We start from the raw sequence: 112385 nt of genomic DNA on the forward strand, positions 1-112385 counted from the left end.
TTTCCTCGAAGTCGTTGTATTCACGCTGCAGCTTCTGCAGCTCGTCCTCGATGACGCCCAGGCGGCGCTTGGACGCGTCGTCCGTTTCCTTCTTGACGGCCTCGCGCTCGATCTTGAGCTGGATGATGCGGCGGTCCAGCTTGTCCATCACTTCCGGCTTGGAGTCGATCTCCATGCGGATGCGCGCACCGGCCTCGTCGATCAGGTCGATGGCTTTGTCGGGCAGGAAGCGGTCGGTAATGTAGCGGTGCGACAGCTCGGCGGCCGCGACGATGGCCGGGTCGGTGATCTCGACGCCGTGGTGGATTTCGTAGCGTTCCTGCAGGCCGCGCAGGATGGCGATGGTGGATTCCACATCGGGCTCGTCGACCAGCACCTTCTGGAAGCGCCGCTCAAGCGCCGCGTCCTTCTCGATGTACTTGCGGTATTCGTCGAGCGTGGTGGCGCCAATGCAGTGCAACTCGCCGCGCGCAAGCGCCGGCTTGAGCATGTTGCCCGCGTCCATCGCGCCTTCGGCCTTGCCCGCGCCCACCATGGTGTGCAGCTCGTCGATGAACACGATGTTGCGGCCGTCGTCCTGGCCCAGCTCTTTCAGCACGGCCTTCAGGCGTTCCTCGAATTCGCCGCGGAACTTGGCGCCCGCCAGCAGCGCCGCCAGATCCAGCGACAGCACGCGCTTGCCGCGCAGGCTTTCCGGCACTTCGTCGTTGACGATGCGCTGCGCCAGGCCTTCGACGATGGCGGTCTTGCCGACGCCGGGTTCGCCGATCAGCACGGGGTTGTTCTTGGTGCGGCGCTGCAGGATCTGGATGGTGCGGCGGATTTCGTCGTCGCGGCCGATGACCGGATCCAGCTTGCCCTGCCGGGCGCGCTCGGTCAGGTCCAGCGTGTATTTGGAAAGGGCTTCGCGGTTGGCCTCGCCTTCCGCGCCCGAGACGTTCTCGCCGCCGCGCACGGCGTCGATCGCGGCTTCAAGGGCCTTTTTCTGCAGGCCCGCATCGCGCAGGATGCGGCCGGCCTCACCCTTGTCGTCGGCCAGTGCAAGCAGAAAGAGTTCGCTGGCGATGTAGGTGTCGCCGCGGCGGGCGGCTTCCTTGTCGGTGCGGGTCAGCACGCCCTGCAGGTCGCGGCCCACCTGGACGTTGTCTTCTCCCTGCACCTGCGGCAGCCCCTTCAGGGCGGACTCCAGCGCCGGGCCCAGGCGGTTGACCGCCACGCCGGCACGCGCCAGCAGACTGCCTGCACCGCTGTCAGCATCCGACAGCAGGGCGGACAGCACGTGGACGGGTTCGATGTAGGGATGGTCGTTGCGGGCGGCGAGACTTTGCGCGTCCGCCAGCGCTTGTTGGAACTTGGTCGTCAGTTTGTCGAATCGCATAATGGTCGTATTGGCTTGTGGGGAGCCTGACCGATCCGTGCCGGCTGGCTCGATAACCTGAATATGTGGCCGGATGGGACAATTTCAACACCCGGCGGCCCTCATGGTTTTCTTCGACGTGCACCAGCAAACAGAGCAATGAGCATATACGTTTTTGTGTACGGCACCCTACGGGCCGGCGAAATCAACGATCTTGCCCGCGCCGCCGAGGCGCGCGGCTTGCCGGCCGCCAGCCACGTCGGACCGGCCAGCGTGCCTGGCATGCTGGTCGATTTCGGCGACTGGCCCGGCCTGATCCCCGTGGACGACGGACGGCGCGTACGCGGCGATGTCTACCGGGTGGATCCGGCGCTGATTGCCCTGATGGACGAGATCGAGGAATACGAGCCCGGCAAGCCCGGCTGCTTCGTGCGCCGGACGGTTTCCGCCCGCCTGGAAGGCCCCGGCGCGACGGGTCTTCTGCCCTGCGCGTACTATCCGATCGACCCCGCGCTGCGGGCCGCGGCGGTCGATATTGCGGGGGACGACTGGATCGCTCACCGCCTTTCCAGAACAAAGCAGGACGCCCGGTAAGACACCCGTAGTAACAACGGACTACAATAGATGCCTGTCTCGTGCTTCACACCCGTTCCGGCGCCCGCCGCGCAATGGGCACTCTAAAGGTCATCGTATGCAAAAACGGGTCCCCATTGCCCCTGATGCCGCCCACTGTTCCACGTGCATGCTGGGTCACGTCTGCGTTCCCGTGGGCATGGCAGCCGCCGAAGTCGAAAAGCTGGACGAACTGGTTAAAGAGCGCGTCCGCGTGGAAAAAGGCAAGACGCTCTATTCGCTGGATCATCCGCTCGACGCCGTCTATGGCGTGCGCTTCGGCAGCCTGAAGACGCAGCTTGAAGACGCCACCGGCCAGATCCAGATCACCGGCTTTCATCTGCCCGGCGAAATCGTCGGCATGGACGGCATGCTGGACGGCAAGCACGTGTCGGCCGCCGTGGCGCTCGAAGACTCCGAGGTTTGCGTCATCCGCCTGAACGAAGTCGATCGCGTCGCGTCGCACCTGCCGTCACTGCAACAGCAGTTCCGCCGCCTCATGAGCCGCGAGATCACCCGCTCGCACCAAATGCTGGCCTCGCTGGGGTCCATGCGGTCGGAACAGCGCCTGGCCGCGTTCCTCTTGAACCTGTCGCAGCGCTATGCCTCGCTGGGCTATTCGTCCACCGAGTTCGTACTGCGCATGAGCCGCGAAGAAATCGGCAACTACCTGGGCCTGACGCTGGAAACGGTCAGCCGTCTGTTCTCGCGATTTGCCCGCGACGGCCTCATCAAGATCAACCAGCGCGAAGTCCGCATCCTGGACCTGCCCGCGCTCAAGCAACTGCTGGGACACGAAAGCTGCTGAGCGGTCGCCGCGCCATGCGACGCCCGCCTGCCACTTCCCTGTCCCGCACCGCGCTGGCGGCATCGCTTGCCGTCGTCGCCATGCTCGCGTGCGGCGCCGCGCGCGCGCAAACGCCGCTGCCCGACCCCTACGACTACGACGAAGCCACGCCCGCGCCCAAGCGCGCGGCGCCGCTGCGCTGGCAGGCCGTTGAACTGGGCCGGCCCGGTCACCGGTACAAGATGCCGGTCTACGCCAACCGGGATCTGGCCAAGGACGACCTGCGCGGCATCAAGCAGGTGCTCATCGTCATCCACGGCGTCAAGCGCGACGCCGACAACTACTACGAAACCGCCGCCGCGCTGGTGGCCGCCGATCCCGGGCGCGCGAGCGACACGCTGGTTCTTGCCCCGCGGTTTTCCGGGTCGATCGACTCGGGTTTCTCGGGTATGGCGGCCTGGCGCAAGGCCAGTTGGGAAGACGGCCAGGAAAGCGTCCAGGCCACCGGCCGGCCTGCGCCCGTCACTTCGTTTCAGGTCCTGGACGACCTGCTGCGCAGCCTGAACGACCGCAAGCGCCTGCCAGCTCTTACCGGTCTCGTACTGGCCGGTCATTCGGCCGGCGCGCAACTGGTGCATCGGTATGCGGTGCTGAACAACGTGGACGGGGTGCTGCGCCGCGACGGCCTGGCCATGCGCTACGTCGTCGCCAACCCGTCTTCCTATCTGTACCTGACCAACGAGCGGCCACGCGCCGACGGCAAGGGCTACGCGCCGTACGAGCGCGGCATCTGCCCCACCTACAACCAGTACAAGTACGGCACCGACAAGCTGCCCGCCTACGCCCGCGAATCCGATGATTCCCGCCTTTTCGTGCGTTACGCGTCGCGCGATGTGGTCTACCTGCTGGGCGGCGCGGACAACAACCCCGAGCACCGGCTGCTGGACAAGGCCTGCGGCGCCGAAGCCCAGGGCGCCACGCGGCTGGCGCGCGGCACGGGCTATGTCCAGTACGAACACGTGCTGGCTACCCGCGGCGCCAAGCCCGTCCCCCTGCGTCACACCGCCTTCGAGGTCGGCGGCGTCGGCCACGACGGCAAGCGCATGTTCGGGTCAATCTGCGGCGTGCGGGCGCTGCTGGCCAGCGACGCCCGGGCCAGCAGCACTGCCGCGGCCTGCGACATCATCAAGCCGCGCGGCAAATAAGCCCGCCTCATCCCTAGGGAAATTCCCAAGCCATCCGGCTTGACACGGGTTTGCGGCAGGCCTAAAACTTAACCTTATGGTTAAGTTAAATGATGACGCTCTCGATGCCATCTTCTCCGCGCTGGCGGATGGCACACGCCGCCGGGTACTGGCGGACCTGGAACAGGGCTCGGCCTCGGTCAGCACGCTGGCGCGGCCTCACGCCATGTCCCTGCCCGCCTTCATGAAGCATTTGCGGGTGCTGGAAGACGCCGGCCTGATCGCGCGCGCCAAGGACGGGCGGGTGGTGAGCTGCACGCTGTCTCCCGAACCCATGCGCGCCGCCGCCGGCTGGCTGGCGCGGTACGAACGGTTCTGGACCGGGCAGCTGGATTCGCTGGCGCGATATCTCTATCACGAAGAGGAAATCCATCCATGGAAAACCGAATCTCCCCCCTCGAACTGCGGCTCCAGCGACGCTTCGACGCCCCCGTCGAACGCGTCTGGCGAGCCTGGACCGACCCGCAAGCGCTGATGCGCTGGTTCGGCCCGGCGGGCACGCAACGCGTGCTGCTGGCCGAGACCGACGTGCGCGTGGGCGGCGCCTATCAGGTCGGCTTCATCACCGCAGACGGCGGGGAACACCACGCCAGCGGCCGCTACCAGGAAGTCGCGCTACATCGCCGGCTGGTGTTCACCTGGGCGTGGCGCGACACGCCGCAGGAAACCTCACTGATCACGTTGGACTTCACCTCGGCGGACGGGGGCACCGAGCTTGCCTTCCTGCAGACGCCGTTCGTCGACGAGGCCACCCGAGACAGCCACGAGGACGGCTGGTCCGGCGCCATGGACCGGCTGGCGGATCATCTGGCCGGCAAGGCCTGAACCTGCCGCAGTTGAATCTGTACCCCCGATCTGTACCCCCGATCTGTCAATGCCCCCGGGTCATAGGGCCCGGCTCGCAAAGGAGACGCACAATGCAAACCGATCATCCCGTCGTATCCCGCCATGAATGGACTGTCGCGCGCGAGGCGCTGCTGCGGCGCGAGAAGGAACTGACCCACGCTTCAGACGCCCTGGCCCGCGACCGCATGGCGCTTCCGTGGGTCCGGATGGACAAGGCCTACACCTTCGAAGGCGCGCACGGCATGCAAGGCCTGGATGCCCTGTTCCACGGCAGGCGCCAGCTCATCGTCTATCACTTCATGTTCAGTCCGGACTGGGAGGACGGATGCGTGGGCTGCTCGCTCCTGGCCGACCACCTGGACAGCGCGCTCATGCACCTGCGGCACCACGACGTGACGGTCGTGGCCGTCTCGCGCGCGCCGTATGCCCAACTGGCCGCCTTCCAGGCCCGCATGGGCTGGCAGTTTGATTGGTACTCGTCAGCGGGTAGCGACTTCAATTTCGACTTCGAAGCGTCCGTGCCGCAGGCGGACGGCGCGGTCGAGGAACGCCCGGGAGCCAGCGCGTTCTTCCGTGATCCCGACGGCGAGATCTTCCACACCTACTCGGCCTTCGAACGCGGCGTGGAGCGCCTGGCGGGAGCCTACAACTACCTCGACATCGCGCCGCTGGGCCGCAACGAGAACGGCCCGTATTTCGACGTGCGCGACTGGGTGCGCCACCATGACCGATACGGCGACGCCGCGCGCCACGCCTGCCACGGCTAAGCCGCCGTCCTCGGCGGGCATGGCGGGCCTGTGGCTGGCCTGCCTCGCGGCCATGGGCGCCGGACTGCTGGTGGACACGTGGCGCACACCCGCGGCGCTGCTGGCCAGCGAATGCGGCGCGCCGGGAACGCTGGCGCAATTGGCGTGGCGGCACGTGGTGCTGATGCCGGCCAGCTCTGCCGCGATGGCGCTGGCGGCGCTGCTGCCCTGGACCGGGCCGCAAGGCGGCAACACGCCCCTGGCAAGCCGCGTGCTCTGCCTGGTCCTCATGGCCATCGGCATGGTGCTGGGCGCGCGCCTTGGCGTCCAGACGGCGCAGGCGCTGGGCGCCGCGCCCTTTTTCGGAATGGTGATGGGGATGGCCGCGGGGATGGCCGTGGCCCTGTTGCCTCTTGGCGCGGTCAGCGCCTGGCGCCGGTAAGCGGGCGAACGGCGGCCGGCGCCGTCTCGATCAACGCGGCGCCGGGCGCCTCGATTTCCAGCGCCGACGTCGCCTGCGCCACGCAGGGCAGGATCCAACCCTCTTCCTTTTCGTCGCGCGACAGGCCGGGCCATTCGATGCCGTACACGACCGATCCCTCGATCATCAGGCACATGCAGGCGCGGCAGGTGCCATTGCGGCACGAACTGGGCAGCTTGATGCCCGCCGCCTGCGCTGCCAGCAGCACGGACGTGCCAGCCGGCGCGTCAAAGCGCAGGCCCGAGGGCTGGACAAGAACCGGGTGCGAGCACATCGGCGTCAGGCTCGCCCTCAGGCGACGTTGTCCTGCCAGTCCAGCTTCCAGGCGCCGGACAGCACGTTCTGCATCCACAGCACGCAGGTCAGCGTCTTGGCGTCGGTAACCTCGCCCTGGCTGCAAGCCGCAAGCACATCCTCCGGGCGCTTGCTGATGACGTCCAGGAATTCGTCCTGATCAAGCTGACGCTCGCCGGCCCGCAGGCCGCGCGCAAAGAAGATGTGAATGATTTCGGTGGAGTAGGCGATGGCCAGGTGCAAGGCGCCCGCGTGGGCCCACTGGCGGGCGGTATAGCCCGTTTCCTCCAGCAATTCGCGCTTGGCGCACACCAGCGGGTCCTCGCCCGGATCCAGCTTGCCCGCCGGAAACTCCGTCATCACGCGGCCGATGGGATACCGGAACTGGCGCTCGAGCAGGACGGTGCCGTCGTCGAGCAGCGGAATCACCACCACTGCGCCCGGGTGCACCACGTATTCGCGGATGCCCGTGTGGCCGTTGGGCAGGCTGACGGTGTCGCGGCGAATCTTCAGGAAGCTGCCGTCGTACGGCGCCTCGCTTTTAAGCAGCGTTTCGACGAGATGGGTATCGGCGGGTCGGGTCATGAGGACGTCTGGATCAGGGACTGGAAGGGGCGGCGGGCCGTTGCCGGCACGCCTGGCAGCTTACCATCGCCCCGCCGGCGGCCGGTCAGCCGAACTTGCGCGCGGCGTCCAGTGCAAGACCCGCGCCGATGCTGCCGAACAGGTCGCCTTCCACGCTGCGCGCCTCGGGCACCAGCCGGGACACGCTTTCGCGCAGGCGCGGCACGCGGCTGGAGCCGCCCGTGAAAAACACGGTGTCCACATCCGCCGTCGACACGCCGGCGTCTCGCAGCAATTGGCCCACGGTGGTTTCGACCTTGTCGATCAAGCGCTCCACGCTCGCGTCGAATGACGGGCGCGTCACCTCGACGTCCAGGTCCGGCGCGACGCGCGACAGGTCGATACGCGCGGCGGGCGCCTCGGACAGCGCGATCTTGGCTTCTTCCACCTGCACCGCCACCCAGTGGCCCGCACGCTCCTTCACCAGGTTCAGCAGCAGGTCGATCTTCTGACGATCACCGGCCTCGGCGCGGATGTAGGCAAAATGCTCGGCCGCCTTGCGCGTATAAGCCTGGTTGATGGTGTGCCAGCAGGCCAGGTTGCCGTATTGCGTCGACGGCACATCCTTGCCGCTGCGCAATTGGCTGCCCAGTCCCAGCAGCGGCATCACGTGCGCCAGGCTTAATTGCTTGTCGAAATCCACCCCGCCGATGTGCACGCCGCCATAAGCCAGGATGTCGTCGCGGCGGTCCGGCTTGGCCGCGCGGTCCGGACCCAGCCGGATCAGCGAAAAGTCCGACGTACCCCCGCCGATGTCGATCACCAGCACCAGCTCCTCGCGGCTGATCTGCGACTCGTAGTGAAAAGCGGCGGCCATCGGCTCGAACTGGAACTCGATGTCGGTAAACCCCACGTTGCGCGCGATCTCTTCCAGCGTGTCCTGCGCCGTCTGGTCAGACGCAGGATGGTCGTCCACGAAAAACACCGGACGACCCAGCACGGCGCGGGTAAAGCCGCGTCCGGCGGCCGTCTCGGCGCGCGCCTTCAATTCCGCGATGAAGCGCGTCAGCAGCACGCGAAACGGGATGGAGCGGCCCTGCACTTCCGTCGAGCCGTCGATGAGCGAGCTGCCCAACAGGCTTTTCATCGAGCGCATCAGGCGCCCGTCGTAACCGGCCAGGTAGTCGGAGATGGCCGCGCGGCCATAGCTGACCTCGGCGTCTTCGTCGTGGAAGAAGATGGCCGACGGCAAGGTGGTCTTGCCGTCCTCGAGCGCCAGGAGCGCATGTTGGTCGGGACGGCTCCACCCGACAGTGGAATTGGAGGTGCCGAAGTCGACGCCGCAGGCGGTGGAAATCATGGGAATTCGGGCGCTTAGAGCAAAACGGCGCACAAGTGTACCCGCTCTCGCTCCGGCCCCAAATTCCGTCGCCTATTGCTGCTGGCGGCGCTGCTCCAGCTCGCGCAGGCATTGCTCCACGCCGGCCTGCATCTGCACGTTGGACACGGCCGCACGGTCCGACACCCGGCGGCAGCGCTGGTACTCGGCCTGGCTTTGCGGCGTGTCGCGGATCTCGGGGGGTGGGGGGGCCTCGGGCGTCACCGTCATCCTCAGCGTCGACGGCGGCGACAGGCTGCCCTTGGCCGAGGGAAACTGCATTTCCTGTGCGGCGCCAGGCATGGCGTTCTGGGCCTGGGCGGCGCCCACTGCGCACAAGGCGGCAAGGAAGAATGCGGAAACGTGGTGTTTGTTCATGGCGACCTCTCTTGATAAGTCGACGCCGAGCCAGGGGCCAAGGCGTGCCGATTTATCGTATCCCCGGCGGCGCGCGGGCTTGGTGCCAAAGCGCTACACGGGGCGGGCCAGTTGTTTCCTGGGGTATCCGGCCTGACCGCTAGGACGCGCGCCGGGTTTTGCGCAACGGCTCCAGCAGCGACGACAACCCGTTGTGGTCCAGTTCGTGCATCAACGCCAGCAAGCGCCCCAGCTCGCCAGGCGGAAAGCCCTTGCGCGCGAACCACGCCAGATACGGCCCCGGCAGGTCGGCGATCAGCCTGCCCTTGTACTTGCCAAACGGCATGTCGCGCGTCACCAGCAGGGACAGCAATTCGGGATCCATCACATTCATCAGCGCGCGCCACCCGCAAACAGCTCGGCGGACGGCACGGCGGAGATCTTCACGCCAAAGCTGGAAATGGCCGGCAGCGTGGCATTGTGATGCGCCCGAATTTGCCCGCCGTCCGCATGCGGCTTGTCGTGCGTGGTGTGCGCATCGGCCGCCAGCGTGACCGCCAGGCCCAGCCCCGCCGCACGCCGCACGGTCGTGTCCACGCAGAACTCGGTGGCGTATCCGCATACCACGAGATGCGTGACGCCACGGTCAGCCAGCACCTGCGCCAAATCGGTGCGGAGAAACGAATCCGGCGTTGTCTTGCGAACCCGGCTGTCGTTCGCGGCCGGCGCAAGGCGCGTATCCAGATCCCATCCGGGCTCGCCGTGCGCCAGGCCGGACCCGGGGCTTTCGTGCTGGACATAAATGACCGGCGCACCGGCGGCACGGGCGCGCTCGGCCAGCGCGTTGATGCGGGCCAGCACCTGCGCGGCCTCGAACGGCGGCGGCGAGGTTTCGAACAACGCGCGTTGTACGTCGATCACGATCAGGGCGGATGTCATGGAATGGCGTCAGGGGGTTGGCTGAATCACAATGCGCGGCTCGCACCGTACCGGAAAATTCACCGAATTGGCAATGAAGCAGAAATGGTGCGCGCGTTCGTGCAGCTGTTCCGCCAGCGCGGCATTGTCGCCGGCGCCAATGGTGACGTGGGGCCGCAGTGTCACCGAAGCAAATGCGCCACCCCGTTCGCGGTCTTCAACCATGACGCCGTCGGCCTCATCCCGATAGGCCTGCACGGTCACGCCTTCGACCGCGCACAGGTGCAGATACCAGAGCTTGTGGCAGGCCGACAGCGAGGCCACCAGCATGTCTTCGGGATTCCAGCGGGCAGCATCGCCACGAAACGCGGGGTCCGACGATCCCGGCACGTCGGGCTTGCCCGCGGCCTGAATGACGTGATCGCGGGAATAGGCCGCGTAACCGGCCGTGCCGGCGCCGGTATTGCCGGTCCATTCGACGGTGACGCGGTAATGGTGTTCGCCTTTCATGCCTTGGGTCCTGTAGCCGGGTTGTCCTGTTGCCTCGTTGCCATGTCGTCGCGCCGGCCGACCAATGCCGCCTCACGCGCAAGGAAGGCCGAGCTTAGCGCACGCCCAGCCCCGCCGGTTGGACGTTTATGACACGCATTGGTCTTACATCCCGTTTCAGCATGGGCCAGTTACTGTCCGTATCGTGAAGACGCGTCTGGCCATCTGTCCGTCTGCCCGTCAATTAGCCATTCCGTCACACAGGAGCTCGCCATGATGATGAAAACCACCCTGACCTGCACCCTGAGTCTTGCGCTGCTCGCCGGCTGCGCCCCGTCAAAGCCCATCACCGCCCGCTCCGTGCCGGTGGACCACCACACCTCCCGCGACTCCCTCGACTGGCCCGGCAGCTACGAAGGCACCCTGCCCTGCGCCGACTGCCCCGGCATCCGCGCTCGCCTGACGCTGATGAAGGATGGCCGCTACGAAAAGCTGACGCAGTACCTGGACCGCCAGCCGCAGCCCGAGATCGTGTCGGGCACCTTCAGCTGGGAGTCCGACGGCAGCACGATCCGGCTGGATGCCGCGGGCGATAGCCAGCGTTACTTTGTCGGCGAGAACCAGGTAACGATGCTCTACCGCGACGGCACGCGTCCCACCGGCCCGCTCGCGGCGCATTACGTGCTGCGCCGCGTGCAATAAGCCATCGCGCCGCCGCCGGCTTTAGGGCTATCCTCTGGCATCAACCGCGCCCGGCGGCGCGCCTCATCCAGCAAGGAAGCCATGAATACCGATCACGAAATGCTGTCTGCCTTCGCCCCGAAGGGCGTGCTGCGCGCGTCCATCAACCTGGGCAATCCCATCCTCGCCAACACCGATCCCGCCACCGGCCAGCCCGGCGGCGTGTCGGTGGACCTGGCCACCGAACTCGCGCGCCGGCTCGACGTGAAGCTGGAACTCGTGGTCTTCAAATCCGCCGGTGAATCCGTCAACGCCGTCGCCGCCGAACAGGCCGACGTGGGCTTTTTCGCGATCGACCCGCTGCGTGGCGAGCAGATCGCCTTCACCGCGCCGTATGTCGTCATCGAAGGCGCCTATCTGGTGCGCCAGGACTCGCCCATCGCCCGCATGGACGAGGTCGACCGCCCCGGCCAGCGCGTCGTGGTCGGCAAGGGCAGCGCCTATGACTTGTACCTGACCCGAGAACTCAAGCAGGCCGAGATTTTCCGCGCCCCCACCTCGCCCGCCGTCGTCGACACCTTCGTGCAGGAAAACATGGAGGTCGCCGCGGGCGTCAAGCAACAGCTCGAAGCCGACGCGCAGCGTCTGGGCGGATTGCGCCTATTGGACGGACACTTCATGCTGATCCGCCAGGCGATGGGCGTGCCCAAAAGCCGAGGCGACAAGGCCAGCGCGTACCTGTCCGCCTACGTCGAGGCCATGAAGAAATCCGGCTTCGTCGCCGAGGCGCTGACGCGCCACAAGATCCAGGGCGCCGCCGTGGCGCCGCTGGAAGCGGCGGCGCAGGCATAGGCGCCGAAACACCGCGCGGCCGGGCGTCATCAAACAGCGGCCCGGCCGGCAGCGATCGGGCTAGTGGCTGATCATCCAGGGCCTTGCGCCCGCGAATGACTTTGCGCCGTCTCCCGACGTGCGCGTTCGGCCCCGCGAGCGCGCACTGCCGCAGCACCCGCAGTTCATCCCATGCCCCGCGCGCGTGCTGCGCGGCTCATTGGCGCTGCGCTCGTTCGCCGCGTGCGCCCGGTTCATGGCCGACGACAGTGCCGACACCGCCGGCGCACCGCCCACGATGCGGCCCGACTGCGCCCCGCACTGCGGGCAATCGGCCGGATCCCGCCACTGCGCCAACGGCCGCAATGCGGCAAATTCCCCGCAGTCCGCGCACGCATAGTCATACATCGGCATCGTCGTCTCCTAAAGATCGCGCGACAGCGGCATATCGACGTCGCCCTTGATGTGCTTGACGGGCCCGCTTGCGGACGGCTGGATATCGAAGTCGAAGATCTCGGTGGGCAACCAGAGCGTGGCGCACGAATTGGGAATGTCCACCACGCCGCTGATGTGCCCCTGCACTGGCGCGCACCCCAGCAGCGAATAAGCCTGCGCGCCCGAATAGCCGAACTTCTTCAGGTATTCGATGGCGTTCAGGCAGGCCTGCCGATAGGCCACATTCACGTCCAGATAATGCTGCTTGCCCGCTTCGTCGACAGAAATACCCTCGAAAATCAGAAAGTCCTTATAGGCCGGCGTGATCGGACTGGGTTTGAAGATCGGGTTGCGGATCGCGTACTTGTCCATGCCGCCCTTGATCAGCGACACGCGCATGTGCACCCAACCGGCCATCTCGATTGCGCCGCAAAACGTGATCTCGCCGTCGCCCTGCGAAAAATGCAGATCGCCAACCGACAACCCGCCGCCCTGCACATACACCGGAAAAAACACCCGCGCCCCGCGCGAGAGATCCTTGATGTCGCAATTGCCGCCATGCTCGCGCGGCGGAACCGTGCGCGCCCCCTCGCCCGCCGCACGATCGCGGTCGGCGCCCTGCAACGCCCCCATGTGCGCGGTCTTGGGCGCGGGCGGATTGGCCAGCGGCGGCACGCGATCCGGATTCGTATCGATCAGCGCCTGCTCGCGCCGGTTCCATTCGTCCAGCAGCTTCCTGTCCGGCAGGCAGCCGATCAGCCCCGGATGGATCAACCCCGCGAAATTGACGCCGGGAATGTGCCGCGACGACGTAAACATGCCGTGAAAATCCCAAATGGATTTCTGCGCGTGCGGAAAATGATCGGTCAGAAAGCCGCCGCCATTGTTGCGGCTGAAAAATCCGTTGAACCCCCACAGGCTGTCCGGCTTGGCGCCGATATCCAGCAGGTCCACCACCAACAGATCACCCGGCTCCGCACCTTCCACCCCTACCGGTCCGGACAGAAAATGCACGGTCGACAAATCCACGTCCCGCACGTCGTCGGCGCTGTCGTCATTCTTGATCGCGCCGCCCGTCCAGTCATAGGTTTCCAAAATGAAATCGTCGCCGGGCTTCACCCACACCGCCATCGGAATATCCGGATGCCAGCGGTTGTGGATCTGCTTGTTTTCGTAGGGGGATTGCTCCAGATCGACACTGATAAGCGTATTGGTCATTCTCTTTCATCTCCGTCGTAAAGCGTTGATAAAACAGAAGGGGTGACCGCTGGCTGTCTAAAAAGAAGCGCGAAACAAGGCTTCGAAAGCCATTGATCTGTCAGGGACGGTAGGACAGTTTTAGACAGCGGTAAACTGGCTTTTTGCACAGTGACTGATGCCTGTGCCGCAACTGCATTGCGCAGCGCGCCGAGTATTACGCCGTAGGCAGGGTCCCATACGCGCAACGCGTCGTATGGGACTCGCCGATCTCGCTTCAGCCCTGCAGAAGAATCCCCAGCCGGCTATTCCAAGTGTCGCCATAACCCTTGCCAGCAACAGGAATGCGGATCAATGGCCGCTTCAGGTCGTTGGTGGAAAAGTCGAAATGCACGTTCAGGAACGACAGGTTTCCGCTGCCCGACTTTTCAGTCCATTTGAGTTGCCACTTGCGGATGTATGAAAAGTCCAGGACTTCGCCCGGGTCCTTCGCGCCATCCACCATGCACAGTTTCTGGCTTTGCGGGTCGAACGCGATGACGACCTTCTTGTCCTTGTCGCTCAGAATCAATTCGCTGTCGACACTGTCTTCCGGAAACGCCGTGCCCAACCGCTGATTGTGTTCGCGAAACTTCGCCAACAATGCCTTGTGGCGCTTCTGCTGGCGATGCACAGCCCAGGCGATCACCGCGACGATCGTCAGGACAATGGAAATGATATTGAACATGGTGCTGGCCCCCTGATGGCCGATAAACGCTGTAATGGCGTTAACGGCCGCAAGGGCGGGAAACTTTAACCAGCAGTTATGATGCAAGCCATTCATCGCGCTCCACGAAGGTTCTCCCGCATGGCCGTCTTGCACCGCCCGTCCCTCGCCGCTCTTCTCATCATCGCCGCGTGCGCCAGCGCGCCCGCAATTGCCGACGACGGCTGTGTCGCGCGCGTCGATGCCGAGCTGGTACGCATCAAACAGGCGCAGGACGCCCAACGCACGCGCGAGGCCGCCAATAACCTGGAACTGAATCGAGAGCTATGCCAGGGCCGCCTGGACCTGCTGGACGCGCGCTTTGCCTTGAGCGACGACTTCGAGGCGTGCCGCCGCAATGGCGTGCAGTTTTCGGATCAGGTCACGCGCACACTGACGGGCGCGTCCGACGATCTCACCGGCATGAAGGCCTCGTGGATCCGGACCTGCGGCCTGCAAATGAAGGACTGAGAGGGCCGCCTTCAAGTCAGGTATTTCAATTGCAGCCGCTAGAGCGGCCGCAATCTAGGTCAACAACGGCGTCGTTCTTATGCCGCCTGCTTCTGACCATCGCGCGGAAAGAAAATCGCGCGGCTGGGATCAAAGCCATAGAGGGACTCGTACTCCGGCGCGTCTGCCGCCAGCGCGAGCACCGACTCCAGAATGAAATCCGCCTTCGCGTCCGACAGCAGCGCGCTGAAGTTCAACCGCACAAAGCCCGGCTTCTCGATCTCGCGGCCGTCCAGAATGGCCTGCCGCATCTGCAACGACTGCGTCTCGTCAATATCCAGCAGACGGTGCACATAGGGCCCCGCGCAAGCGCATCCGCCGCGTGCCTGTATGCCGAAGCGATCGCTCAGCATGCGCGTCACCAGCTGCTGATGCACGAATCCGCCCTTGCCATCGCGCACCCGAAACGAAAAGATCGGCAGGCGGTTCGCCGTCAGCGAACCCAGCAGTTCCAGACGCTCCGCACCCTTCCAGGCCGCAAGCGCGCGCTGCACGAAGTGCGCATGGCGCTCCTGCATGAATGCCGCCCCCAACGCTTCCTTCACCAGCACCACCAGCGCGGCGCGGATATCCCCCACCACATTCGGGGTACCCGCTTCTTCGCGCGATTCCAGACTGCCGCTGTAATCATGGCCCACAGGCGATACGAATTTGACCGTGCCGCCGCCCGGCCAGGTCGGGGTCGTGTCGAGCACCGCATCGCGGCGCACGATCAGCACGCCCGATGCACCGGGACCGCCGATGAACTTGTGCGGTGAAAATACGATGGCGTCGATCTGCGCATCGCTCGCGGGCGACATCAGGATAGGCAGGTACGGCGCGCCACCCGCATAGTCCCACAGCATCTTCGCGCCGGCCGCCTTCACAAGCCGCGTAATGCCGGCGACATCCGCCACGATGCCCGTCACGTTCGACGCCGCCGACAGCGCGCAGACGACCAGCGCGTTTTCCGGCGCCTGCAGCGCCTGCGCCAACTGCGCCAGGTCCGGCCCGCCTTCCGGGCTTTCTGCCAGTTCGACGATCTCAGCGCCGCATTCGCGCCACGGCAGGATGTTCGAATGATGCTCGTACGGCCCGATGATGACCCGGACCTTGCGACCGGCAGCCACTGCCGCCTTCACGCCGAACAGATTCACGAGCCGGTTGATACCCGCCGTCGCGCCCGACCCCGAGAAAATCACCGCATGCTCATCGCCGGCGCCACAACAACGCCCGATGGCAGCGCGCGCCTCGCGCCGCAGCCGCGTAATAAAGCCGCCGCAAAACGACGCCTCGGTGTGCGAATTGGCGTAATACGGCAGCACCTGTTCAAGCACAAAGCGCTCCACCTGCATCAGCGCCCTGCCCGACGCGACGTAATCCGCATAGACCAGAGGCTTGGAACCGAAAGGCCCGTCAATGCAGGCATCCTTGCCGATAAGCCCGTCGGCAAGCGCCGCCGCGATATCGGAAGTCTTCAGGCTGTCTTGAAACTGCTGCAACGGCGAAGCCGAGACGCGGACGGGCGCCTCGGCGAAAGGCATATTCATGGCGAGAGGGATCCGAAAAGTACGCAAATATCATACGATGGATGCCTTGATGAAACATCACCGTTTTTTTGCCATAAGCTCATGAAAACGGGTCATATGATCGAATCTATGGAAAAAATCGACAAGCTTGATCTGAGTATCATCTCTTGCCTGCAAAAAGACGGCGCGCTGTCGCAGCGCGAGCTTGCCGATAGGGTCGGCCTGTCGCAGAACGCATGCTGGCGCAGGCTTCAACGATTGAATGCCTGCGGCATCATCCGCGGCACGCGTGCTGAGGTCAGTCTGGTCGCGCTGGGCCTGGACCTCACCGTCTTCGTCATGATCCGCACTAGTCACCACGCCAAGGCCTGGGCCGATGGGTTCCGGCAGCACGTTGAGCGTCTGCCGGAGGTCACGGAGTTCTATCGCATCGGCGGCGATTGGGACTACCTGATCAAGGTTGTCTGCCGCGGCATGGTTGGATACGACCGGTTCTATCAGAAGCTGATCACGGATTTTGAGCTGTCCACCGTGACGGGGTTCTTCAGCATGGAAGCGATCATTGAGAACCGGCCGCCGGATCTGCGGATGCTGGAAGATTGAGGACGCTGCGCGGTAGAAGCGATGGCGCTGTCGTCGGCTGCGCGCCGAAAAGGCGGCGCGGTGTAATGGTTGCCGGTCACTTATCGATAATCGCGTCGTGTTTCGGGCGCCGGCAGCCCGCTGGAGGCAATCACGTGGTCCAGTCATCGGCCGCCATTTGAAATACACTGCGCACGATGCGCCCCGGAACTTTCCCGCGGCGCGTTGTTCGAATTCACCTCATTCCCACATCGCGGAGACCCGTCCGGCCATGACCCTCTAAGCCCTCCCCCAGATCACCGTTTGCGCTGCGCGCAACGCGTCTTATCGATTCCGGAGAGCTTTACATGGCCCAGTCTTCCCGCGCGCCCGCACCGGCGCATCCCCAGCCGCAATCCACGGCGCCTTTCCTCAGCTTGCGTCACGTCAGCCATGCGCTGCCGGATGGACGCATCCTGCTCCACGACGTCAGCCACGACTTTGACGGCAGCACCCGCCATGGCCTTATCGGCCGCAACGGTGCGGGCAAGTCCGTGCTGCTGCGCCTGGCGTACGGTGACCTGACCACGCAAACCGGCCGCATCGTCCGCCACGGCAGCATCGCCTACGTGCCTCAAGAACAACCGCAAAGCGCCGGCGCCACGTTGGCCGACATCGCCGGCATTGCGCCGATTTTGCGGGCCTTGTCCCACGTCGAAGCCGGCAGCACTCGCCAGTCAGACTTCGATCTGGCCGACGGCCATTGGCGCATTCGCGACGATTGGACTCGCATGCTCGCCGACGCCGGATTACCCACGTGGCAGCCCGACCATCCTGCCTCAATCGCCAGTGGCGGCGAACTCACGCGCGTTGCACTCGCCGGCGCGCTGATGCAGAACCCCGACGCCCTGCTGCTGGACGAACCCAGCAATCACCTGGACGCAGGCGCCCGCCGCTGGCTCATGGATCAGATTGCGGCCTGGCGCGGCGGTCTGGTGGTCGTCAGCCATGACAGATCCCTGCTCGATGCGATGTCGAGCATCGTCGAATTGGATCGGGGCACCCTCACAGCCCATGCTGGCAACTACACCGCCTACCGCGTCAATCGGGACCGCCTGAACGCCGCGCACGAAGCATCCTTGGCACACGCCCGCAACGATCGCACCGCCACCCTGCGCGCGCTGCGCCAACAGCACGACGCTCAACAACAACGCAGCGCCCGCGAAGGCCGCAAGGCTCGGGATGCAAACCAGGCGCCGATCCTGCTGGGTATGAAGAAGGCGAATGCCCAAGCCCATGCGGGCCGTGAGAACGTGCGGCGGCAGGACACCGTTGCCGCGTTGGACGACGCAGTAAGGCAGGCCGCCGCACAGGTCGATCAATCGGCCGGCATCGCGCTGGCCCTGCCCGAAACTGCGGTGCCGCAGGGTCGCCGCGTTCTGCATCTGGAAAATGCCAAACCGCCGTTTCCAGAAGACGGGTGTGCGCTGACGATGACGCTGTCGGGCCCGTTCCGCTTGGCCATTCGCGGGCCGAACGGCTGTGGCAAGAGTACGTTGCTGTCGATGCTGGCCGGAGAGTTGGTTCCGCGCGAAGGCGTATGCGACGTCCGGGTGCCGACCGCCATGCTGGATCAGCGGGCGTCCGTCATTCCGGAAGACAAATCCCTGCTGGAGACGCTGCATGCGCTGGGCGCCACGTTATCGGAAGGCGAACTCCGCAGTCGGCTGGCATTGCTGGGTCTTGGGTCTGAGCAGGTCAATGCGCCCGCCGGGACATTGAGCGGTGGGGAGCGCCTTAAGGCGGCGCTGGCGTGTGCGTTGTGGCGGAAAACGCCTGCGCAGTTGTTACTGCTGGATGAGCCGACGAATCATCTGGACATTGAGTCGGCGGAGGCGATGGAGGAGGCGCTGCGAGCCTATCCCGGAGCGGTGGTGGTGGTGTCGCATGATGAGGCGTTTTTGGAGGGGATTGCGCCTACGCATGAGATGGTTTGGGAGATCCACGGCTGGCGGGTGACTGCGGAATGACGCATTGGCCGATGACGGATCCGTTAGCGCCGACGGCACTCAAGGCCACTATGAAGGAAACCCGTTTTAGTTCAGAGGAATCAGTATTCCAAACATCCAGCTCTATAAGATCACACTTGGTGAAGATGGCGCGTGTAAACACATGCACAGCCTGGCCGGGAACCGCAACAGCGTCCTGCATCGCAGGCGTCATCCTCACGTCGCCAGCGGCGTCTATTGCGGCTTGATCCAAGGCATTGTTACCTGAGCCAATCCTTATTGCCTTGCGCGCCCAGCTATTTATTTGATAGTAGGAAACTCGTTCTCGTGTCACATCAATCTGCTTTATACCCGTGGACAAACCACCGCAATGCGATCGTCTGCGCCCACAGGCAATAATCTCGCATCACGTCCCGTACGCATCCCTTGGCGCCGCAAAGCGCAACGTCCCAATCTTTTCGCACTGATACGGATATTTTTCAGTACACCGCTGTAACACGGTTCGCGCCAACTTGTTCGCGATGTTTGCTGCGATGTTCTGCGCTGTCCAGGAAGAACCTCGATTGGAAAATTCGGTCAGCGATATCGGGTATGTGTCTTCGGCAAGGCCCCGATACTCCCCGGTCTCTGCGTCGTACAGTCGAATGTTGACGCCAACGCTGGGCTGGTACTGTTGATATCCGGCAAATCCGTTGGGTTCCCCAACGGCCACAACATACTTTGCACCGATGGTCGCGCGTCTTCTTTCAATGTGCTCGGCCTGGCCGATTTCGGGTCTGACTTGCGGGTCCTAATTATCGCTGCAATTCCCGCCGCATCCGTTGCGATTGGGAGTTCGTTGTTCAACGCTATGCATACCGCCTCGCCTGCATAAGCAGCCGGATAGGCTGTTCTCGCACCCAAAATACCAACAGCATCTATTTTCTTTTTGAAATCGCAATCAGCCGTATAGATGAGAACCGGGCTGATTTTCTCTTCCGGGGCCGGATCCGAGGTTAAAGCTGCAGGCGGCGAACCCATGATGAATGTGCAACCGGAAAGAGCGAATAGAGAAATCACTGCAAAAGACTTCGATGCATCAACCATTGCAACCCCAGCACCTCAACAACACATTCCAATTAAACCATCCCACCATTAGCCATGCGTGTTCCTCACCATATTTCGATAAAAATGGGATGAAAAACACCTAAATATGGCTTTCATTTTGGAAAGATTGATTCAGGGCTTTGGACCAAAACGCGGCCTGCCTTTTCGGGCAGACTTTCGGGTTTCTAATTCCAACAGTTCAAACAATCTCTTCAAGCTGCCGGGCATCCCCCACACCTTAACCGAAATGCCATGAACGGAAAGCCGCAATAACGGCGAACCGATCTGGTAAGGGCGCACTTTTACATATTTAAACTCGAACTCATTTAGTGTAAAAAAACACCACACAAGTCGGTCATTATATACAGTCAATCTTGTAAGGATCTCTGTGGAATAGAGCACCCCTTTCCTGCACACAGTCGTAACGCGGACACTCAGGCGTTCAGAACGCCCTTTTTCCACCTTCCTCCTGCGACCAGGCACAAACCACAAAATCGAAAGCGCCAGAACCAATAGCCCAAAACCTATCAAAATTGCATATTCTTGACCGACCTCGAAACGATATGCCTTCACTTTTCTCCTCCGCCAGATCTATAGGTCGGATCAACCGTAACATTTATCGGTAGCACTTTTCCCACACCAACTCCCACCCCCACTCCATTCACATATCTAGAAGGCACGTACCATGACTTTTCGTCCCATGCCATGGGGTTACTTGGCGTCACCTGCATGGAAAATGCCCCTGCACCAAAATTGAATACAATCGGGCCGGAGTACTGAGGGTCCCCATAAATTCCCGCGCTAAGACCAATATCAAAAACACCACCCACCATATAGTCTGGCTTCAAGTCAAAAGATCCTTTGTTCCAGGATGCGGCGTATCCTGCACCCACTCCAGGAGAAGCCGGCAAGTGAAACGCTCCCTGAAATATGAAATTTGGATTATTTCTATAGTCCGAGCGTGGAATTCCGGCCGAGAAATCTCCCGTATTCCATCCTGGAGAGAATGACCCAAGTGAATCATACTTTTGGGGAAACACAACCAACTGACCCGGGGGCGGAGCTGACCAACTATATGGAGATGAATCATTTCCGGTGTTAGCCAAGATCAACTGTCGCAAAGTATCATTTGGATTTGACATGGCGCCCGAGCTCTGTACAAGCCAATATCTGCCGCCCCCGTCTCCCTGGAGTGACATTCCAGTACTGTCAAACAAATTTGCTGATGACGTCGTGTGATCCAGAGGTACTACTATTCCACTACTTGCAGACTCTCCGTATGACGAATTGTTAGCTGCACGCAATGCGGATTCAATTTGATCCGCGGAGATATCCGACCCATCAGCATTTGTTATTCCTTTCATTCTCGCATCTGCTGCAACCCGTTGTGCCAAGCTTTTCTCTTCAGGATGAAGTTGCCGATTAAACATATCCGCGACGGCCGCTCCGCCCGCCCCGCTGCGCCCACCGACGGCGGCGCCGGCAGCGCTTGCGATGACATTCAATAGCACGTGTGTGACCTGATCCTTCATCGCCCCCGACAAACCAGCGACGGCGAGTTCAACTTGTTCGCGCATCAAGCTGGTGGCTATATCGCCTGCAACCGTCCCTGCCATTGCTCCTGCAACATTCCCGCCCCCCAACGCTGCGCCAATTCCTGCAACCGCGGCATGGAGCGCATCGCGCCAGGTTTTCCCTCCCCCCAAAGATCCGGGTCATCCTTTTTCAGATCCTTCAGCACATCCCCCGCAATCTGCATCCCCAACTGACCAAACGCCTGCTGGAATTCAAGTTGCTCGCGCACCTTGTCCTTGTCGAAGATCTGCCCGATGCTGCCATTCGCGCCCGCGGTGTCTCGGCTCAGGCCCGCCGTGCTATCGCGACCCATCTCTTTATCTGAACGAACGTCAATCGTGCCCGGTGCAACGGCGGCGTAGGTGGTGCCCGAATCGCTGCCGCTCGTTTGGCCAAAGCTCAATCCCGACGGACCAATTCCATTGGCACCGCCTTTGTTTGCGATGTCGAAAGCGCCGGACATTCCCAGGTTCACGCCAGCCGTCGTGGACTTGTATGTCGCTTTGTTCTCAAGATTGGTAAAGCCGAACGTCTCGGTAGACAGTATGTTTTTTGACGCCTCCGCATCGCTGGCGATTACCGCCCCGTCCAGTTGCGTGTGCTTGCCGACGTAGATATCAAAGCCGCCGCTGCCCGCGTACAGGCCTGACTGCTCGATAACGCTGTCGTAGTTGGACTTGGTCTTGCCGATACTGGCGCCAATGTATGCGCTACCCGTCATGGAGCCGAAGCTGAAGCTGCCCCCCGCATTGACCTGGCTTTGCTTGGCGTTGTAGCGGTCCGTGTCCTGCTGGCTTGCTATCGTCAGGTTGCGGCCGATGTCCGCGCGGATGCTGTCTGCGCGGGCTTGGGCGCCCATCAGGACGGTGTCCCGACCTGAGATCAGGGTCAAATTGTCGCGAGCGCTGATCTGCGACTCTTGGTACGTGGTGCCGTTACCGTTGGCGTTACCCTTTCCGGCGTAGCCGCTGGCAAAGATGTTGATACCACCGCCGCTGCCGCTGTCCGACACGCCGATACCGACGCCGACCTTCCAGCCGCTGTTCTTGTTGGTTGAGGTTTCTGTCGAAGTTTGCGATTGGCTAAGAAGGTGCAGGTCGTTGGTCGCCGCCAGCAGAACGTTCTTGCCGGTGACATCGCTTCCTACGATCGACAGATTGCCGGAGCCGGCGACACCCTTCTCGCCTAACGCAACGATCGAAACGTTGCCGCCGGCCATGATGGACGACCCAAATGCGGTTTCCTGGCTGCGTTTTGTCTCGCTGACGGATTTGCTGGAGCCCACGCTGATTTGGATCTGCGCACTTGCGGCTTCCTTCTGCGCGGTGGTGGCCTCCGCGCCCTTCGCAGCGTCCATCATCCTGTCGGCTTGTACTGCCTGGTACGCTGCCTGCCCAACCTTGACCGCAGCAAGACGCCCGCTCTTGGCCTCTCCAGCCTGTTGGAGCGTGCCATGGATCTGTTGGGCTGCACCCAGCATGCCGCCGGCCACGCCGATGGTGATTCCCGATTGCTTGAACTCGTGATATTCGTGCTGGCGAGCTTCGCCCACGCCTGCAACGATGGCCACGTTCCGGCCGGCGATTGAGATATCGCCATCCTGCGCCAGCACGCTGCTGGCGAACACTCCGACGTCGCGTCCCGCATCGATGGTCACGTTGCCGCCGACGCTTCCTACCGTACTCGCGGAGAAACCGCCGCTCTCTCCCTTCATCCAATCGGTCCTGGCTTGCTTGCTGTAGCCGATATTGAAGCCACCGCCACCGCCAAGGCCGGATTTCGTGACCTTTTCGTATTGATAGTCCTTGTATGACTCCGCGGCCGCGGCGATCGTGATATCCCGATTTGCCGCGAGCAACACGTCGTTATCTCCGACGACGTTGGAGCCTTGGACGGTCAGGTCCCGGCCGGCCATCAGCGCAACCGTGTCGCCCATGAAGTTAGAGGCCTGAGCGAGCTCAAATTCACTGGCCGTTTTGGTATGCGTCGTCTTTGACGACATGAACCCTTTGGTCTTGTAGTGGGTCTCGTCGTACGCCGAGCCGGTCTGCACGCCCGCCATCAGGTTGATATCTCGTCCAGCACCCACGGCCAGCTGATCGCCCGCCGTCACGTCCGCGGCACGCGCATTGACGTCCTGCCCGGCAATCAGCGTAAGGTTGCCATCCGCCGCAATGGACGAACCGACTTCCGAGCTGGTGCATGACCTCACTTTAATTCCAAACCGACCGCACCTTGCACCTTCTGAACAACCTAATCACCGAAAATCAATTCTACACCCCCCCCCTTTATTTTCACCTTACCCCAATCTCCTGATAGCAAAAACCAGCCCCCCCCAAAATTAAAGCTATCTATATTCCCATAATCAATCTCACCAGACGCGTCTGAGAAACCAAAAAAACGCCTCTCGATCCACTCAAGAGATTCAAAATTTGAAAATCGTAATGAAGCCCTTCGATAGCAATAATACTCTCCAGCCCGGGGCTTCTCATACTTCGAGTGCTTTTCAGTAAGAACAACCTCCAACTCGAAGGCGAGTGAATTTGCCCCCTCGTTAATAGCCAACACGTAGCTATCTTCGAGATAAATATGGGAGAGCGACGAAATTTTATAATAGTTCATAATTCATCTTATAGATCATAATCAATTGAAGTGTGATTCCCCGGGCTTTTTCTAGTTACCTGATTTCCGTAAGCATCTGTTCTTTGGCCAGCTGCGTCTCTGAGCTCAACATGCGGATCAGCACTACCTGGCGCGCGCGAACTGCCTTGCTTAATTGTCATACGAGAGATTCCGTTTTCGTCAATGTATTTGAGAGGTCCTCCCTCGGTTTGGGAGGGTCGCCAGCCTTGAGATTCCGCATACTGTTTCAGTTCGCTAGCTTTAGGGGTTCGACCAGCCTCAAAAAGATTACCAAATCCTTTGGGACTTCTAATTGCGCCAGCAACCATACTACCCAACAGGATAGCCCTCTCGGCCACCTCCGGACTCACGCTATAGCGCTTTTGTAGATCAGCGGCAATTTCAGTATGAATAACTATGCTAGCTGCTTCGGCGTTCTGCATGAAATATACGCCGAGGTCATCCTTGAGAGCGCTTGGAATATCCATGCCGAGCAACTTGTCTAACTGCTTTCGGTACTCGGCAGACTGCTCAACAAACTCGCCAAAACGTTCCCTGCAGGCGGTCGGATCGGCTGCACATACAGCGATCATGACTTCCCGAGTCTCTATGCTGAGATCGCGAAATTTTTGCTGCACCTGATCACAATTGCCGATTGCTTCGCAGGCAGAAGCTTCTGCTTCAAACAGCTTCAGTTCGGACAGAGTGAGCGCGTTATTCGTCAACTCAGTCACCGCAGCAATAGTGCTCGCGGAGGAGTCCACCGACGTTGCTGCGGACATACCAGCCACAATACTGGCAATCAAGTTTCCTCGTGCTTCTCGTTCCTCCGACGACAGTTCATCTCCCGTAGCCGTGCTTATCAGTTTGGCAAGCACTGAACTCGCCGCAGCTCCCATGGCACCAGCGGCACAATTTCCACTGCTTGCCGAGGCTCCCGCGCACGCCACAACTCCATGCAGAAGGGCGCGCACCGCATCCGAATCTGCCCCAGAGCCCATGGAATCGGCGAGCTTTTTCACCTGCGATACGCCCAAACTCTGGAGATAATTCACAGCCGCTGCTTGCACAAAGCCACCACTGCTACCTGTCACATTACCGCTTGCCGCCGCCGAGATCGCGCCCAAAATGCGGCGATAGGTGCCAGACGGCCCCCACTCTCCATTAAGCTTGTCCGCCGCCGCAGCAGCTTGATCGCGTTCAGCCTGTGACAGCGTCTGGTCCTTTGCCCTCGCCCTCAGCGCGTCAATCTCCTTCGCCCGATTCGTCAAAAACTGCCCCGCCTGACGCTGGGCTTCAGAAGCAATCTCAAACCCCGCCTCGATCTTCTCCTTGTCAAAGATCGGCTTGAGCGCATTCAACGTGTCCGACGTATCCCGGTTCAACCCCGCAATCGTCTCTGCAGCCGTCTTACCGGTCAGCGCCAATTGCCCCGCTTCATCACGAATGACGATCGTGCCGCCGCTAATGCCGCTTTGCGTCGTGGAACTGCTGTTGCCGCTTGCCGCGACCACGATCGGGGTGCCCATTCCAAAGCCGCTACTACCCGTCGAAACGGACGTACCCGCATCTTTGGACGCGCCTCCTGCGACCTGGCCGCCCTTGGTGGTGCCCAAGCCGGAGTCGCCTGACTTCCCGCCAAACCCGAACCCGCCCCCGATGGACACCTGATTGCCGCTGTAGCGCGCCGTGTTCTTGAGATCTTCAGTGACCAGTGTTCCCGTGGTCAGCTTGTTAAGGCCGTCGGCGACCGCCTTGTCGCTGCTGGCAATGACGCTGCCGATGAGCGTGGTGTTGTTCTTGACGTCGACCAGGAAACCGCCGTCGCCCGCCCATAACCCCGTTTGCTCAGTCACGGTCTTGAAGTTGCTGTTTATCTTGCCGGCGTCAGCGTTCGCCCAAGCATTGCTTGAGCCGTAGCAGTACGGCGGAATGCACAGGCTTATGCCAAAACCCGCACTCTTGTTCTTCGAGTCATACTTGCTGCTGTCTTGCAAGCTCTCCAGCAAGAGATTCCCGCCGACCGACGCGATGATCTGATCTGCCTTGGCGGCCGCACCCTTGAGCGTGGTGTCGCCGCCGGACTGGATCGCAAAGACATTACCGGCGGTCAGGTTGGTGTTGGTCCAGCTTTCGTCCTTGCCGTTGGCGTTGCCTCGGCCCACTGAGGCGCCAAGTTCAAGCGTGAAGCCGTTCTGCTGCCCGCCAGTGGACCCGCCAATACCCATTTCGGTTTAGAACGCCTTGATCGCTGCATTCTCCAGCGCCAAGTCTGCAAACATGCGTTTGAGCTCGGCATTCTCAGCCTCCAGCTCACCTAGCCGCTACAACTCGGACACCTGAACCCCCGAGTACTTGCTCTTCCACAGGTAGTACATAGCGTTGCTGATGCCGTGTTTGCGGCACAGTTCGGCGACCGGCATGCCGGCTTCGCCCTCCTTCAACACGCCAACAATCTGGCTCTCTGTGAATCTGCTTTTCTTCAAGGGATTCTCCGACTCAGGGAGGCTCCGAAATTCTACCGGCCGATGCCTACCTGAAGGGGGAGCTTACGAGCGCTCTTGTTCTTGGAGTCGTATTTGCTGCTGTCCTGCAAGCTCTCGAGCAACAGATTGCCGCCGACCGACGCAATGATTGGGTCGGACTTGCCGGAGGCGCCTTTAAGCGTGGTGTCGTCACCGGACTGAATCGCCAGGACGTTGTCCGCGGTGACGTTGGTGTTGGTCCAGCTTTCGTCCAATCACGCCAAAATCAGATCCATGATTGAATTTTTATCCAACTGCTTTTGGGTAACAACAGTCAAGGCCTTCGTAACATAATTACCTTTTGCCCCAACAGTCTCCGACGCAATTTTCATTGTCTACGCGCGCAGCGCCAAATCTGGCACGGCCTGCGCGTCCACCCGCCCAGGCGATCCACTGTCATCCCACAACCAGCCAGACGCTGGTTGTGGCGAGTTAGGGCGTTCATGCCAGGCCTATTTATCTACGTTTTCAACAAGTGCAAACCACATGCAAAAATAAAGTCCGGTAATGGCAACTCAGTACAGCTTTCAACACCTGACGACAGCGCATCCTGCAACCTAACTACCCCTCTCTCGAAATCAAGAACAACGTCAAAACAATTAAATTCAAACTCCCTGAGCAAAACGTCATCCGAGCGTGCCCTTTCGTCAAGCGCCCCATTCAAAACAGAGCGCACACTAGCGTTCAATTCCTGAGCGATGAATTGCTCCATTAGAGACCTACCGTTAGCCATGATTATCTCCCTAATTAGAATGGAAACGCCGTCTGAATCACCCCACCACGAACATTAACCTTAATTGTGGAGGTTGGGACACCTGTGGAATTAGTCCCTATGACCTTTCCTGCGTTGTACTCGATAACATAACCTCCGGGACCATTGGGAGAGACTTTCCCATATCTCAGCGCGCTGTCTACATAGCTAGAAACATCCTTGAGAGATGTCCCCTGAGAAAACTTACTAACATACTAGAATTTCGCTTTACTTACCGTACGCATCTCTGGGCTCAGCAAAGCACATCTCCCCAAACTTTTCGCACTGATACGGGTACTTTTCAGTACACCGCTTCAGCATGGTTCGCGCCAACTTGTTCGCAATGCTTGCTGCAATGTTCTGCGCTGCCTTAGAAGGACCTCGATTGGAAAATTCGCGCAGCGATATCTGGTATGTGTCTTCGGCAAGGTGGTGATTTTTTGAAGCCTCAACAGCGGCTAACCAATCGCCCCACTGAGCTGGATCATTAGTGTTTCCGTCGGCCCATATAGTGGGCGAGATACCGCTCAAAAGAGTGGCGATATCTTCGCTTTGGCGACCACCCCTCTTGTAGTAGCGATCCACGAATATCAGCATTGCGCGAAAGGCTTCCGCCGTTGTCAACAAACTATTCATTCCAACCGCCTCCAATGCGGACGCTGCTCACCCGTCGCCGCTCGCCGCATCCCTCTGCCTTAAAGCGAGAAAATCATCTTTGATTTATTGGCGACAGCCTTAATCAAAAAAGCTCGAAGATCGATCAACTCTGACAATGCAACGTCTTTAGACACACAAGACTGTATAGCTACGCGGCCCTCCGTCCAGCCACTCACAAATTCCACATTCTTTGCAGGGAGAGCACGAAGGACTGAGATATGCTTTTCGAGAGCACAGATCACCACCTCCAGTGTAGAAACATCAACTTCGTCTTCTTCATACTGATCAAAAATAGTGCCTTGGATGGCATTAATATTTTTCCAGAATCCTGACGAGAACAGCCATTCGGAAACCAATCCGGAGAGCGTCAATTTCGCGTCACAACCTTCCACCCAGAAGAACGATCGTTGCATCCTCATGTGCGTCACCACCTATTTCACTTAATCAGAATTTTTAAAATGAGTCAAACCATTCCTCACACCTGATGGAATACCGGTCTGCGTAGTTTTATCTACTCCAACCAACGGAACATTGTGCGGAATGGCATTGCCATTCTGATCCAAATACTGCCCAGCCGAATTCTGCACACGATAATAATTACCTGCATTATCTAAGACCACTGAAGCGCCTGTCATTGCATTTGTGAAAACAGTTTTTCCGGAGGTTGTATATTCTACTTTTGGATTTTCGCCCGCCACGTTACGCACTGTTTCTTTCAGCGATCCACTGGACCAGTTTCCACTATGCTCGGCCGCGCGCGCTGCCCCGGACGGATTATAAATCGGCACATCGGATAGTTTTCCTGGCGGCAAGCCCTGGCTATAAATTAAAACCGGCCCCTCCTCATCCGGCAGAGGGGAGCTGATAGTAGTTCCGCCTATGGGCCCATTATTCTCCTGTCCCGGCACCGCGATTGGCTCAACGGGCCGACCAGGCACCACGGGAATTTCGGGACCATACCTCCCCTCATCGCCTACGGAGGGAGGCAGGGCATTCACATACACCACGTCCCCCGATTTACCAGGCAGCGCCGCATCCTTCCCAGCAATGTCGCTCACCAGTTCTGCGGCCCAAGGACCCAAAGCTCCGGCGGCAATTCCCGTTATCGCTGCGGAGGCCACATATGTGACGCCATCCTTCGTTTGCATCCAAAGAGTTGCCGTCCTCTCCGAGACCACAGTGACGACTCGCTGGCAACTGGTCATAGTTGCGCACTTAGCTGCGGCAGCAGCTGCTACCGGGTATGCAAATTGCCCCCAGTTCTGTGATGTCTCCAGCGTGGCGGCCATCCCGGCCGTTGCTGCATCAACGCCTGCTGCTGTCGCTATACCCGCGACTAAGCTGGTGACCAAATTGCGCCGAGCTTCAACTTGCTCGGGCGTGAGCCCCTCCGCCGCCCCCATGAGACTGTTCAGGATGCTGCCCGCTCCGGCGCCCAATGCGCCAGATGCGCAGGCTTCCCCCTTTCCTGCCGCACCCGCACATCCCAAGATACTGTGAAGTGCCACACGCGCAGCTTCCGCGTCTTTTCCCGTGCCCAACAAATCGGCGATCTGTTTCGCCTGTAATGCCGCCATACCCTGGAGATAATTGACTGCAGCCGACTGCACGAATGCGCTGGTCGAGCCCGTCACATTTGCACTGCTCGCTCCCGACAATGCCAACAAGATCAGCCCATACTTGCCACCAACGCTCCAGTCTTGTGCATCCTGCAACTGGTCCATAAGCGCGGCGATGTGGGCAGCGTCGTTTGCCTTGCCGCTCTTCATTGCTTCGGAGATGGCCTTCTCGGCTGCCTGCTTTTCAGCCGCCCGATTCGACAAAAACTGCCCAACCTGCCGGCTAGCTTCCCCAACGATCTCAAACCCCGCCCGAATCTCCTTCTCGTCAAATATCGGATCCAGACTGTTCAGCGTGTCCTTGGTGTCTCGGTTCAACCCCGCGATCACTTCGGCCACCGTCTGCCCCGTCAGCGCTTTCTGCCCCGTTTCGTCTCGGATGACAATCGTGCCGCCGCTGATGCCACTGAGCGTAGTGGAACTAGCTTCTCCTCTGGCTCCCGCCACCACCGGCACACCCATGCTCACGCCGTTCGAACTGGGCAGGTTTGAATTCGGCGTGGCCTTGGTTCCGCCAGCGACCTCGCCCTTGCCATCGGTGCCGATGTTGCTCTTGTCTTTGCCACCTTCCTTGCCGCCGCCAAAGCTCACGCCGCCGCCCAGCTGAATGGACTGGCCTTCGTAGCTGGCGCGGTTTTCAACATCGCGGCTGGTGAGGGTGCCGGTGATCAGGACGTTCTTGCCATCAGCGACCGCTTTGTCGCTGCTGGCAATGACGCCACCAATCAGGCCGGTATTCTTGGCGACATCGAGCTGGAAGCCGCCGTCGCCCGCCCACAGACCTGACTGCTCCGTGACGCTGGCGTATTCGCTGTTGATCTTGGTGTTGCCATAGTTGCCGCTGACCGAGCTGGCGCCGTAGCAGATGGGAGGGATGCACAGGCTTACCTGCACGCCCACGCTGCGGTCGCGCGCCGTGTAGTTGCTGATGTCCTGCAGGCTTTCGATAACGAGGTCGCCGCCCACCGTGGCCAGAATCCGGTCGCCGGTCGCTTGCGCGCCGCGCAGAACCGTGTCGCCGCCGGAGTTCATGGTCAGTACGTTGCCGGCTTGCACGTGCGTGTTGTTCCACGTCACATCCTCGCCATTGCTCTTGTTCTTGCTGCCACCCGCGCCCAGGTTGATGCTGACGCCGTTTTGGGTTCCCCCGATCGAAAAGCCCACACCAATGCTGGCGCTTGTGCTTTTGCCGTCGGTCCTTTGGCTGGCGGTGTTCTGTTGAGCGGTAAGCAGGATGTCGCCTTGCGCATCCAGCACCATATTGCGGCCCGCGGCAAGGTCAGACCCGGACACGATGATGTCAGACTGATCGCCCTTGCCGGCGGCGATGATCGTCATGTCGCGGCCAGCGGAAATGGCCGCGCCGCTTGCGGTACTGCTTTGGCCGCTGCTGGTCTGGCTGGCGCTGCTGGCACCGAAGTCGACGTTGATGTTGATCCCGCCGACCTTGGCGGGATCTTTCGCCACCGCGTCATAGGCATTCTTGGCGGCCAAACCGGCCGCCACGGCTGCGATGGCCTGCAGGCGGCCATTGTTGGTCTCCTGGGCCGCCTCGCGCATGCGGTTGGTGCTTTGCACGGCGCTGACAACAGGGTTGCTAGCGCTGATCGTTACGCCGATCTGGCTGGTCTCCTGGAACTGGCGATAGACGCTGGTGTCGTAACTGCCTTCGATGGCGACTGACTGGCCGGCCATGAGGAGGTCGCGGCCTGCACGGATATCGCTTCCACGCACCAGTACGTCGTCCATGGCGACAATCGAGACATCACCCAGATGGCTGGTGACGGTGCTGCCGGCTGCGCTCGGCGTGCTGCTGCGCTCATTCAGGCTGCCGCTACTGCTGCGTACCCCCACGGAAAAGCCGCTGCCCTCACGCCCCAGATCACCCACCGTCTTATTGCTGTAGCTGCTGCTGTGGTCGCGCGTCGCGCTGCCCGTGTCGATGACGATCGATCCGCGATTAGCCAAAAGACCCACGTTGTTAATGGCGTCAATGGCGGATCCGGCGATGCGTATGTCGCCGTCACGGCTGTTCAGGTGGACTGTGTTGCCCGTGATGAGCGACGACGTTTGCCACGTGCCTGAAGACAGCTCATCGGATTGCGCCGATTGACTGCCGTAGGGGAAGATCTTGACGCCGCTGGCGTTGGGACCACCGTCAACAGCCCGACCGATGTCTCCCAGGCTCATGCTTCCAAACGAGAAGCTGGTGCTCTTACTGGACTCTTCGCTGGTCTGGGTCTGGCGGTTGTCTGAGCCAACAACGGCGATGTCGCGTTGGGCATCGAGTACGACACCGCCCTGGGCGCGCAGGCTAGACCCGGAGATCACGACGTCGCCATCCTGCGCTCGTCCGGAGGCGTCGCGTACGCCGCTGCCGGTCGCGCGCACCACGATGTCGCCGGCTGCGCTCAAGGACGAGCCGCTGCTGACCTGGCTATGCGAGTCGAACGATCCACTGCTCTTGCTGCTGCTGTACGAGAATGACACGCCGGGCGTCGTGGCCCCGCTGTGAGCAAGCTCGTGACCTTTGGATTTGACGGAGCCGGCGTTGGATAGATTTTTGACGGTGTCCACCACCGTCCCAACGACAGCCACGCCAAAGCCGCTTTCCTTGACAGAGTATTCGCTGTGGGTCTTCTCGACGTCGCGCCCCGCGACGATGGCGACATTTCCTCCCTGGATATCGATGTTGCCGGTGTTGCCAAGGGTGTCGCCTGCGGCCTTGCCCGCTACCACATCGCTGCCTGCGATCAGGACATCCCGCCCTCCAGTGATGATGACGTTGCCGCCCGTCGCGCCCAATAGACTCCGCGCGTCGCTTTGCGTCATCCCGTCCACGGTCTGCAGGGATTTGGCGTCGCTGCTCTTGTACGAAATACCAAGTCCACCGGTTGAGAAGCCGCTTTTCTTTACCCGCTCGTAATGGCTCTCCCCATAGGTGTTTGTCCCAGCCGTTACCGACAGATCGCGGCCGGCGTCGACGACTAGGTCATTACTGGTGAGGACTTGCGAGGCATTAAGCGAAAAGTCTCTGCCTGCCTGAAACACTGCCGAGTCGCCGCTGAAGGTCGATCCCTGCGCTTGTGTCCACGCCTGTGAATCTGCTGTGTGTGTGCTCTTGCTGGAGAGAAAGCCCCGGGTCTTGTAATACATCTCATCACGAGCGTAGGCCGAGGCCTCTCCCGCACCGATGTTGATATCGCGGCCTGCGGCGACGCCCAACTGTTCACCCGCCGCGACGTCTGCGGCGCGAGCATTGACGTCCTGCCCTGCGATCAACGTGAGATTGCCGTCTGCCGCGATAGACGAACCGACTTCCGAGCTGGTGCTCAGGTCGTGACGGTTCTTCTTGTTGCGGACCAGGGATTCTCCGTGGCTTTCCTGCAGCGTGGCCAGGTTGATGTCGCGGCCTGCTTGCAGGCGCGCGTCTTCCGTGGCCGTGACTTGTGCTGCCGTCAGGTCGATGTCGCGGCCGGCCTGCATGTTGAGGTTGCCGGCGTCGACGCGGGACACGCCCGAGACGTACGAACCCCAGGTGGCGCCGTTGTTCTCCGAGGCGGAGGTGGACGTAAGCGCGATGTCGCGGCCTGCCGACAGGGCGACGTTGTCGCCCTTGATGAGCGAGACCAGGTTGGTCAAATCTTCGCGCGCAGCGAGGTCGACGATGGCGCCTTGGATCCGGCCGCCAGCCTGGTTGACGATGTTGGCGGCGGTCATGACGGTGGCGTCACGTGCGCCGATGGTGCCGCTGTTGGTGATGTCGCCGTCGGCGGCGAGTTTGACATCGCTGCCAGCCATGAGGGTGCCGTCGCCCTTCAGGTCGCCTTCGCGCACCAGGAGGTAAACCTGCGGGACCAGCACGGTTTCGGTCGTGCCATCGGGGAGCGTGATGGTCTGCTCGACCAGCCAGACGAGATCGGTGGTGAGCTGGCGTTGCTGGGCTTCGGTGAGCGCGGCGCCGAGCTTGATGCCGTTGTTCAGGGCGAACTGCGCGCCGTTAGCGAGCAGTTGCTTGTACTGGCTGTCGTTGTCGCCGAAGCCTTCGAGGAAGCGTTGGCCGGTGGTAGCCAGGATCTGGTCGGCGACGAGTTTTTGTTCGTAAAAGCCGTCGCCCAGGCGGCGGGGTTGGCCGGACGGTGTCGGGAATTTGGCGCCGGGGGGGATCAGGGCGTTCAGGCCGCCGGGCGCGCTACCCAGGCCGGTTTTGATGGCGCCGGATGCGCCCGCGTTGCCGACGGGTGCGCCGGGCTGTTGCAGAAGACCGAACAGGTAATCGCTGGAGACGGACTCGCGATTGCCGATGAAGCGCGGGTCGGTGGCGACGACGTAGGGTGCGTCGGGCGTGCCATTGACGGCGAAGAGTTGGCTGTCGGGGATCGTGGCCGGGTTGGAGACGGTGCGCACGACGTTGCCGCCGGGCAAGCCGAGGCTGGCGATCAGGACCGGGCCGGTTGCGGTGGCGCCGTTGGCGCCGGGCGCCGCGCCGCTGAGGGAAACCGACAGGTTGCCGCCGGAGGTGCCGACGGGCAACTCGATGGATTCGGCGGCGAGGGTGCGGTTGTAGGCTTCGGAGTATTCCTTGCGGTCGCTATCGCGGGCCTGAGTAACGGTGGCGGTGCCGATGCGTGTGATAACGCGCTGGCCGCCGGCGCCGATATTGTTGATCGCGGGGCCGCTAACTGACAACGTGCCACCCGCCGCGATCTGGCTCTTATCGTTCGTGACGGTGCCAACTAGCGTCATCGCGCCGCCGGACAGGATCTTGCCGGGATCCGATGCGATCGTGCGAGTCTCCGTGATCGTTTCTTCGACCTGATAGTAGGTGAAGGTGCCAACCAGGCGATTGTCGAAGTCGGCGTTGAATTCGCGGATGCGCTGGTCCAGTTCGAGATGCGGAGCTCGAAACGCCGCATAGGCATCTTCATACGCCTGACGCCGCGCCGCTTCAGCGGCACATGCTTGAGTGCTGTAGCACTCGCGCTCGGGGGGCCGCCAAACCGGCATCGGCTCGGACGGCGGAATGACGTCGAAGATCGCCCAGATTCGGGCGTCGTTACTGTAGACAAACGACTCCGGAATGATCCAGCAGTCTCCGCCGTTATCGCCACCCGAGCACACTTCCCGCTCGACGATATGCGTGATCGGAATGGGCGCAGTTTCACCTGCACGGCCTTTCCTGTTCTCAACGTAGTCAAACGGCGGCCCATATCGCGATGCGGGATACCTGTCCGACGGGCGTAGAAATCGCCGCTCGGGATCGTCATCTAGCCAGGCGGGCTCCTTCCCGCACATGGGCGTGACCTCGTCGCAGAACCAGTTGGTCGCCATGTCGTACATGTCGGTCGTGCCCGCCGGCGTCACGTACAGTTTGGGAACCTTCTGAACCGGCACAATCTCGCTGGCGTAGTTCGTATTGATGTTCTGCAGCGAAGCCGCGGAAATAACCGCGTTCCCCGCCGCCTCGATCGTCGCCCCCGCATTGACGAGCGACGCAGCCTGTCCGACAGCCTTGCCCGTCGCATCAAGCGCATTCCCGATGCGCAGATCCGCGCCGGCATAGATCAACCCATGCTCACGGTTCACCAGCGAACCCACGCCAACATCCAGATCACCACGCGACGCAATCACCGCGCCGCCTCCCGGCCCCGATCCGTTGACCAACTCTCCGGCGCGGATGGCGATGGTGTTGCCATAAATGCGGCCGAAGTTGTCGACGCGGCGCGCGTTGATGTGGGTCGAGCCGCCGTCGATGAGGCCCGAGTTGATCAGGCCATTCGTGACGTTGATGGTGTTGTTGCGCCCGGCCAGCAGTTCGCCGCTGGCCCGGTTGTTGAGCGAGTTGGCCGTGATGGACAGGTCGCGGCCGGCGCTGACGGTGGCGCTGTTGTCCATGTTGCCGCCCACCGACATCGTCAGGTCGCGACCCGCGGCGATGTCGCCGGTCTGGTTGAGCGAACCGGTGTAGGTGAACGAGAGATCCTGCGCGGATTGCAGCAGGCCCAGTCCTTGCAGCGCCTGGATCGTGACGGCAAGGCGTTCGCCCGCCATTACCTTGCCCTGGGCGTTCTTCAGCACCGCTGCCTTGACCGTCGCGTAGCGCCCGGCTGCGATTTCGCCGCCGGTGTTGTCCAGTTCGCCGGTGTCGAGCGTCAGGTCCTGGCTGGCGCTGAGGGAGCCGCCCTGGTTGTTGATGCCGCCGGCCACGATGGTGGCGGTTTTGGCGAGCACGCCTTTGGGCGGCGATCCGGCTGCGGTCAGCGTGGCGCTGTTGTCCAGGCTGGCGGCGTTCAGGGTCAGGGTGTCGTCGGCCTGGATCAGACCGCCTTGATTGTTGACAGCGCCGGTGGCAACCAGCGTTACGTCCGAACCTGCCAGCGTGCCCCGGGCATTGCCGATGCGCACGGCGTCGATGCGGGTGTCACCGGCAGCGGCGATCAGTCCGTTGGTGTTGTCGAGTTCACCGCCCAGTTTCAGCGTGGCGTCGCCCGCGGACGTCAGCTTGCCGCCTTGGTTGCGCAGGTTGACGGCGTCGATGTCGAGGCCACCGCCGTGCAGCACCGCGTTGCGCGTGGTGATGTCTCCCGGCGACGTGAGCGCGAGCTTGCCGATGGATGACATGTTGCCGCTGGACAGGTCCATGCCGCCTGCCGCCAGCGTCATGTCCGAGCCGGCCGCGCTGATCCCGGGGTGGGTGATGAAGGCGGCAGTGAGTTTGACGCTGCCAGGCAGGCTGAGCGTGCCGTCTTCGCCGACGCCAGCGATGACGCGGCCGCTGTTGGTGAGCGCGCCGGACGCCGTGGCGTTGACGTCGCCGCCCGCGAGCACGGAGCCGGCATTGTTCAGACCGGTGTCTGACACCAGATTGGCGGCGTCGGCCGCCGACACGACGCCTGCGTTGTGCAGCAGACCGCCGGATTGGAGGTCGATGTTGGCGGCGGACTGGATGCGGCCGTCGGCCGTTGTGGTCAGCACACCCTCGGCGTCCACGATGACGTTGCCGGTCTGGGTGGCGGCGATGCCGCCGAGCGTGGCATCGGTGCCCGCGCGCAGCGTCATGCCCTGACCGGCGGCAGCGGAACCCATCGCCTTCAAGGCGCCGCCCGCAGTGGCGGTCAACGCTGCGCCTGCCTGTTGGTTCGACGCGGCCCCCATCACGAGGTCGCCACGCAGCGTGTTGAGCGTTAGGTCGCCTTGCAGTGCGGCGACGGTGCCGTTGATGTTCATGCCATCGTCGGCGGTGAGCGTCTGCGCGACGCCGGCGAGCATGCTGCCGGCCGCAAGCAGCGTGCCTTGCGCGGTGGACGTGAGCGTGCCGGCGGCTTGCGCCAAGCCTGCTGCGCCGACGGCGACGTTACGGCCGGTGAGCGTGAGGTTCGCGTCGCTGGCCGCCGTGCCCTCCACGTGCGCATCGCGCGCCGCGGCCAGCATCATGTCGCCGACCGACGCCAGTGCGCCGGCAGCGGCGAGGTCGCGTTGGGCTTGCGCTGTGAAGGTGCCTGCGGCCTGCACCTGCCCGCCCTGCTTGACGGTCACATCGCGGCCGGAGAGCAGCAGGTTGCCCACGCCGGCCTCGCCCAATGCTGCGGTGGTGCCGCCCAAGCGGGCGTCGCCGATCGCCGCAAGCGTCAGGCCGCCGCCCGCGACGATGGCGCCGTCGGACACCAGGTCGCCGCCGGATTGGGCAGTCAAGTCCTGTGCGGCCTGCATGCGGCCGCTTGTGCCGACGCGCAGCTGTCCGCCCGCGTCGGCCGTCAGGCTACCCGCCAGCGCCGCGACGGTGCCGTCAACGCCCAGGTCGCGCTGAGCCGCGAGACTAGCGGGTGTTCCCGCCGTGACGATACCGGTCACAAAGAGATCGCGGCCCGCCTCGGCCCGCAGCAAGCCGCTTGCGCCCACCGCGGATTGCGCGGTACCGGCCGTACCCGCGACGCGCAGGTCCTGGCCCGCGCCCAGATGCAGATTCGCGCTGCCCTGCGCCAGTCCGTCCTGACCCACCGTCAGGTCGCCGCCCGCTTCGGCGCGAAGCGTGCCGTTGGCGACCGTCTTGCCGTTCAGTTGGGCCTCGGTTCCAGCGGAAAGCTGGATGTCGGTTTCTCCAGACACGGTGCCGTTTGCGATCAGCTTGCCGCCGGCCTGGCCATCGAGTTGTTGCGCGGACTGCAGGACGCTGTCCTTGCCGAGCGTCATGTCGCCGCCACTGACGGCTTTCAACGTACCGGCGTCGGCCAGCACGGTGCCGTCCACGCGCAGGTTGCCTTGCGTATTGATCTGCGCCGACTGCCCTGCGATGAAGGCGCCGGCGAGCGATGCGTCGCTGGCAACGGCCGTCGCCGAGCCGTCCGCTTGAAGCCGCGATGCGGCAGACGCCGTCAAGGTCTCTCCCGCGTGCATCTGCAGATTGCCGGTGGCGAGGGTTGCGCCGTCAAGCTGGATATTGCGCGCCGCCTGCAGCGACAGGTCCTTCAGGGACGTGACCTCGCCCGTGCTTTGCAGGTCACCGCCCGCGGTCAGGCCAACGTTACCGGCAGCTGCCACCCGAGCCTTTGAACCAATGGATACGTCGCCGCTTGCGGAGAGTTTCATGCCGCCGGACGCGGCCGAGACCGTGCCGTCCACCGCCAGTTTCTCGCCCGCCGTGAGCGTGGTGTCGCCGTTGGCACGTAGCGTGCCGGCCAGCGCGAGGTCGCGGCCCGCCTTCGCGGCAACCGAGCGTTCGCCGTCCCACTGTGCGGGCGCGTCCATGCGCAGGTCGCGCGTGGCGTCGATGGCCATGCGGCCGGTGGACGATCCCTTGCCCGTCACGCGTGCGTCGCGCCCTGCCATCAGCGACACATCGCCGCGTGCGCCGACGAGGCCGCCCAAGTTCAGATCCGCTCCGGCGCGGATTTGGGCAGCTCCGCCCGATTGCAGTTGCGCGGTCGCGCCGGCGGTCAGATCGCCGGCTGCCTGCGCGTGCAACGCGCCCGCGGCGGTAACCTGGCCAGGCAGCACGACGTCACGCCCTGCCTTCAATGCAATGGCGCCCTTCGCGGTGACCAGACCGCTGGATGCCGAGCCGGGCTGCGCCGCGCCGCCTTGCGCACCCGCGCCGCCCCCAGCGCTTGCATTCGAACCGTCGGCATTGGAACCGCCCGCACTTGAACCATTCGAGCCGGAGCCGCCCGAATTGCTTGCGCCTCCCGTACCGGATCCACCATCCGGCGGCGTGCCACCCGGCGTCTTATCGCCGCCAATGCGCATCGTGCGGCCGGACTCAATCCGCACATCCTGCCCGCCCATCAACAGCGAGCCGCCCAGCGTCAAATCCTGCCCCGCCGCGACACGCAGCACGCCCTGCGTCTGCAATGCGCCCTGCGCGGCCACCTTCACATCGCCTGCCGCACTCACATCACCGGAACCGCCCGCGCCCACCACACCGGCGATTGCAGCGTTGCGACCCGCCACCAGCGCCACGTTACCCGCGGCCTGCGCCGCGCCGTCAATCGCCACGTCACGTCCGGACGCCAGCCGCAGATCGCGCGCGGCCTGCACGGCGGCGCCGGGTGCGATGCGAACATCGCCCGATGCGCTGACCTCCAGGTCGCCGGTCAGCGCGACCAGATTGCCGCCCACGTTAACGCCGACGCCGGCCTCGGTGCCGATCAGCCGGATGCTGTTGGCGTACATGCCGCCCAGCGCCGCAGTGTCCAGCGCCACGACGGGGGCCGGGCCTTCGCCCGCGCGGGCCGTCGCATTGCCCGTCGCGTAGTCCACGCGCGCGGCGCCCGCCGTGACGTTGAGCCGGTCGGCCCAAACGCCGGCGTTGATTTCCAGCGTCCGGGCGATCAGGTCGACCTGGCTGGTGGCGGTTCCATTCAGCCCCTCGCCTTCAATGCGCAGCTTGCCGCCTGCGACGTCCAGCGCGATGTTGCCGTCAGGGCCGACCTGCGGGCGGCCGGTGGTCAGCGTGGCGCGGTCCGCGTTCAGAAAGCCGCAGCCGTTGCAGGTGATGCCTGCCGGGTTGGCGACGATGACGTTGGCCCGGTTTCCGGCGACTTCGAGCGTACCCATCAGTTGCGACGGATTGGGCGCAGTGACCTGGTTGAGAATGGTGGTGGCGCGCTGGTTGCCCAGCATGACGTTGCCGGCCACCTGGCCGGCCAACTGCGTCTGGCTGGCGCCGCCGCTGTTGTTCAGCACCACGCCAGACGGCCCCACGTTGAATTGCGTGTAGCGGTTGTTGGAGACTCCGCCTGCAGACGGCGGCGCGATGTTCACGACGGGCACGCCGTTGCTGACGCCCACGATCGGCTTCTGGCCGGGCACGCTCTTGTCCACGGAAATCGGCAGCGTCTGCGCCAGCACGGGCGTCCAGACTTGCGTGAAGACGATGGACCAGACAATCAACGAACGAAGCTTGGACATCATGCGCACCTGACGGGGAACAGCGGATTTAGAACTCGAACATCACGGCCATCGCGAAGACGGTCGATGCGGTTTTGAGCGATTCGGGCTTTTTGAGCGGCCAGCCGGCGGAAAGGTCGTAGCTGGCGTTGACATACGGGATCGACAGGCGGCCTCGCATTCCTGCGACGGCGCCGACCAGCGTGCGGCCGGACAGATACGCGGCGGACGGGCCGCCCACGCGGCCGACATCGATGCCGGTGTAGAGCTGCTGGCCGGGAAGACCGGTCAGGGCGTCCAGGTTGAATGACAGGTCGTTGCGCAGCGTCCAGCCATCTTCGGCGGCGAGCGTCATCTGGCCGTCGAAGCCGCGCACGGCGTAGCGGTTTCCGATCGTGAAGTAGTCGGCGGGCACGACGGCTGTCTTGGCGTGCTGGATCTGCCAGTTGGCCTGATAGGCAAACGATTGTTCGGCGATCTGGAACGGCAGGTACAGCCCCGCATTGGCGGTGACGATGGTGCTGCGCCCGTTCCAGTCGGGATCGCCGTAGACGTAGCCAGGCTGATCGGAGAACTGCGGCAGCGTGCCGCGAACGCCGCCGCCGATGTCGAGGACCGCGCGGCCGACGTAGTGGCGGTGCCCGTAGCCGATTTCGTAGCCGGTGACGTCGCGGCGCTGAACGTCGATGGCCACGTCGTTCAGGGTGCTGTCGGTGCGCTTGCGCAGCATGGTGAACGACAGGTTGCCCTTGTAGGCGGTGCCGCGGTACGGCACGACCGATACGCCCGCCTGGATCTGCTTGGTGGTGCCGCCGTAGACGATGGGCTCGTCGAAGCCGGCGACTGTCTGGCGGTAAGTGGATTTGCTGGCGCCCGCGAAGACGGTCCAGTAACCAAACGGCAGGCTGTAATTGATGGACGCGGCGCGCGTGTTGGAGTCGGCGTCGCGCCAATGCGCGTTGCTGTTCCACGAGACCGACAACTGGTCGTACAGGAAGACCGGGGAATCCAGCGTCAGGCCGGCGTTGATCTGGTATTTGCCGACCGTGTCCATGCCGCCGTTGTCGCCGCCCAGATAGCCGTGCCAGCGCTTGCCGGTGCCGGGCTTGATGAGGATGTCGGAGTCGCCCAGTTCGGGGCCCGGCGCGATATCGATGGCGGCGTCGGCCTGGCTGCCCAGACGGCGGATGTTCTCGAGCGCCTGGTCCAGGTCGCGCTGATTCAGTTCGCCGCCCGGTCCGGTGGGCAGCGCCGTGCGCCACCACCCGATGCCATCCTGGCTTTGAACGGCGGAAATGCGGCCCGGCAGGTAACGCAGCGTCAATGTCCCGGCCGCAAGCGACTGCTCGGGCACGACGACGCGCGCGGTGACCAGACCGTCGTCGATCAGCAAGCCGATCAGATGTTCCTGCAGCGCGCGCAGCCCGCGGCCGCCCACGCATTCCCCGAGCACCACGGCGGTGGCGCGCGAAAGGAGTTCCGGCGGCTCGGCGCCCTCCCAGATCACTTCCCGCAGCACGAAGCAGGGCGTTTCGGCCGGCAGCGCGAACCCTCGCTTGGAATCCGCGGATGGCGCTGACAGCACATCGGGACGCTCCGCCGCCCGGGCGCGCTGGGCGTCGATCTCCTGCTCCTGCCGGCGCTGGATTTCGGTTGCGCGCTGCGCGGCTTCGGACGCCGGTTGCGCCCACGCCGAACTGATGCCCGCCCCGGCGCCAAGCGCCGCCCAAATCAACCATGCTCCGTGAAAGTGATGCGATCCGCTCATACGCCTGGACGCTTACGGCCAGCCGCCGTGCGTCGTCTCCCTTTGATCGATTGGGGGGTGATTTTGCCGTTCAATACTATTTATTACAATATATATCTATTGCTTCTTTACTAAATTCGTGCGCTTTGCGGCATGTTGTTGTTCTTTTGAATCGCATTGCCGTCTTTTATTGATATTTCTTAAGGACGGAATTTGGGTTCGTAATAAATGGACTTCGATCAGGCGCCCCCGCAATTGCATCAGCCGCATTTGTAAAACGCAGGCCGGGCGGCACAAATCAGATAACTCTGAAAACATGGCCCGGGTTATCCCGGATGCCGGCATATCTACAAATCGTCAATAATTCGCCAACGTTTTGTCGCCGATCCGTCCCCTTGCCTGACTCACCCATGCCTGTATCCGTCCGGGACGCCATCGTTTCGTCTTCCCACCTCGCCTCGTCCGCCCCTGAGCTGTCCGAGGTCGAGTTCGGCCTGATCATCGCGTCGCATGCGTTCAATCGCTGGATGGTGCGTTGCATGGCCTGCGCGGGACTGCCCGAACTGACGTCGCTGGACATCCTGGTGCTCAACCATGTGTTCCATCGGGGCCGGGGCAAGAAACTGGCGGACATCTGCTTCACCCTGAATGTCGAAGACACCCACCTGGTGAACTATTCGCTCAAGAAGCTAGAGCGCCTGGGCGTCGTTCAAAGCGCCAAGACCGGCAAGGAAGTGATCTACACCACCACCGACGCCGGCGCGGCCGCGATCCAGCGCTACGCCGAAGTGCGCGAGCAGTGCCTCGTCAAGCCGTTCATCGACTCCCCCGCCGCGGACGACGCCAGCCATCAGTTGGCCAACACCCTGCGCGCCCTCTCGGGCCTGTACGACCAGGCCGCCCGCGCCGCCACCTCGCTGTGAGAATCCACGTTGTCTAGCACCACCGCTTCTTCTTCCGCCCCGCTGCTGTCCGTGCGCGGCGTCTCGGTCGACTTCAATACCGACACCGGCGGATTTCGCGCCGTCGACAACCTGGATTTCGACGTGCGGCCCGGCCGCACGCTGGCGATCGTGGGCGAATCCGGATCTGGCAAGTCCGTCACGTCGATGGCGATCATGCGCCTGACCGACTACAGCGGCGGACGCATTTCGACCGGGCAGATCCTGTTCCGTGATGGCGACGATCGCGAAGTGGATCTGACGCAGGCCAGCGACGAACAGATGCGCGCGATCCGCGGTAACGACATCGCAATGATCTTTCAGGAGCCGATGACGTCGCTGAACCCGGTGTTCACGATCGGCGACCAGATCGTCGAAGCCATCATGCTGCACCAGCAGCTGTCGCGCTCGGCGGCGCGCCAGTCGGCGCGCAAGCTGCTGGAAAAGGTGCGCCTGCCGGACGCCGAACAACTGCTGGACCGCTATCCGCACCAGTTGTCGGGCGGCATGCGCCAGCGCGTGATGATCGCGATGGCGCTGTCGTGCCAGCCGCGGCTGTTGATTGCCGACGAGCCGACGACGGCGCTGGACGTCACCATCCAGGCGCAGATCCTGAACACCATCCGCGAGCTGCAGCGTGACCTGGGCACAGCCGTGATCTTCATCACCCACGACATGGGCGTGGTGGCCGAGATGGCCGACGACGTGGTCGTCATGCTGCGCGGAAAAAAGGTTGAGCAAGGCACCGTGGAAGAGATCTTCAACGCGCCCAAGCATCCCTATACGCGTGCGCTGCTGGCCGCCGTGCCGCGGCTGGGCAGCCTGACCGGCCGCGACCTGCCGCTGCGCACACCGCAGACGGTGCTGGAAGGCGACACGCTGCGCGAAGTGGGCGAGACCCGCGAGCAGGACACGGCCACCTACGATGAGGCCGTGTTGCGCGTGGACAAACTGACCACGCGCTTTGACGTGGGCCACAACCTGTTTGGACGCGTCACGCATCGCGTACATGCGGTGGAGCAGGTCAGCTTTGACGTCTACCCCGGCGAGACGCTGGCGCTGGTGGGCGAATCGGGCAGCGGCAAGTCCACCATCGGCAAGACCCTGCAGCAGTTGGTGGCGCCGACTTCCGGTGCGGTGCGCTACAACGGGCAGGACATTTTCTCGATGGACAGCGCGGGCCGGCAGCGCCTGCGCCAGGAAATCCAGTACATCTTCCAGGATCCGTATGCGTCGCTGGATCCGCGCAAGACCGTGGCATTCAGCATCGCCGAACCGATCCGCACGCACGGCCTGCTGACGGGTGAAGACGCCATCGCGCGCCGCGTGGGCGAGCTGCTGGAGCAGGTGGGCTTGAAGCCCGAGCACGCCACGCGCTATCCGCACGAATTCTCGGGCGGCCAGCGCCAGCGGGTGTGCATCGCGCGCGCGCTGGCCAGCAATCCAAAATTGATCATCGCGGACGAATCCGTGTCGGCGCTGGATGTGTCGATCCAGGCGCAGATCCTGAACCTGCTGATGGACCTGCAGAAGGACCGCGGGCTGTCGTATCTGTTCATCACGCACGACATGGCGGTGGTGGAAAAGGTCAGCCACCGCGTCGCGGTGCTGTACCTGGGCCAAATCGTCGAACTGGGCACGCGCCGCCAGATCTTCGAATCCCCGCAGCATGCCTACACCCGCAAGCTGCTCGCGGCGGTGCCGGTGGCCGAGCCCGGCCGCCACATCGACACGTCCCTGATCGAGGGCGAGATCCCCAGCCCGGTGCGCCGGGTCGGCGACGAGCCCGCCATCGTTCCCCTCATCGAATTCGCGCCCGGCCACCAGGTCGCCCGCGCTGCCTGAACCTCTTTCATCCGTCGGTCCGACCCGATTTCCCGTCCCTGGAGGCGACCATGCAATTCCTACGCACCACCTTTACCGCCACCGCGCTGACCTTGGCCCTCGCCGCCGCGCTGCCCGTTTCGACGGCGCACGCCGCCGGCACGCTGAACGTGGCCATCAACCAGGATCCGGGAAGCTGGGATCCGATCGACACGTTCGTGACCTTCTGGGGCTCGGTCGGCAGCAACCTGTACGACGGCCTGACCATGCGCGGCGCGGACCTGAAGCTGCAGCCGGGCCTTGCCACCAGCTGGGAATATCTGGACGAGAACAAGCGCCTGCGCTTCAAGCTGCGTGAGGGCGTCAAGTTCCATAACGGCGAGCCCTTCAACGCCGAAGCCGTCAAGTTCACCTTCGAGCGCCTGCTGGGCGCGGAAGGCGCGAAGGGCCCGCAGAAGTCGAACTACGACTCGATCGGCGAGGTCAAGGTCGTGGACGAGTACACGGTGGACTTCATCCTGAAGCAGCCGGACCCGGTGCTGTTGACCAAGCTGGCGGGCTACGGCGCGATGATCGTGCCGCCCAAGTACATCACTGAGAAGGGTGAAGACAACTTCAACACGCACCCGGTCGGCACGGGCCCGTTCAAGTTCGACAGCTACCAACCCAAGGTCAACGTGACGCTCGCGCGCAACGACGACTACTGGGGCGGCAAGCCGAAGCTGGACAAGGTCGTGTATCGCTTTATCGGCGAACCCGGCACGCAGGTGGCCGAGCTGCAGGCCGGCCGCATCGACATCGCCACGCTGATCCCGCTGGGCCTGATCGAGACGGTGAAGAAGTCCGGCAATGCCGACGTGATCTCCACGGGCGGCCCGGTGGCCTTCGCGCTGCGCTACAACACCAAGAACGGCATCACGCAGCACCGCGATGTGCGCCGCGCGCTGATCATGGCGGTTGATCGCGATGCCATCGTCAAGCAACTGCTGTTGGGCCAGGCCAAGACCATCGCCAGCTTCCAGGGCCCGCAGTCGTTCGGCTTCAACCCCGAGCAAAAGCCCCTGCCCTTCAACCCCGCCGAAGCCAAGAAGCTGCTGGCTGCCGCCGGCGTGAAGCCGGGCGCCACCGTGCAGATCGACGTGCGCGGCAGCGATTCGAACTTCCGCGAAGTGGCGCAGGCCGTTTCCGGTTACCTGCAGGGCGTGGGCGTGCGCGCCACCATCAAGCCGTATGAAACCGGTGTGCTGCTCAACGACATCATCCCCGGCGGCAAGACCGGCGAAATGTGGCAGAACCAGTGGGGCGGCTGGACGTACGACTACGACAACACCGCGTACCTGATGTACCACTCGGGCCAGAAGTGGAATCCGTACGACAACGATCCCAAGCTGAACGCCATGCTGGAAGCGCAGCGCACGGTCTATGACGTGAAGAAGCGCGAAGGGATGCTGCAGGAGATCGCCGCGTACGTGGCCGATCAGGCGCTGGAATTGCCGCTGTACAGCCTGAACACGATCGTGGGCGTGAACAAACGCGTGAAGAACCTGGAGGTCCCGGGCGACATCCGCTTCCGTTTCGTTGACACCGCCATAGAGTAAGTCCCCCCCGAGCGCTTCGCGCTTCCCCCAGGGGCATGCCTGCGGACCGGCAGAGCCCGGATCCGCGGCATCCCGCTGGGATCGTTTTCTTATGAAGCAGTGGCGATGCTTGTTGCTGTCTTAACATTACTGACCCGCCACGGTGCAAGCCGGGGCGGCGCCTTATGACCGGATTTCTCATCAAACGCGTGTTGCAGGCCGTCTTCGTGATCGTGGCCGTGACGCTGCTTGTCTCTTATGCCGTGCGCTTGACCGGCGACCCCGCGCTGATGCTCAGCCAGGGCTCGGGCAGCGTGACTGAACAGGACCTGGCCAACATCCGGCAGGCGCTCGGGTTGAACCGGCCGTTCCACGAGCAGTACCTGTCGTACATGCAGGGCTTGTTGCATGGCGATTTTGGGCGCAGCTTCATGGGCGGCACGCCGGTCGCCAAGCTGATCGGCGATGCGCTGCCCGCGACGCTGATGCTGGCGTTCACGTCGCTGATTGTTTCCATCCTGATTTCGCTGCCGCTGGGCATCCAGGCGGCGATCAAGCGCGGCAAGGCGACCGACCAGGCCATCCGCATTTTGTCGCTGGTGGGCCTGTCTTTCCCCAACTTCTGGCTGGCGCTGATGCTGGTGCTGCTGCTGTCGATCACCTTCCCGCTGCTGCCGCCGTCCGGCTGGAGCGGGCCGGCCAGCCTGGTGCTGCCGTCGCTGACCATGGCGATCATTCTCAGCGCCACCAACATCCGGCTGGTGCGCACGACGATGCTGGAGACGCTGTCCGCGCAATACATCATGGTGGCGCGCAGCAAGGGCCTGAAAGAGCGCATCGTGCTGTACAAGCATGCGCTGCGCAATTGCGCCATTCCGCTGATCACGTACCTGGGCCTGCAATTTGGCGGCCTGATCGGCGGCATCGTGGTGATCGAGATGGTCTTCAACTGGCCGGGCCTGGGCACGTTGGCCTTCGACGCCATTTCCGGCCGCGACTATCCGGTTCTGCAAGGCACGGTCACCGTGCTGGCCACCGTCATCGTCCTGGTCAACCTGATCGTCGACATCGCCTACGGCATCGTCGATCCCCGTATCCGCACGCGTTGAGCATCATGCAGACAACCACTTCCCCCGCCACCCCGAAGGCCATGAAGCCGCGCAGCCGCTATCGCTCGCTGGAATTCGTGCTGGGCGCGCTTTTGACCGGCGTCATGGTCCTGCTCGTGCTGACTTCCGGCTGGCTGTTTCCGGACGGCGGCGAATCCATGGACCTGGCCGCCCGCCTGATGGCGCCGTTCTCGTCGGCCGCCCATCCCTTCGGTACTGATCCGCTAGGCCGCGACGTGCTGGCGCGCGTGATCGTCGGCGGCAAGATCTCGCTGCTGGTGGGCTTTGCCTCGGTGCTGGGCGGCGCGCTGCTGGGCATCGTCATGGGTCTTATCGCCGGGTACTACCGCGGCTTCTGGGACATGATCGTGATGCGTTTTGCCGACGTGCAACTGGCGCTGCCCTTCATCCTGGTGGCGATCACGTTCATCGCCATCCTGGGCGGCGGGCTGTTCAATGTCATTTTCTTCATGATCGTGTCGCAATGGGTGCAGTACGCTCGCCTGGTGCGGGCTCAGGTGCTGGCCCTGCGCGAGCGCGAGTTCGTGCTGGCCGCGCGCGCTTTCGGCGTGCGCGACCTGGCGATGATCCGCCATCACATCGTCCCCAACCTGCTGGGTCCGCTGGTGATCCTGATGACGCTGAACGTGGCCAACAACATCCTGCTGGAAAGCAGCCTGACCTTTCTGGGCCTGGGCGTGGACCCCATGATCCCGAGCTGGGGCGGTATGCTTGCCGACGGCCGCACGTACATGCAGACGGCCTGGTGGGTCAGCGTCTTTCCTGGCCTGGCCATCATGCTGACGGTGCTGGGCCTGAACCTGCTGGGCGACTGGCTGCGCGACCGCCTGGATCCGACCGGCAAGGTCTGAAGAATCGATCCGAGCCCACGGGCCGGAAGGAATGTTGAGTATGTCGTTGCTGGACAAGAGTTTCGATCGCACGCTGGACGCCTGGACGCACGCCTACATGGCGCCGGCCTGGCGCGGCGCGGTCGTGGAAGGCTGGGTGTTCGAGAGCGTGGAGGCCCGGCGCGCCGCGCAGGCCCGGCTGGAGCAGGCCGGCGTGACGGCGCGCTTTCGCAGCGCCTACAAGCCGCTCGTGCACTTTTTCCTTGAAGAAGTCGAGGCCGACGGGCTGGTCTCGGCCGAGATCCGCTATCCGCTGCACGAACACGCGCAGGCCAAGCGCTTCACGCTGGAGGCCTATCCGCTCGTGGCGTTGCTGAAAGACGTGCACGTGACGATGCTGCCCGGGGTCGCCGACCTGCACTACGACGTGCGGCTGGCATATGCCGATGGCCGCACCATCGACACTCGCGTGTTTGCGCCGAACCAGCTTGGACACGCGCCGGACGGCACGCCGGAGCTATCGCCCACCGGCTGGCTGCGCGTCGTGGACGCCAGCGGCGCGGTGCAGACCGATGCCGCGCAAGCCACCGAGTACCAGCTTCTGTTTCGCGCCATCATGGACACCGTGCGCAGCCACACCTGGGGCGCGCACGAGCCGTATTTCGACCGGCTGGAAATTCGCGTGGACCTGCCCGGCATCGACTTCGCGCTGCCCGTGGACGAGGAAATCGTCAGCACGTTCGAGGCGTTGCACGAGGACATCTATTTCTCGCTGCTGGAGCACTTCCAGCAGCACTCCGGCCGCCCGTCCGGCGACCGGGGCCTGCAACCCGGCCAGATCATTCCCGACATCCGCCGCCACGATGGCGCGCCGCGCGTGCAGATCTCGGTGGAACCCTTCGCGCCGGTCGCACCCGTGACGCCGGCGACGCCCGCCGGTCCGCTGGCGCAGGCCCGCGAACCGTTGCCGGCCGCGCAGATTGCCGGCTGCATGGCGGCCTTGGGCGGCGACACCTTTCAGGCCGTTTCGCGCCAGGGCCGTCCGGTGTTGGGCACCTATGTGCGCGGCCCCGGACCGGCCGTTTTCATTTCTGGTGCGCAGCATGCCAACGAGACCTCTGGTGTCGTGGGCGCCCTGCGCGCGGCCGAGGCGCTGGCCGCCCGAGGCGATGCGCATTTCGCATTGATCGCATCCGAGAATCCGGACGGCTATGCGCTCTTTAACCGGCTGCGCGAGCAGCATCCGCGCCACATGCTGCACGCGTCGCGCTACAGCGCGCTGGGCGACGACATCGCGTACCGCGAACACGCGCCGTTCTTCGAACGTGAAGGCCGGCACCAGGCGCATGCGATCAGCGGCGCGCAACTGCATATCAACCTGCACGGCTATCCGGCCCACGAATGGACGCGCCCGCTGTCGGGCTACCTGCCGCGCCACTTCGAGCTGTGGACCATACCCAAGGGCTTCTTCCTGGTCCTGCGCCATCATCCGGGTTGGGCGGACCGCGCACGGCGTCTGATCGAAGGCGTCACCGCGCGGCTCGCCAGCAACGTGCCGGGACTGGTGGAATTCAACGCGCGGCAGCTGGAACGCTTTCATGCGCACGCGCTCGAAAAAGGTTTTGACGTGCTCAACGGCATCCCCGTGCAGATCACGGAGACCGACCGCGAGGAACTGCCCATGGCGCTGATTTCGGAGTTTCCGGATGAAACGGTCTACGGAGACCGATTTGTTTTCGCGCATACTGTGCAGATGGAAACTGTCCTGGCGGCCACGGATCTGTATCGCGCTGGGCTTTAGCGGCTTACCGGTGTCTGACACCCAAGCAATAAGAAAATGAAAATCCGAGAACGCAACCACGGCGACGATCTGGCCCTGGTGGACATCTGGCTCCGTTCGGTGCGCGCCACACACACTTTTCTGACTGAAAAGGAAATCCAGGCCATGTACCCGCAGGTGCTGAACACGTACCTGCCATCCGTCAGGGTCTGGGTCTGTGAGGACGATGCCGGCGAAGTGGCCGGCTTCATGGGCCTGACCGGCAACAAGGTCGAGATGCTGTTCGTGGATGCCAACAAACGCGGCAAGGGGGCTGGCCGCCGCCTGCTGAATTTTGCGCGTTCGTTGCACGGCACGCTGCTGGTGGATGTGAACGAGCAGAATCCGCAGGCGCACGGCTTTTACAAGCACTATGGGTTTGAAGACGTGGGCCGCTCGGCCTACGACGACTCGGGGCGCCCCTTTCCCATTATCCACATGAAGCTCGCCGGCTGAACGACGGCGCTTACCGGCCGTCCGGCTCCTGCCGCGCGCGCCACGCCTTCAGGGCGTCGCGGTAGCGGTCCATCGCTTCGTCATACATGTCATAGACGCAGGGGATGCAGCCGCTGTTGCAGCATTCGTCCGGCGCGGGACGCTCGGGCGGAACAGGCGGCGGGTCGTCGTTGGACGCTGCGGCGGGACTCGGTTTCTTCGTGCTCATCGCGACATGTTAGCGCCGCGCGCCCCGCTCCAGCGCGGTGCACGTCCTCACACGCCTTCCCGTTTGCGCCAGTCCAGGCGGCGGATTTCGTAGTAGACCTTGGGCTCGGGCGTGTCGCCGGTCATGCCGACGTAGCGCAGCCCCGTCTTTTCCATGACGCGTTGCGAGGCCAGGTTTGAGCGCAGCGCCACGGCGCCCAGCACGTCCACGGGCAGCAGACGAAACCCCAAGCCGATCAGCGCGCGCGAAATCTCCGGCGCAAAGCCCTTGCCCCAGCAATCGGGATGCAATGCATAGGCCAATTCGACGCCCGCACGCCCTGGCGATGTCGACACTTTCAGGCCCGCGCGGCCGGCGGGCCGGCCCGTCTCGCGGTCTTCCAGCACATACATGCCGTACCCATGCTCGGTCCAGTGGACGATGTTCTGCGCCACATAGCGACGGCTGGCCGCCGCGTCGCGCGTGCCGCCCATGGACTGCATCAGATCTGCATTGGCGTGCATCTCGATCATGAAGGGCAGATGCGACTGGGACATCCGGCGCGCGCACAGGCGCGGGGTCTGGAAATCGTCGGGAAACTCGGCGGACGGCATGGCTGTGAGTGTGGTGGCGGACCTGCCGATCATACCGGCCGGCGCCGCCTTGCACACTCCAGCCTAACCCTCACCCGCGCCGCATTTCGGGGGGTGAGGTTGCCGCGATCGGCGCCTGACTTATTGCCCAGGATAGCCGCGCATGGCGACCGGCTGATCGGCCAGCAGCGCGTCCAGGATGCGCTTGCCCACACGACCGTCCTGCGGCAACTTCAGGCGCGCCTGCTCGGTCCGCACCGCATCGCGCGTCTTGCCGCCGGGGATGCCATCGGCCTCGCCGATGTCATGGCCGCGGCCATAGAGCTGCTTCTGCAGTTCCTTGATCTGCGCGCGCGACAGACCGGGATCGTCGGTCGGCCACGCCGTCACCAGCGCCGGGCCGCCTTGCAGGCGGTTCAGCAGCAGCGACACGGCCAGGCCGTAGCGGCGCGACTGGTTGTAGTGCAGGATGGCGTCGAAGTTCACCGTGGCCAGGAACACCGGTCCGCGCGCGCCGGTCGGCGCAAAAAGATACGCCTGCTGGTCGTTGCCCGACGGCAGCTTCAACACCGAGCCATCTCCTTGCTTTACACCAGCCTGCGCCCACTGGGCGATCGTGCGGCGGTCCTTGGATCCCACGTACTCGGCGTCGGGCTCGGGCGGAATCGCCGCGGCCAGCTCGGCCGGCACCCGCACTTCCACCACGGCGGGCAACCCATGCGTCCACTGTGCGCGCCGCTTGCGCAGGTGGTTCGCCGTGGAGGCCAGCGCGTCGGGCAGCGAGTTGTAAAGATCGATGCGGCCGTCGCCATCGCCGTCGGCGGCCAGTTCGTAGAACGAGGTCGGGATGAATTGCGTCATGCCGAACGCGCCGCTCCAGGACCCGACGAACTTGTCGGCTGGCACGGTGCCGTCGCGCAGGAGGCGCACGGACGCGTAGGCGTTCTTTTCCCAGAGTTGCTTGTTCTCGGTGCAGGCGCGCGTCAGCCAGGCATTGAGCACGTCGGTCTTGCCGACCTGACGGCCGTAGTTGGTTTCGATGCCGAAGATGGCGACCAGCGTCGCGGGATCAACCTGGTACTGCTGGCTGATGGCGCCAAGCTGCTTGCCGTATTGGGTCAGCACGGCCTTGCCGTCCTGCACGCGCTCGTCGTCGACCGTCTTGGCGATGTAATCCCACCAGCTTTCGCGGCCCTCGGGCTGGCCCTTGGCCGACGCCACAGTCGTGGGCAGCAGCGTGGCGTTGGCCGTGTACTTGTCCCAGTCGGCGACGGTCAGGCCGTTGGCCGTGGCGCCCTTGCGCAGCTTGTCGATGCAGGCCTTGGTGTCGAGTTCGGTTGGGACGATGACCGTCGGTGCGGCTGCGGTGGCTGCGGGCGCGGCGGGCGCAGCCGTGGCGGCAGGCGCGGCAGTGGCGGCGGGCGCCGGGGCAGGCGCGGCGGCCGGTGCCGCGGCGCCGGCCGCGGCCGGCGCCGCCGGGGCGGGCGTGTCGTCGAAACTGCGCTTGGGTTTGAGCGCGGGCTGCTGCTGTTCCGGCGCGGGCGTCTGGACGCGCGATCCGGTGGCCGATCCGGGCGACTGCGCCTGCGCGGCGCTGGCGGCAGCGGCGGTCAATGCCGCGGCCAGCAGCACGCGGGAAAGGCTGTCGATTCGAGGACGGGGGGAACTCTGGCGCATGGCTTTCCTGAAAAATCGAAGTCAGCCGGGATCGTACCGCGACCAGCCGCCGAAATCGAACGCGCCCCGCATTGATCGGCCAGTTCGCCTGCTAGGCCGCCGTGCCGTGCTGGAATCCCGCCGGTGGCGCGCGCAGCACGCGCCGGCACAGCCACATCGCAATCAGGCTGAAAATCGCAAAGCCGCCCATCTGGCCCAGCATCACGCCCTGGGGCCCGCCGAGGTGCGCACCCAGCCACACGAAGGGCACGGTGCCCACCGTCGCGCGCAGCCAGCCGATGGCGGTGGAATACGTGGCGTATCCCAGGTTGTTGAACACCGAGATCGCCACGAAGAACAGGCTGTTCAACGCCCACGCGAAGCTGCCGACGCGGCAGAAGAAAACGATCAGGTCGCGCCCGGGGCCGGTGACCCGGAAGACATCCGGCATCCACGGCGCCAGCACCGCCAGCACGATGGCCGCCGCGAACCCGTACAGCAGCGCCCAGCGCGTTGTGAGCGCCACGGTGGCCTTCACGCGGTCCCACTGGCCGGCGCCCAGGTTCTGGCCGAGAATCGGCCCGATGGCGCCGGGCAGCACGAAGAACAACGAATAGGCGAGCTGCAACAGCCGGTCAACCACCGTGGCGCCCGCCAGCACGCTGGGACCGAAGCTGGAATATGTGGACACGGTAAAGATGACCGATGCCGGCGTGGCCAGGGTGGTCAGCGCGGCGGGCAAGGCGATGTTGCCGATGGCGCGCAGGTGCTCGCGCAGTTCCCGCACCCGCGGCCAGGCCACCAGCCGGTGTTTGCGGAACACCAGCCAGCCGCCAAGCACGACCGTGGCCACGCGCCCTACTCCGCCGGCCCAGGCAATGCCCACCATGCCGCCGTCCAGCACGAAGATGACAATCGGGTCCAGCACGGCGACGGTGCCGGTCCCCGCCAGCAGTACCCACATGGACTGCCGCCCCTGGCCGGCTGCGCGCAGCAGGTTCGACAGCATCATTCCGACGCCCATGACCACCGCGAACGGCGTGGTGATGAGCACATACGACAGCAGATGCTCGCGGACATCTTCGGCCAAACCGATGGCCGCGGTAAACGGGCCGATCGCGGCCAGAAACACCGCGCCCGCCGCCACCGCGGCGGCGGCCATCAGGATCAGCGACGCCCCCGCAAGCGTCCGCGCCCGGGCAGCGTCCTGCGCTCCGAGCGCACGCGAGACCAACGCCGCTCCCCCCACCGTGACGCCGATGCAGATGGACGTGATGGTGAACTGCGTCATGGACCCGAAGCCCACGGCACCCAGCACGGCTTCGTCCTCGAGCGTGCCCAGGTACAGCAGCGACAGGAACTCGACGGCGAAGACGGCCAGCATGCTGGCCCAGCCGGTCAGGATCATCTCGAGCACGTGCCCGCCGAGCGGGCCGGTCACGAAGCGGGCGTGTTGCGCGGGTGCGTTCAAGGGGGCTGTTATTGCGTGGGCGGTTACCGCGCGAGGGTCATTGCGCGGCAGGCGGCGCTTCGCGCAATTGCGCCAGCCGTTGTGCCGCCAGTTCATCGCCTTGGGCTGCGGCGGCCTCGTACCAGCGCAGCGCCTCCTTCATGTCGAAGTTCTCCATGATGAGGCCCTGCATGTATTGGGCGCCCGGGTCGCCGCGCTGCGCCGCGGCCAGCATCGCGCGATCGGCCATGCCATCCTGGCGCGGCGACTCACCGTAGATGTAAGCCTCGCCGCCCTCGATGGTGCCGCCCATCTCGCGCAGCGACGGTGGGGTCTGCATGAAGAGCTGGCGCCAGAAGAGCGCCACGAGCACCACGAACAGCGCGAAAAAGAAGGTCCACGTGAAAAGCCGTTTAGCGGTCATATTTCTCTCGATGAAGGCAGGCGCGCGCCTGCGCAATTCAGGGAAGCTGGGTGGCGGGCGCAAACCAGTATTGGAACAAATCGCCGCTGTTGGTGTACCAGGGCAGCAGCATGCCGATGCTGTCGGATTCGCGTTGCACTGTCAGCAGCAGCCCGCCTGCGTCCTTGCGCAGGACGGCAACGTGGCGCCGCACGCCCATGGATTCATGCTGGCGCCAGTCATGCCGCACGCTGATCCATAGCCGGCCTTGCGTGCATCCGGCGGCCCGCCAGATGTCGTTGCCCGGGCGCAGGGATTCGCCGCCCTTGGCCGCCGAGCCGGCGCCGCCGTCGTGCAGGGCAAGCAGCGCGGCCTCGCGCGCACCTTGCCCATCACGCGTCTCGATCTGCCATCCGCGCGCATCCGCGACGAACGACACGGTCGAACCGGACGACGGCTTCCACGCCGGCAGCGTCGCATCGCGCATGCCCGGCAGATCCAAGGGGTACACGAGAAAGCCGCGCAGGTCTTCAAGCAGAAACGCATCGGCATCGCCCGCGCGGCGTTCGCCCTGGGCGCGATAGGTGCCGGCGAGGTCGGGACATTGCGCGGGATCCGAGGGCAGCAGGACCTGCGTGTTGTCCTTGAAGGACGGCCACGTCACGGCCACCTCGTCCACGCGCGACACGCTGCAGCCGGCAAGCGCCGATGCCAGCAGCGTGATCGCTGCCAAAGTGACAGCGCGCCCGCCGCCCCGCTCATTCAAAGTCAATGCTGCTCTCCCGGTGCAAGCCGAAGCCCTTGCAGGCGTCGAACTATATCCCGAATCCCGCCGCGCGTTGCCAAGCGACCGGCACGGGAGAATAATCGGCAAATCGCTCCCGCTCCCCTGCGCCATGACACCGTTCCGAGGCAAACTCCGCATCCGGCACCTGGAAATCGTGCTGACCGTCTCCGAATTGGGCAACCTGTCCAAGGCGGCGGCGCAATTGCACAGCACGCAGTCGGGCCTGTCCCGCGCCATCGCCGAAATCGAGGAGCTGGTGGGCGCGCGGCTGTTCGAGCGCACCGCGAAAGGCACGACCTGCACGCCGCTGGGCGACGCCATGTGCCGCCACGCGCGCCAATTGCTGACCGGCTTTCGCAAGGCCGAGGTCGACCTGGCCGCCGTCTCCCGCGGTGAAGAAGGCAGCCTGACCGTGGGCTGCTTTTCCATGTTCGCGGGCTGGCCGGTGGCGCAGGCCGCGCGCGACTACCGCGAGGCGCATCCGCGCATCACGCTCACCATCGAGATCGGCACACACGAACGGCTGATCGAGGACCTGGACGCCGGCGCCCTGGACGTGCTGATCAGCCGTTTCACGTCCACCGTGAATCCGGAGATCTACCGTTCGACCACCCTGCTGGAGGATCCGGTGGTGCTCGCCTGCGCCCCCCACCATCCGCTGACGCATCTGCCAGGGGCCACGCTGGCGGATTACGTCACTTATCCGTGGATCACCGCGCTGCCCGGCAGCCGCATCCGCGGCGAGCTGGAATTGTCCTTGCGCCAGGCCGGTCTGGCGATTCCGGATATGATCGGCGTCCTGTCGCTGGAATTCGGCCGCGAACTGCTGCTGGACGGACACTACCTGTGGATGCTGCCCGGCAGCGTCGCGGCCGTCCGGCAGGCGCGCGGCGAACTCGCCGTGCTGCCGGCCCGGCCCGCCCTGCGCAAGTCGCCGCTTGCCGCCATCTGGCGCCGCGACCGCCCCAGCACACGTCAGGCGCGCGCCTTCGCGGCCCAGCTCGAACGCACCATCCAGGCCGATGGCATTGCGCTGGCTGCATGAACCGCGCGCCGCATCCCGAACACGCACCTCATTCATACCGGAGCACCCATGTACGACTGGCTCAACGCATTGCCCAAGGCGGAATTGCACCTGCATCTGGAGGGCACGCTCGAGCCCGAGCTGCTCTTCAAACTGGCGCAGCGCAACGGCGTGGCGCTGCCCTGGCCCGATATCGACGCCCTGCGCGGCGCCTACAACTACAACAACCTCCAGGAATTCCTGGATCTGTATTACATGGGCGCGGATGTCCTGCGCACCGAGCAGGATTTCTACGACCTGACGTGGGCCTACCTGCTCAAATGCCACGAGCAGAACGTGGTGCACACCGAGCCCTTCTTCGACCCGCAAACCCACACCGACCGTGGCGTGCCGTTCGAGACCGTATTGAAAGGCATCAGCCAAGCGCTGGCCGACGGCCGCAAGCAGCTCGGCGTGACCAGCGGCCTGATTTTGAGCTTTCTGCGCCATCTGCCTGAAGAACAGGCAATGCGCACGCTGGAGCAGGCGCTGCCCTACCGGGACGCGTTCATCGCCGTGGGCCTGGACAGCAGCGAACAGGGCTTTCCGCCCCGTCTATTCCAACGGGTGTTCGACCGCGCGCGGGCCGAGGGCCTGCCCGCCGTGGCGCATGCGGGCGAAGAAGGCCCGCCCGAGTACATCTGGGAGGCGCTGGATCTGCTCAAGGTGCTGCGTATCGACCACGGTGTGCGTGCCGCCGAAGACCCCAAACTGATCGCGCGCCTGATCGACGAGCAGATTCCCCTGACAGTCTGTCCGCTGTCCAATACCCGGCTGCGCGTGTTCGATCACATGCGCGAGCACAATATCCTGTCGCTGCTGGACGCCGGCGTGAAGGTCACCGTCAATTCCGACGATCCCGCCTACTTCGGCGGCTATGTCACCGAAAACTTTCACGCCCTCTACGAGCACCTGGGCATGACGCGTGAACAGGCGCAGGCGCTGGCGGACAACAGCCTCGACGCACGCATTGCCAAGTAGCGGGGGCCGGATAGCTGGATCCGGATCGCCACGGTCCGGATAGCCCCATCCAGCCATGCGCGTTGCGCATGGCTATGTTCAAAACCGGAATGCCCGGCGCGGCACTTTCCTCCCTACCATTAGTCCGGCGGCAGCACAGATTGCCGCCGCTGGTCGATGAACAACGATACAAGGGGCAGGATATGAGTGAACGCGTGAACGCGGCGCTGCGCACTGGCACGCTGGTGGGCGTGCGCGACGGCGGCGTATGCCGCTATGGCGCCATTCCGTATGCGCAGGCGCCCGTGGGCGAACTGCGCTTTGCGCCGCCGCAGCCGGCGGACATTCGCGGCGAATTCGACGCCACGGGCACCGGTCCCGTCCCGCCGCAATTGCCCTCGCGCCTGCGTGGCGCCATGGGCGACTTCAACGCCGAACAATCCGAAGACTGCCTGCACCTGACGGTATGGACGCCGGCGGCAGACGGCAAGCGCCGTCCCGTGGTCGTCTGGCTGCATGGCGGCGCCTGGCAAAGCGGCGGCGGTGCGCTGGACTGGTACGACGGCGCCCGCCTTGCCGAACGCGGCGATGTGGTCGTCGTGGCGGTCAACTACCGGCTGGCGGCGCTGGGCTGGCTGTACGTGTCGGGCCAAACGGCCAACGTCGGTCTGCTGGACCAGGAGCTGGCGATCGACTGGGTGCTCGCCAACATCCAGGAGCTGGGTGGCGACCCCGCGCGCGTCACCGTCATGGGGCAGTCGGCGGGCGCCTCGTCGATCTGCGCGATGCTGGCGCGCCAGCCGCGCTTCTCCCGCGCCATTCTGCAAAGCGCCGCGCTGGGCCGCGGTTTTCGCAGCGCGCAGCAGGCCGACGCGCTGGGACAGGTTTATCTGCGCGCGGCCGGGGCCGAATCGCTTTCGGCGGCGCGCGAGCTGCCGGTGTCCGAGCTGCTGGCGGCTCAGCAAGCACCCGAGGTCGTGCAGGCGCTGCGGGCCGAAGGCAGCAGTCGCAGCCTCTTCACGCCCGTGCTGGACGGCCAGGTGCTGCCGCACGAGATCGCACCCGCGCTCTTGACCGCCGCCGGCCGCGCGGATGTGCTGGTCTGCTACACGCGCGACGAGATGGCTGCTTTTCCGGACCATGGCACGGACGCCGCCAGCCAGGAGATGGGCGACGCCGTGTTCGGCGCGCCGTCCCGGCTGTGGGCCCGGCAGGCCGTGGCACAGGGCCGCAATGCCTGGCTGGCGCGCTTTGACGTCGCGCCGGCGGACCGCTTCGGGGCCTGCCACTGCATCGAACTGCCGTTCGTGTTCGACACCCTGCAGGCCTTTGCCGATGCCCCGATGCTGGCCGGCCTGCCTGCCGCGCAGGGCGAGCAGCTGACGCGCCAGACCCAGGCCGCATGGCTGGCGTTCATCCGGGGCGACGCGCCGGATTGGCCGCAGGCCCCGCACATGCAGATCCTGGCCTGAGCCCGCTCCGCCATACGGAGGCGCTGGCCTTGCCGCCGCGCCCCGCACACCAACGACACAAGGGGAATTTCATGTTCAAGCAAACCGTCCTTGCGCTGGCGCTTGCGCTGCCGATCGCCGCCACCGCAGCCTATCCCGACAAGCCGGTCAAGATCATCGTGTCCAATCCGCCCGGCGGTCCGGTCGACGTCATGCTGCGCGTGCTCGCCAGCAAGCTGGGCGCGGCCTGGGGTCAGCCCGTGGTCGTGGAAAACAGGCCGGGCGCTTCGGGCATCATCAGCACGGGCGCGCTGGTCAAGTCGCCGCCCGACGGCTACACGCTCGGCATGGTCGTGGCGTCGTCCGTGACCATCGTGCCGTTTGCGGTGGACAGCCTGCCGTTCGACACGCAGAAGGACCTGCAGCCCATCTCGCTGGTGGCGCGCACGCCGTTCATCTTTATCGTGCCCAAGGACAGCCCGCTCAAGACCTGGGAAGACTTCGTGCGCGAAAGCAAGACGCGAAACCTGAGCGTGGGCTCGTTCTCGATCGGCACCGCGTTTCATCTGGTCTGGGAACAGACGGCGCGGCGCGCGGGCATCAAGGCGCTGTACGTGCCGTCATCCTCATCGGGCAAGACGCAGAACGACCTGATCGGCGGACAGCTCGACGTGGGCCTGGACGCGCCGTCCAGCTCCAAGGGCCTGATCGACAGCGGACGGCTGCGGGCGCTGGCCATCACCAGTCCGCAACGCTTTGGCGGCCTGCCCGACACGCCCACGCTGAAGGAGTCGGGGCTGGACTACGCGCCGCAGCCGTGGATTGGCCTGATGGGACCAGCGGGCATCCCGAAGGATCGCGTCGCGCAGATCCAGAAGGCGGTGACCGACATCCTGAAGGACCCGGCCATGAAGGCGCAGATGGAAACGCTGGGCATGATTCCGATCGGCAGCTCGCCCGAGGAACTGGCGGCAACCATCGAGGCCGACCGCGCCGAGATGGGACCGCTGATCAAGGAGCTGGGCATCAAGCTGCAATAGCGCCGACCAATATCGCGTCGGTTGCCAGGGCGGCATAAGCAAACGGCTACAAATTCTTTGTCAGCCGCCGCCCCGCTTCTTACAGTGTGCGCCTTTGCCGCGATGCGGCCGCACGACAGAAGCGTTTGCCATGCCGATTTCCCGACGCAAATTCCTGCTTGCCAGCACCCTGGCGCTGCCGCTTGCGCGGCCACGCCTGGCGCGCGCGTCCGACTGGCCCGCGCGTCCCATTCGCCTTGTCGTCACGTTTCCGCCCGGCGGCGCCAGCGACATCGCCGCGCGCGTCATTGCGCCCGTGCTGGCCGAACGGCTGGGCCAGTCCATCGTCATCGAGAACAAGCCCGGCGCGGGCTCGACCATCGGTGCAAGCCTCGTGGCGCAGTCGCCGGCCGACGGCTACACGCTGCTGATGTCGAACTCGGCGCCCCTGTCAATTTCGCCGGCGCTGATGCCGCAAGCCGGGTACGACGCGCTGGCAAGCTTTCGCCACATCGCCTACCTGGGCGCGGTGCCCACGGTGTTCGTCGTGCACCCTTCCGTGCCAGTGTCCAGCCTTGCCGAACTGACGTCCTGGATCAAGGCGCAGGACCAGCCGGTGCAATACGGCAGCGGCGGGCTGGCGTCGGTGGGACAGATCGTGGGCGAACTGTATTCGCGGCAGACGGGCGCGCCGCTGCAGCACATTCCGTACAAGGGCTCGGGCGCCATGCGCAACGATCTGCTGGGCGGACAGATCCGGATGGCGGTGGACGCCCTGCCGCAAAACCTGCCCTTCCTGCGTTCGGGGCAGCTGCGCCTGTTGGCCGTCACCACGCAGCAGCGCGTGCCACAGGCCCCGGGCATCGCTTCGGTTGGCGAACTGGGGTATCCGGGTCTAATCGCGGAAAACTTCATCGGGCTTTCGGCGCCCGCGGGCCTGCCTGACGCGGTGGCGGCGCGGCTGCATGCGGAAGTCGGATCCGTGCTGGGCAATCCGGACATCCGAGCCAAGCTCGAAGGCCAAGGTTTCGTGCTGACGCAGAAGACGCCGGCGGAATTCACCGATTTCGTGCGCCGCCAGGCCGATAGCTGGGGGCCAGTGGTGCGCGCGACGGGAGCCAGCCTGTGAGCGCGCGCCGTCTGCTTGTGCTGTTCGGCTTTCCCGGCCGGGGCGGCTTCAACGAGGCCGCGCTGCAGGGGGCCGAGCGCGCGGGACGTGCGGGCCATGCGCTGCACGCGGAGTGGGTCGCGGCCACCGACCCGGCCACGCGCGCCGAGCGGCTTGCGCAGTTGTGCAATGGCAATCCGGACCTGGTGATCGTGCACGGCGGCCAGGGCGATGCGCCGGTGGCCGAGGTTGCGCCGCATTTTCCGCGTACGCAGTTCGCGATCACACAGGGCAGCCATACGGCCGCCAACGCCGCGAGCTATGAAATTCTGCAGGAGCATTCCGCGTTTCTTGCGGGGATTTTGGCCGGCTTGCGTGCGGAGGGAGATGGGACGGAAGGCTGCCCCTCGGATGGCCGACCCGCGGGTGGCCGCCCCGCCCATCTCTCCGGCGAGCGCGTCCGGCCCGGTCTGAAGGGCCGCGCCGCATTTGCCGACGGCGTGCGCCGCGTGACGGGCCGGGATCCGCTGACCGGGTTCTGCGGCAATCAGCACAACCCGGACCTGGGCGAGGCCTGGACGCGCGCGCTGGCCGCGCAGCGAGCCAGCGTGCTGTTCGCGATGATGGATGGCGGCCGCGATGGCGTCACGCGTGCCTGCCGCGAAGCCGGCATCTGGCAGATCGGCAATGTGCTGGATTGGGTGGCTCGCGATCCAGAAGTCTACCTGGCATCGGCGCTGGCGGACTCCGGACTTTGCGTGGAACGCGCAGCGTCGGATCATGCGGCAGGCGCGCTGGCCGTCGGGCGCATCACGCGCTTCGGCCTGGAGGCAGACGCCTCGTTGCGGCTGGTGCTGGGCGCGGAAGTCACCGCTTACGAACGGCGCGAACTGGACGCGTGGTCTGAGCGCCTGGCATCCGGCGAGATCGAGATTGCCAGCCACTACGACGGCGAGGAATTTGCACTGTCGTAGATGCCGTCGCCATGCATCACCGCGCGCTCGTGTCTTGCGGGCATCCCGCATTGACGCGTCGCCATGCCGTGGCTACAGTGGCCGGCAGTCTTGCGGCGCCCGCTTCGCCGCATTCCCGAACCGCCCACGGTCCCGCCGTTGGCTCAACACACCGGATACCCATGAACAGCTTCCGCGTCGGCATCGCCGGCTTCGGCGCCATCGGCCAGGCCGTGGCGCAAACCCTGGATGCGGGCCTGCCCGGCCTGACGCTCGCCGCCGTCGCGGTGCGCGATCCCAACGCCCCGCCCGCCTTCGGCTGGAAGAACGGCGCGCCCACGTTCACCACCATTGGCGGCCTGGCCGAGCACTGCGACGTGGTCGTGGAATGCGCGCCCGCTGCCGTGTTCCGCGACATCGCCGAACCCGTGCTTCGCGCCGGCAAGAAGATGGTCGTGCTCAGTTCCGGCGCGCTGCTGCGCCACGAAGACCTGATCGGCATCGCGGGCCAGCACGGCGGCCAGATCATCGTGCCGTCGGGCGCCATCCTGGGCCTGGACGCCATCACCGCCGCCGCCGAAGGCGTCATCCATTCCGTCACGATGATCACCCGCAAGCCGGTGCGCGGCCTGCTCGGTGCGCCGTACCTCACCGAGAACAACATCGACATCGAAGGCATCACCGAACCGCGCCTGATCTTCCGCGGCTCGCCGCGCGAGGCCGCTGTCGGTTTTCCGGCCAACCTCAACGTGGCCGTCAGCGTGTCGCTGGCAGGCATCGGTCCGGACCGCACCACGCTGGAAATCTGGGCGGATCCTTCGCTCGAACGCAACGTGCACCGCGTCGAGGTCGTGTCCGATTCCGCCTCGTTCTCGGTTGAAATCCAGAACATCCCGTCCGCCAATCCCAAGACCGGACGCATCACCGCGCAAAGCGTGATCGCCGCGTTGCGCAAGCTGACCGGACCGCTGCGCGTGGGCACCTGATTTTCGGTAAAGCGCATAAAAGGCCGCTGCATGCGGCCTTTTTTTGCATCTTTGTTTGGTCCGGTGTCAGACACCCTTGTGGCGCCTTATCTGCGGGGCGGTCACTTCTGACGGGTGTCAGACACCTTGCAGATTCCCCTGCACTCTTTATGCCGCCGCTCTGCGCAGCGCATCGCCGTGGCGGGTCGCCGGCATCGGGCCGACCTTCCAGCGGCCCGTTCCATCCAGATCCAGCCGCTGCGTATGGAAAGCATCCAGCGTGCTGCGATGCCCCACGCTGACCAGCATGCTGTCCGGCAGCGCGTCGCGCAGCAGGCTGTACAGCATGTGCTCCAGTCCCTCGTCCGTGGCCGACGTTGCTTCGTCCAGAAACACCAGCGCCGGCCGGTTGTACAGCACGCGCGCAAACGCGATGCGCTGCTGTTCACCCAGCGACAAGACGCGCGACCAGTCGTGCACCTCGTCGAGGCGGCTGGCCAGATGCCCCAGATTGACCTGCCTGAGCGCGTCGGCCAGACGCGCGTCGTCGGCCGGCTGCGCCAGTCCCGGATACGCCACCGCGCCGCGCAGGTCACCCAGCGGCAGATAAGGCCGCTGCGACAGGAACAATGCGGCGTCGCCCTGCGGCCGCCGCACCGCGCCGCTGGCATACGGCCACAGGCCCGCCAGCGCGCGCAGCAAGGTGGTCTTGCCGCTGCCCGACGGGCCCTTGATCAGCAGGGCCTGACCGGGATGCAGGCGCAGGTTCAGGTTTTCCAGGAGACGCGCGCCGTCCGGGCGCGACACGTCCAGGCCTTCGATCTGCAGGCCGTCCGGCAGGGCTTGCGTCTGCACCTGCGGCAGCGCACGCGCGGCCTCGTTGGCATCCAGGAATCCGTTTAGCCGGTCGAGCGTGGCGCGGTACTGCGCGAACGTGTCGTACGAACTGCGAAAGAACGACAGCGATTCCTGGACCTGCCCGAACGCCTGCGAGGTCTGCATGACATCGCCCAGCTTGATCGCGCCGCTGAAGAAACGCGGCGCCTGCAGGATGAACGGAAACACCACCGCGATCTGGCTGACCGACAGGTTGAAGCCGTCGAACTTCAAACCCCGGTACACGCGCTGCCAAAGATTGGCGATGTAGGACGTGAAGCGGGTCCACAAGGTCGCGCGCTCGACTTCCTCGCCCTGATAGAACGCGACGTTCTCGGCGTTCTCGCGCAGGCGGACCAGCGCATACCGGAAGTTGGCAGTCAGTCGCTCGGACAGGAAATTCAGCTTGATCAGCGGGCGGCCGATCTTGAAGGCCAGCCACGTGGCCACGATGACGTAGAGGTACACCACGAACACCATGGCGCGCGGGATTTCAACGCCGCCCAGCGTCAACGGACCAGACAGCCCCCACAGGATCGACGTAAAGGCCACCAGCGATACGATCGCGCTCAACGCGCCGATGGCCAGCGTGCGCGAGCCCGTCACGAACTGCGCGATGTCCTGCTCGATCCGCTGGTCGGGGTTGTCGACGGGCTCGGCCAGGAAGTGCCCGCGATAGTAGGCGCCCGCGCCCAGCCAGTCGCGCGTCAGCCGCTCGTTCAGCCAGACGCGCCAGTGGATATCGAAAGCCTGGCCCACGAAGCTGTCGGCCAGACTGCGCACCACATGCACGGTGGCCAGCACGGCGAAGATGCCCAGGAAGTGCCAGAAGACAGTCTGATCCAGCGCCTGCAGGGCGCTGTAGAAGCCGTTGTACCAGAACGAAAACAGCACGGTCATGCGGACCGCGAACATTGCCAGGAACAGCAGCAGCGCCAGCGTCAGCATCGGACGCCAACTGCGGCGGGGCGTGAGATACGGCCAGGCCAGACGCCAGAATTTGCGGCCCCATACGGTGGTGCGGGTCAGTACAAGTGTGACCAGCGCCAGCGCGACGGCGGAGATGCCGAATGCGCGCGCGAGCCACAAGGCGCTTTCCGCAAGTTGCTGCTGCCAATTCAGATCCATGAGCCCGGAACCTCGCGATGACGTTCCTGGTTAGACGACGGGATCGGCGGCAGTTCCGGCAAAAATGATGTCTTAAGCCTCGCTTAAGTCTTTTTGAAGGACGTTGAAGGCACGTTGAAAGGCGATCGCCACTTTATTCAGACCCAAGATCCAGATTGGCGAACAGATCCGCCAGTGTAGGCACACTGCGCGCCGGCCAGATCGCGCTCAAGTCGAAACTGGGCAGCCGTTCTCCATCGCGCACTTCGCAAAAGCGCACACCCCGAAATCCCATGGACCGGATCCAGCTGGGCAGCAGGGCCACGCCGCAGCCGCCTGCCACGCACGACAGCACCGTCAGGGTAAGGCTTGCCTCCTGGTTCACGTGCGCATCGTGTCCGCCCTTGCGCATGGCGTCCAGGATGTCCGCATAAAATGCCGGCAACTGTGCCTGCGGGTACATCACCAGGCCTGCCTGCGCGATCTGCGCCATCGACACCTTGCCGTCGGCCTCGACTTCGAATTCGTCGGGCACGGCCGCCACCAGCCGGTCGCGCAGCAACTGGCGTTCGCGCATGCGGCCGCCCACGGCAACGGGCGTGTGCATCAGGCCGATGTCGATCTCTCCGGTCTGCAACGCCTCGGCCTGTTGGGCGTTGCTCATTTCGCGCAGGATGATGCGCACGCCGGGCGCCTGTTTGCGCATCTGGCGCAGCGCGCGGGGCAAGGTGTCAAACAGCGCCGAGGACACCAGCCCGACCGTCAACTGCCCAGCGCTGCCGCGCCCGATCTCCCTGGCGCGCCGGGCCGCCGCGTCGATCCGCGCGACGCTGGCGCGCACGTCTTCCAGGATGGCCTGCGCGGCGGGCGTGGGCGTCGTGCCCTGCCGCGACCGCTCGAACAGCCGCACGCCCAGGTCTTTCTCCATGCGTGTCAACGCCTGGCTCAGCGCGGGCTGCGCGATGCCCAGCCAGTCCGAGGCACGGCTCACGCTGCCGTGATCCACCACCGCCAGGAAGTACCGCAGATGCCGGGTTTCCATATCGTTCCAATATATTTAAAGCGCCTTTCCACAATGGAAAACTATACCCCGACTTCCTAGAATCCCGACTTACAGAACATTACATAGCGCGTCGCCGTTCCGAGAGAGCGGCGCGCCGCATGAGGAGACTAATTTGCCCTCGCCGATCCCAGGCGCCGCCGTCGACACCCACGCCCACGTGTTCCACCAAGGCCTCGCCTTGGCCAACACGCGCCGCCACACGCCGGACTACGACGCCACGCTGGCCGAATACCTGGGCCTGCTGGACGCACACGGCATGAGCCATGGCGTCCTGGTACAGCCAAGTTTCCTGGGCACGGACAACAGCCATCTGGTCGAGGCGCTGCGCGCCGCCCCTGCCCGCCTGCGCGGCGTGGCCGTGGTGGCGCAGGATGCCGCCGAATCCGAATTGCAAGTCCTGGCCGACGCCGGCGTGGTCGGCATCCGTCTGAACCTTTTCGGCCTGGACACGCCCGATCTGCGGACGCCGGCGTGGCAGGCCCTGCTGGCCCGCGTCAATGCGCTGGGTTGGCATGTGGAAGTGCACCTGCAGGCCGCGCGCCTGGATGGCGTGTTGCCGGCATTGCTGGCGGCCGGCTGCCGCATCGTGGTCGACCATTTCGGCCGCCCGGATCCCGCGCTCGGCGTCCTGGACGCAGGCTTCCAATACTTGCTGCGCCAGGCGGACAGCGGCCGGATCTGGGTGAAGCTGGCCGCGGCGTACCGCAACTGGGCCGCCCCGGCCTGCGCCGCCTCCGGCCGGCTGGCCACGCAGCAACTGCTGGACGCCTACACCCCCGAACGCCTGATGTGGGGCAGCGACTGGCCCCATACCGAACATCGCCACCTGGCGTCCTATTCCGCCGCGACGCAGTGGCTGGACGCCTGGATCGACGACCCCGCGCAACGGCGCACCGTGCTTGCCGACACGCCGTTGCGGCTATTCCAATTCCAAGGAGACGCTCCATGACCCCTCTGTTCAAACGCCTGGCGCACCGTAGCGCGCTGTTCGCCGCCGCCGGCCTGTTGGCTGGCGCCGCGCAAGCCGCCTACCCCGAACGCGCCGTCACGCTGGTCGTGACGTACCCGCCCGGCGGCACCGTGGACGTGGTGGCCCGCCTGATCGGCCCGAAGCTCGCGGCTGAACTCGGCCAGCCCGTCGTCATCGAAAACCGCGGCGGCGCCGGCGGCATGATCGGCGGCGCGGTCGTCGCCAAGGCCAAGCCCGACGGCTACACGCTGATGCTGGACGCTTCCAACCACGCGCAAAACCCCGCGCTGCACAGCAAGATGCAGTTCGACACGCTGTCGGCCTTCGCGCCCGTGTCGCTGCTGCTGCGCGTGCCCAACGTGCTGGTCGTCACGCCGTCGTATGAAGTGAAGTCGGTCGGCGACCTGATCAAGCTCGGCCAGCCCGATGCCAAGGAACCGGTGTACTTCGCGTCGGCCGGTCCTGGTTCCGCCCAGCACTTGGCGGGCGAGCTGTTCAACCTGCTGGCCAAGACGCAGCTGCAGCACGTCGCGTACAAGGGTGGCGGCCCGGCCATGATCGACGTGATGTCGGGCCAGGTCCCGGTCATGTTCGCGAGCATGGGCTCGGCCTGGCAGCACGTGAAGAACGGCAAGCTGCGCGCCGTGGCCGTCGGCGGCCTGGAACGCTCGAAGACCGCGCCCGAACTGCCCACCATCGCCGAATCGGGCGTGCCGGGCTACGAAACCTACGAATGGAACGCCGTGTTCGCCCCGGCCGGCACGCCGCCCGCGATTGTCGAGCAGGTCTCGCAGGCGCTGGCCAAGGTGCTGAAGGATCCCACGATCGCCGAACAGCTTGCCGGCATCGGCGCCGAGCCCATCGGCTCTACGCCCGCCGAACTGGACACGTTCCGCCGCGCCGAGATCGAGAAGTGGCAGCGCGTCGTGAAGGAAGCAGGATTGAAGCTGGATTGAGTACTGCCGGGCCCAAAGGCCCGGACACCGCGTAGCCGGTTTGCGGCGCTCTTCGGGGCGCCGCTTTTTTTTTGACTTGCGCATGGCGACGCGCCGGCCGGCACGCCCGGCCACCGGCCGGCGCTATCATGACGCCTTGACCAGTTTTACCGCAGGAACCCGCAGGATGGACAAGATCCGGCTCGACAAATGGCTTTGGGCCGCGCGCTTCTACAAGACGCGTAGCCTGGCTTCGGAAGAAATCGGCAAGGGCCGCGTGTTCGTCAACGGACAGCCCGCCAAACCCGCGCGCGAAGTCGGCGCGGGCGACGTCATCACGGTCCGCAAGGAAGACCCCGCCGTGCAGGTTCGCGTCGTCGCCGTCAGCGGCGTGCGAGGGCCCGCGCCGGTCGCGCGCCAGCTTTACGAAGAGACGCCCGAAAGCGTGGCCGCCCGCGAACGCGCCGCCGAAATGCGCCGGCTCGCGCCGGAACCGGCGCTGGGCATCGAAGCGGGGCGCCCCACCAAGCGTGACCGGCGTCTCATCGACCAGATGCGGGGCAAGTCCTGATGAAGCGCACCGCAACGGGCGGCCTGGTCTATTCCACCGAAACCGGCCGCATGTGCCCGCAATGCCGCCAGCCGGTCGCGCAATGCCAGTGCAAGACGGCGGCCGGAAAAGTCCCTGCAGGAGACGGCGTGGCGCGAGTCTCGCGCGAAACCAAGGGCCGCGGCGGCAAGAGCGTGACGCTGATGCGCGGGCTGGCGCTGGCGCCCGACGCCTTGAACGCGTTGGGCAAGCAGCTGCGGACCGCATGCGGTTCGGGCGGCACCGTCAAGGACGGCGTGATCGAGGTGCAGGGCGACCATTGCGACCGCATTCTCGACGCGTTGATGAAACAGGGCCGCCGCGCCAAGCGCGCGGGCGGCTGAACCGTATCAGGTATCAGGACAGAACGATGGAAATTTCCGTGACCGACGTCGCGAGCTGGCATGCCCATGTGTACTTCGACGCGGCACGCCGCGACGTCGCGTTCGCCCTGCGCGAACGGATCGTCGCGACGTTTGACGGCAAGATGGAAATGGGGCGCTTTCATGAGCGCCCCGTGGGTCCACATCCGCAATGGAGCTACCAGATTGCGTTCGGCCCGGAACATCTGGCCGAGATCGCCACGTGGCTCACGCTGAACCACGGCGCGCTGGATGTTTTCATGCACCCGAACACCGGCCATTCGCTGCGCGACCACCGCGACTGCGCCGTGTGGATCGGGCGCAGCCACGTGTTGAACCTGGCTGCGCTGGGAGGCTGACGGCCTACAGCGCGCGGCCCACGATCAGCGAATCCATCGCCATCTGCGGGTCGTCGCTCTTGCCCTCGTACGGCAGGCGGCTCAGCACATAGCGCATGGCGTTCAGGCGGGCGCGCTTCTTGCAGTCGGACTTGACCACGATCCACGGCGCATCGGCGGTGTCGGTGTGGGCAAACATGGCTTCCTTGGCGCGCGTGTAGTCGTCCCACTTGTCCAGCGATGCCAAGTCCACCGGGCTCAGCTTCCATTGCTTGAGCGGATGCACCTTGCGTTGCTGGAAGCGGCTGCGCTGTTCTTCCTGGCTGACCGAGAACCAGAGCTTGATCAGCGTAATACCGCTGCTGACCAGATGGCGCTCGAAATCGGGCGTCTGGCGCAGGAACGCCAGGTATTCGTCCTGCGAGCAAAAGCCCATTACGCGTTCGACGCCGGCGCGGTTGTACCAGGAGCGATCGAACATGACGATCTCGCCCGCAGTCGGCAAGTGCTGCACGTAGCGCTGGAAGTACCACTGGCCCTTTTCGGTGTCGGACGGCTTTTCCAGCGCGACCACGCGAGCGCCGCGCGGATTCAGGTGTTCCATCATGCGCTTGATCGTGCCGCCCTTGCCCGCGGCGTCGCGCCCCTCGAACAGGATCACGACACGCTGGCCGGTTGCCTTTACCCACGCTTGCAGCTTCAACAATTCGACCTGCAGCTTGTACTTCTGCTTTTCGTAATTGCGCCGCAGCATGCGATGGCGATATGGATAAACGCCCTCGCGCCAATCTCCGGCCAGTTCATCGTCGGGATTGCGTCGCGCCCCGCGCGTTTGCCGGTTGGCGTCGAGCAACGCGCGGTGCACCGCTTGCGCATCGTCGGGCGACAGCGCATCGATGACGGTGCGCAAGGCCTCGTGGGCCTCGCCCGGGTTGCCGACCGTGTAACGGCTGGCGATATCGGCCAGCACTGCCGCAGTCTCCTGCCGCGCCGCGTCCTGCCGCGCCGCCACGCGCTTGCGCAATTGAAGGGCCGGTTCAACGGCGGGGGCGATGCCCGCGCCTGCAGCCCCGGCCGGCGTCGCTTCACCCCTGACGGCACGCTTGGCGGGCGCGCGGCGGTCGCTGGCCGTGCGCTTGGCGGCGCCCTGGGCGCTGGCGGGCCGCTTGGCGGGTGCCGCCTGGGTGTCTTGATCGGGGGCTTGGGATGTCTTGTCGGTCATTGGTCCTATCCTTGCTGCGCAAACATCAACCCTAACTGTTGCCAGGGCGCGCGGAATTGATGGCGATCAATGGTTGTAACATTTTTTCACGAACCCGGCCCCATTACACTGCACCTCCCTCATCCCCTCATTCGCGACACCATGTGGTCACGCATCAAGCGATGGTTTGCCGGGCCGCCGGCAGCCGAAGATCCCTTGCAGGAAATCGTGCGCTTCGATGACGCCGGCCTCACGCGGTCGGGCGAACTGGCGCACGCGATGGGCCTGCAGCAGTTCTGGCCCTGGCAGGACGTTCATGAGTTCGGGTTCGCGTTCACCCAGGCGATCTATCCGGACCCTTGGTTTGGCGACTACATGGAAAGCCTGTGGTTCGTTCGCGTGGCCAACGAAGACGGCGGGCTGATGCGGATGGAGTTTGACGAGCGCGTGCTGGACATCGGCAACTTGCCGCCCGCCCTGCTACGCAACATGCCGGGACTGGACATGGACGTGCTGCGCGCAGGCCTGGCAACCGCCCAGCGCGGCCTGCGCCACTACGAGGGCGAAGGCGAGTGGGTGGCGTGGCGGCGCGACGATGTCCCACCCCCCGCCACACCGCCCGCCGCGCCGCCGCCTACACCCGATCCAGACCCTGCTTGAGATCCGCCAGAATGTCCTCGGGCGTTTCCAGCCCGACCGACAGCCGCAGCAAGCCCTCGGACAGCCCATAGCGCTCGCGGTCCTCGGCCGAGTAGCTGGCATGCGTCATCGACGCCGGATGCTGGATCAGCGTCTCGGGATCGCCCAGGCTGACGGCGATGCGCGCCAGCTTCAGGCTATTCAAGAGCGTTTTTCCGGCCACCAGACCGCCTTTCAGCTCGAACGCCACCAGGCCGCCGCCCGCCGCCTGCTGGCGCTGCGCAATGTCGGCGCCCGCCGTGCCGGCCAGGCCCGGATAGAACACATCGGCCACCGCCGGATGCTCGCGCAGCAGCTTGGCCACCCTCAGCGCGGATTCGCTATGGCGCTGCACGCGCAGCTCCAGCGTCTTGATCCCGCGCAGCACCAGAAACGCCGTGAAGGGCGACAGCGTCGCGCCCGTGAAGTAGCGCAAGCCTTGCAGCCGGATGGCGTCGATGTGCTGCTTGCGGCCCAGCACGGCGCCCGCCAGCAGGTCGCCGTGCCCGCCCAGGTATTTGGTGGCCGAATGCAGCACGATGTCCGCGCCATGTTCAAGCGGACGCTGCAGCACCGGCGTGGCAAAGGTGTTGTCCACGATGGTCAGCAGCCCCTTGCCGCGCGCGATGGCCGAGATGGCCGCAATGTCCACGAGGCGCAGGTTCGGATTGGCGGGGGTCTCGAAGTACACCGCCCGGGTCTTGGGGCCGATGGCGGCGGCCACGGACTGCGGCTGCGTGAAATCCGCGAACACGGCGCGCACGCCGAATCGGGACAGCCCCTGCGTGAATAGCGTGAAGGCCGTGCCGTAGACGATCTGGTCAACCACGATCTCGTCCCCGCTTTGCAGCAGCGAGAACAGGGTGGCCGAAATGGCCGCCATGCCCGAGGCCGTCACCACGCCGGCCTCGGCGCCTTCCAGCGACGCCAGCCGCTCTTCCAGCAGCGCCTGCGTCGGATTACGCGTCCGGCCGTAGACATAGCCTTGGGCCTCGCCGAGCCGGATCCGGTCAAAGGCCTCGATACTGTCTTGCGTGTAGGTGGACGTCAGATACAGCGGCGGCGACAGCGCCCCCTGTTCGTCCAGCGGGTCGTAGCCCAGGTGAATGGCGCGGGTCGCAAAGCCCTGCTGCGCGAGGTCGGTCATGGTTGTCACTCCTGTCATGGGTGGGTGCAGGGGCGCATCGCGCCTGCCTGGAAATCGGAAATCGCCGCAGATCCGCGGCATTGACGGGGCCGAAGCGAGTCTTTACAGTCAAACGCCGTATCTCCGTTTTCGTGCGCGACATGAACGACCCGCAAGCGCCCGCCGCGGCCGCCGGCCCGGCGGTTATCCCCGCGAAGCCGCCCCAACCCGGTTGGCTGCTCAAGGCCGCCACCTGTCTGGTCTATTCCGCGATGTTGGCGTGGGCCGTCTACAGCAGCCGGCCCGCCACCATGCTGGACGTCGCCAAGCTGGCCTTCGGCGGCGCCATTCTTCTGGGCCTCATCCTGTTTGCCGTTCTGGGCGTCTTTTCGATCTGGACCCGGTTTCGCACGCCGCGCAACCGCTTGCGCATCATGCTGGGCGCGGGGGTGTGCCTGCTGGCCGCCGTGGCCGGGCCGCTTGCCGAGCGCACCCACGACAACCGCCAGCGCGACATCGCCAACACCGAAATCCGCAAGGCCATCGACGCGCTGCGCCTGCAGGCCGGCGGCGGCAGCGGCGCGCCCGAAGACGTGCCCGCCATCGACCCCTCGCCCAAGGCCACCGGTCCGTACGGCGAAATGGAACGGGCCATGAAGACCATCGCGGGCGAACGGCTGGCGCAGCATCGCGCGTACCTGCAGGAACTCAAGGAAATCGGCCTGCCCAAGCTGTTCGACGCCCGGCGTCTGGCGCGCGACTCGGGCCTGATCGAAAGCCGTCTGATCCTGGAACAGGCCGAACAGCTCGTGCCCGGCTACCGCGAACAAAGCATGGACGTGTTGAACGGAATGCCTGCGCTGGTGCGCTCGCTGACCATCGCCGAACCGGAAAAGGACAAGATCCTGAAGGCGTTGCAGGACTCCCGCGCGGCCAGCGAAGAAAAACTGGCGCGCGTCTGGGACCTGGAAACGCAGATCCTGCATGAATTCGGGCTGATGATCACGCTGCTCGATGACAACCGGCAGTTCTGGTACGCGGACCGGGACGAACTGATGTTCGGCCGCGATGCCGACCTGGCGCGCTTTCATCAGCACCAGGACGCCGTCAACCGGCTGGCCGGCGAGCAGGAGCGGCTGGCGACGCAATCCCTGGCGGCCATGCCGCAGGCGCCATTGCGCTGAACCAGAGGACGCTTCGCGCGCGACTCGCATCGTTCACCGCTTGTGGTCGGCGCGGCGCGACAGCCACTCGCCGATGAACTGCACGATCGACACCAGCGCGATCAGGATGACGATCACCTCAAACATCACCCGCGTCTCGTAACGCTCGTAGCCGTAGCGGATCGCCAAGTCGCCCAGGCCGCCCGCCCCCACCGCGCCGGCCATCGCCGACGCGTTGATCATGGCGATGACGCTGACCGTCATGCCGCCGATGATGCCGGGCAGGGCCTCGGGTAGCAGCACGTGACGCACGATGTGCCAGCGCCGGCAGCCCATGGCGCGCGCCGCCTCGACCAGACCGTGGTCCACGTCGTTCAGGCTGACCTGCGCAATGCGTGCAAAGAATGGAATCAGGTTGGCCGACAGCGGTACGATGGCCGCCCAGGTGCCTAGCGTCGTGCCCACCAGAAAGCGCGTGAACGGCAGCATCGCGACCAGCAGGATGATGAACGGGATGGCGCGAAACGTGTTCACCGTGATCGACAGCGCCTTGTTGAAACGCGGACGCGGGTAGAGATTGCCCGGCGCGGTGATGGTCAGCACCACGGCCAGCGCCAGGCCGGTCGCGATGGCAATGGCGGCGGAAATGCTCACCATCGTCAGGGTCTGCAGGAACGCCTGCAGGTACTTGTCAAGCATCGGTAGCGACATAGCCCAGCACCTTGATCTGATCGGCCACCAGCGCGGCGCGCGCGGCCTCTTCCTGTAAAGCGTGCGCGGGCACAGACACCAGCAGACTGCCCTGCGCATGGCCGCGCAGCCGGTCCAGCCCGCCGTGCAGCAGCGTGGCGCCCGGGCCCATCGCGGCCAACGCCTGCAGCGACACGCCGTCTGGCCGGCCTTGTCCGGTGAAGCGCAGGCGCAGCACGGCGACGCCGGGGCGACCTTGCAGGTCCGGCACCAGCCGGGCCGCCAGGTCCGCGGGCAGGTCGTGTTGAAGCGGCCGCAGCAGCGCGCGCGTGGCATCCGCCTGTGGGTTGCCGAACACGCGCCACACCTCGCCCAGTTCGACGTTGCGGCCGCCGTCCAGCACCAGCACCTTGTGGCAGACCTCGCGGATCACGGCCATGTCGTGCGTGATCAGTACGACGGTCAGGCCCAGGTTGCGGTTGATGTCCAGCAGCAGACCCAGGATCGATTGCGTGGTCTCGGGGTCCAGCGCCGATGTCGCCTCGTCGCACAGCAGGATCTCGGGCTCGTGGACCAGTGCGCGCGCGATGCCGACGCGCTGCTTCTGGCCGCCGGACAGCTTAGCCGGATACACGTCGGCCTTGTCCCGCAGGCCCACCATGTCCAGCAGCGCGTCCACCCGCGCCCGCGCGGCCGCGGGCTTTACGCCGGCCACGCGCAGCGGCAGCGCGACGTTCTCGGCCACCGTCTTGGCGGACAGCAAGTTGAAGTGCTGGAAGATCATGCCGATCCGGCGGCGCAGGCCGACGAGCGCATTCTCGTCCAGGCTGCCCACGTCCACGCCGTCCACCCGCACGCGGCCGGCGCTGGGGCGTTCCAGCATGTTGATCGAGCGCAGCAGCGTCGACTTGCCCGCGCCGCTGCGGCCGATGATGCCGAATACCTCGCCGCGCGCAATCGAAAACGACACATCCGACAACGCCGCGACGGGGCCCGCGGGCCCTTGATATTGCTTTTGCAGCCCCTCGAACACGATGTGCGCGTCGCGCGCCGGCGATTGCGCTGCGCCGGCCGCTTCCGCGGCCAGGGAAAGTTCGCGTTGCATCTTGGCTCAGAAGACCGGGATCACCGAGCCGTCGAACTTGGTCAGGATGAACTGGCGCACTTCTTCCGAGTGGTACGCCTTGACCAGCGCGGGTACCCACGGCGCGTCCTTGTCCTTCTCGCGCACGACGATGATGTTCACGTAGGGGTTGTTCTCTTTCTTCTCGACCGCGATGCCGTCGCGCGTGGCGATCAGTCCGGCCTGGTATGCAAAGCTGTTAACGATGGCGGCGGTGTCCACGTCGGGCAGCGAGCGCGCCAGCACGACCGATGCGCTTTCCACGAAGTTGAGCTTCTTGGGATTGGACGTCACGTCGGCCAGCGTGGCGGTGCCGGTGGCCGGGTCGAAACCGTCCTTCAGCGTGATCAGCCCTTGGTCGCGCAGGATGACCAGCGCGCGCGTCTGGTTGCTTGGGTCATTGGGAATGCCCACCTTCGCGCCATCCGGCAATTCCTTGAGCGACTTGTATTTCTTGGAATAGAACGCGATGGGCGAGATCAGCGTGTTGGCGACCGGCACCAGCTTGTAGCCGCGCTGCTTGATCTGGTCGTTCAGGAAGGGAATGTGCTGGAAGGCATTGGCCTCCAGGTCGCCGTTGTTCAGGGCCTCGTTCGGGCTGGCGGTGCCGGTGATGACGACGGGCTCGACGGCCAGGCCGTTTTTCTTGGCTACCTGCGTCACCACTTCCCAGATCTGCTCGTCCACCCCGCCGCGCACGCCCACCTTGAGCGGCTTCGGGTCTGCCGAGAACGCCGGGCCGTGGAACATCGCCGCCGAGGCCAGCACCGCGCCCAAGAGGCGCTTGAACAGCGGCGTCCATGCCATGCGCGATTGCCGCGCGCCGTGGGAAACGCCTGCATCCGAAGAAGCCCCGGCGGCAAGAATACGCATAGTCATGATGGAATCGCCTCTAAGTCAACGCAGTTATGAGAGAGACGATTCTAGGGACGGGACTTATGCGCGCGAACGAATAGTTGGTTGAGTCGTTATTACGGGGTTTTTTGGATATGGCGCGTTGGCATATGGGGCGCCGGGCAGGTGCCGGACGAGCAGTCCGGCCAGTCGTTCAGAACGGCTTGACCACTACCAGCGTCACGATGGCCGCCGCCGCCAGCACGACGTACGGGGCCTGCAGGTCGATCAAGGGCGGGCGCTTGCCGCTACCGCCCGCCATGCGCCGCAGCGATGCGCTTTGCATGCCGAGCAACCCCGACAGGCTTAGCGCAAAGGCCACCTTGATCCAGATCCAGTTCATCGCGAACCACCCGAACGTCATGGCCAGATGCAGGCCGATGAGCCAGGTGATGACCATGGCGGGCGTGGTGACAAAGAGCGTCCAGCGGCGCAGCGCGTGGAGCATCTTGCGCTCCTTTGGCGCGTCTTCGCCGTCCTGCGGCTGCGAGGTCAGAAGGAACAGGGCAACGAAGAGCGAGCCGCAAAGCCACGCGACCGCGGCCGCGACGTGGGCCATCTTGAGGAGTTGGTATGTCATGGGCGGCATTATCGCCGCCCGCGGCAGACCGGCGCGGCGCCTCGGCGCGGGCAGTTTGCGCTACGGCAAACTGCGCAACCGTCGATGCGCCGGGGGTAAAGCGTCAGTTGCCGGACTGCGGCGCAGCGGGCGCGGCAGGCGATTCTGCGGCAGGCGACCCTGCGGCAGGCGATCCTGCGGCAGGCGATCCTGCGGCAGGCGACCCTGCGGCAGGCGACCCTGCGGCAGGCGACCCTGCGGCAGGCGACCCTGAGGCGGGCGTTCCTGCGGCAGGCGCTCCCGCCGCCGGCGTACTTGCCGGCGCCCCATTGGCCGCCGGCGCCGGCTTGTCGCCGCCGGCCTCAGCCGGATTCAGCGTATCCGCCGGCGCATTCGGCGCCACCACCGGGTCGGCCGGCGCGGGCGCGGGCTTGGGCGCGGCGCCCTTCGTCCGCACGGGCGGCTCCGGCGGCTTGGCGGCCGCCTGTGCGTCCGGCAGGAACCGCTGCAACAGCTGGAAGAACCCGTCATAGAACTTGGGCCGCGTCACCGTCTGGCTGGCGGTCTTGACCAGCGAGTCGTCACTGCCGCCAAAGGGCATCGACACCTGCCCCAGCACGCTGACCCCCACGCTGGCCGAGTTGCCAGTGCGCTTGATCGAATAGCGGTCCTGCACGGCGTTCGCAAACACGGTTGTGCGGTCGCTCGCACTGCCGTCCGACGCGCACTCGATGTTGAAGCTGATCTGCGTATGCTGCCCGTCCTCGCCCTCGAAGTTCTTGTGGCCGGTAACGCGCGACGGCTCGAACTTGTCGATGAGATAGCCCTGGCTCAGCAAGGCCCGCCGGCCCGCATCACACGCGGCGCTGCTGGCCGCCGGAACGCTGCGAGAGTAGGTATCCGTTTGCGCGAAGTCCTCGCGCTCGTAGACGGGCTTGGGGGAAGAGCATCCGGCCAGGACGGCCGTCAGAGTGGCAAACAACGGAAAAACGAAGCGGCGGGTGACGCGAGGCATGAGAGGTCCGGCATGGGGCGACGACCTGCATTATCAGGCAAGAAAGCCGTTTGCTTAATGGGGACAGGCCAAGCCGGAGATATGTTGAAACAGGTTCGAACGCCTAGGGGCGACCTCCACCGACGATCCCCCTGCAAACTCGCGGACGCACCCATCAAGGCCCGCGTCGTAATTCGTATCGAATTCGGCGGGTCATCACTTCGGGGTCAACGCGCCGCTCGGGCCGGCGCCGGCTGCTTGTCCACCGCGCCGAGAATCTCCGCCGCCAACCGCACGCGCGCTTCGTTGGGATAATTGCGGTTGGCCAGGATGACGATGCCGAGCTTGCGCGCGGGCACAAACGCCACGTAGGCGCCAAACCCATTGGTCGACCCCGTCTTGTTGATCCAGGTCTCGCCCTGCGGCGCCAAAGGCGGCTGCAGCGCCTCTGCGGGATGGCTCTGGCTGTTCAGCGTCCCGGCGTTAGCCGTCAGCAGCGTGTCCAGCGCCACCGGATACGAAAACTGTTCCCACGCCATGTCCTGCGTCATGCCGCCCACCTCGTAATAGCCCACATGGGTATCCGCGAGGGCGCGGCGGATGTCCTTATCCAGCACGTCCATGTCCATGCCAGCTTCAACGTAGCGCAGCATGTCGCGCGCGGTGGACTTGACGCCATAGGCCTCGGCCGCCAGCACACCGGGATTGACGCGCACCGGCGCGCCCTGCTTGTTGTAGCCCTGCGCATAGCGCGACGCCTTGGCGGCGGGCACGTCGATGTACGTGCTGGTCAGGCCCAGTTTCGGAAACAGGTCCTTCTCCATTGCCTGCGCGAACGGCTGCTTCAGGCTCGCGGCGGCCACGACGCCCAGCATGCCGATGCTGGGATTGGCATACGAGCGATACGTGCCGGGCGCGTGTTCGGGCTTCCATGCCTTCAGGTATTGCATCAACTGCGCGTTGTCGCGCACGTCGTCGGGCACCTGCAATGGAAAGCCGCCCGTGGTGTGCGTGCCAAGGTTCACCAGCGTCAGCTTGGCGAACTCGGTCCCGGCAAGCTCAGGCACGAACCGCGCCGGACTGTCCGTCAGCGCCAACTGGCCCTTGGCCTGCGCATAGGCGGCAAGCGTCGCGGTGAAGGTCTTGCTGATCGACCCCAGTTCGAAGAGCGTGTCCCGATTGACCGCGCGTCGCGTCTCCAGCGACTCGACGCCGTAGGTGTAGAAGCGTTGGCGGCCCTGATGCGTGACGGCGATCACCATGCCAGCGATGTCGTGCTGCCGCATGACCGCGCGGGCCGCCTCGTTCACGACGCTGTCGATGTAGGGCAATTCAGAGCGGCCGAGGGCGGGGCCAGACACGGCGGCAAGAAGGCCGGCGCAAAGAAGGCCGGCGCAGAGGCGTCTACGGGTGTTCATGCAGCATTCTCAGGGAGGGGGACGGACAAGCCGGCGGAACGGGCGGCGATGCCGAATCGTACCGCGACGCGCGTCCGAACTGGCGTCTTTCCCCTCCCCGCGCGCTGCCTCAAGCCAAGGCCGGCTCCGCACGCAGCGGCTGGGCCGCATTCAAGTTCCCCGTGCCGTCCTGCACCGTGCCGCACATATCCTTGCAGACCTTCCCGTCCTTTACCACCAGAACGATCCGTTCCGGGTCGGCCAGCAGCGCCAGGTCGTTCAGCGGATTGCCGTCCACCATGACCACGTCGGCCAGATACCCGGGACGCAGCATCCCCAGTTCGTCAGGCCGCTGCATGATCTGCCCGCCCAGCCGCGTGGCCGCGACCAGCGCCTCGACCGGCGTCATGCCGATGTAGTCCACGAAGTACTGGAGGTCGTTGGCGTTCGTGCCGTGCGGCATCCACGCGAATCCGTAGTCGCCGCCCGGCAGAATGCGTATGCCGCGCTTGTGCATCTTGCGCAGGCTTTCCGCGGCGATTTCCAGTTCGCGCTTGTAGCCCATGCTTTCTGCAATCGCGGGGGTGATGCCGTAGTCCGACGCATGGAACGCGGTGCGGACCAGCCACCCGATGCCGGGCGCGACAAAATGCTTGTGCTTGTTGGCTTCCAGCATGTCCAGCGCTTCGTCGTCCGCGAAGCTGGCGTGATACACCATCTCGATGCCGTGGCGCACGCATTGCTTGACCGATTCGCTGGAACGCGCGTGGGCCGCGATCCGTTTGCCATACCGTTTGGCTTCCGAGGCCAGCATGGCGATTTCGTCTTCCGCAAAGGGCGACATCTCTGCCGGCAGGCCCGCGATGTATTCGCCCGACAGATTGATCTTCAAGTGGTCGACGCCGTACTTGATGAACGTGCGGACCGAGCGGCGGATTTCCTCGGGGCCGCTGCAAACGCTCCCAAAGCTCAGCTCCTCGAAATGCATGTGGGGCAGCGTGTTGTCGCCCAGCGCGCCGATGGTCGTGATCTCCTGGCTGCCGGCCAGGTAGCGCGGGCCCGGGCACTCGCCGGCGTTGATCGCATTGCGCAGCACCACGTCCAGCCGCGGCTTGGCCGCCGCCGCGCCGATGGCGGACGTCCACCCCATTTCCAGATAGCGCTTGGCCACGCGGACACACCACAGGATGTGCTCCTCGGGCGGCATGAACTGGATGGCCGCCAGCGTGGGCTGATCATTCCACGAGAAATGCGTGTGCGCCTCGGTCATTCCCGGCATCAGGAACCGGCCCTTGCCATCGACGACGCGCGCGCCGTCCCGGTTGATCCGTTCGGGCAGGCGCGCCACCTCGACGATGCGGCCGCCGTCGATCAGCAACTCTCCGTCAAAGACGTCGTCGCCGCTTCCGTCAAAGATGACGACGTTGGTAAATGCGATTCTGGACATGCGAGGTCTCCTCCTGGCCCGCGGGGGGTCAGAATTTTTTTATGAAAGGTGTTGGTGTGACGTCGGTGCTGCGGATCGGGTGCTGCAAAGCTCGCAGTCACCCGCGCTTCATCGGGCCAAGCCCGCGTGAAACGCCTGTAACGCTTCCACGCAAGCGCCCGGCTGCTCGAACGTGGTCCAGTGTCCGCAGTCCGCGACGACGGTGCAGCGGCTGTTTGGGATGCGCGCCGCCATGGCCTGCACGTTCGCGGGGGGTGCAACGCCATCTTCATCGCCCGTCACCAGCAGCACCGGCACGCCAAGGCGCTCAAGATCGGCGGACTTCGCGCCGGCCAGCGCCTCGCAGCTTCGCGCATACCCTTCCGGCGGCTGGCGCATCACGCTTTCCCGGACCAGCGCCAGCACCGCCGGTTGTTCCGCCTTGGTGCGGCGGCTGGTGGCGCCCTTGACGATGGCATCGGCGATTTCCTGCATGGCGGGTGCGCCCTGACGGGCCAGCGCCGCGCGCGCCCGGATGCCCGGTCTGCCCGCCTCCGGCGGTTCGGCCAGCGGCCCGAAGAGCGCCAGCGTCCGGACCCGGGCCGGCTCCTTCAACGCCAGATGCTGCGCGACGATGGTCCCCAACGAATGCGCCGCCACGTGCACCGCGCCGCAGTCCAGCGCGTTCAGCACCGAGACCAGCGCGTCGACATAGCCCGCGATGGACAGCTCGCCATCCGTCAAAGGGGATCTGGCGCTGCCGGGCAGATCGGGGCGGATGACCCGAAAGCCCGTCCAGGCGCCCATCAGCGGCGTCCAGGTGTTGGAGGAGCCGCCGAGCCCGTGAATGCACAGCAATGCGGGGCCGTCGCCGTCGATTTCCACCGACAGGCCCTTGATCGATGTTGTCGTCATGACGCCTCCTCCACGAATTGGTTCTCGACGCTGCCCAGCCCCTCGACCTCCACGCGCACCACGTCGCCGGCCACCAGATATCGGGGCGGCGTCATTCCCATGCCCACGCCCGCCGGCGTGCCCGTGGCGATCACGTCGCCCGGGTAGAGCGTGATGCCGCGCGAGATCGTTTCGATCAGGGTCGGGATGTCGAAGATCATGTTCTCCGTGGGACCATCCTGCCGGAGCTCGCCGTTGACCCAGCAGCGCACGCGCGTCCTGGTCCCGTCAAACGCATCCGCCGTGACGATCCACGGCCCCATCGGACAGAACGTATCGAACGACATGGCGGCCGGGTCGGCGTTGACGATCAGTTCCAGATTGACGCGGGCGTTGGCGCGCGTGGTCACGTCGACCACCGATATCGCGCTGGCCTTCACCCAGGTTTCCTGCGTGATTTCGCGGTTGATGCTGCCGATGCGTGTCAGCTCGAAATGCGACACGCCGGCCAGGGCCAGCAGCAGGACCAGGACTGCGCCAAAGCCCAGGCCCAGCCGGGTGCCAATGGAGAGATTGCCGAAATGGGTGCGGAGCTTCATGGGGTACCTCGGGAAAACCCCAGTCTAGGTTTCCCGACACATTTCGCAAACATTTGCACGCGGCGATGTTTGCGATTCCACAAAGACAACGAAGATAAGGCGTGGCGCAGCAACACTGCTGTAACGAGTTTGACCTTTACGCCCGCGCGGCAGCCCCGCACTCGGTGTGCAGCACTTACCGCGCTACTGATACCGCTCGCGATACCCCACGGGCGACATGCCGCAGTACTTGTTGAAGATGTCGCGAAAGGCCTTGGTGTCGTTGTAGCCCACTTCGTACATGACCTCGGCAACGCTTTTGCGCGAGGTTTCGAGCCGCTGCTTTGCGGCTTCCACACGCACGCGCTGGACGTATTCGACGATGCTGTTGCCGGTGGCCTGGCGGAAGCGCCGTTCCAGCGTGCGCCGGCCCAGCGCGTGGCGGCCGGCCAGTTCCTCGACGGTGATCTTTTCCTGGTAGCGGCCTTCGATGTAGTCCTGCACCGCCCGCACGATGTCGTCCGCGTGCGACTTCTGCCCCATGAATACTGAAAACGGCAACTGGCTCTGGCGGCTCCAGTCCAGCTGGAAATACTTGGCGCACCAGATCGCGGTGTCGCGGTCGGTGTACTTTTCGATCAGGTGCAGCACGAGGTGCGCGGCAGAAAATGCGCCCCCGCTCGTATAGACCCCGTTTTCCGCCATGACGACGCGATCGCTGGTCCAGCGCACCGTGGGAAAAAGACTGGCATAGAGGTTCTGCGCCACCCAGTGCACCACCGCCTGCTGCCCGTCGAGCACGCCGCCCGCCGCGAGCAGGGCGGCGCCCATGCACAGGCTGGCGACCTCGCCGCCATCGCGGTGATGGCGCGACAGCCATTCAATCAGCTCGCGGTTGGACAGTACCGCGTCCGACACCGATCCCAAGAGCGGCGGCGCGATGCAGATATCGATGTCGGTCGCGTCGGCCAGCACCATGTCGGCCTGCACCTTGATGCGTCCGTCGTCCAGGCTTACCTCGCGCGTCAGCGCCAGCGTGCGCACGTGAAACCGCGGCTCGCGGCCATGCGCGCGCAGGTATTCGTTGGCCACCATGAAGCCGTGGCGCGCGGTTTCCAGGGACGCAATATTGGTCCCCTTGGGCAGCAGGAACGCGACGTTTTTCATGTCGCCAAGCATACGCCTGCACGCTGACGCAATCCACCCGCAAGATTGTCGCAATTGCCTATCTGAAAGCCTCGCGGATCCCGATAAAGTGGCTCCTGCCGATCCAGAAATCCGGACGGCGGCCGAGGCGGATTGCGGACGTCCCGGCCCAAAACAGAACAACACGGACTCGAGGAGTGATCGATGGACAAGTACATAGACGGTTTCCTGCTGTGCGTACCCAAGGCCAACCTGGACACGTACAAGAAAATGGCCACGCACGCCGAGGGCATCTGGCGCGAACACGGCGCGCTGGATTACCGCGAAGGCGTGGCCGACGATATCGACGGCGAAGGCTTCGCGTCGTTCAGCGCCGCGGCCGGGGCGCGCGAAGGCGAAGTCGTGGTGTTCGCGTGGATCCTGTATCCCAGCAAGGAAGAGCGCAATCGCATCAACGCCAAGGTGATGTCCGACCCGCGCCTGGCGGAAATGTGCTGCGAGGGCGTATTCGACGTCAAGCGCATGTGCTGGGGCGGCTTCGCCACGCTGGTCGGCAACTAGCGCCCCGGGCGCAGCCATTCAACAACCCTGGAGACACATCATGGCCACCAAAGCAGCCAAGCCCATTCCCGACGGCATGCACACGCTGACGCCGCACATCATTTGCGAGGGCGCGTCCGACGCCCTCGCCTTCTACAAGAAAGCCTTCAATGCCGAGGAGCTGATGCGGCTGCCCGGACCCAACGGCAAGATCATGCACGCAGCCATCCGGATCGGCGATTCGGTCCTGATGCTGATGGATGATTTTCCGGAATGGGGCAGCCTGGGACCGAAGGCGCTCAAGGGCACACCCGCCGTGCTGCACCTGTATGTGACCGACGCGGACGCCGCGATCCAGCAGGCAGTCGCGGCGGGCGCACAAGTCACCATGCCCGCTGCCGACATGTTCTGGGGCGACCGCTACGGACAGGTGGTGGACCCGTTCGGTCACCGCTGGTCCATCGCCACGCACATGCAGGACCTCACGCCCGAGGAGATCCAGCAGAACATGGCGAAGATGGGGCCCACCGAAGGCTGCGGCGACCCTGCAAAACAATGATGGCGCGGCGTGACGCGGACCAAGCCGCGCCGGGCCACGCCGTCCCCTCAAGGGGCCAGTTGCGGGTACGGTCCCAGGAAATCCAGCTTGCCGATCGGTACGCCCGCCTGGCGCAGGATGCCGTAGGCGGTCGTCACGTGGAAGTAGAAGTTGGGCAGCGCGAACGTCAGCAGATACTCGTCGCCCTGGAATTCAGGCTTGAACTCGCCAAAGCTCAGCGTGATGCGTCGGCTTTCCGCGCCATCGACCTGCTCGGGCTTCACGCTTTGCAGATACGCGATCGTGTCGGCAACGCGCTGCTGCAATTGCGCAAGCGTGGTTTCGGTGTCGGCAAATTTCGGAGCGTCGCCCTGCGACAGCCGCTGTGCCGCGAACTTCGAGGCGTCGCTGGCCCGCTGGACCTGGCCCGATAGCGGATACATATCGGGCGCAAGGCGCGCGTTGACGAGTTCCGCCGGATCGATGCCGGTGGTTTGCGCGTGGGTGGCCGCCTTTTCAAGCAACGCGGCCAGCACATTTAGGCCGCGGATGAATACAGGCACGGACGCCTGGTATAGGGACAAGGGCATGACGACGACTTCCGTAAGAGTTGGAGGTGGCAAAGAGGCGTCAACAGGCACCGGGCGCCTGACGCTTTGTGATTGCAGCGATGTTACGCCGCCCGGACGCCGGTGGCGGCGACAACATCATTCTGGATGCTCGGACAATCCGCCGCGCCACAGCGCGCCAGCAGCTCGCCATTGACCCGGGCGCTCGTCATTGCGCGGCAGCAATCGCGCCCGTGCGCCGCTGCCCCTGAAAGAACCGCCACACCAGCGCGGACGCATCCGGACCGCTGCGCGCGTGATACCGGATGGCGGGATCGCCGCCGCTCCAGGCGTGTTCAAGCCGCGTGATCTCGCACAGCCGCAGCACCGTCTTGCGGCCGCGCAGCACATCCACCCGGCGGTACGCCTTTTCGGTGCCCAGTCCCAGCACGCGCTCGACCGGCAACGCGTGCGGATCGGCGGCATTCAAGGTGCGGAACTGTTCGAACAATTGCCGGGCGTTGCGCGGAGCCACGGCCGGATCAAGCTGGCCGTGCAAGATCAACGCCGGCATGCCCAGGTCGAAGACGGCGGGGTCCGCCACGGATTCCACCAGCGGCGCCAGCGGCTTGATGCTGCCGCGCCGCATGGTGCTCAAGCCATTGCCCGCATTATGCGCGTCGCCCACGACCGGCCCCGAGTGCATGGCCACCGCGGCGATCAGGCTCGGATGGCGCAGGGCGACGAGTGCCGCCATGCCCGCCCCCGCCGACAGGCCCGCCACGTAGATGCGTTCGGGGTCCAGGCCATGACGCGCGACCTCGGACCGGATCAGGGCCGCGATCAGATCGGCCTCGGCCCCGCCATGCTCGTCATCCGGCTGAAACCAGCGCCAGCAGCGCTGCACCTGGCGCGCCAGGGATTGCTGCGGATACAGCACCATGAAGTCACCGGCGTCGGCCCACTGGTTCATGCGCGTCCCTGTGGCGAAGGCCTCGGCCGTCTGCCGGCAGCCGTGCAGCATCACGACCAGCGGCATGCCCGCGGCTGTGGCAGAGGTGGCGGATGCGGGGGTGTATCGGGCAAAGGCCAGCCGGCGGCCCGTCTTGTCCGTGAACTGGCGCGAGGCCTCCCAGCGCCCGGCGCCGAGCGACGCCGCCTCGGGCGCCGCTGCCCTGCCCGCGCCAGAGGTTCCGGCGGGCCGCGTCGTCTTGACCGCACGCCCCGCCGCGGAGCCGGCGGCCGTCTTGCGCGCCGATGTGGCACGCTTGCGGGTGGGTTTGGGGGCCGCCAGGCGCATCGCCGCGCGCTGGAGCCGGGTGATTTTCTTTGCCGCTTTGAAAAACAGACTGCTGAAACTGCGCGCCATTGCTAGGGCCTGTTCGGTAGTTCCTGTTTGCCGCGCCGCCCGGTGCGCCGGGGTTGGCAGCGCCGGACGACGGTCGCCGCGGCTACGCCGCTCCGCAAGGCGGATGCCTGTCGTCCGATGCGGGCGTGAGGATGGGCGAAAAGGTCGCCCCAACCGTAAGGCCAAGCGTAAGGCCAAGTGCCGGATTCATGAGTGCTTCCCCTAAGAGTGTCGATCACGGCAGCGCCTGGCGCAGCCGACGTGCAAGCCCGGAGTGAAGAACGCGCACCGCCTCTGTCGGGCAGGTTGTTCGCGTGTTAAATGTATCACAGCGTAACTAAATTGGCGCTCGCCTTTTCCCGCTCGTCTTCCTTCGCTCCCCTTCTCCGGCCAAGCATCCTTGCACCAGATCAAACCTTCATCGGATCAGTCGGGCCAACCTGAAGCCCGCGCTTGAGCGGGCGACCCAAAACGCCTAAGGTGGACAACTTGTCACAGACAGGCCTTCCATGTTTCCCAACGACCGCCCCCAGACTCTGGGCGAAGAAATCGCCAACAGCATCAGCCACGGCCTTGGCGCCGTGGGTGCACTGGCCGGCACCCCGCTCCTGATCGCCGCCGCCGTGCGCCAGGGCGATGCCGCCTTCATCGCCGGCGCCGCCGTGTTCGCGGTATCGATGTGCCTGCTGTACCTCGCGTCCGCCATCTATCACGCGCTGCCCCGCTGCCGCGCCAAGCAGATCTTCAATGTGCTGGACCACTCGGCCATCTACCTGCTCATCGCCGGCACCTACACGCCGTTCGCGCTGGGCGCGCTGCGCGGCCCATGGGGCTGGACGCTCTTCGGACTAGTGTGGGGCCTGGCGCTGCTGGGCGTGGGCCTGAAGGCCAGCAAACGGCTCAACCGGCCCGCGCTCTCTACCGGCCTGTACCTGGCGATGGGCTGGATCGTCGTCATCGCGGTCAAACCCCTGCTTGAACTGGTCCCGGCCGGCGGCCTGTGGTGGCTGGTGGCGGGCGGCCTCGCGTACACCGGCGGCGTGGTGTTCTTCGTGTTCGACAACCGCTGGCGCTACAGCCATTTCATCTGGCATCTGTTCGTACTGGCCGGCACCGTCTGCCATTTCTTTGCGGTGTTCTGGTACGCCGCCTGAAGCCGCAAACGCGCCACATCCGAGTCCGCCGGACAAGCCTAAGGACACATCGCGGCCAGCAGCGACTACGAAACCGCGCAAAACGTTTCGAACCCGGGGTCCCGGCGGCCCCCGGGGCGGCCCCCCGCACCACGCGTGCGCAATCTCGTGGCCTGCCGACACAGGAAAACACATCGCGAAACTTGTCCCACGGCGGCCCGGTTCGTCATCATGGTCGGACTTTCAACCGGAACAAGGAGTTTTCATGCAGCGTTCCAAATACGCATTCCTATCCGCCGCCATTCTGACGACGGCGCTGTCCGGTGCACCTGCTTTGGCGCAACAGGGCGCGCAGGCCCCGGCACAGACGCAGTCACAAGCGCAAACCCCGCCGGGCATGGCGCCCGCCGTGCAGAAGCCAACGGATCAGCAATTGCAGAAGTTCGCTTCGGCCTCGATGAAGATTTCTGGCGTCGTTGACGAATATCGTCCCAAGGTCGACGCCGCCAAGACCGACGACGCCAAGCAGAAAGTCGTTAAGGAAGCTGACGAAAAGATGGTCAAGCTGGTCCGCGCGGACGGTTTGACGGTCGAGGAATTCAACGGCATCGGCCAAGCCGTGCAGCAGGACCCCCAGCTTCGCGATCGCCTGATGAAGATGCAGCCGGCGCGGTAAGCCCAGGCATTGACGGGCACGCAGACGCAAACGCAGACGCACACCCGCGACCGCTGCCCCAGTAAAGACAACGCGCCGCATGCCCCGAACGGGTCATGCGGCGCGTTGTCTTTACTGGGCGGCACTCCGGCAGGCCCGGGGGCCATGCCAAATCAGGTCTTCAAGCGGTAGCCTGTCTTGAAGATCCAGCGAACGCCGATCAGGCACGCAACCAGGAAGGCCAGCGTCATGCCCACGCTGATCCCAATGCTGACGTCCGCCACGCCGAAGAATGCCCAGCGGAAACCGCTGACCAGATAGACCACGGGATTGAATAGCGTGACCGTCTGCCAGAACGGCGGCAGCATGTTGATCGAATAGAACGTGCCGCCCAGGAAGGTCAGCGGCGTGATGATCATCAGCGGAATGATCTGCAGCTTTTCAAACCCATCGGCCCAGATCCCGATGATGAAGCCGAACAGGCTGAACGTCACCGCGGTCAGCACCAGGAACGACAGCATCCAGAACGGATGCGCCACGTCGAACGCCACGAACAGGCGCGCGGTGGCCAGCATGATGAGGCCCAGAATGATGGACTTGCTGGCGGCCGCACCGACGTAACCCATCAGGATTTCCACGTACGAAATGGGCGCGGAGTGGATCTCGTAGATCGTGCCGGAAAAGCGCGGCATGTAGATGCCGAACGAGGCATTGGCCACGCTCTGCGTCAAGAGCGACAGCATGATCATGCCCGGAACGATGAACGCCCCGTAGCTCACACCGTCAATTTCGACCATGTGCGAACCGATGGCCGAGCCGAACACGACAAAATAGAGCGACGTTGAAATCACCGGCGACAGCACGCTTTGCATCAGCGTGCGCCAGGCGCGGGCCATTTCGAAAAGGTAGATGGCGCGTATGGCGTAGAAGTTCATGATTGACCGTGCACCAGGCTGACAAAGATGTCCTCGAGCGAGCTTTCCGAGGTGTTCAGGTCTGCAAATTCAATCTGCAGGCGGCTCAAGTCCTGCAGCAGACGCGAAATATCGCCGCCGCGCTCGTTGTCGTAGGTATAGACAAGCTTGTAGCCGTCCGGCGAAAGTTCAAGCTGGTAGGCGTCCAACGCCGTTGGAATGCCCGGCAGCGGCACCTTCAGCGTCAGCGCAAGCTGGCGCTTACCCAGCTTTGCCATCAGCGCATCCTTTTCTTCGACGAGGATGATTTCACCCTTGCGAATCACGCCGATGCGATCCGCCATTTCCTGAGCTTCTTCGATGTAGTGCGTGGTCAGGATGATGGTGACGCCGCTTTCGCGCAGTCGCCGCACCATTTCCCACATGCCGCGCCGCAGTTCGACGTCGACGCCCGCCGTGGGCTCGTCCAGAAACAAAATGGCCGGCTCATGCGACAGCGCCTTGGCAATCATGACGCGCCGCTTCATCCCGCCGGACAGCGCCATGATGCGGCTGTCCTTCTTGTCCCACAGCGACAGATCGCGCAAGACCTTTTCGATATAGGCGGGGTCTGCGGGCTTGCCGAACAGCCCGCGGCTGAAGGTGACCGTGTTCCAGACGCTTTCGAAGGCGTCCGTGGAGATTTCCTGCGGCACCAGTCCGATCTTGGACCGGGCGGCACGATAATCCGTCACGATGTCGTGCCCATCGGCCAGCACCGTGCCGTGGGTGGGATTGACGATGCCGCAGATGATGCTGATCAGCGTCGTCTTGCCCGCGCCGTTCGGCCCGAGCAACGCAAAAATTTCGCCGCGCTGGATGTCCAGGTTGACGTTCTTGAGCGCCTGAAATCCGGACGCATATTGCTTGGATAAGCCTTGTACTGCAATGACTGGCTGCACGCGAGCCCCCAACTTGACCATAGCCGGAGGATTTTACCCGTCGCGCAGCCCGCGCTTGTTCAGCCTGGCGGAACGGTGTGTTTTCTTTTTGGGAACACTGGACTAGAAGTCGTCGTCCTCTTCCACCTTGGGCATCAGGTAAGCCGTCAGCGCGCTGGACAGGCCCGCCATCACCCACAGGACGAAGAACGACACGGTGTAAAAGCCCATCCGGCCCGTCGGGACGTGTCCGAAGATGGCCACGTCCAGCGGGTCGATCAGGGCAAAGATCAGCGCGCTTCCCGCAGCAGCCGCCATGAACGACGGCCACAGGATCCACATCAACGATCGAAATCCCATGCGTGAACTCCCCCGATCAAGGTTTGGCGGCTGCTGGGCTGGCGGCCGCCGGCGCCGGGCTCGCGGCCGCGCCGGACGCGGTCTGTTCGATGACCAGACCGCGCTTGACCACGCCCTCCTGGATGGGCTGGCTGGCGAACTGGGTCATCGCGAAGTAGATGGTGATGAAGCAGCCGACCATGGCGGCAAACGGGCCGGCCATCAGGATCCACGGCCAGGGCTCGCGATACCAGGGTTTGACGAGACGCGCCGCGTCGGCGGGGTCGAGGGTGATTTGTGCAGTGTTCATGAATATTCCTTGTCGTGGCCAGGGCGGATATCAGCCCTACTCGGGCACGTAGAAACTGGCGGCTTCGTCGGTTTCAACCTGCCGGTTCTCGCCGTCCTGCCCCTTGGCGCGCAGCGTGATGGCATGGGCCCCCGGCTCGGCGCCCGCCGGCGCACGGATGACCATGGGCAAGAGCTTGTTGGCGGCGGGCTCGACGTCGACCACGTCCGAACCTTGCCGGCCTGCCATCACCGCCAGGTCGGGCATGCCTTCGGCCGACAGGCGCAGGCGCATCGGCGAGTCCGATGTGTTGATGATCTGCAGGCGGTAGACGTTTTCGATCATGCCGCCCGCGACCTCGCGGCCCAGGCCGCCCCGGTCGCGCATGATGTCGACACGCAGGGGATTGCGCACCACCAGCGACGCCACAAAGGCAATCGCCAGCACCAGGATCAGCGCGCCGTAGATCAGGACACGCGGCCGCAGCAGGTGCGACCGCGCGCTCTTTGACGACAGGCCGTCCAGCATGGCGTGTTCGGACGTGTAGCGGATGAGGCCAGGCTCGTACTGCATCTTGTCCATCACCTGATCACAGGCGTCGATACACGCGCCGCAGCCGATGCACATGTACTGCAGGCCATCGCGGATGTCGATGCCGGTCGGGCAGACCTGCACGCAAAGACTGCAGTCGACACAGTCGCCCAGCCCCTTGGCTTTGTGATCGACCTTGCGCGAACGGCCCCCGCGCGGGTCGCCGCGGCGCTTGTCGTAGGTGACGACAAAGGTGTCCGGATCGACCATCACGCTCTGGAAACGGGCGTACGGGCACATGTACTTGCAGACCGATTCGCGCATGAAGCCGGCGTTGCCCCAGGTGGCAAAACCGTAGAACAGCATCCAGAACCATTGCCACGCGCCAAGCTGCAGCGCGAAGAGTTCGTGGCCCAGTTCGCGGATCGGCGCGAAATAGCCGATGAACGTGGAACCCGTCCACCACGCCAGCGCGATCCACAGGAAATGCTTGGTGAATTTCAGGCGGAACTTGCGCCAGCTCCAGGGCGATTCGTCCAGCCGGATGCGCGCGATGCGGTCGCCTTCGACCTTGCGCTCGATCCACATGAAGATTTCGGTATAGACGGTCTGGGGACAGGCGTACCCGCAGAACAGCCGTCCGGCCACCGCAGTGAAGAGAAACAGCGCCAATGCCGAGATGATGAGCAGCACGGCGAGGTACACGACATCCTGCGGCCACAGCACCAGGCCGAAGATGTAGAACTTGCGCGCGCCCAGGTCGAACAGCACGGCCTGGCGCCCGTTCCATTGCAGCCAGGGCAAGCCGTAGAAGATGATCTGCGTGATAAAGACGAACGCGATACGCCAGCGGGCAAAGATGCCACTGACGGATCGCGGATAGATCTTGCTGCGCACCTCCGCCAGTGTCTGTTCCAGGGTTTCCTGACCCGGACGCGGCGGCCGTGTGTGCGGCCGCCAGGGCGGCGGGTCACCGCCAGGCGAACTGCTGACGCTTGCGGTTGACCCATCTTCCATTTGCTGCTCCGTGCTTGTAAGTGCTTAGTGATATGGGAGGCCGCGACGCGGCCTCCCATTTACGTGCTGCCCATTCACTGCTTCGCCGTGCCGGACACGGCGGGCGCCGCAGCGGCCTGTCCCTGCGCCGGGTTCTGCGACGGGTTCTGCGCGTCGGGCTTGTTCGACAGACCCCAGACCCAGGCAGTCAGGATCTTGATCTGATCCGGGGTCAGGATGTGCTCGTGCGCCGGCATCTGGTTGTCGCGGCCGTCAAGAATGGTCTTGACGATGCTGGCTTCCGAACTGCCGTAGAGCCAGACGTCGTCCGTCAGGTTCGGCGCGCCGACGAGCTGGTTGCCCTTGCCATCGACACCGTGACAGGCGACGCAGAAGTTGGCGAATTCACGCTTGCCGCGGAATACGCGGATCGGATCGGCGGTCAGGCCCGACAGCGAACGCACGTATTGCGCGATATCGCCGGCCATCTTGGGATCGATGGATGCCTTCCAGGGCGGCATGATGCCGTGGCGACCTTCCTTGATGGTCTGCATGATGGCTTCGGGCGAGCCGCCGTGCAGCCAGTCGTCGTCCGTCAGGTTGGGATAGCCGGGGCCACCCTTGGCATCCGACCGGTGGCACTGCGAGCAGGTGTTCAGGAAGAGGCGCTGGCCGATTTCGCGGGCGCCCGGATCCTGTGCAATCTGCGGCACCGTCATGATGTCGAAGCGCGCGTAGATGGGCCGGACAGCTTCGGCCATCTTGGCCTGCTGCTGCTCCAGTTCCCCGGCGCTGCTGAAGCCCAGCTTGCCCTTGTATTCGCCCAGGCCCGGCATCAGGAACAGATAACCCAATGCAAAGGCGCAGGCCAGCAGATACATCCACGTCCACCAGGTGGGGACCGGGTTGTTGAGCTCGGTCAGGTCGCCGTCCCAGACGTGGCCGGTGTCCTCGACCTGGCCGCTGGCCGGCTTGGCGCTGAGCCAGCGGCGTTGCGTGTACAGCAGCCACACGCACCACACCACCCCGCCCACGGCGACGATCGAGATGAAATACCCCCAGAAGCCATTGACGAAATCGCTCATGACCGATTCGCTCCATCTTGTTGTGCCTGCCCGAATTCATCGGGCAGTGCGAACGGCAACATGGCCGATTCGCGGTTGGCGCCCTGGCGGCCGCGCGAGCAGGCCCACCAGACGATGCCGAAAAAGGTTGCCATCGAGATGGCGGTGACGATTGCGCTCAGGTAGCCGACCATGATCAGCCTCCTGTGGCCGCGGGCGCGGCGGGTTGCACGGCCGATTGGGCGGCGGGTTGTTGAGCCTTCTTGGCGGCTTCGGCCTTGGCCTCTTCGGCCTGCTTGGCCAACTGCGCCTTGCGAACGCCAACACCCAGGCCTTGCAGGTACGCCACCAGCGCGTCTTCTTCCGTCTTGCCCTCGATGGCCTTGGGCGCGGCGGCGATTTCCTCGTCGGTGTAGGGCACGCCCAGGGCACGCAGGGCACGCATGCGCTGGTCGACGTTCTGGCCGGTGATGACCGTCTTTTCCAGCCACGGATAGGCAGGCATGTTGGATTCCGGCACTTCCTTGCGCGGATCGCGCAGGTGGCGGCGGTGCCAGTCGTCGGAGTAGCGTTCACCAACGCGCGCCAGGTCGGGACCCGTGCGCTTGGACCCCCACAGGAACGGGTGGTCGAACACCGACTCGGACGCCAGCGAATACGAGCCGTAGCGCTGGACCTCGGCGGCGAGCACGCGCACCTGTTGAGAGTGGCAGCCCACGCAGCCTTCGCGGATGTAGACGTCGCGGCCCATCAGCCGCAGCGGGCTGTAGGGTTCGACGCCCGCCACGGGCTGGGTGGTGCTGTGCTGGAAGAACAGCGGGATGATCTGGACCAGGCCCGCGAAGGAGACCACCAGGATGCTGGCGATGATCATCCAGCCGATGTTCTTCTCGAGGGTCTGGTGAGAAAAGAAGCCGTGATTCTTGTTGGCCATGATGTCCTCGTCAAACAGTGGCCGGCACGGCGGTCGCGGGGACCGTCGGACGGGCGGCATGGGAATCGTCTTGCGGAATGGCGGGGTTGACCGCGGTCGCGCCGCTCACCGTCTTCCATACGTTCCAGGCCATGACGAACACACCGCACAAGAACAGGGTTCCACCCAGCAAACGGATCAGGTAGTACGGAACGCGCGTCTTCAGTTCCTCGACGAAGCTGTAGACCAGAGTGCCGTCCGGCGCCGTGTCTCGCCACATCAGGCCTTGCTGCACGCCGGCGATCCACATGGCGGCGATGTACAGCACCACGCCGATGGTCGCGATCCAGAAGTGCAGTTCGATGGCCTTCACGCTGTACATCTTTTCGCGGCCATAGAGGCGCGGGATCAGGTAATAGAGCGAGCCGAACGAAATCATGGCGACCCAGCCCAGCGCGCCGGAGTGCACGTGGCCGATGGTCCAGTCCGTGTAGTGCGACAGCGCGTTCACGGTGCGGATCGACATCATCGAGCCTTCGAACGTGGACATGCCGTAGAACGACAGCGCGGTGACCATGAACTTCAGGATCGGGTCGGTGCGCAGCTTGTACCAGGCGCCCTGCAGGGTCATGATGCCGTTGATCATGCCGCCCCAGGAAGGCGCCAGCAGGATCAGCGAGAAGGTCATGCCCAGCGACTGGGTCCAGTCGGGCAGCGACGTATACAGCAGATGGTGCGGGCCCGCCCACATGTACGTGAAGGCCAGCGCCCAGAAGTGGACGATGGACAGGCGATACGAGTAGATGGGACGGCCGGCCTGCTTGGGCACGAAGTAATACATCATGCCCAGGAAGCTGGTGGTCAGGAAGAAGCCCACCGCGTTGTGACCGTACCACCACTGCACCATGGCGTCCTGCACGCCCGCGTAGGCGGAGTAGGACTTCCACATCGACACCGGCATTTCAATGTTGTTGAAAATGTGCAGGATGGCGATGGTGAGGATGTACGAGCCGAAGAACCAGTTGGCCACGTAGATGTGCTTGGACCGGCGCTTGATGATGGTGCCGAAGAACACGATGGCGTAAGCGACCCAGACCAGCGTGATCAGGATGTCGATGGGCCATTCGAGTTCGGCGTATTCCTTGCTGCTGGTAAAGCCCATCGGCAAGGTGATGGCCGCGGCCACGATGACGACCTGCCAGCCCCAGAATGTGAAGGCGGCCAGCTTGTCGCAGAACAGGCGCGCCTGACAGGTGCGCTGGACGACGTAATAGGACGTCGCGAAAAGTGCGCTGCCGCCGAAGGCGAAGATCACGGCGTTGGTGTGCAGCGGGCGCAGGCGGCCGTAGCTGAGCCATGCGGTGTCGAAATTCAATTGAGGCCAAATTAGCTGAGCGGCCAAAAAAACACCGACAGCCATGCCGACAATGCCCCAGACCACGGTCATGATGGCGAACTGCCGCACGACCTTGTAGTTGAAGGTATCGGACTTGCTTGCGATTGCGGGGCAATCGTTCATCACCCATCCCCTAAAGTAACAAGAACTTCCAGGCTTCGATGATGGGACTAGTCACTCGAGGAGGCGTTGATTTGGATCAACCGGGTTGCGACGCCTTGGACATCGCTGCATAACCGCAACGCTGTTAGGGGTATCGGGCCGCGAAAAGGCCTTGCCGATGCGCCGCGGTTGGGTCCGCGGCGGCGATCAGCGGCGGTAATTTGCGGCGGCAACTAGCGGCGGCCGGCAGCGCCGCTGTCGTCGTCGCGCAGGATGGCCGCGCCGGCGCTGTCGGTGTCGTCGTACTGGCCGTTGAAGACGGCCCACCACAGCGATACGCCGATCGCCAGCACGAAAAGCAGCGACAGCGGCAGGAGCAGGTAGAGGATGGTCATGGCGCTGCCCCCAGCGCGGCGTCAGCGGCCAGACGGCCCGACCAGTCGCGTCGGCACAGGCGCCAGGAGTTGTAGGCCACGGCCAGCGACGACACCAGCATGGTGATGGCGGCAAGCCAGGGCGTGACCCAGCCCACCAGCGCCAGCGGCGTCATCAGCAGATGCCAGACGAGCGAGACGTACAGGTTTTGCCGCGCCTTGCGCCGGGCCTCGGCAAGCAGCGCGTCAAGCGCGGCCTCGGGCATGTCGGGGTGTGCCGCCAGCGCGCTGTGCGCGGAGGCCATGGCGGTGGGCACGGCCATGGACATGGCGCAGGGACAGCTCATGACCAGCAGCGCCACCATGACCGGGATGCTGTGGGCGGGATCGATGTAGGCCCAGCCCGCTGCGGCGGCCAGCGCAAGCAAGACCTGCACCATGACGAACCGCGACGCCACCCGGTCGGCGCGCGCGCCCAGTTGCAGGCGCTGGTCTTCAACGCGGGCATGGCGCCGGCCGGCAGAACCCGCGCCGCCGAAGGATTGGCGGGCGCACAGTTCGAGATAGCGGGCGGTCAGCAGGAACGCCACGAACATCGTGACCGAATCGAAATAGACTTCGCCCCGCCCCGTATAAGTGGCGTGGACGCTGGGGATGAAGGCGGCGATGATGCCGAGCGCCACCGGCACGTCCATGCCAGCGCGGCCCTGCCGCAGGTTGGCGCCCGCGTGGCGCCAGATGGGCCATGCCGAATACAGGACGACCGGAACGGTCAGCGCGAAGCTGGCCCAGTTCATGAGGACGATGGCCCAGTCCAGGGTTTCCAGCGCGTCCGCGGGCATGGATTCGTGGCGCAGATAGCCGGGCCACGCGAACATCATGACCTGCATCATTGCCAGCCAGGCGAGCGACAGACGCACCAGCGCATGGCGGCGTTGCTGGCGGTCGGTATCGGGCAGGCTGGCCGGGACGGCGAAAATGGATTTGGCACGCATGTTGGCGATGGTAATCAGGCCCGTCCCCGATCGCCTTGATTTGAATCAAGACGCCAAAGAGGATTTGCCGCCGCCCCGCCGCCACGCTCGCCCCTCTCGCCGCCCGCCCCTCCACCGGCACTGATCTATGTGACGGGTGGCGCGCGGTCGGGGCAACTGATACAACGGTGCAGGGCCGTCGCGGCCGTCCATCACCCTGCCGCAGCCCGACTTTCCTACGCCCGCGGCACGTATGCGGGTTCCGGCGCTGTCCGGCCGCACTGGACCAACATGGGGCCATGGTGACCATTCGCCTGGCTTGCAGTATGCAGAAGACATCGACGCGGCGGCCCATCGGGGTTTTCGTGACGGGCACCGATACCGGTATCGGAAAAAGCGCTGGTGTCGGCCATCCTGGCGCGCGCCTGGAATGCGGACTATTGGAAGCCGGTGCAGACCGGCGTGGCCGAGGATCCTGGCGACACCGACACCGTGGCCCAGCTGGCGCAACTGCCGCCGCAGCGTCTGCACCTGCCCGCCTACGTGCTACAGGCGCCGCTGTCGCCGTGGGCCGCCGCCACGCTGGAAGACACCGTGGTCGATGCCACGAGCATCGTGCCGCCCCCAACGCGCGCACCCCTGATCGTGGAAGGCGCCGGCGGCCTGTACGTGCCGATCGACGACACGCACATGATGATCGACCTGATCGCGCGCCTGGACATGCCGGTGGTGCTGTCGGCGCGCAGCGGGCTGGGCACCATCAACCACACCTTGCTAAGCCTCGCGGCATTGCAGCGGAGCGCAATTCCGGTGCTGGGCGTGGTGATGAGCGGCCCGCCGTCCGCGGGCAACAAGGAAGCCATTGAGCGCTTTGGCGGCGTGCGCGTGCTGGCCGAGATCCCGCCCTTGCCGCGCGTGGACGCCGCCGCAGTCGAGGAACTGGCCAAAGGCATCGCGCCGCTGGCCGAATGCCTGGCGGCGCTGTACGGCGCCGAGGCCGAAGCGGGCTAGCCGGGCCGGCGGCGGCGCGCGCGGCGCGTCACTGGCGCGCCATGTCGATGAACGCCCGCAGCGCCGATGACACGCGGCGCTGCCGGGGGTAATACAGCATGAAGCCGGGGATCGTGGGACACCAGTCGTCCAGCAGCCGCACCAGCCTGCCGGATGCCAACAGTCCGGCGACGTAGTTTTCCGGCACGTAGCCGATGCCGATGCCGTCGGTGGCCGCCCTAACCTCGGCATGCACGTCGCTCAGGGCCAAACGCCCCGGCACGTCAAACTCCAGCGCCTCGCCGTCCCGCTTGAATTCCCACTTGAAGTACCGGCCGCTGGGAAAGCGGTAGCGCACGCACTCGTGCCTCATCAAGTCAGCCGGATGCCGTGGCGCCTCGCGGTCCCGCAGATACTCCGGCGAGGCCACCACCACCGATCGCAGCGCCGGGCCGATCGGCACCGCCACCATGTCCTCGGGCACGGCGTCGATCAGCCGCACGCCAGCGTCGAAGCCGGACTTCACGATATCGACAAAGCTGTCGTCTTCGCCGATCTCCAGCCGGATGTCCGGATAGGCGGCCAGGAACCGCCCCGCCATGGGCATCAAGAGCAGGTACGAGGCCGCGCGCGACGTGTTGATGCGCAGCGTGCCGGCGGCCGAGCCGCGAAAGTGGTTCATTTCGTCCAGCGCGTCGTCCAGCCCGTGCAGCACGGGCTGCAGGCGCTCGGCCAGACGCTGGCCCGCGTCGGTCAGGGCCACGCTGCGCGTCGTGCGGTTAAAGAGATTCACGCCCAGCCGCTCCTCCAGTTTCCGGATCGCGTAGCTGACCGCCGACGTGGACAGGCTGAGATCTTCGCCCGCCTTGCGGAAACTGCCCAGGCGGGCCACCGCTGAGAAAGCGGCAAGATGGGACAGGTTATCGAGCGGCATGATTATGCAAATTCATTCAATAAATCATGCCGAAATTCTAGCTTGAACGCGGTTCCTGCCCGGCATATTGTGAACGCCTGCTCAACAAATATCCCAAGAGGCCGTCATGATCCAAGCCCAAGGCTACGCCGCTCACAGCGCCGACACGCCGCTCGTCCCTTTCAGCTTCACGCGCCGTGAACCCGGCGATGACGATGTGCTGATCGACATCCTGTACAGCGGCATCTGCCACTCCGACCTGCACCAGGCACGCGGCGACTGGGGCAATTCCATGTACCCGATGGTGCCCGGGCACGAAATCATCGGCCGCGTCGCCCAGGTGGGCAAGAACGTGTCGAAGTTCAAGGTGGGCGATTACGCCGGCGTGGGCTGCATGGTGGACTCGTGCCGCCATTGCAAGGCGTGCCAGCTGAACCTGGAACAGTATTGCGAAGAGAACGCCACGCTGACCTACAACGACAAGGAGCGCGGCAGCGACCAACTGACGTTTGGCGGCTACTCCGATCGCATCGTGGTGCGCGAGCATTTTGTCGTGAAGGTGTCCGACAAGCTCGACCTGAAGGCGGTCGCGCCGCTGCTGTGCGCCGGCATCACCACCTATTCCCCGCTGCGCCACTGGAAGGTCGGCCCGGGCAAGAAGGTGGGCGTCATCGGTCTGGGTGGCCTGGGCCATATGGGTGTGAAGTTTGCGCACGCGATGGGCGCGCACGTGGTGATGATCACGACGTCTGCGGACAAGGCGCGCGACGCCAAGCGCCTGGGCGCGGACGACGTGCTGGTCTCGCGCGATGCCGACGCCATGGCGGCGCACGCCGGCACCTTCGACTTCCTCCTGAACACCGTGCCCGTCAGCCATGACGTCAATCCGTACATGGCGCTGCTGGCGCTGGACGGCACCATGGCGCTGGTGGGCGCATTGACGCCGCTGGATCCGATCCCCGGCGCCAACCTCATCATGGGCCGCAAGTCCCTGGCGGGCTCGGCGATCGGCGGCATGGAAGAAACCCAGGAGATGATGGATTTTTGCGCCGAACACAACATCGTCAGCGATGTGGAGATGGTGCCGATCCAGGCCGTCAACGATGCCTATGAGCGGCTGGTGAAGAACGATGTGAAGTATCGCTTCGTGATCGACATGGCCTCGCTGAAGGAAGAGCGCGCCGCCGCATAGGTCTGCTAGGGCCGCCCGGGTTCAGTCGGGAAACTTCTCGTCATGGGCTTCGCCGCGGCGGCCGAAATACGTAACGTGCCGGCCCGCGATCCACACCGCGTAGCCGACGCAGCCCGCCGCGCAACTTAACCGCTTGAATTCCGGGTACATCACCTCGCCCCGCTGCGCGCCGCGAATCGCGGCTTGCAGTGCGGCCGCATCGAAGTCATTGGCGATGTCGACATCTGGGACATCCAGCGGGATGTCGAGCGTCTGGTCATCAGGCAGGTAGTAGGCGGTACGGTGAGCCCGGAAGTCGACCACATAGGATTCGACACCCGCGTCGGCCAATTGACCGACGACTTGGCCGAAGTGGATGCGGCCTTGTGCGGATGCCTCTGCGGTTTCACGGATGATGGCGTGCGTGGATGCGTTCATGGATGGCTCCTGACGATGAAAAAGGAGAAGACCGTTCGGGCACCCTGGCCTTCGCACAGTCCAGCGTACTGCGGTAGTAGCGTCATCGTGAAACAAAAAAAGAGGGTGCCCGCAGGCACCCTTGAATCCACCCTACAACAGCACCTGCAACTACACACCTGCATGCGGCGCCCGGCATCCCTCGCGGGGGCCGGGCGCCGCCGGCCGATACCGCCGCGTTACGCAGCCTTCTGCGTCTTGCCGTGTTCGAACTGCGCTTCTTCGGTCGAGCCGGTCAGCGCGGTCGTGGACGACTTGCCGCCCTCGATCGTCTGCGTCACGGCGTCGAAGTAGCCCGTGCCCACTTCGCGCTGGTGCTTCACGGCGGTGAAGCCCATTTCGGCAGCGGCGAATTCCTTCTGCTGCAGTTCCACGAACGCGCTCATCTGGCGGCGGGCGTAGCCGTGGGCCAGCTCGAACATGCCGTAGTTCAGCGCGTGGAAACCGGCCAGCGTGATGAACTGGAACTTGTAGCCCATGGCGCCCAGTTCACGCTGGAACTTGGCGATGGTGCCGTCGTCCAGGTTCTTCTTCCAGTTGAAGGACGGCGAGCAGTTGTAGGCCAGCAGCTTGCCCGGGAACTGGCGATGGATGGCGTCCGCGAACTTGCGGGCGTATTCCAGGTTGGGCGTGGACGTTTCGCACCAGATCAAGTCGGCGTACGGCGCGTAGGCCAGGCCGCGGGAAATGGCCTGATCGATGCCGGCGCGGGTACGGAAGAAGCCTTCCACCGTGCGGTCGCCCGTAATGAAGGGACGGTCGTTTTCGTCGACGTCGCTGGTCACCAGGTCGGCGGCGTCGGCGTCGGTGCGTGCCAGCAGCAGCGTGGGCGTGCCCATCGTGTCGGCAGCGAGGCGGGCCGAGACCAGCTTGGCCACGGCTTCGCGGGTCGGCACCAGCACCTTGCCGCCCATGTGGCCGCACTTCTTCACGGAAGCGAGCTGGTCTTCGAAGTGGACGCCCGACGCGCCGGCCTCGATCATGGCCTTCATCAGTTCATACGCGTTGAGCACACCGCCAAAGCCGGCCTCGGCATCCGCCACGATCGGCGCGAAGAAGTCGATATAGCCTTCGTCGCCCGGGTTCTTGCCTTCCATCCACTGGATCTGGTCGCAGCGCGTCAACGAATTGTTGATGCGGCGAACCACCTGCGGCACGGAGTTGGCGGGATAGAGCGACTGGTCGGGATACATTTCGCCGGCCAGGTTGGCATCGCCGGCGACCTGCCAGCCCGACAGGTAGATGGCCTTCAGGCCGGCTTTGACCTGCTGCATGGCCTGATTGCCGGTCAGGGCGCCGAGCGAATTCACGAACGGCTCGCTGTGCAGGAGTTCCCAGAGGCGCGTGGCGCCGCGGTGGGCGAGCGTGTGTTCGACGCTGATCGAGCCACGCAGGCGGATGACGTCCTCGGCGCTGTAGTCGCGCTTGATGCCCTGCCAGCGGTTGTTTTCGGCCCAATCTTTCTGAAGGTTGCGGATTTCGGTTTCGCGATTGCTCATTGTGATGCTCCTGGTCAGTGATAAGAGACTTCAAAAGATTCGCGTCTGGCGTTGCGTGAATCGATGGAAGAAAGTCTATGCCTGTGCTGCGGAGCAATGTGAAGCCGGGTCTTATACAAGACGAAAAATTTTAGCCTGATAAATCAATGAGTTATGAGCGTGATTTTGTATAATGAAACGCCATTGTCGTTTGTGAAATGCCGCCCCGCTGCTGCGCAGCACGGACTTTCACATGCCGGGAGTTACGTTTCACATTGTGGAAAATCAGCCGGTTTTCCAAGCGCCTACAATGCCGCATCCCCCGTTTTTCTTTATCTCAGCTATGACCCTGTCTCACGGCCCGCTTGGGCAGAGCGTGGCCTACGCCTCGCAATACGATCCCTCGCTGCTGTTTCCCATTGCGCGCTCGCACAACCGGGCGGCGCTGAATCTGACCGCCGGCAGCCTGCCCTTTACGGGCGTGGACCTGTGGAATGCCTATGAGCTGTCGTGGCTGGATGCCAAGGGCAAGCCTCGGGTGGCGATGGCGACGTTTTCGGTGCCGGCCGACAGCCCCAACATCATCGAGTCCAAGTCGTTCAAGCTGTACCTGAATTCCTTCAACCAGACGCGCCTGGTCAATTCGGCAGCGCTGCGCGGCCGGCTGGAGCGCGACCTGAGCGCGGCTGCGGGCGCGCCGGTCGGCCTGGACTTCTTCCTTCCGCAGCGGTTTTCCGAGCTGCAGATGGGCGAGCTGGACGGCATCTATATAGACAAGCTGGATATCGAGATCGACACCTACGAGCCCGCGCCCGAGTTGCTGCGCACGCGCGCGGGCGATGTGGTCGAGGAAACGCTGGCGTCGCGCCTCTTGAAGTCGAACTGCCCGGTGACCGGCCAGCCCGATTGGGCCACGGTGCAGATCCGCTACCGGGGCAAGCCGATTGATCGCGAATCCTTGCTGCGGTATGTGGTGTCGTTCCGCCAGCACGCGGAATTCCACGAGCATTGCGTCGAGCGCATCTTCAGCGACATCATGCAGGCCTGTGGCCCGGAGCAGTTGACGGTATACGCGCGGTATACGCGCCGCGGCGGGCTGGACATCAATCCGTGGCGCAGCAATTTTGAAGTGGCGCCGCCGGCGGACGTGCGGACGGTCCGCCAATAGTAGGCGAGCGTCTTGGAAAAGCCTGGCATAAGCGGGGCTTACAGCAACGGCCGCCCTTCGGGGCGGCCGTCTTGCTTTACTGCGTTGGCTTCACCGCTTTCGCATCACTTCACGAAGGGCTCGGGGCGGGGCGTGTCGTCTTCAGAAGGCGGCAGCACCGGGTACTGGATGACCGGCTGGTCGCCCGTCAGCGTTTTCAGGAACGCGACGATCTGGCCGTTTTCCTCGGGCGTAAACGTGCGGCCCAGCTGCAGGCGGCCCATGACGTCGACGGCCTGCGTCAGCGTGGCCGCTTCGCCATCGTGGAAGTACGGATAGGTCAGCGCCACATTGCGCAGCGTGGGCACCTTGAAGTTGAAGCGGTCGGCGTCCTTGCCTGTGACCGCGGCGCGGCCTTCGGCCTTGTTCTCGGTGACGTACGGCGTGACGAGCCCCATCTTCTGGAACGAGTTGCCGCCCACCGCCACGCCGTTGTGGCAGGCCACGCAGCCGCTGTTCTTGAAGAGGTCGTATCCGGCCAGCTCGCGCACGGTCAGCGCCTTTTTGTCGCCCTTGAGCCATTGGTCGAAGCGCGAGTTCGGCGTGACCAGCGTCTCCTCAAATGCGGCCAGCGCGCTGGTGACTTCGCCGATGGTGATCGTGTCCTTGCCGAAGACCTGCTTGAATTCGGCGCGGTAACCCGGAATGGAATTGAGCACCTGCACCGCCAGCTCGTGAGTGGAGGCCATTTCCATCGGGTTTTCGATCGGGCCTCCCGCCTGTTCGCGCAGGTCCTTGGCGCGGCCGTCCCAGAATTGGGCGATGTTCAGGCTGGAATTGAGCACCGTTGGGGAGTTGATGCCGCCCTGCTGCCACTTGTGGCCGATGGAGGCCTTCAGGTTGTCCGAGCCGCCCATGGCAAGGTTGTGGCACGAATTACAGGAGATTGCGCCGGAGCGCGACAGACGGGGATCGAAGAAGAGCTTCTTGCCCAGTTCGACCTTGGCCTGCTCTTTGATGACGGCCGGCTCGATGGGCTGGATGGGCTCTTGCGATGCGCTCCAGACCTGCCCTGCCCACAGTCCGAGTACCAGCCCCGCAGCCAGCAACGTTGTTTTCTTTCTCATTTGCTTCTCCTGTGAATAACCAGTCCAACTATGTGGTTATTACAGCGAGGAAGCCCTGCGGGGACTTTGCGAGGCGTCAATCGACGCGGGGCGGCGCAGTGGGCCGAAACCGAATCTTGACGGCGCGCAACGTGCTGCCGGCGCCGTCAAGGAGGATCAAGCCCTCAGGGACGCGCGGCGGCCACCGCAACCGGCGGTTCGGCGCGGCGCGCCTGCACCGCGATCCACTGGGCCAGGAACGCGGCCACGGCGAACGCCACGCCCGCCCCCACCCACGGACCCTGCCGCAGTCCGGCATCCAGCAGCAGGCCGAAGGCCAGCGGCCCCAGGGCCGAACCGACGTCCATACCCGAATACACCAGGCCGTAGACCGATCCGGTCGAGCCCTTGGGCGTCACGCGGCGGATCAGCATGTCGCGCGACGGCGCGGCCACGCCCGAGCAGAAGCCCGCCAAGCCCACGACGGGCGCGGCCAGCACGGCCGGCACGAGCCCCAGCGCCAGCACCACCAGCGTCAGACCCGCCAGGATGAGCGCGACCATGACGGTTCGCTCGGTGCGCGGATTGGCCGACACCAGGAAGCCGCCCGCCGCCATGCCGACGGCCGAGGCGACCATGTAGCCGGACAGCGCCGAGCTGGCCGTGACCTTGGACAGGTCGTAAAGCTGGCCCAGCAGCGGAATCGTGTAGTTCTGCACCGACGACAGCGCAATCGACGTGCACGCAAAGAACAGGAACGCGCCCCACAGCGCGGGCTTGGCGAGCAGCGCGGACAGCGTCGCCAGCACGCCTTCCTGCGGCTTGGCGGCGGGCTTGGGCGCATTGCCGGCGTCCTTGGCGTCGCCCGCGTCCACGGGCGACGGCCCCCCCAGCAGATCGCGGCCCAGCACCGTCATCAGCAGCACCAGCGCCACGAGACCGGCGGCGCTGTACGCCGCCACGCGCCAGTTGGCGAGCAGCGTGATGGTGGTGATGAACACGGGGGTCAGCGCCCAGCCGAGGTTGCCCGTCAGCCCGTGCGCCGAGAACGCGTGGCCCAGCCGCGGCGCGGTGATGCGGTGATTGATGATGGAATAGTCCGCCGGGTGGAAGACCGAGTTGCCGATGCCGCCCACGACCGCCGCGGCCATCAGCATGACGTAGCCCGTGGCCGAGCCGATCAGCACGCCCGACAGCACGAAGCAAGCCAGCCCGAACCACAGCACGGGACGCGCGCCGATGCGGTCCACCACGAAGCCCGACGAGGCCTGGCCAATGCCGGACACCACGTAGAACGTGGACACGAGCAAGCCCAGCCGCGCGAAGTCCAGCCCGAACTCCAGGCCCAGCGCGCCATAGAGCGACGGCAGGACAAGCTGGAAGAAGTGGGACGAGGCATGCGCCACGCCGATGAGCAGGATGATTTTCCAGTCGCGCCGGCGTACGGCGGCGTCCGAGAGCAAGGAGGTGGCGGCGGTAGCGGTGTTCATTGCACAAGGCCGCGCGAGGGCGGCAGGGATGCGGACCGCCGTTGGCGGATCGCGGGTTGTCTCCGGCGTCGCACGGACTTGCGTCCGGGCGACGTGTTCATGGCGATTGCGGCGCGCGGGCCGTGCCGGATCGAGCCGGCGTATCGCTCTTGACGTGACACGGCGGCCGTCTTGCGCGAGCCGGGCCGCCGTGGAGTGTTGCAACTGCGCCGGGGCGGCTGTTGTGCAGCCGGCCCGGCAAATCGGTATTACATGGCCTTTTCGCGGATCGCGGGCCAGGCGCGCTGCAGGTAATACAGCATCGACCAGACCGTCAGCACCGCGGCCACGATGATCAGGATGTCGCCCAGCAGTTTGGTGTTGACGCCGTAGATCGCCTGGTTGTACAGCAGGCACGGAATCGCGATCATCTGGGCGGCGGTCTTGAACTTGCCCAAGCGGTGCACGGCCACGCTGGCGCTGGCGCCGATCTTGGCCATCCATTCGCGCAGCGCGGAAATCGTGATTTCGCGGCCGATGATGATCAGGGAAATAAACGCATCGACGCGGCTCAGGTCCAGCAGCACGATGAGGGCGGCGCAGACCATCAGCTTGTCGGCGACGGGATCCAGGAAGGCGCCAAATGCCGATGTCTGGTTCCAGCGCCGGGCAAGCCAGCCGTCAAACCAGTCGGTCAGCGCGGCAATGATGAATGCCCATGCCGCCAGCGTGTCGCGCATGGGAACAGACATCCAGCTTTCGGGCAGATAGAACAGCCCGACCACCAGCGGGATCATGGCGATACGCAGCCACGTCAGAATAATGGGAACGTTAATTGGCATAGTGTCCGTATCCTAACAGAGGGAGGTCCCCCCCGAAGAGGGAGTCCCACCCCCGACGCGCCTTCGGCGCCTCCCCCTCAAGGGGGCGCCTCTGCGGACCGGCGGAGCCGGATCCGCGCGGCCCGGATTGCTCGTCGGGGCGGGTGGTGGAAATTTGGGGGCGGGTTGATGAGTTGGGCGTGAATTGAAGCGTTCGCTCTGGGACGTCGTCAAGCTTATCGGCGAGGCTCCACGTTCGGGCGTCTCGGTGGTCGGCGTCGAGGGTGACACAAATTCGTGACATCTGGGCGATTCCGGGGCTTCAGCGCAGCGCCTCGTAGATGCGGATTGCCAGGTCTTGCGAAATGCCGTCCACCGATGCCAGGTCCTCGATGCTGGCGCGGGCGACGCCGGAGAAGCCGCCGAAGCGGGCCAGGAGGCGTTGGCGGCGGCGGGCGCCCACGCCTTCGATTTCTTCCAGGCGCGAGACATTGCGCGTCTTGGCGCGGCGGGCGCGCATGCCGGTGATGGCGAAGCGGTGGGCTTCGTCGCGGACCTGGGCGATCAGCATCAGGGCGGCGGATTCGCCGCCCAGGGCGACGGGCGGACGGCCATCTGCGAAGACCAGGGTTTCCAGGCCGACCTTGCGCCCTTCCCCCTTGGCCACGCCGACCAGCGTCTGGATGTCCAGGCCCAGTTCCGCGAAAACCTTGCGCGCGACCTCGACCTGGCCTTTGCCGCCGTCGATGAGGACGAGGCCGGGCATCTGCGCGTCGCCGTCGGCGACCTTGGCGAAGCGGCGGGTCAGCACCTGGCGCATGGCGGCGTAGTCGTCGCCGGGCGTGATGCCGGCGATGTTGTAGCGGCGGTACAGCGAGGGCTGCATGTCGTGGTGTTCGAACACCACACAGGAGGCCTGAGTGGCCTCGCCGGCGGTGTGGCTGATGTCGAAGCATTCGATGCGCAGGGCGTCCAGCGCGGCTTCGTCGGTGTCCAGGTCCAGGGCTTCGGCCAGCGCCAGCGTGCGGGCGGCACGGGCGCCAGATTCGGTCAGCGCGCGGGCGAGCGCCATTTCGGCGTTCTTGGCGGCCTGCTCCAGCCAGGATCGGCGCGTGCCCTGCGGACGCGTCAACACCCGCGACGGCCGGCCGCCGGCCTGCTCGACCAGCAGCGCGATCAGCTCGGGATCTGGCAAGGCGTGGGAACAGACCAGGATCGGCGGCATCGCGTTGTCGGTGTAATGCTGGGCCACGAAGGCTTCCAGCACCTGCGGCGCGGCCTCGCCCTCGGCGTGCGACGGAAAGAACGGCTTGTCGCCCAGATGGCGGCCGCCGCGCACCATGGCCAGGTTCACGCAGACCTTGCCGCCGGCAATGGCCACCGCAATGATGTCGGTGTCCTCGCCGCTGACGTTTTCCATGGTCTGCTGATGCAGCACGCGCGCCAGCGAGCCCATCTGGTCGCGCAGCGCCGCGGCTTCCTCGAAGCGCAGCTCGGTGGAGGCCTGCAGCATGCGGGCCTCGATTTCGCCCATGACGTCCTTGGCCTCGCCGTTCAAAAAGCGCACGGCGCGATGCACGTCGCGCTCGTATTCGGCCGCTTCGATCGCGCCCACGCACGGCGCCGAGCAGCGCCCGATCTGATGCAGCAGACAGGGACGCGAGCGGTTGGCGAAGACGCTGTCCTCGCACGTGCGCAGGCGAAACACCTTCTGCAGGATCTGGATGGTTTCGCGCACCGCCCAGGCGTTGGGGAACGGACCGAAAAACTGTCCGCGCTTGTTGGTGGCGCCGCGGTAGTACGCGATGCGCGGCCAGTCATGCCCGGTGATGTGCAGGTACGGATAGGACTTGTCGTCGCGGAACAGGATGTTGTAGCGCGGCTTCAGGCTCTTGATGAGGTTGTTTTCCAGGATCAGCGCTTCGGCTTCTGAGCGCGTCACCGTAACCTCAAGCCGCGCCACCTTCGCCACCATCTGGGCGATGCGCGGGCTGGACAGCGTCTTCTGGAAATACGACGAGACGCGCTTCTTCAGGTCGCGCGCCTTGCCGACATACATGACCTCGCCTGCCGCATCCAGGTGCCGGTAAACGCCCGGCAAATGCGGCAGGTCAGACAGGAACGATTTGAGATTGAAGTCGTCGGGCATTCTGGTAACGGCTTTCGGCTTGCAGGGTGTCCCAATCGGGCGCGTCGAAACGCGGCATCAGGCGCCGGATGCGCGCCACGGACTCGGGCGCATGGTCGAACTCAAGCCGAGCCAGCAGGTCGTCGGCCAGGTCCGGGCGGTTGCACACCAGCACCATGTCGCAGCCAGCTCGCAGTGCGGCGTTGGCGCGGTCCAGGATGTCGCCCGCGACCGAGGCGCCTTCCATGGTCAGGTCGTCCGAGAACACGACGCCATCGTAGCCCAGGCGCTTGCGCAGGATGCCCTGCACCCAGCGCTTGGAAAAGCCCGCCGGATGCTTGTCCACCTTGGGATAGATGACGTGCGCGGGCATGACGGACGGCAGCACGACGTCGCCCAGCCAGGCGTAGGGCGCGGCGTCGTCCTTCAGGATGTCGTCCAGCGTGCGCGGATCGACCGGGATCTCGTGGTGCGAGTCGGCGCCCACGTAACCGTGACCGGGGAAATGCTTGCCGCACGACGACATGCCGGCCAGGGACAGGCCCTGCACCAGCGCGCGCGACAGCATCGTCACCACGCGGGGATCGTGATGGAAGGCGCGGTTGCCGATCACCTTGCTGACGCCGTAATCCAGGTCCAGCACGGGCGTGAAGCTCATGTCCACGCCGCAGGCGCGCAGCTCGGCGGCCAGGACGTAACCGGCCTCGGTCGCCAGGCGCATCGCCTGCAGCGGGTCGCTGTCCCACAGTTCGCCCAGCGCGCGCATCGGGGGCAAGGGCGTGAAGCCGTCGTCGCGGAACCGCTGCACGCGGCCGCCTTCGTGATCCACCAGGATCAGCAGCGGCTCCTTGCGGGCCTTGTGGATCTGACGCGTCAGCGCGGTGAGCTGGGCGCGGTTTTCAAAATTGCGGGCAAAAAGGATGACGCCGCCCACCAGGGGGTGACGCAGGCGCTTCTTTTCCGCCTTCGTGAGCGTGTATCCCGCCACATCGACCATCACGGGGCCGGGAGGCAGGACCACCTTGGATTTTTTCTTGGCCATGGAGGCTGTCCTTGTAGCTAGGTGCGGCAAGCCGGCGGGGATGACCCCGGTCTCAGGGCTTGCGCTCGACCACCACATATGCGGCGGCCATGTCGGATTCATCGGTAATGGAAACGTGGGCCGCGCCGAACCGGTCAGCGTACCAGCCCAGCAGTTCGGGCGCGATCACCAGCACGGGGCGGCCGCCCGGCGCGTTAAGTGTCTGCACGCGCCGCCAGGTCATCGGCATGCGCATGCCCAGCCCGATGGCCTTGGAAAACGCTTCCTTGGCGGCAAAGCGGGTGGCCAGAAAGCGCAGCCCGCGGACCGGGTCGCGGGCGCGGCGGGCGTGGAATTTCAGGAGTTCCTCGGGGCCGAGGATCTTTTCGGCAAACCGGTCGCCGTGACGGGCGAGCGCACGTTCGATGCGGTCGATGCGCAGGAGGTCCATGCCGATGCCGGCAATGGCGCCGGCGGGCATGGCGGAAGAAGAGTCGGACATCGGCATCGCCTGGCTAGCGGTCAAAACGCGTCATCGGCCCGCGTTCAAAGCCCGCGCAGCGCGTGCAGGCGCGCCTGCACCATCAGCGCCTTCATATCGCGCACGGCTTTTTCCCAGCCGTCGAAGATCGACTGCGCGACGATGGCGTGGCCGATGTTGAGTTCGGAAATGCCGTCCAGCGCGGCCACCGGCTTGACGTTGCCATAGTGCAGGCCATGGCCGGCGTTCACGCGTAGCCCGTGGCGCAGCCCTTCGGCCACGGCCAGGCGGATGCGCTGCAATTCCGCCTGGGCAGCCTCGCCCTCGGCTTCGGCGTAGGCGCCGGTGTGCAGTTCGATGACGGGCGCGCCGGCCTTGGCGGCGGCGGCGATCTGGACCGGGTCCGGATCAATGAACAGCGATACGCGGATGCCGGCTTCGGCCAGCAGCGCCACGGCGTCGGAGACCGGGCCCATGGCGCCGGCGACTTCCAGCCCGCCTTCGGTCGTGAGCTCGGTGCGCTTTTCGGGCACCAGGCAGACGTCGCTGGGCTTGACCGCGCAGGCGATCTCCAGCATTTCCGGCGTGACTGCGCATTCCAGATTCATTCGGGTGCGCAGTTGCGGGCGGATCGCGTAGACGTCGGCGTCCTGAATGTGACGCCGGTCTTCGCGCAGATGCAGCGTGATCAGGTCGGCGCCGGCGTCTTCGGCGCGCAGCGCCGCGGCGATCGGGTCGGGATACACCGTGTGGCGCTGCTGCCGCAGCGTGGCGACGTGATCAATATTTACACCGAGTTCTATCATTGCACTTTCGTGGTTTCTTCCCAGCCGCCGCCCAGCGCCTTGTACAGCTCCACGCGGTTGATCAGCGCGGCCAGGCCGGTTTGCACCAGCGACAGCTGGGCGTTGAAAAAGTCCACCTGCGCGGTCTGCACCTGCAGGTAGCTGTCGATACCGTTGGTATAACGCAAATTCGACAACTCCAGCGTCCGCGCCGACGAATCCTGCAGCGCGCGCTGGGCGTCCAGTTGCGCCCCATAGGTGGCCTCGCCCGCCAGCGCGTCCGACACTTCGCGGAACGCCTGCTGGATGGTCTGTTCGTACTGTGCGACCGCGATATTGTCGCGCGCCTTGGCCAGGCTCAGTCCCTCACGGATGCTGCCGCCGGCAAAAAGCGGCGTCGTGATCGACGGCGAGAAGCTCCAGTAGCCCTGCCCGCCCTTGAACAGGTCGCCCAGCGACGGACTGGCCACGCCCAACAGGCCGGTCAGCGAGATGGTCGGGAAAAACGCCGCGCGCGCCACGCCGATGTTGGCATTGGCGGACAGCAGCTGGTTTTCGGCGGCGGCGATGTCGGGACGGCGCTCAAGCAGGTCGGACGGCAGGCCGGACGGCACCGTGGCCAGCAGCTGGTCGCGGCCGAACGTGGCCGGCGGGGGCAGCGTGTCGGGCAGCGGCGTGCCCACCACCAGCACCAGCGCGTTCATGGCTTGCGACCGGGCGCGCGCCAGTTGCGCCAGGTCGGCGGAGGCCGTGTCCAGCAGCGATTTGGACTGGTTCAAATCCAGTTCGGACGCCACGCCGCCGTCGAAGCGGCGCTTGACCAGGTCATAGGATTCCTGGCGCGAGGCCAGCGTGCGCTGCGTCAGTTCCAGCTGGACCTCGGCGGCGCGCAGGTTGAAATACGACTGCGCGACCGAACCGACCAGCGTGATGTGCACGCTCTTTTGCGCCTGCTCCGTCGACAGGTACTGCTGGTACGCCGCCTCGGACAGGTTGCGCAGGCGGCCGAACAGGTCGATCTCGAAGGTCGTAAGGCCGATGCCGGCCTGGTACGTGCTGCTGATCGAGCTGGAATCGGGGCCGCCGGGCCGCATGTTGGCCGGCAGGTGCTGGCGCTGGCCCTGGATGCCGGCGCCGATGCTGGGCCACTGCGCACCGCGCTGGATGCCGTACTGCGCCCTGGCTTCTTCGACGCGCTGGACCGCAACGCGCAGGTCGCGGTTGTTGACCAGCGAGAGTTCGATCAGCGCCTGCAGGCGTTGATCGCGGAAGAATTCGCGCCATCCCAGATCTGCCGCGGGCGTGCCGGCTTGCGGCATCACGTCGGCGGCAGGCTGCGAGCCCAGCGTGGTGGCGCGCGTGTACGCGCCGTACTGCACCTTGGGCTGGTCGGGCCACGCAGGGCTGACCGGCGCGTCGGGACGCTTGTATTCGGGAGCCAGCGAGCAGCCGGCCAACGCCACCGCCACAAAGGCGGACAAGGCGGTCTGTCTGAACATCAGGGCTTTCATTCCTTGCCCTCCTGGCCACCAGTGGGTTGTGCGGGCTGAGGCGTTGCCGGCAAGGCGGCCTTTTCGGCCGCCGCCTTCTTGGCCGCCTGTTCTTCCTCGAAGAGGCGTTTTTCGGCGCCCAGGAGGCGCGGGCGGGTCTTGAAGAGACCCAGCACCACCACGAAGAACGTCGGCACGAAAATCACGGCGAACGGCGTGGCGGCGAGCATGCCGCCCAGCACGCCCAGGCCGACCGCGCGCTGGCTGGCTGCACCTGCGCCGGTGGCCATCGCCAGCGGGATCACGCCCAGGATGAACGCCAGCGACGTCATCAGAATCGGACGGAAGCGCAATCGGGCGGCCTCCACCGCGGATTCGTACAGGCCCATGCCGCGGGCGTACTGGTCCTTGGCGAACTCCACGATAAGAATGGCGTTCTTGGCCGCCAAGCCGATCACGGTCACCATCCCCACCTGGAAGTACACGTCGTTGGACATGCCCAGCACGCTGACCAGCGCCACCGCGCCCAGCATGC

107 protein-coding genes and 3 pseudogenes (2 of these 110 running past the window's edge) are annotated in these 112385 nt (G+C 64.8%); 41 read left to right on the forward strand and 69 right to left on the reverse strand.

Annotated elements, in window-relative coordinates; genetic code table 11:
* Positions 1-1378: the 5' portion of an ATP-dependent chaperone ClpB gene (gene clpB, locus ASD71_RS10110; RefSeq protein ID WP_056562793.1), read on the reverse strand. It extends 1229 nt beyond the left edge of the window; the window shows 1378 of its 2607 coding nt (coding positions 1-1378); its start codon is at positions 1376-1378; its stop codon lies beyond the left edge, outside the window.
* Positions 1379-1516: 138 nt separating this feature from the next.
* On the opposite strand from clpB, the gene ASD71_RS10115 reads away from it, so the two are divergent.
* From ASD71_RS10115 to ASD71_RS10145, 7 genes are all read left to right on the forward strand, one after another.
* Complete coding sequence (locus ASD71_RS10115) at positions 1517-1951, forward strand: gamma-glutamylcyclotransferase (RefSeq protein ID WP_056562795.1); 435 nt, start codon at positions 1517-1519, stop codon at positions 1949-1951.
* 97 nt (positions 1952-2048) lie between these two features.
* On the forward strand, positions 2049-2777 hold the full coding sequence (gene fnr, locus ASD71_RS10120; RefSeq protein ID WP_056324138.1) for a fumarate/nitrate reduction transcriptional regulator Fnr: 729 nt from the start codon (positions 2049-2051) through the stop codon (positions 2775-2777).
* Between the two features lie 14 nt (positions 2778-2791).
* Positions 2792-3961 carry a hypothetical protein gene (locus tag ASD71_RS10125; RefSeq protein ID WP_056562797.1) on the forward strand — a complete coding sequence of 390 codons (1170 nt, stop codon included), beginning with the start codon at positions 2792-2794 and terminating at the stop codon, positions 3959-3961.
* 76 nt (positions 3962-4037) lie between these two features.
* A complete protein-coding gene (locus tag ASD71_RS10130) occupies positions 4038-4475 on the forward strand; it encodes a helix-turn-helix transcriptional regulator (protein WP_056562800.1) in 438 nt (145 codons plus the stop codon).
* Positions 4376-4825, forward strand: coding sequence for an SRPBCC domain-containing protein (locus ASD71_RS10135; protein ID WP_082578851.1), 450 nt, complete (start codon positions 4376-4378; stop codon positions 4823-4825). Before ASD71_RS10130 ends, ASD71_RS10135 begins: the two co-directional genes overlap by 100 nt.
* A gap of 92 nt (positions 4826-4917) precedes the next feature.
* Positions 4918-5613, forward strand: a complete 696-nt coding sequence (locus ASD71_RS10140; protein ID WP_056562807.1) for a thioredoxin family protein — start codon at positions 4918-4920, stop codon at positions 5611-5613.
* The gene (locus ASD71_RS10145; RefSeq protein WP_235512085.1) at positions 5570-6034 is read left to right on the forward strand and encodes a hypothetical protein; all 465 of its coding nucleotides are present in this window, start codon (positions 5570-5572) and stop codon (positions 6032-6034) included. The genes ASD71_RS10140 and ASD71_RS10145 overlap by 44 nt, the downstream gene beginning before the upstream one ends.
* Here ASD71_RS10145 and ASD71_RS10150 read toward each other — a convergent pair.
* From ASD71_RS10150 to ASD71_RS10180, 7 genes are all read right to left on the reverse strand, one after another.
* Positions 6015-6347 (reverse strand): 2Fe-2S iron-sulfur cluster-binding protein, encoded by a 333-nt coding sequence (locus tag ASD71_RS10150; protein WP_056562810.1) that lies wholly within the window; start codon positions 6345-6347, stop codon positions 6015-6017. The two genes, ASD71_RS10145 and ASD71_RS10150, sit on opposite strands and share 20 nt — an antisense overlap.
* A gap of 17 nt (positions 6348-6364) precedes the next feature.
* Positions 6365-6952 carry an NUDIX domain-containing protein gene (locus tag ASD71_RS10155; protein WP_056562813.1) on the reverse strand — a complete coding sequence of 196 codons (588 nt, stop codon included), beginning with the start codon at positions 6950-6952 and terminating at the stop codon, positions 6365-6367.
* 85 nt (positions 6953-7037) lie between these two features.
* A complete protein-coding gene (locus ASD71_RS10160) occupies positions 7038-8291 on the reverse strand; it encodes an Hsp70 family protein (protein WP_056562816.1) in 1254 nt (417 codons plus the stop codon).
* A gap of 72 nt (positions 8292-8363) precedes the next feature.
* Positions 8364-8687: a hypothetical protein gene (locus ASD71_RS10165; protein WP_056562819.1), complete on the reverse strand. Its 324-nt coding sequence runs from the start codon at positions 8685-8687 to the stop codon at positions 8364-8366.
* 139 nt (positions 8688-8826) lie between these two features.
* Positions 8827-9051: a DUF3820 family protein gene (locus ASD71_RS10170; RefSeq protein ID WP_056566731.1), complete on the reverse strand. Its 225-nt coding sequence runs from the start codon at positions 9049-9051 to the stop codon at positions 8827-8829.
* An 8-nt stretch (positions 9052-9059) separates the two neighbouring features.
* Positions 9060-9605 (reverse strand): cysteine hydrolase family protein, encoded by a 546-nt coding sequence (locus ASD71_RS10175; protein WP_056562822.1) that lies wholly within the window; start codon positions 9603-9605, stop codon positions 9060-9062.
* A gap of 9 nt (positions 9606-9614) precedes the next feature.
* Entirely contained in the window at positions 9615-10094 is a 480-nt protein-coding gene (locus ASD71_RS10180) for an OsmC family protein (protein WP_056562825.1), read from the reverse strand.
* 255 nt (positions 10095-10349) lie between these two features.
* Here ASD71_RS10180 and ASD71_RS10185 point away from each other — a divergent pair, with 255 nt between their 5' ends.
* Complete coding sequence (locus ASD71_RS10185) at positions 10350-10775, forward strand: copper resistance protein NlpE (protein WP_056566734.1); 426 nt, start codon at positions 10350-10352, stop codon at positions 10773-10775.
* Between the two features lie 81 nt (positions 10776-10856).
* The gene (locus ASD71_RS10190) at positions 10857-11606 is read left to right on the forward strand and encodes an ABC transporter substrate-binding protein (protein ID WP_056562828.1); all 750 of its coding nucleotides are present in this window, start codon (positions 10857-10859) and stop codon (positions 11604-11606) included.
* Between the two features lie 60 nt (positions 11607-11666).
* Here the strand turns inward: ASD71_RS10190 and ASD71_RS10195 are convergent, their stop codons facing one another.
* From ASD71_RS10195 to ASD71_RS10205, 3 genes are all read right to left on the reverse strand, one after another.
* The gene (locus ASD71_RS10195; RefSeq protein ID WP_056562831.1) at positions 11667-11999 is read right to left on the reverse strand and encodes a zinc ribbon domain-containing protein; all 333 of its coding nucleotides are present in this window, start codon (positions 11997-11999) and stop codon (positions 11667-11669) included.
* Between the two features lie 9 nt (positions 12000-12008).
* Positions 12009-13238, reverse strand: a complete 1230-nt coding sequence (gene fmdA / locus ASD71_RS10200; RefSeq protein ID WP_056562834.1) for a formamidase — start codon at positions 13236-13238, stop codon at positions 12009-12011.
* A 256-nt stretch (positions 13239-13494) separates the two neighbouring features.
* Entirely contained in the window at positions 13495-14040 is a 546-nt protein-coding gene (locus ASD71_RS10205) for a hypothetical protein (protein WP_235512087.1), read from the reverse strand.
* Positions 14041-14064: 24 nt separating this feature from the next.
* On the opposite strand from ASD71_RS10205, the gene ASD71_RS10210 reads away from it, so the two are divergent.
* Positions 14065-14433: a hypothetical protein gene (locus tag ASD71_RS10210; protein WP_056562840.1), complete on the forward strand. Its 369-nt coding sequence runs from the start codon at positions 14065-14067 to the stop codon at positions 14431-14433.
* Positions 14434-14510: 77 nt separating this feature from the next.
* Here ASD71_RS10210 and ASD71_RS10215 read toward each other — a convergent pair whose 3' ends face one another.
* Positions 14511-16001, reverse strand: a complete 1491-nt coding sequence (locus ASD71_RS10215; protein ID WP_056562843.1) for an aminotransferase class V-fold PLP-dependent enzyme — start codon at positions 15999-16001, stop codon at positions 14511-14513.
* A 108-nt stretch (positions 16002-16109) separates the two neighbouring features.
* On the opposite strand from ASD71_RS10215, the gene ASD71_RS10220 reads away from it, so the two are divergent.
* Entirely contained in the window at positions 16110-16583 is a 474-nt protein-coding gene (locus ASD71_RS10220; protein ID WP_234015665.1) for an Lrp/AsnC family transcriptional regulator, read from the forward strand.
* A gap of 326 nt (positions 16584-16909) precedes the next feature.
* Positions 16910-18571 carry an ABC-F family ATP-binding cassette domain-containing protein gene (locus tag ASD71_RS10225; RefSeq protein WP_056562848.1) on the forward strand — a complete coding sequence of 554 codons (1662 nt, stop codon included), beginning with the start codon at positions 16910-16912 and terminating at the stop codon, positions 18569-18571.
* 555 nt (positions 18572-19126) lie between these two features.
* Here ASD71_RS10225 and ASD71_RS27940 read toward each other — a convergent pair.
* The 12 genes and pseudogenes from ASD71_RS27940 to ASD71_RS10255 form a co-directional block, all read right to left on the reverse strand.
* Positions 19127-19636, reverse strand: a complete 510-nt coding sequence (locus ASD71_RS27940) for a hypothetical protein (RefSeq protein ID WP_156395112.1) — start codon at positions 19634-19636, stop codon at positions 19127-19129.
* 132 nt (positions 19637-19768) lie between these two features.
* On the reverse strand, positions 19769-20209 hold the full coding sequence (locus ASD71_RS27945; RefSeq protein WP_156395113.1) for a hypothetical protein: 441 nt from the start codon (positions 20207-20209) through the stop codon (positions 19769-19771).
* Positions 20206-21252 (reverse strand): hypothetical protein, encoded by a 1047-nt coding sequence (locus ASD71_RS27950; protein WP_156395114.1) that lies wholly within the window; start codon positions 21250-21252, stop codon positions 20206-20208. Before ASD71_RS27950 ends, ASD71_RS27945 begins: the two co-directional genes overlap by 4 nt.
* Positions 21225-23423 carry a hemagglutinin repeat-containing protein gene (locus ASD71_RS10230; RefSeq protein WP_056562851.1) on the reverse strand — a complete coding sequence of 733 codons (2199 nt, stop codon included), beginning with the start codon at positions 23421-23423 and terminating at the stop codon, positions 21225-21227. Before ASD71_RS10230 ends, ASD71_RS27950 begins: the two co-directional genes overlap by 28 nt.
* Before the next feature lie 41 nt (positions 23424-23464).
* Positions 23465-23833 (reverse strand): hypothetical protein, encoded by a 369-nt coding sequence (locus ASD71_RS27615; protein WP_082578852.1) that lies wholly within the window; start codon positions 23831-23833, stop codon positions 23465-23467.
* Between the two features lie 8 nt (positions 23834-23841).
* The gene (locus ASD71_RS10235) at positions 23842-26061 is read right to left on the reverse strand and encodes a hemagglutinin repeat-containing protein (RefSeq protein ID WP_056562854.1); all 2220 of its coding nucleotides are present in this window, start codon (positions 26059-26061) and stop codon (positions 23842-23844) included.
* Positions 26062-26076: 15 nt separating this feature from the next.
* Positions 26077-26319: pseudogene (locus ASD71_RS10240) on the reverse strand (transposase); the annotation flags it as partial.
* A 32-nt stretch (positions 26320-26351) separates the two neighbouring features.
* Positions 26352-26573, reverse strand: coding sequence for a hemagglutinin repeat-containing protein (locus tag ASD71_RS10245; protein ID WP_056562857.1), 222 nt, complete (start codon positions 26571-26573; stop codon positions 26352-26354).
* Positions 26574-27337: 764 nt separating this feature from the next.
* The gene (locus ASD71_RS27955; protein ID WP_156395116.1) at positions 27338-27745 is read right to left on the reverse strand and encodes a hypothetical protein; all 408 of its coding nucleotides are present in this window, start codon (positions 27743-27745) and stop codon (positions 27338-27340) included.
* A gap of 59 nt (positions 27746-27804) precedes the next feature.
* Positions 27805-28179: a hypothetical protein gene (locus ASD71_RS27960; protein WP_156395117.1), complete on the reverse strand. Its 375-nt coding sequence runs from the start codon at positions 28177-28179 to the stop codon at positions 27805-27807.
* 27 nt (positions 28180-28206) lie between these two features.
* Positions 28207-39792 (reverse strand): hemagglutinin repeat-containing protein, encoded by an 11586-nt coding sequence (locus ASD71_RS10250; RefSeq protein WP_162253555.1) that lies wholly within the window; start codon positions 39790-39792, stop codon positions 28207-28209.
* A 28-nt stretch (positions 39793-39820) separates the two neighbouring features.
* The gene (locus ASD71_RS10255; protein WP_056562862.1) at positions 39821-41539 is read right to left on the reverse strand and encodes a ShlB/FhaC/HecB family hemolysin secretion/activation protein; all 1719 of its coding nucleotides are present in this window, start codon (positions 41537-41539) and stop codon (positions 39821-39823) included.
* A 389-nt stretch (positions 41540-41928) separates the two neighbouring features.
* On the opposite strand from ASD71_RS10255, the gene ASD71_RS10260 reads away from it, so the two are divergent.
* The 7 genes from ASD71_RS10260 to ASD71_RS10290 all read left to right on the forward strand — a co-directional run bounded on the left by ASD71_RS10260 (position 41929) and on the right by ASD71_RS10290 (position 50095).
* Positions 41929-42441 (forward strand): winged helix DNA-binding protein, encoded by a 513-nt coding sequence (locus ASD71_RS10260; protein WP_054415947.1) that lies wholly within the window; start codon positions 41929-41931, stop codon positions 42439-42441.
* Positions 42442-42450: 9 nt separating this feature from the next.
* Positions 42451-44304, forward strand: a complete 1854-nt coding sequence (locus ASD71_RS10265; RefSeq protein ID WP_056562865.1) for a dipeptide ABC transporter ATP-binding protein — start codon at positions 42451-42453, stop codon at positions 44302-44304.
* A gap of 50 nt (positions 44305-44354) precedes the next feature.
* The gene (locus ASD71_RS10270) at positions 44355-45881 is read left to right on the forward strand and encodes an ABC transporter substrate-binding protein (RefSeq protein WP_056562868.1); all 1527 of its coding nucleotides are present in this window, start codon (positions 44355-44357) and stop codon (positions 45879-45881) included.
* A gap of 164 nt (positions 45882-46045) precedes the next feature.
* Positions 46046-46969 (forward strand): ABC transporter permease, encoded by a 924-nt coding sequence (locus ASD71_RS10275; RefSeq protein WP_056562871.1) that lies wholly within the window; start codon positions 46046-46048, stop codon positions 46967-46969.
* 5 nt (positions 46970-46974) lie between these two features.
* On the forward strand, positions 46975-47841 hold the full coding sequence (locus ASD71_RS10280) for an ABC transporter permease (RefSeq protein ID WP_056566737.1): 867 nt from the start codon (positions 46975-46977) through the stop codon (positions 47839-47841).
* A 40-nt stretch (positions 47842-47881) separates the two neighbouring features.
* Complete coding sequence (locus ASD71_RS10285) at positions 47882-49621, forward strand: peptidase M14 (protein ID WP_056562874.1); 1740 nt, start codon at positions 47882-47884, stop codon at positions 49619-49621.
* 36 nt (positions 49622-49657) lie between these two features.
* Positions 49658-50095 carry an acetyltransferase gene (locus ASD71_RS10290; RefSeq protein WP_056562877.1) on the forward strand — a complete coding sequence of 146 codons (438 nt, stop codon included), beginning with the start codon at positions 49658-49660 and terminating at the stop codon, positions 50093-50095.
* 10 nt (positions 50096-50105) lie between these two features.
* On the opposite strand, the gene ASD71_RS10295 is transcribed toward ASD71_RS10290, so the two are convergent.
* The 6 genes from ASD71_RS10295 to ASD71_RS10320 form a co-directional block, all read right to left on the reverse strand.
* Positions 50106-50303: an oxidoreductase-like domain-containing protein gene (locus tag ASD71_RS10295; RefSeq protein WP_056562880.1), complete on the reverse strand. Its 198-nt coding sequence runs from the start codon at positions 50301-50303 to the stop codon at positions 50106-50108.
* Positions 50304-50350: 47 nt separating this feature from the next.
* The gene (locus ASD71_RS10300) at positions 50351-50929 is read right to left on the reverse strand and encodes a GNAT family N-acetyltransferase (RefSeq protein WP_369818949.1); all 579 of its coding nucleotides are present in this window, start codon (positions 50927-50929) and stop codon (positions 50351-50353) included.
* Positions 50930-51016: 87 nt separating this feature from the next.
* Positions 51017-52552, reverse strand: a complete 1536-nt coding sequence (locus tag ASD71_RS10305; RefSeq protein ID WP_056562883.1) for a lytic murein transglycosylase — start codon at positions 52550-52552, stop codon at positions 51017-51019.
* Between the two features lie 91 nt (positions 52553-52643).
* On the reverse strand, positions 52644-54002 hold the full coding sequence (locus ASD71_RS10310; RefSeq protein WP_056562886.1) for an MATE family efflux transporter: 1359 nt from the start codon (positions 54000-54002) through the stop codon (positions 52644-52646).
* Between the two features lie 37 nt (positions 54003-54039).
* The gene (locus ASD71_RS10315; RefSeq protein WP_056562889.1) at positions 54040-54405 is read right to left on the reverse strand and encodes a hypothetical protein; all 366 of its coding nucleotides are present in this window, start codon (positions 54403-54405) and stop codon (positions 54040-54042) included.
* A 37-nt stretch (positions 54406-54442) separates the two neighbouring features.
* Complete coding sequence (locus ASD71_RS10320) at positions 54443-55156, reverse strand: hypothetical protein (protein WP_056562892.1); 714 nt, start codon at positions 55154-55156, stop codon at positions 54443-54445.
* Positions 55157-55280: 124 nt separating this feature from the next.
* On the opposite strand from ASD71_RS10320, the gene ASD71_RS10325 reads away from it, so the two are divergent.
* From ASD71_RS10325 to ASD71_RS10355, 7 genes are all read left to right on the forward strand, one after another.
* Complete coding sequence (locus ASD71_RS10325) at positions 55281-56216, forward strand: LysR family transcriptional regulator (protein WP_056562894.1); 936 nt, start codon at positions 55281-55283, stop codon at positions 56214-56216.
* A gap of 48 nt (positions 56217-56264) precedes the next feature.
* Positions 56265-57215: an adenosine deaminase gene (locus ASD71_RS10330; protein ID WP_056562898.1), complete on the forward strand. Its 951-nt coding sequence runs from the start codon at positions 56265-56267 to the stop codon at positions 57213-57215.
* Between the two features lie 182 nt (positions 57216-57397).
* Positions 57398-58666: a carboxylesterase/lipase family protein gene (locus ASD71_RS10335; protein WP_056562901.1), complete on the forward strand. Its 1269-nt coding sequence runs from the start codon at positions 57398-57400 to the stop codon at positions 58664-58666.
* Between the two features lie 71 nt (positions 58667-58737).
* A complete protein-coding gene (locus ASD71_RS10340; protein ID WP_056562905.1) occupies positions 58738-59685 on the forward strand; it encodes a tripartite tricarboxylate transporter substrate binding protein in 948 nt (315 codons plus the stop codon).
* Between the two features lie 130 nt (positions 59686-59815).
* Complete coding sequence (locus tag ASD71_RS10345) at positions 59816-60793, forward strand: tripartite tricarboxylate transporter substrate binding protein (RefSeq protein WP_056562909.1); 978 nt, start codon at positions 59816-59818, stop codon at positions 60791-60793.
* Entirely contained in the window at positions 60790-61746 is a 957-nt protein-coding gene (locus ASD71_RS10350; RefSeq protein ID WP_056562911.1) for a BMP family protein, read from the forward strand. The genes ASD71_RS10345 and ASD71_RS10350 overlap by 4 nt, the downstream gene beginning before the upstream one ends.
* Positions 61747-61907: 161 nt before the next feature.
* Positions 61908-62711: an aspartate dehydrogenase gene (locus ASD71_RS10355; protein WP_056562916.1), complete on the forward strand. Its 804-nt coding sequence runs from the start codon at positions 61908-61910 to the stop codon at positions 62709-62711.
* 147 nt (positions 62712-62858) lie between these two features.
* On the opposite strand, the gene ASD71_RS10360 is transcribed toward ASD71_RS10355, so the two are convergent.
* Together ASD71_RS10360 and ASD71_RS10365 are read right to left on the reverse strand one after the other, a co-directional pair.
* A complete protein-coding gene (locus ASD71_RS10360; protein ID WP_056562919.1) occupies positions 62859-64694 on the reverse strand; it encodes an ABC transporter ATP-binding protein/permease in 1836 nt (611 codons plus the stop codon).
* Positions 64695-64827: 133 nt separating this feature from the next.
* Complete coding sequence (locus ASD71_RS10365; RefSeq protein WP_056562924.1) at positions 64828-65715, reverse strand: LysR family transcriptional regulator; 888 nt, start codon at positions 65713-65715, stop codon at positions 64828-64830.
* Positions 65716-65848: 133 nt separating this feature from the next.
* Here ASD71_RS10365 and ASD71_RS10370 point away from each other — a divergent pair, with 133 nt between their 5' ends.
* The 5 genes from ASD71_RS10370 (at position 65849) to ASD71_RS10390 (ending at position 68951) form a co-directional block, all read left to right on the forward strand.
* Positions 65849-66685: an amidohydrolase gene (locus ASD71_RS10370; RefSeq protein WP_056562928.1), complete on the forward strand. Its 837-nt coding sequence runs from the start codon at positions 65849-65851 to the stop codon at positions 66683-66685.
* Positions 66682-67662, forward strand: coding sequence for a tripartite tricarboxylate transporter substrate binding protein (locus ASD71_RS10375; protein ID WP_056562934.1), 981 nt, complete (start codon positions 66682-66684; stop codon positions 67660-67662). The genes ASD71_RS10370 and ASD71_RS10375 overlap by 4 nt, the downstream gene beginning before the upstream one ends.
* A 166-nt stretch (positions 67663-67828) precedes the next feature.
* Positions 67829-68212: an RNA-binding S4 domain-containing protein gene (locus ASD71_RS10380; protein WP_056562937.1), complete on the forward strand. Its 384-nt coding sequence runs from the start codon at positions 67829-67831 to the stop codon at positions 68210-68212.
* Complete coding sequence (locus ASD71_RS10385) at positions 68212-68574, forward strand: translation initiation factor Sui1 (protein WP_056562939.1); 363 nt, start codon at positions 68212-68214, stop codon at positions 68572-68574. Before ASD71_RS10380 ends, ASD71_RS10385 begins: the two co-directional genes overlap by 1 nt.
* Before the next feature lie 26 nt (positions 68575-68600).
* Positions 68601-68951: a DOPA 4,5-dioxygenase family protein gene (locus ASD71_RS10390; protein ID WP_056562942.1), complete on the forward strand. Its 351-nt coding sequence runs from the start codon at positions 68601-68603 to the stop codon at positions 68949-68951.
* A gap of 4 nt (positions 68952-68955) precedes the next feature.
* Here the strand turns inward: ASD71_RS10390 and ppk2 are convergent, their stop codons facing one another.
* Positions 68956-70152: a polyphosphate kinase 2 gene (gene ppk2, locus ASD71_RS10395; RefSeq protein WP_056562945.1), complete on the reverse strand. Its 1197-nt coding sequence runs from the start codon at positions 70150-70152 to the stop codon at positions 68956-68958.
* A gap of 141 nt (positions 70153-70293) precedes the next feature.
* Here ppk2 and ASD71_RS10400 point away from each other — a divergent pair, with 141 nt between their 5' ends.
* The gene (locus ASD71_RS10400) at positions 70294-70791 is read left to right on the forward strand and encodes a hypothetical protein (RefSeq protein WP_056562948.1); all 498 of its coding nucleotides are present in this window, start codon (positions 70294-70296) and stop codon (positions 70789-70791) included.
* Here ASD71_RS10400 and ASD71_RS10405 read toward each other — a convergent pair.
* Positions 70766-71956, reverse strand: coding sequence for a PLP-dependent aspartate aminotransferase family protein (locus ASD71_RS10405; RefSeq protein WP_056562951.1), 1191 nt, complete (start codon positions 71954-71956; stop codon positions 70766-70768). The two genes, ASD71_RS10400 and ASD71_RS10405, sit on opposite strands and share 26 nt — an antisense overlap.
* Positions 71957-72096: 140 nt before the next feature.
* On the opposite strand from ASD71_RS10405, the gene ASD71_RS10410 reads away from it, so the two are divergent.
* Entirely contained in the window at positions 72097-73119 is a 1023-nt protein-coding gene (locus tag ASD71_RS10410; protein WP_056562954.1) for a hypothetical protein, read from the forward strand.
* A 33-nt stretch (positions 73120-73152) separates the two neighbouring features.
* Here the strand turns inward: ASD71_RS10410 and ASD71_RS10415 are convergent, their stop codons facing one another.
* From ASD71_RS10415 to ASD71_RS10430, 4 genes are all read right to left on the reverse strand, one after another.
* Complete coding sequence (locus ASD71_RS10415) at positions 73153-73809, reverse strand: methionine ABC transporter permease (RefSeq protein WP_056562956.1); 657 nt, start codon at positions 73807-73809, stop codon at positions 73153-73155.
* Complete coding sequence (locus tag ASD71_RS10420; RefSeq protein WP_056562959.1) at positions 73790-74893, reverse strand: methionine ABC transporter ATP-binding protein; 1104 nt, start codon at positions 74891-74893, stop codon at positions 73790-73792. The genes ASD71_RS10415 and ASD71_RS10420 overlap by 20 nt, the downstream gene beginning before the upstream one ends.
* Before the next feature lie 6 nt (positions 74894-74899).
* Positions 74900-75661 (reverse strand): MetQ/NlpA family ABC transporter substrate-binding protein, encoded by a 762-nt coding sequence (locus ASD71_RS10425; RefSeq protein ID WP_235512192.1) that lies wholly within the window; start codon positions 75659-75661, stop codon positions 74900-74902.
* Between the two features lie 298 nt (positions 75662-75959).
* Positions 75960-76385: a CopD family protein gene (locus tag ASD71_RS10430; protein ID WP_235512089.1), complete on the reverse strand. Its 426-nt coding sequence runs from the start codon at positions 76383-76385 to the stop codon at positions 75960-75962.
* Positions 76386-76574: 189 nt separating this feature from the next.
* Between ASD71_RS10430 and ASD71_RS28620 the strand changes: the two genes are divergently transcribed.
* The gene (locus ASD71_RS28620; protein ID WP_369818964.1) at positions 76575-76934 is read left to right on the forward strand and encodes a pentapeptide repeat-containing protein; all 360 of its coding nucleotides are present in this window, start codon (positions 76575-76577) and stop codon (positions 76932-76934) included.
* On the opposite strand, the pseudogene ASD71_RS28625 reads toward ASD71_RS28620, so the two are convergent.
* From ASD71_RS28625 to ASD71_RS10460, 6 genes and pseudogenes are all read right to left on the reverse strand, one after another.
* Positions 76873-77379: pseudogene (locus ASD71_RS28625) on the reverse strand (DUF2242 domain-containing protein); the annotation flags it as partial. The gene ASD71_RS28620 and the pseudogene ASD71_RS28625 overlap by 62 nt on opposite strands.
* Before the next feature lie 206 nt (positions 77380-77585).
* Complete coding sequence (gene blaAMZ, locus ASD71_RS10440; RefSeq protein ID WP_056562972.1) at positions 77586-78776, reverse strand: AMZ family class C beta-lactamase; 1191 nt, start codon at positions 78774-78776, stop codon at positions 77586-77588.
* A gap of 109 nt (positions 78777-78885) precedes the next feature.
* Positions 78886-80202, reverse strand: a complete 1317-nt coding sequence (locus ASD71_RS10445; RefSeq protein ID WP_056562975.1) for an amidohydrolase family protein — start codon at positions 80200-80202, stop codon at positions 78886-78888.
* A 108-nt stretch (positions 80203-80310) separates the two neighbouring features.
* Positions 80311-81096, reverse strand: coding sequence for an alpha/beta fold hydrolase (locus ASD71_RS10450; protein ID WP_056562979.1), 786 nt, complete (start codon positions 81094-81096; stop codon positions 80311-80313).
* The gene (locus ASD71_RS27630) at positions 81093-81674 is read right to left on the reverse strand and encodes a fumarylacetoacetate hydrolase family protein (RefSeq protein ID WP_082578854.1); all 582 of its coding nucleotides are present in this window, start codon (positions 81672-81674) and stop codon (positions 81093-81095) included. The genes ASD71_RS10450 and ASD71_RS27630 overlap by 4 nt, the downstream gene beginning before the upstream one ends.
* Before the next feature lie 183 nt (positions 81675-81857).
* Positions 81858-82832 carry a GlxA family transcriptional regulator gene (locus ASD71_RS10460; RefSeq protein WP_056562982.1) on the reverse strand — a complete coding sequence of 325 codons (975 nt, stop codon included), beginning with the start codon at positions 82830-82832 and terminating at the stop codon, positions 81858-81860.
* A gap of 171 nt (positions 82833-83003) precedes the next feature.
* Here ASD71_RS10460 and ASD71_RS10465 point away from each other — a divergent pair, with 171 nt between their 5' ends.
* Together ASD71_RS10465 and ASD71_RS10470 are read left to right on the forward strand one after the other, a co-directional pair.
* Positions 83004-83360 carry a DUF1428 domain-containing protein gene (locus ASD71_RS10465; RefSeq protein WP_056562985.1) on the forward strand — a complete coding sequence of 119 codons (357 nt, stop codon included), beginning with the start codon at positions 83004-83006 and terminating at the stop codon, positions 83358-83360.
* 40 nt (positions 83361-83400) lie between these two features.
* A complete protein-coding gene (locus ASD71_RS10470) occupies positions 83401-83898 on the forward strand; it encodes a VOC family protein (protein ID WP_056562988.1) in 498 nt (165 codons plus the stop codon).
* Positions 83899-83945: 47 nt separating this feature from the next.
* Here ASD71_RS10470 and ASD71_RS10475 read toward each other — a convergent pair whose 3' ends face one another.
* Positions 83946-84467: a DUF1993 family protein gene (locus tag ASD71_RS10475; protein WP_056562991.1), complete on the reverse strand. Its 522-nt coding sequence runs from the start codon at positions 84465-84467 to the stop codon at positions 83946-83948.
* Between the two features lie 187 nt (positions 84468-84654).
* The gene (locus ASD71_RS10480) at positions 84655-85794 is read right to left on the reverse strand and encodes a PHB depolymerase family esterase (RefSeq protein WP_056562994.1); all 1140 of its coding nucleotides are present in this window, start codon (positions 85792-85794) and stop codon (positions 84655-84657) included.
* Between the two features lie 488 nt (positions 85795-86282).
* On the opposite strand from ASD71_RS10480, the gene ASD71_RS10485 reads away from it, so the two are divergent.
* Both ASD71_RS10485 and ASD71_RS10490 read left to right on the forward strand, forming a co-directional pair.
* Positions 86283-86927: a hemolysin III family protein gene (locus ASD71_RS10485; protein WP_056562997.1), complete on the forward strand. Its 645-nt coding sequence runs from the start codon at positions 86283-86285 to the stop codon at positions 86925-86927.
* Between the two features lie 244 nt (positions 86928-87171).
* A complete protein-coding gene (locus tag ASD71_RS10490; RefSeq protein WP_056563000.1) occupies positions 87172-87582 on the forward strand; it encodes a DUF4168 domain-containing protein in 411 nt (136 codons plus the stop codon).
* Positions 87583-87734: 152 nt separating this feature from the next.
* Here the strand turns inward: ASD71_RS10490 and ASD71_RS10495 are convergent, their stop codons facing one another.
* The 11 genes from ASD71_RS10495 to ASD71_RS10545 all read right to left on the reverse strand — a co-directional run bounded on the left by ASD71_RS10495 (position 87735) and on the right by ASD71_RS10545 (position 96394).
* Positions 87735-88496: an ABC transporter permease gene (locus tag ASD71_RS10495; RefSeq protein WP_056563003.1), complete on the reverse strand. Its 762-nt coding sequence runs from the start codon at positions 88494-88496 to the stop codon at positions 87735-87737.
* On the reverse strand, positions 88493-89416 hold the full coding sequence (locus ASD71_RS10500) for an ABC transporter ATP-binding protein (RefSeq protein ID WP_056566743.1): 924 nt from the start codon (positions 89414-89416) through the stop codon (positions 88493-88495). Before ASD71_RS10500 ends, ASD71_RS10495 begins: the two co-directional genes overlap by 4 nt.
* A 102-nt stretch (positions 89417-89518) precedes the next feature.
* The gene (locus tag ASD71_RS10505) at positions 89519-89755 is read right to left on the reverse strand and encodes a hypothetical protein (RefSeq protein ID WP_056563005.1); all 237 of its coding nucleotides are present in this window, start codon (positions 89753-89755) and stop codon (positions 89519-89521) included.
* Positions 89756-89771: 16 nt separating this feature from the next.
* The gene (locus tag ASD71_RS10510; protein ID WP_056563007.1) at positions 89772-90044 is read right to left on the reverse strand and encodes a FixH family protein; all 273 of its coding nucleotides are present in this window, start codon (positions 90042-90044) and stop codon (positions 89772-89774) included.
* Between the two features lie 36 nt (positions 90045-90080).
* Positions 90081-91571, reverse strand: a complete 1491-nt coding sequence (ccoG, locus tag ASD71_RS10515; protein WP_056563010.1) for a cytochrome c oxidase accessory protein CcoG — start codon at positions 91569-91571, stop codon at positions 90081-90083.
* Between the two features lie 74 nt (positions 91572-91645).
* Positions 91646-92635: a cytochrome-c oxidase, cbb3-type subunit III gene (ccoP, locus tag ASD71_RS10520; protein ID WP_056563012.1), complete on the reverse strand. Its 990-nt coding sequence runs from the start codon at positions 92633-92635 to the stop codon at positions 91646-91648.
* Entirely contained in the window at positions 92632-92808 is a 177-nt protein-coding gene (locus tag ASD71_RS10525) for a cytochrome oxidase (RefSeq protein WP_056563017.1), read from the reverse strand. The genes ccoP and ASD71_RS10525 overlap by 4 nt, the downstream gene beginning before the upstream one ends.
* Before the next feature lie 2 nt (positions 92809-92810).
* On the reverse strand, positions 92811-93548 hold the full coding sequence (ccoO, locus tag ASD71_RS10530) for a cytochrome-c oxidase, cbb3-type subunit II (protein ID WP_056563020.1): 738 nt from the start codon (positions 93546-93548) through the stop codon (positions 92811-92813).
* A gap of 10 nt (positions 93549-93558) precedes the next feature.
* Positions 93559-95046 carry a cytochrome-c oxidase, cbb3-type subunit I gene (ccoN, locus tag ASD71_RS10535; RefSeq protein WP_056563023.1) on the reverse strand — a complete coding sequence of 496 codons (1488 nt, stop codon included), beginning with the start codon at positions 95044-95046 and terminating at the stop codon, positions 93559-93561.
* A 212-nt stretch (positions 95047-95258) separates the two neighbouring features.
* Positions 95259-95420, reverse strand: coding sequence for a cbb3-type cytochrome oxidase assembly protein CcoS (gene ccoS / locus ASD71_RS10540; protein WP_056563027.1), 162 nt, complete (start codon positions 95418-95420; stop codon positions 95259-95261).
* Positions 95417-96394 (reverse strand): hypothetical protein, encoded by a 978-nt coding sequence (locus tag ASD71_RS10545; RefSeq protein ID WP_056563030.1) that lies wholly within the window; start codon positions 96392-96394, stop codon positions 95417-95419. The genes ccoS and ASD71_RS10545 overlap by 4 nt, the downstream gene beginning before the upstream one ends.
* Before the next feature lie 221 nt (positions 96395-96615).
* On the opposite strand from ASD71_RS10545, the pseudogene bioD reads away from it, so the two are divergent.
* A pseudogene (gene bioD, locus ASD71_RS10550) lies at positions 96616-97384 on the forward strand (dethiobiotin synthase); the annotation flags it as partial.
* A 28-nt stretch (positions 97385-97412) separates the two neighbouring features.
* On the opposite strand, the gene ASD71_RS10555 reads toward bioD, so the two are convergent.
* Positions 97413-98297 (reverse strand): LysR family transcriptional regulator, encoded by an 885-nt coding sequence (locus ASD71_RS10555; RefSeq protein ID WP_056563033.1) that lies wholly within the window; start codon positions 98295-98297, stop codon positions 97413-97415.
* Positions 98298-98403: 106 nt separating this feature from the next.
* On the opposite strand from ASD71_RS10555, the gene ASD71_RS10560 reads away from it, so the two are divergent.
* Positions 98404-99468, forward strand: a complete 1065-nt coding sequence (locus tag ASD71_RS10560) for an NAD(P)-dependent alcohol dehydrogenase (RefSeq protein WP_056563037.1) — start codon at positions 98404-98406, stop codon at positions 99466-99468.
* Positions 99469-99489: 21 nt separating this feature from the next.
* On the opposite strand, the gene ASD71_RS10565 is transcribed toward ASD71_RS10560, so the two are convergent.
* Together ASD71_RS10565 and aceA are read right to left on the reverse strand one after the other, a co-directional pair.
* Positions 99490-99885 (reverse strand): DUF1398 domain-containing protein, encoded by a 396-nt coding sequence (locus tag ASD71_RS10565; RefSeq protein WP_056563040.1) that lies wholly within the window; start codon positions 99883-99885, stop codon positions 99490-99492.
* A gap of 218 nt (positions 99886-100103) precedes the next feature.
* Positions 100104-101423: an isocitrate lyase gene (aceA, locus tag ASD71_RS10570; RefSeq protein ID WP_056563042.1), complete on the reverse strand. Its 1320-nt coding sequence runs from the start codon at positions 101421-101423 to the stop codon at positions 100104-100106.
* A 322-nt stretch (positions 101424-101745) separates the two neighbouring features.
* Between aceA and queF the strand changes: the two genes are divergently transcribed.
* Entirely contained in the window at positions 101746-102570 is an 825-nt protein-coding gene (gene queF / locus ASD71_RS10575) for an NADPH-dependent 7-cyano-7-deazaguanine reductase QueF (RefSeq protein ID WP_056566746.1), read from the forward strand.
* A 104-nt stretch (positions 102571-102674) separates the two neighbouring features.
* Here queF and ASD71_RS10580 read toward each other — a convergent pair whose 3' ends face one another.
* From ASD71_RS10580 to ASD71_RS10620, 9 genes are all read right to left on the reverse strand, one after another.
* On the reverse strand, positions 102675-103676 hold the full coding sequence (locus ASD71_RS10580; RefSeq protein WP_056563045.1) for a cytochrome-c peroxidase: 1002 nt from the start codon (positions 103674-103676) through the stop codon (positions 102675-102677).
* 164 nt (positions 103677-103840) lie between these two features.
* The gene (locus ASD71_RS10585) at positions 103841-105145 is read right to left on the reverse strand and encodes an MFS transporter (protein WP_056563048.1); all 1305 of its coding nucleotides are present in this window, start codon (positions 105143-105145) and stop codon (positions 103841-103843) included.
* A gap of 248 nt (positions 105146-105393) precedes the next feature.
* Positions 105394-105966 carry a CDP-diacylglycerol--glycerol-3-phosphate 3-phosphatidyltransferase gene (pgsA, locus tag ASD71_RS10590; protein ID WP_056563051.1) on the reverse strand — a complete coding sequence of 191 codons (573 nt, stop codon included), beginning with the start codon at positions 105964-105966 and terminating at the stop codon, positions 105394-105396.
* Between the two features lie 301 nt (positions 105967-106267).
* Entirely contained in the window at positions 106268-108094 is a 1827-nt protein-coding gene (gene uvrC, locus ASD71_RS10595) for an excinuclease ABC subunit UvrC (protein WP_056563054.1), read from the reverse strand.
* Positions 108057-109115 carry a beta-N-acetylhexosaminidase gene (gene nagZ, locus ASD71_RS10600; protein WP_056563057.1) on the reverse strand — a complete coding sequence of 353 codons (1059 nt, stop codon included), beginning with the start codon at positions 109113-109115 and terminating at the stop codon, positions 108057-108059. The genes uvrC and nagZ overlap by 38 nt, the downstream gene beginning before the upstream one ends.
* 52 nt (positions 109116-109167) lie before the next feature.
* Positions 109168-109602 (reverse strand): holo-ACP synthase, encoded by a 435-nt coding sequence (gene acpS / locus ASD71_RS10605; protein WP_369818965.1) that lies wholly within the window; start codon positions 109600-109602, stop codon positions 109168-109170.
* A 38-nt stretch (positions 109603-109640) separates the two neighbouring features.
* Positions 109641-110381: a pyridoxine 5'-phosphate synthase gene (gene pdxJ / locus ASD71_RS10610; RefSeq protein WP_056563063.1), complete on the reverse strand. Its 741-nt coding sequence runs from the start codon at positions 110379-110381 to the stop codon at positions 109641-109643.
* Positions 110378-111871 (reverse strand): efflux transporter outer membrane subunit, encoded by a 1494-nt coding sequence (locus ASD71_RS10615; RefSeq protein ID WP_056563066.1) that lies wholly within the window; start codon positions 111869-111871, stop codon positions 110378-110380. Before ASD71_RS10615 ends, pdxJ begins: the two co-directional genes overlap by 4 nt.
* A protein-coding gene (locus ASD71_RS10620; RefSeq protein WP_056563069.1) for an efflux RND transporter permease subunit crosses the window boundary here: on the reverse strand, positions 111868-112385 show its 3' portion. It continues 2713 nt past the right edge of the window; the window shows 518 of its 3231 coding nt (coding positions 2714-3231); its start codon lies off the right edge, out of view — the gene reads right to left on this strand; its stop codon occupies positions 111868-111870. The genes ASD71_RS10615 and ASD71_RS10620 overlap by 4 nt, the downstream gene beginning before the upstream one ends.

Source organism: Achromobacter sp. Root565 (assembly GCF_001427425.1).
GTDB classification, from domain to species: domain Bacteria; phylum Pseudomonadota; class Gammaproteobacteria; order Burkholderiales; family Burkholderiaceae_B; genus Achromobacter; species Achromobacter spanius_D.

Excerpts from the sequence above, each read along its gene's own strand:
- ASD71_RS10115 (WP_056562795.1), top strand. The coding sequence starts at position 1,517 with ATGAGCATATACGTTTTTGTGTACGGCACCCTACGGGCCGGCGAAATC.
- fnr (WP_056324138.1), top strand. The coding sequence starts at position 2,049 with ATGCAAAAACGGGTCCCCATTGCCCCTGATGCCGCCCACTGTTCCACG.
- ASD71_RS10125 (WP_056562797.1), top strand. The coding sequence starts at position 2,792 with ATGCGACGCCCGCCTGCCACTTCCCTGTCCCGCACCGCGCTGGCGGCA.
- ASD71_RS10130 (WP_056562800.1), top strand. The coding sequence starts at position 4,038 with ATGGTTAAGTTAAATGATGACGCTCTCGATGCCATCTTCTCCGCGCTG.
- ASD71_RS10135 (WP_082578851.1), top strand. The coding sequence starts at position 4,376 with ATGGAAAACCGAATCTCCCCCCTCGAACTGCGGCTCCAGCGACGCTTC.
- ASD71_RS10140 (WP_056562807.1), top strand. The coding sequence starts at position 4,918 with ATGCAAACCGATCATCCCGTCGTATCCCGCCATGAATGGACTGTCGCG.
- ASD71_RS10145 (WP_235512085.1), top strand. The coding sequence starts at position 5,570 with ATGACCGATACGGCGACGCCGCGCGCCACGCCTGCCACGGCTAAGCCG.
- ASD71_RS10150 (WP_056562810.1), bottom strand. The coding sequence starts at position 6,347 with ATGTGCTCGCACCCGGTTCTTGTCCAGCCCTCGGGCCTGCGCTTTGAC.
- ASD71_RS10155 (WP_056562813.1), bottom strand. The coding sequence starts at position 6,952 with ATGACCCGACCCGCCGATACCCATCTCGTCGAAACGCTGCTTAAAAGC.
- ASD71_RS10160 (WP_056562816.1), bottom strand. The coding sequence starts at position 8,291 with ATGATTTCCACCGCCTGCGGCGTCGACTTCGGCACCTCCAATTCCACT.
- ASD71_RS10165 (WP_056562819.1), bottom strand. The coding sequence starts at position 8,687 with ATGAACAAACACCACGTTTCCGCATTCTTCCTTGCCGCCTTGTGCGCA.
- ASD71_RS10170 (WP_056566731.1), bottom strand. The coding sequence starts at position 9,051 with ATGGATCCCGAATTGCTGTCCCTGCTGGTGACGCGCGACATGCCGTTT.
- ASD71_RS10175 (WP_056562822.1), bottom strand. The coding sequence starts at position 9,605 with ATGACATCCGCCCTGATCGTGATCGACGTACAACGCGCGTTGTTCGAA.
- ASD71_RS10180 (WP_056562825.1), bottom strand. The coding sequence starts at position 10,094 with ATGAAAGGCGAACACCATTACCGCGTCACCGTCGAATGGACCGGCAAT.
- ASD71_RS10185 (WP_056566734.1), top strand. The coding sequence starts at position 10,350 with ATGATGAAAACCACCCTGACCTGCACCCTGAGTCTTGCGCTGCTCGCC.
- ASD71_RS10190 (WP_056562828.1), top strand. The coding sequence starts at position 10,857 with ATGAATACCGATCACGAAATGCTGTCTGCCTTCGCCCCGAAGGGCGTG.
- ASD71_RS10195 (WP_056562831.1), bottom strand. The coding sequence starts at position 11,999 with ATGCCGATGTATGACTATGCGTGCGCGGACTGCGGGGAATTTGCCGCA.
- fmdA (WP_056562834.1), bottom strand. The coding sequence starts at position 13,238 with ATGACCAATACGCTTATCAGTGTCGATCTGGAGCAATCCCCCTACGAA.
- ASD71_RS10205 (WP_235512087.1), bottom strand. The coding sequence starts at position 14,040 with ATGAATGGCTTGCATCATAACTGCTGGTTAAAGTTTCCCGCCCTTGCG.
- ASD71_RS10210 (WP_056562840.1), top strand. The coding sequence starts at position 14,065 with ATGGCCGTCTTGCACCGCCCGTCCCTCGCCGCTCTTCTCATCATCGCC.
- ASD71_RS10215 (WP_056562843.1), bottom strand. The coding sequence starts at position 16,001 with ATGAATATGCCTTTCGCCGAGGCGCCCGTCCGCGTCTCGGCTTCGCCG.
- ASD71_RS10220 (WP_234015665.1), top strand. The coding sequence starts at position 16,110 with ATGGAAAAAATCGACAAGCTTGATCTGAGTATCATCTCTTGCCTGCAA.
- ASD71_RS10225 (WP_056562848.1), top strand. The coding sequence starts at position 16,910 with ATGGCCCAGTCTTCCCGCGCGCCCGCACCGGCGCATCCCCAGCCGCAA.
- ASD71_RS27940 (WP_156395112.1), bottom strand. The coding sequence starts at position 19,636 with ATGGTTGATGCATCGAAGTCTTTTGCAGTGATTTCTCTATTCGCTCTT.
- ASD71_RS27950 (WP_156395114.1), bottom strand. The coding sequence starts at position 21,252 with ATGGCAGGGACGGTTGCAGGCGATATAGCCACCAGCTTGATGCGCGAA.
- ASD71_RS27615 (WP_082578852.1), bottom strand. The coding sequence starts at position 23,833 with ATGAACTATTATAAAATTTCGTCGCTCTCCCATATTTATCTCGAAGAT.
- ASD71_RS10235 (WP_056562854.1), bottom strand. The coding sequence starts at position 26,061 with ATGGGTATTGGCGGGTCCACTGGCGGGCAGCAGAACGGCTTCACGCTT.
- ASD71_RS27955 (WP_156395116.1), bottom strand. The coding sequence starts at position 27,745 with ATGAATAGTTTGTTGACAACGGCGGAAGCCTTTCGCGCAATGCTGATA.
- ASD71_RS27960 (WP_156395117.1), bottom strand. The coding sequence starts at position 28,179 with ATGCAACGATCGTTCTTCTGGGTGGAAGGTTGTGACGCGAAATTGACG.
- ASD71_RS10250 (WP_162253555.1), bottom strand. The coding sequence starts at position 39,792 with ATGTCCAAGCTTCGTTCGTTGATTGTCTGGTCCATCGTCTTCACGCAA.
- ASD71_RS10255 (WP_056562862.1), bottom strand. The coding sequence starts at position 41,539 with ATGAGCGGATCGCATCACTTTCACGGAGCATGGTTGATTTGGGCGGCG.
- ASD71_RS10260 (WP_054415947.1), top strand. The coding sequence starts at position 41,929 with ATGCCTGTATCCGTCCGGGACGCCATCGTTTCGTCTTCCCACCTCGCC.
- ASD71_RS10270 (WP_056562868.1), top strand. The coding sequence starts at position 44,355 with ATGCAATTCCTACGCACCACCTTTACCGCCACCGCGCTGACCTTGGCC.
- ASD71_RS10275 (WP_056562871.1), top strand. The coding sequence starts at position 46,046 with ATGACCGGATTTCTCATCAAACGCGTGTTGCAGGCCGTCTTCGTGATC.
- ASD71_RS10280 (WP_056566737.1), top strand. The coding sequence starts at position 46,975 with ATGCAGACAACCACTTCCCCCGCCACCCCGAAGGCCATGAAGCCGCGC.
- ASD71_RS10285 (WP_056562874.1), top strand. The coding sequence starts at position 47,882 with ATGTCGTTGCTGGACAAGAGTTTCGATCGCACGCTGGACGCCTGGACG.
- ASD71_RS10290 (WP_056562877.1), top strand. The coding sequence starts at position 49,658 with ATGAAAATCCGAGAACGCAACCACGGCGACGATCTGGCCCTGGTGGAC.
- ASD71_RS10295 (WP_056562880.1), bottom strand. The coding sequence starts at position 50,303 with ATGAGCACGAAGAAACCGAGTCCCGCCGCAGCGTCCAACGACGACCCG.
- ASD71_RS10300 (WP_369818949.1), bottom strand. The coding sequence starts at position 50,929 with ATGATCGGCAGGTCCGCCACCACACTCACAGCCATGCCGTCCGCCGAG.
- ASD71_RS10305 (WP_056562883.1), bottom strand. The coding sequence starts at position 52,552 with ATGCGCCAGAGTTCCCCCCGTCCTCGAATCGACAGCCTTTCCCGCGTG.
- ASD71_RS10315 (WP_056562889.1), bottom strand. The coding sequence starts at position 54,405 with ATGACCGCTAAACGGCTTTTCACGTGGACCTTCTTTTTCGCGCTGTTC.
- ASD71_RS10325 (WP_056562894.1), top strand. The coding sequence starts at position 55,281 with ATGACACCGTTCCGAGGCAAACTCCGCATCCGGCACCTGGAAATCGTG.
- ASD71_RS10330 (WP_056562898.1), top strand. The coding sequence starts at position 56,265 with ATGTACGACTGGCTCAACGCATTGCCCAAGGCGGAATTGCACCTGCAT.
- ASD71_RS10335 (WP_056562901.1), top strand. The coding sequence starts at position 57,398 with ATGAGTGAACGCGTGAACGCGGCGCTGCGCACTGGCACGCTGGTGGGC.
- ASD71_RS10340 (WP_056562905.1), top strand. The coding sequence starts at position 58,738 with ATGTTCAAGCAAACCGTCCTTGCGCTGGCGCTTGCGCTGCCGATCGCC.
- ASD71_RS10345 (WP_056562909.1), top strand. The coding sequence starts at position 59,816 with ATGCCGATTTCCCGACGCAAATTCCTGCTTGCCAGCACCCTGGCGCTG.
- ASD71_RS10355 (WP_056562916.1), top strand. The coding sequence starts at position 61,908 with ATGAACAGCTTCCGCGTCGGCATCGCCGGCTTCGGCGCCATCGGCCAG.
- ASD71_RS10360 (WP_056562919.1), bottom strand. The coding sequence starts at position 64,694 with ATGGATCTGAATTGGCAGCAGCAACTTGCGGAAAGCGCCTTGTGGCTC.
- ASD71_RS10365 (WP_056562924.1), bottom strand. The coding sequence starts at position 65,715 with ATGGAAACCCGGCATCTGCGGTACTTCCTGGCGGTGGTGGATCACGGC.
- ASD71_RS10375 (WP_056562934.1), top strand. The coding sequence starts at position 66,682 with ATGACCCCTCTGTTCAAACGCCTGGCGCACCGTAGCGCGCTGTTCGCC.
- ASD71_RS10380 (WP_056562937.1), top strand. The coding sequence starts at position 67,829 with ATGGACAAGATCCGGCTCGACAAATGGCTTTGGGCCGCGCGCTTCTAC.
- ASD71_RS10385 (WP_056562939.1), top strand. The coding sequence starts at position 68,212 with ATGAAGCGCACCGCAACGGGCGGCCTGGTCTATTCCACCGAAACCGGC.
- ASD71_RS10390 (WP_056562942.1), top strand. The coding sequence starts at position 68,601 with ATGGAAATTTCCGTGACCGACGTCGCGAGCTGGCATGCCCATGTGTAC.
- ppk2 (WP_056562945.1), bottom strand. The coding sequence starts at position 70,152 with ATGACCGACAAGACATCCCAAGCCCCCGATCAAGACACCCAGGCGGCA.
- ASD71_RS10400 (WP_056562948.1), top strand. The coding sequence starts at position 70,294 with ATGTGGTCACGCATCAAGCGATGGTTTGCCGGGCCGCCGGCAGCCGAA.
- ASD71_RS10405 (WP_056562951.1), bottom strand. The coding sequence starts at position 71,956 with ATGACCGACCTCGCGCAGCAGGGCTTTGCGACCCGCGCCATTCACCTG.
- ASD71_RS10410 (WP_056562954.1), top strand. The coding sequence starts at position 72,097 with ATGAACGACCCGCAAGCGCCCGCCGCGGCCGCCGGCCCGGCGGTTATC.
- ASD71_RS10415 (WP_056562956.1), bottom strand. The coding sequence starts at position 73,809 with ATGTCGCTACCGATGCTTGACAAGTACCTGCAGGCGTTCCTGCAGACC.
- ASD71_RS10420 (WP_056562959.1), bottom strand. The coding sequence starts at position 74,893 with ATGCAACGCGAACTTTCCCTGGCCGCGGAAGCGGCCGGCGCAGCGCAA.
- ASD71_RS10425 (WP_235512192.1), bottom strand. The coding sequence starts at position 75,661 with ATGTTCCACGGCCCGGCGTTCTCGGCAGACCCGAAGCCGCTCAAGGTG.
- ASD71_RS10430 (WP_235512089.1), bottom strand. The coding sequence starts at position 76,385 with ATGACATACCAACTCCTCAAGATGGCCCACGTCGCGGCCGCGGTCGCG.
- blaAMZ (WP_056562972.1), bottom strand. The coding sequence starts at position 78,776 with ATGAACACCCGTAGACGCCTCTGCGCCGGCCTTCTTTGCGCCGGCCTT.
- ASD71_RS10445 (WP_056562975.1), bottom strand. The coding sequence starts at position 80,202 with ATGTCCAGAATCGCATTTACCAACGTCGTCATCTTTGACGGAAGCGGC.
- ASD71_RS10450 (WP_056562979.1), bottom strand. The coding sequence starts at position 81,096 with ATGACGACAACATCGATCAAGGGCCTGTCGGTGGAAATCGACGGCGAC.
- ASD71_RS27630 (WP_082578854.1), bottom strand. The coding sequence starts at position 81,674 with ATGAAGCTCCGCACCCATTTCGGCAATCTCTCCATTGGCACCCGGCTG.
- ASD71_RS10460 (WP_056562982.1), bottom strand. The coding sequence starts at position 82,832 with ATGCTTGGCGACATGAAAAACGTCGCGTTCCTGCTGCCCAAGGGGACC.
- ASD71_RS10465 (WP_056562985.1), top strand. The coding sequence starts at position 83,004 with ATGGACAAGTACATAGACGGTTTCCTGCTGTGCGTACCCAAGGCCAAC.
- ASD71_RS10470 (WP_056562988.1), top strand. The coding sequence starts at position 83,401 with ATGGCCACCAAAGCAGCCAAGCCCATTCCCGACGGCATGCACACGCTG.
- ASD71_RS10475 (WP_056562991.1), bottom strand. The coding sequence starts at position 84,467 with ATGCCCTTGTCCCTATACCAGGCGTCCGTGCCTGTATTCATCCGCGGC.
- ASD71_RS10480 (WP_056562994.1), bottom strand. The coding sequence starts at position 85,794 with ATGGCGCGCAGTTTCAGCAGTCTGTTTTTCAAAGCGGCAAAGAAAATC.
- ASD71_RS10485 (WP_056562997.1), top strand. The coding sequence starts at position 86,283 with ATGTTTCCCAACGACCGCCCCCAGACTCTGGGCGAAGAAATCGCCAAC.
- ASD71_RS10490 (WP_056563000.1), top strand. The coding sequence starts at position 87,172 with ATGCAGCGTTCCAAATACGCATTCCTATCCGCCGCCATTCTGACGACG.
- ASD71_RS10495 (WP_056563003.1), bottom strand. The coding sequence starts at position 88,496 with ATGAACTTCTACGCCATACGCGCCATCTACCTTTTCGAAATGGCCCGC.
- ASD71_RS10505 (WP_056563005.1), bottom strand. The coding sequence starts at position 89,755 with ATGGGATTTCGATCGTTGATGTGGATCCTGTGGCCGTCGTTCATGGCG.
- ASD71_RS10510 (WP_056563007.1), bottom strand. The coding sequence starts at position 90,044 with ATGAACACTGCACAAATCACCCTCGACCCCGCCGACGCGGCGCGTCTC.
- ccoG (WP_056563010.1), bottom strand. The coding sequence starts at position 91,571 with ATGGAAGATGGGTCAACCGCAAGCGTCAGCAGTTCGCCTGGCGGTGAC.
- ccoP (WP_056563012.1), bottom strand. The coding sequence starts at position 92,635 with ATGAGCGATTTCGTCAATGGCTTCTGGGGGTATTTCATCTCGATCGTC.
- ASD71_RS10525 (WP_056563017.1), bottom strand. The coding sequence starts at position 92,808 with ATGGTCGGCTACCTGAGCGCAATCGTCACCGCCATCTCGATGGCAACC.
- ccoO (WP_056563020.1), bottom strand. The coding sequence starts at position 93,548 with ATGGCCAACAAGAATCACGGCTTCTTTTCTCACCAGACCCTCGAGAAG.
- ccoN (WP_056563023.1), bottom strand. The coding sequence starts at position 95,046 with ATGAACGATTGCCCCGCAATCGCAAGCAAGTCCGATACCTTCAACTAC.
- ccoS (WP_056563027.1), bottom strand. The coding sequence starts at position 95,420 with ATGACCATCCTCTACCTGCTCCTGCCGCTGTCGCTGCTTTTCGTGCTG.
- ASD71_RS10545 (WP_056563030.1), bottom strand. The coding sequence starts at position 96,394 with ATGCGTGCCAAATCCATTTTCGCCGTCCCGGCCAGCCTGCCCGATACC.
- ASD71_RS10555 (WP_056563033.1), bottom strand. The coding sequence starts at position 98,297 with ATGCCGCTCGATAACCTGTCCCATCTTGCCGCTTTCTCAGCGGTGGCC.
- ASD71_RS10560 (WP_056563037.1), top strand. The coding sequence starts at position 98,404 with ATGATCCAAGCCCAAGGCTACGCCGCTCACAGCGCCGACACGCCGCTC.
- ASD71_RS10565 (WP_056563040.1), bottom strand. The coding sequence starts at position 99,885 with ATGAACGCATCCACGCACGCCATCATCCGTGAAACCGCAGAGGCATCC.
- aceA (WP_056563042.1), bottom strand. The coding sequence starts at position 101,423 with ATGAGCAATCGCGAAACCGAAATCCGCAACCTTCAGAAAGATTGGGCC.
- queF (WP_056566746.1), top strand. The coding sequence starts at position 101,746 with ATGACCCTGTCTCACGGCCCGCTTGGGCAGAGCGTGGCCTACGCCTCG.
- ASD71_RS10580 (WP_056563045.1), bottom strand. The coding sequence starts at position 103,676 with ATGAGAAAGAAAACAACGTTGCTGGCTGCGGGGCTGGTACTCGGACTG.
- ASD71_RS10585 (WP_056563048.1), bottom strand. The coding sequence starts at position 105,145 with ATGAACACCGCTACCGCCGCCACCTCCTTGCTCTCGGACGCCGCCGTA.
- pgsA (WP_056563051.1), bottom strand. The coding sequence starts at position 105,966 with ATGCCAATTAACGTTCCCATTATTCTGACGTGGCTGCGTATCGCCATG.
- uvrC (WP_056563054.1), bottom strand. The coding sequence starts at position 108,094 with ATGCCCGACGACTTCAATCTCAAATCGTTCCTGTCTGACCTGCCGCAT.
- nagZ (WP_056563057.1), bottom strand. The coding sequence starts at position 109,115 with ATGGCCAAGAAAAAATCCAAGGTGGTCCTGCCTCCCGGCCCCGTGATG.
- acpS (WP_369818965.1), bottom strand. The coding sequence starts at position 109,602 with ATGCCGATGTCCGACTCTTCTTCCGCCATGCCCGCCGGCGCCATTGCC.
- pdxJ (WP_056563063.1), bottom strand. The coding sequence starts at position 110,381 with ATGATAGAACTCGGTGTAAATATTGATCACGTCGCCACGCTGCGGCAG.
- ASD71_RS10615 (WP_056563066.1), bottom strand. The coding sequence starts at position 111,871 with ATGAAAGCCCTGATGTTCAGACAGACCGCCTTGTCCGCCTTTGTGGCG.